Here is a 114,290-nt window from a genome sequence, read left to right as displayed (position 1 = left end):
CGGAGACCCGGCCGGCGGCACCGCGGACCAAAGCGGGCTACTGGACCATGTCCCGCGGGTCGACCCGGCCGCTCTCCGCGACGTGGTCGATGATCTCGCGGGACGCCTCGAGGGTGTGCTCCTCCCGCCGCGGCCCGTCCTGATCCAGGTGCCAGTGGCGGCTCATGCTCGCGTACCACTCACCGTCCTCGGCCCCCGGGAGCAACCCGAAGCGCGAGATCGTGCGCTGGTTGCCGACGAGGTCGCTGTAGAGCAGCTCGATGGAGATCGCCTCGCCGTTGTCGATCGCCTCGACGAGCCGGACCCGATCCTCGTCGTCGGGACCGCGGAGCGCGCCCTGCCACATGCCGATGTCCCCGGCGGGAACGTAGATGTCGCGCGCCTGGGTGCGGAAGGCCTCGAGCGGACGGTGGCGGTGGGCTTCCTCGCTGCGGTCATAGCTCGGAGCGACCGCCCACGCCTGGCAGACGGCCATTCCCGCCCCGACGTTGCGGAGGCTGATCGCGAGGTAGACGCTCCCGTCGATCTGCGCCACGCTCGCTCGCCCACCCTCGGCGGTCACCCAGTGCCCGTCAATGAACCTCAGCTTCTGTGGAGGATCGTTGAGGCGCGAGTGGGTGAGCACCGGCCGGCGCCGCTCCTCGAGAGCGATCTCTGAAAGGCGGGTTGAGCGCTTGGACGCCTGTACGGCGACGAAGGTGGCGATGGCGAGCACGAGCGTCCCGAGGGCGGTGCCGAGGGAAGCGAGCGTCGCCCATTGGACGGCCGGAGCGAACATGAGGACGAGGGGGATTCTGACAGCGCCCGACCCGACCCCGGCGGGCCCGGCCCAGCACATCGTTATGCTCCTTTCGATGCGCGCCACGTCCACGGGCCAGCGGCTCGACATCACTCGAGCACCGTTGGCCGAGCGCAGCACGCTCGCCGAAGACGTGCGGGACGGCCTCACCCGGCCGTTCAAGGAGCTCGTCCCCAAGCACCTCTACGACGCTCGCGGCTGCGAGCTGTTCGATGAGATCTGCACGCTTGAGGAGTACTACCCGACCCGCACCGAACGGGCGATCCTCACCGCCGCCGCCGCGGACATCAGCGACCGCACCGGCGCGATCGAGCTCGTCGAGCTCGGCGCCGGCTCGGCAAGCAAGACCCGTGTGCTGCTCGACGCGATCGACGCCGACGGCCGGCTCGAACGATACGTCCCCTTTGACATCGCCGAGGCGGTCGTCCGCCCGACCGCGCTGGCGATCCTCGGAGAATACCCCGAGCTCGGACAGGTCCACGGGGTCGTCGGCGACTTCATCTCCGACCTCGATCTCATCCCCGAGCCAGCCACCGCGGCACCCCGGATCCTCGCCCTGCTCGGCTCGACGATCGGCAACTTCGTCGGGGTCGAGCGCGCCGCACTCCTCTCGGGCATCACCAGCCTGCTGCGCCCCCAGGACCGCCTCCTGCTTGGGACCGATCTGGTCAAGGATCCCGCCGTCCTCGAGGCCGCCTACAACGACCGCCGCGGCGTCACGGCCGCCTTCAACCTCAACCTGCTCGAGGTGATCAACCGCGAGCTGGACGGCGACCTGCCGGTGGAGAACTTCGAGCACGTCGCCCGTTTCGAGAGCGACCTGGACTGGGTGGAGATGCGCCTGCGCGCCCGTGCGCCCTGCCAGGCCCGGATCGGCGCCCTCAACCTCGAGGTCGACTTCGTCGCCGGTGAGGAGATGCGCACCGAGATCAGCGCGAAGTTCACCCCTGCCCGGATTGAGGACAACCTCGCCGCCGCCGGCCTGGAGATCGAGCGGATCTACACCGACGCCGGCGATCTCTTCGCCCTCACCCTCGCCCGGCCCGCCGCCTGACCCTTTCCTCCCGCTCCGTGCCCGCCCCCTCCTCGCGCGTCGACCCCAGGCCCGCTTCGGCCGTCGACTCGGTACCGACCGTTGACTCAGGGTCGCCTCAGAGCGACAGGGCCGAGGACACGGTCGCCGCACTCGATGCGACCCGCACCCGCACCCGCGAGCTCGTCTGGACCCTCGATGCCGCGACGCTCGAGGCGGTCCACTCGACCCTGCTGAGCCCACTCGTCTGGGATCTCGGGCACATCGCCGCCTTTGAGGACCTGTGGATCTCCCGCACCTTCGGGACCGAGATGCTCGCCCCCGACCTGATCCGCGTCTATGACGCCGATGAGACCCCCCGGGCCCAGCGGGGCACCCTCCCGTTCCTGCCAACCGCCGAGGCCAACGGATACCTCGACCGCAGCCGCGCCCGCACCCACGAGCTGATCGCCGCCGAGCCACTGTCGGACCAGACGATGCGGCGACTCGAGCTGATCCTCCGCCACGAACTTCAGCACCACGAGACGATGCTCCAGACCATGCAGATCGCCGGGCTCGAACCCGGGCTGGCGGGCGTCGCGGCGGGCCCGGCCCCGGTGCTCGGGTCGGGCGCGCCCGATGGTTCCGGTGCGGGTGGTGCGGGTGGCGGGTCCGGTGAAGCAGCCCGGCCCAATGAGTCGGCGGACTCTGGCGATCTCACGCTCGCCCTCATCCCCGTCCCCGCGGCCGAACATCTGATCGGAGCCGATTCCGGCCGGGGCTTTGCCTACGACAACGAGCAGCCCCGCCACCCATGCCCCCTCCCCGGTTTTCAGATCGCCGCCGGGCCGGTCACCAACGCCGCCTGGCAGCGGTTCATCGCCGACGGCGGCTATCGCCGACGGGAGCTGTGGTCAGATGCCGGGTGGGCATGGCGGGAGGCCGAGGCAACCGAGGGTCCTCTCTACTGGACGGACGCCGAGACGGTCGTCCGGTTCGGCCGCCACGTGCCGATCAACCCTCTCGCCCCGGTCTGTCACGTCTCTTGCTTTGAGGCCGACGCGTTCGCGCGCTTCCACGGCCTGCGGCTCCCGACTGAGGTGGAGTGGGAGGCCGCCGCGCTGTGGAGTGCCGCCGCCTCCCCGGGGCGCCTGCACGGGATGGGCGCGAGCGTGTGGCAGTGGACGGCGAGTGAGTTCGCCCCCTACCCGGGCTTTCGCGCCGACCCCTACCCGGAGTACTCCGAGCAGTTCTTCGATGCCGGCTACCGGGTGCTGCGCGGTGGCGCCTGGGTGAGCGCCCCGCGAGTGGCGACCGTCCACTTCCGCAACTGGGACCTCCCTCAGCGCCGCCAGATCTTCAGCGGGCTGCGGCTCGCGGGGGACGCCTGAACCGCGATGGCTCCCCCGACCTTTGACCGGCTGGCTGATCTCCGCCTCGAGGTGAGCGGCTACTGCCTCGAGGGGCTGTGTGCGGCCGTCGGCCCCCAGCAGGACCGCCACTGCACCGTCATCCACCTCCAGGGCGGCGACATGGAGGGACAGGGAGAGGACGTCACCTACGAGGCGACCGACCATGAGCGTTTCCAGGCCGCCGGGGCGGCACACGACCTCCGCGGCACCTGGACCCTCGGGGACTTCTGCGCTCACACCGCCACGCTCGACCTGTTCGGGTATGAGCCGGCGAACGCCGCCTACCGGCTCTACCGGCTGTGGGCCTTCCACAGCGCCGCCCTCGACCTCGCTCTCCGCCAAGGGGGCCGGACCCTCCCGGACGTTCTCGCCCGCGAGCCGGCACCGGTGCGCTACGTCGCCTCGACCCGGCTCGGGGAGCCCCCGAGCCTCGATCCGGTTCAGCGGCGGCTCGCCCTCGATCCGACGCTGCGCTTCAAGCTCGACGCGACGAGTTCATGGACGCCGGAGATCTTCGCCGCCCTCGTGGAGACCGGCGCGGTCGACTCGATCGACCTCAAGGGCCTCTACCGTGACTCCCCGGTCGACCAGCCCGGTGACCCGGTGCTGTACCGGCGGGTGGTTGAGGCGTTTCCGGACGCCTGGATCGAGGACCCCGACCTCAGCCACCCCGAGGCCGCCGCGGTCCTCGCCCCCCACCACGACCGGATCACCTGGGACGCGAACATCCACTCGATCACCGACATCGAGGCGCTCCCGTTCCCGCCGCGCATGGTCAACCTGAAGCCGTCCCGGATCGGCGCGCTGCCGACGCTGTGTGCCACCTACGACTACTGCGCCGCGCACGGCATCGGCGCCTACAGCGGCGGTCAGACAGAGCTCGGGGTCGGCCGCGGCCAGGCCCAGTACCTCGCGGCACTGTTCCACCCGGACGCGCCAAATGATCTCGCCCCGTCCCCGTACAACCTGCCCGACCCGCCACCCGGGCTGCCGTCAAGTCCCCTCACCGGCGCCTTCAGCGAACCCGGCTTCCGCTGGCACTGACTCACTGAACCCGGACCCGCCTCCGGACCGCCCGGCGGACCGCCTCCGGACCGCCCGGCGGCTGGCCGCCGGTGGCCCGCGTGACCGTCTCGCGCCCGTTGGCTGACCGGCGGTGGCCCGCCAGCGCACAAGGATGGAAGGTGAGCGAGTTCAAAGATTCGTCGTATCGACGAATCTTTGAACTCGCTGGCCGACCACCCCGTGCCGGCCGGATGTGAGCCGCCACTCACGTGCGCAGCGAAGCGCAGCCCCGGCGGACTCAGAAGGTGAGCTCGGGGGCGGTCGGGTCGGCAACCCCGCTGTCCACCGCCGCCTGACGCACCGCCTCGGTCACCGTGTCGTGGACGTGGCGGTCGAGCACCTCGGGGATCAGCTCGGACTCGACGGTGAGCCCGGCGAGCGCCCAGGCGGCCGCCCGCTTCATCTCGACGTTGATGCTCCGCGCCCCCGCGAGCAGCGCCCCCCGGAAGATGCCCGGGTAGCCGAGGACGTTGTTGACGCTCGTCCCGTCGGCCGCAAAGGCGGCACCGGCGGCAAGCGCCGCCTCGGGCTCGATCTCGGGCACCGGGTTGGTGAGGGCGAGGATCACCTGGCCGGGCCGCACCATCTCCGGGGTGATCAGTCCGGGTTTGCCGCTCGTGGCGACGACGACGTCAGCCTGGGTCATCAGGTCAGCCAAACTGGTGATCTCGATCCCCTGGGCGGCGGCGTGAGCGGCCGCCGCCGGGTTCGGGTCGGTCGCGAGCACGCGCTTCACCCCGGCGTCATGGATCAGCGTCGCGATCCCGTACCCCGCCGCACCGAGCCCGATCTGCCCGACGACCGCCGCGTCAAGGCGGATGTCCGCCTGCCGGCAGGCGGCGATCGCCGCGGCGAGCGTCACCACCGCGGTGCCGTGCACGTCGTCGTGCATCACCGGTTGGGAGAGTGCGCCGATCAGGCGCTCCTCGATCTCAAAGCACGCCGGGGTGGAGATGTCCTCGAGGTGGATGCCGCCGAAACCTGGGGCGATCCGGATCACCGTCTCGACGAACTCGTTGACGTCCCGGGTGTCGAGGATGATCGGAACGGCGTTGATCCCGACGAGCTGAGCGTAGAAGAGCGCCTTGCCCTCCATCACCGGCAGGCTCGCGAGTGCCCCGATGTCTCCGAGCCCGAGCACGCGACTGCCGTTGGTGACGATCGCGACGCTGCGCCCGAGGGTGGTGAACCGCCGGGCGAGCGCCGGGGACTGATGGATCGCCGAGCAGACGCGGGCGACCCCCGGGGTGTAGACGTCGCGGACGTCCTGGTTGGTCAGCACCGGTCGGCTCGCGGTCATCGTCAGCTTGCCGCCCTCATGGGCCATGAAGGCACGGTCCCGATACCAGACGACGTGCACGTTGGGGAGGCCCGCAAGGCCGTCCGCCAACTGGGCGGCGTGCTCACGGTCGCGCAACTCGACGGTGATCTCCCGGATCGTCTCGTGCCGGGCGATGTTGATCGTGATGATGTCCCCGATCAGCCCCCCGTGATCGGAGATCCGGCGCGCGATGGTCGCCAGCTCACCCGTGCGGTGGGGCCAGCGCAGACGGTATGTGCAGTCGATCGGCATTGGTCCGCGAGGCTACCTTTTCCGCCGCCCGGACGGCCACACAGCGTTTCGCGGGGCGGAATGGCACCCCCGAAGGGGCGGGATGGCACCCCCGAAGGCCACTTCAAGGGCGAGCCGGCGGAGACGGGGTACCGTCCCACCGCGGGAACCTAGACTGCAGACCATGAGCTATTCGATCGTCAATCTGGCGGCCGCTGAGGATCGCGCGGCCGGCTTCGGCATGGCCGACATCCAGGAGATCCGCTTCCCTCGGGAGGCGCTCGGGGCCGAGGGCACCGGGCTGGCGCTCCATCGGATCCATCCGGGTCGCCGCCAGGCCTTCGGTCACCGCCACCGCCAGGCGGAGGAGATCTGCGTCGTCCTGTCGGGCTCAGGCAAGGTCGTCCTCGACGGGGAGGTCCATGACCTCGTCACCCTCGACGCCGTCCGGATCGCGCCGCCGGTGCTGCGTGCCTTCGAGGCCGGGCCCGACGGGATGGAGCTGCTCGTGTTCGGCCCCCACCACGAGTCAGACGGTGAGCGGGTCCCCGAGGGCTTCTGGCCTGAGTGAGCCTGAGGGTCAGGACATGTGCTCGTCCAGCTCGCCGAGTGCGTCAGTGAGCGCGAGGTTCGCCCGGTAGTCGACCGGGCAGGCGATGATCGACACCCCGTCGGAGGCGAGCGCCTCCGCGAGCGTCGGCGCGAGCTCAGCCGCGGATCCGATCATGTACCCCCGCGCCCCGAACGACTCCGCATAGGCGATGAAGTCCGGGTTGTGAAAGCCGGTGTCCATGTTCTCGCCGAGCTCCAGGTCCATCTTCCAGCTGATCAGCCCGTACGCGTCATCGACCCAGACGAGGACGACGAGCGAGATCGCCTCGCGGACGGCGGTCTCGATCTCCTGGCTGTTCATCAGGAACGCCCCGTCCCCGGTGGCCACGAGCACCCGCCGCTCGGGGCGCGCGAGCTTGGCCGCGAGCGCGCCGGGCAGGGTCCAGGCCATCGTCGAGAGGCCGTTGGAGATGAGACATGTGTTCGGCGCATACGTCGGGTAGAGACGGGCCATCCACATCTTCAACGCCCCCGTGTCGACGAGGACGATGTCCTCACGGTCAAGGACGGACCGGATGTCGGCGACGATCCGCGCCGGTGAGAGCGGGAAGCGGTCGTCGGCGGCCCCACGGGCGAGCTCGGTCGCCAGTCGCTCGCGGATCCGCTGCTCCCCGAGGTCAGGCGTAAACGGCCGTCCGACCGTCTCGGCGAGCGCCGCGAGCGTGAGCGGGATGTCGGATTGGAGGCCGACGGACACCTCGTAGTGGGCGTCGACCTCAGCCGGGAACCGGTGGATGTGGATGATCTTCTTGTCGGCCTCCGGGTTGATCCGGACCGGGTCGAACTCCTGGAGCTCATACCCGACCGCGATGATCGCGTCCGCCCGGTCAAAGCCGAAGTTGACGTAGTCGTGGCGCATGAACCCGACCGCGCCGAGCGCGAGAGGATGGTCATCCGGGAACACGCCCTTGCCGTGGAAGGTCGTCGCGACCGGCACGTTGAGCGCCTCGGCGAGCGCCACGAGCGCGGGACCCGCGCCCGCCCGGACCGCCCCGTGCCCGGCGAGGATGATCGGGTTGGCGACACCGGCGAGCACCTCGGCGGCCCGGGCGAGCTGGCGCCGGGACGGTTCGTCGCTGCGCGGCACGTTGACGACAAGCGGCCGCGCCCCCTCCGGCGCGGGCGCCTTCTCGACATCCTCGGGCACCGCGAGGTAGACGGCCCCGGGCCGCTCGGACTGGGCGAGCTTGAACGCCTTGCGGACCATCTCGGCGACCGCCCCCGGCGTCGTCACCTGAGCGGACCACTTGGTCACCGGAGCGAACATCGGGACGAGGTCGACGGCCTGGTGGGACTCCTTGTGGAAGCGGTTCAGGCCGACCTGGGCGGACAGGGCGACCACCGGCGTCGAGTTCGTCGTCGCATCGGCGACCCCGAGCAGGAGGTTGATCGCGCCCGGTCCGAGCGTCGCCGAACAGACACCCGCCTTCCCGGTGAGCCGGCCGTAGACCTCCGCCATGAACGACGCCGCCTGCTCGTGGCGCACGAGCACGTAGCGGATCGACGAGCCGGCCAACGCCTGGATCAGGTGGATGTTCTCCTCCCCCGGGATCCCGAACACGTAGCGCACCCCCTCGCTCTCGAGGCAGGCGACGATCAGCTCGGCAGTGGACTGCGATGAGACGGTGGAGTCGGCGGGGTCGGCGGGGTCGGCGGGCACGGGCGTGGGGCCTTTCAGGAGCGGTGCGGCGGTGGGCGGTCGGCTCGAGGTATACCGCGCCTCAGCGGTGGCGGACCCCGGCGGTCGCGAGCGGCGCGAGCGTCTGTCCGGTCACCGACACGTCCCCGAGCGCCGCGTCGATCGCGGCGAGCAGGTCAGCGGACAGCGCGACCCCGGCCGCCGCCGCGTTCGCGTGCACCTGCTCGGGCCGGGAGGCGCCGATGATCGCCGAGGCGAGCTCGGTGCGGCGCAGCACCCAGGCAAGCGCGAGCTCGACCATCGTCAGCCCCGCTTCCTCGGCGATCGGACGCAGGCGCTGAACCGCGGTGAGCGTCTCATCGTTCATCAGCCGGGCGATGAAGCCGCCCATACTGTCTGAGGCCGCGCGGGTTCCCGCCGGGGCCGGCTCACCCGGGCGATATTTGCCGGTGAGGATCCCCTGGGCAAGCGGAGACCAGACGATCTGGGAGATGCCGTTGGCCGCGCACAGGCCGAACACCTCGGCCTCCTGCGCGCGCCAGAGCATCGAGTACTGCGGCTGGGAGGAGACGAACAGCTCCGGCCCGGCGATGTCGATCGCCGCCTGGATCTGCTCGGGCGTCCACTCGCTGAACCCGAGATAGCGGGCCTTGCCGTCTCTGACGACCTGCTGGAGGGCCTCGATCGTCTCCTCGATCGGGACGTCGGAGTCGAACCGGTGGGCCTGGTAGAGGTCGACGTAGTCGGTCTGCAGCCGGGCGAGGGAGGCGTCGATCTGCTTGGCGATCTGGGCGGCCGACAGGCCGCGGTCAGCCGGGTCATCGGACATCTGCCCCCACACCTTGGTGGCGAGGATGTAGGAGTCCCGCGGATGGTCTGACAGGATCTCCCCCCACGCCGTCTCCGCCGCGCCGCGGCCGTAGACATTGGCGGTGTCGAAGAAGTTGATCCCCGCCGCGAAGGCCGCCTCGGTGCACGCACGGGTCTGCTCCGCCTCAATCCCCCCCGCGTAGGTGAGCCAGGCCCCGAGCGAGATCTCGGAGACCTCGAGGTCTGAGCTGCCGAGCTTGCGGTATTTCATGGGCGTCCTCTCATCCGGGTGTGCTCCTCCACCATGACAGACCGCCACCCTGGCGAGTTGGCCACCGAGCCAACTCGCCCGCCTCCGGCCCCGGAGGCGCACCCGAGAGGCGGGGGCGGGACGGAGGCGGCGAGCTCACGAGGGCACGCCCCGCGGACGCTAGCCTGCGCCCGTGCCCACCCCGCCAGCCGCACACGGCTCCGAGCAGCTGCTCGCCCGTGGATGGGAGTGGGCCGCCGCCACCCTTGCCGGCGCCCCCTCCCCCGAGCGCCTCGTCACGCACTGGTTCTCCGTCCCCGGCGACGAGCGTGTCAACACCGACGACCACTTCGGCTCCGACACGCGCACCCTGCGGTTTCTCGCCGTCGCCCTCCCGACCCTGATCGTCGAGCTCGGGGCCCGTGCCGGGGTCGTCGTGGTCCCGTGGGGGCTGGAGAGCGACTGGGCCTGCCTGACCGTTGTCGCCCTCACCGCGGGTGCCCCGGTGGCCGTCGCCGCCCGGACGCTCGCGGCGACTCGGAACGGGCCGCCGTTCTGGCGCATCGGTGACCTCACTGCACCGCCGCCGGAGATCGTCGAGGTCTGCGCGGGCCTCTCGATCTCCGCGTCGCGCTGACCTCCGTCCCGGCCCGTCGCGGCCGCCTCCCCGTCGGGACCCGCGCCGCCGGTCTGACGTACGCCGCCGCGACCCGGACGCGGCCTGACACGAGACAGGCCCCCGGCGGTGGCGGTCACCACAGCCGAGGGCCGTCTCCTGAGGTGGAAGCTCGTGCTGGCCCCCACCCGGTTATCCCCGGATCAGACCGTGTGGGCGTACTCCCGCTCCGGGCTGGCGACCTCGAAGGAGTGGACGACGCGCTCGGTCGAGAGCTCGTGCGCGGTCAGGCCGGCGATCGCGATGGCGACGAACGCCGCACCGGAGGCGAACCCGAGCCACGTGTTCGTGGTCGCGGTGAAGATCAGCGTCTCAACGATCGTCCAGGCGCCGACGGTGGCGGTGAGCAGGTCGAGGCCACGCTGGACCCGGCCGCGGCCGGACAGGAACACCCCGGCCGACAAGATGACGGCGAGGATGCCGATGCCGAGCGCGATCCATTCAAACGCGGGCTGAGTGAAGGCTTGGGAGGCGACGACGAGGAAACCGCCGGCGACTCCGAGGGCGAGGTTGGTGAGATAACGGGTGCTCAGGTAACGGGTGCTCATGGTTGACAAACCTCCTCAGGGGGACCCCCGGTGGGGGATCCAAGGTTTTGTTCGATGTCATTGACTATATCAGTCTGATCGCTTTGTATGAGGTCTCTGTCTGACCCCTTACACTAATGCCTCTATCTGACCGCTCAGATATTTCCCTGAGTAGCTCCCGAGACCGCGATACTTGCCCCGGTGCCAGCCCCCGCTCCGCTCACCCAAACCGCCCGGATCGTCCTCGGCCTCATCGCCGAGGGACACGCGACCGGCTATGCGATCAAGGCGGAGGTCGAGCGCTCGACCAAGCGCTACTGGGGGGCGAGCATCGGGGGGATCTACCCGGAGCTGCGGAGGCTGACCGACGCGGGCCTGATCACCGTCCGCGACGATCCGCGCGGGGACAGCCCACGCCACAACTACGAGCTCACAGAGGCGGGCGCGGCGGCGCTGCGGCGCTGGCTCACCGACTGTGAGAATCCGACCCTGGAGATGCGCGACGAGAGTCTGCTGCGCCTGCGCTTCGCCAACGTCCTCACCCGAGCCGAGCGGTCCGAGGTGCTGGCGACCAAACGCCGCCTCCATCAGGAGCGGGCCGCCGAGATCGAGGCCCAGCTCAGCCGGGACGAGTTTGACGACCGCTTCCACCGGCTCACCGCGGAGTACGCCCACGAGCTGCACCGGTGGGCGATCAGCTGGTGTGAGCGCCAAGCCGTCGAGCTCACCGCCGACGGGGCGCTCGCCCCAGTCAGCGAACCCGACGCCGCCACGCCGGGCTGACGGGCCCCGGCCAAGCCGGCGATGCTGGCGTCAGGGGGCGCCCCTGGTCGCTCAGCGCGCTCGCTTGCGCCCCGGCCGGTGCCGGCGCACCGTCCGGGTTCCGTGGTGGCGCACCGCCCGTCCGAACCCGGACCCGCCCGTCGCGCTCACGAGGGCGGACCCACCGGCCTGGGTGTCCGGGACCGCCCCGGACGCAGACCCGGAACCGGATCCCGACCCCGCCGAGTTCGTGCCCGCTGCCGCCCCGGACGCCGAGTCTGCGGCGCCGGTGCTGCCCGCGCCCGAGGTCCCGGTCGTCCCGGTGCCGCCCTGGCCCGAGGTGCCCGCGCCTCCGCCCGTCCCACCGGCCCCCGGCGCCGCGGGCGTCGTCGGAGTGGCCGGGCCTGACGGGGGGAGCGCCGGGCCGCCGGCGAGGACGGCGATCGCCGACAGGTCCATCGCACCCGTCCCGCTTGGCGTGTAGCTGACCCGCACCCGTTCACCGGCGGCGAGGTCGGCGACGCTCAGGTCGCCGAGGCTGACCTCAGGCGCGCCGCGGGTGGCGCTGAACAGGCCGTCGGTGGGCAGCTGGAAGGTGAACTCGTTGCCGTCGGTCGTGGTCGCTCCGAGCACCGCGGGGAGGAAATGGTATGGCCGGAAGGCGCGGTCGCTTGCGTCCCAGGCCCCGTCGGCGAGCCAGCCCGCCCCGCCGCGGGGATCCCCGCCGCCGGCACCGTCGGAGGTGCCGAAGAAGCGGCCGTCGATGTTCATGAAGATGTGGACGCCCGGGTCGTCATAGAGAGTGACCGCATCCGGCGCGGTCCCGACGCCGGGGGCGATCAGGTGTTGGGCCAACAGCTCGGTGATCACCCCGCTGTCGGCGGGGACGCCCGCCCCGGCCGGCCACAGCCCCGCCCCGGCGAGCACGGCGGCGACCGCGCCGGAGCAGTCAAAGCCGCGCCGGTGGCCGTTGTAGCCGGGCCCGCCCCGCTCCCCTGTCGAGGGGACCCCGGCGACCGCGTGCCCGCCGCCCCACACGTACGGGGTGTCCTCGGCGGTGATCCGGTCTGCGGCGGTGGTGAGGGCGTTGATCACCCCGGCGGGCCGGCCGGGGGTACGGACGGTGAACCAGGAGCTTCCGAGCAGGGTGATCGTGCCGGTGATCGGGGGAGGGGACACGGGCGTCGCCGCCGCGGCCGCATTGGCCACGGCCACCAGGAGGCTCAGGATCAGCGCGCAGGCGAACGCGCCGGACAGTCTGTGCGGGGCGGGGCGGATGGAGGAGGTATCGGAGCGTCGGCGCCGACGCTCAAGCGCCGGACCACCGCGCTGGACGCTGCCCGTGGTCTGGGTCGACCACGGGCAGCCCGGCAACCTTCGGTCAGACCCCCCCGGCGTCCCCCTCCACCGGGGTGACCGGCATCGGTGCGTCCGCGGGCTCAGGCGTCGCCTCGAGGGTGACCGGCGGCTCGCTCACCGGCGCGGGCTCCGCAGCGGGCGCGGGCGCCGGGGCGACAGGCGCCGGGGCGGCGGGGAGGCCGCCGGCAGCCGCGTTCGCCGCCGCCGCACCGGCAGCCCCGACGGTGAGGGCGAACAGCGCACAGCGCAGGCCGCTGCGCTGCTTGCCGCGCAGCGCGTCAAGGGACAGTACGCCGGGGCCCTGCTCGGCGATCGCAACCGCGCCGGCGATCAGAACCGCGTTGTACTCATAGCCGCCGGCCTGGACGGTCCAGCCGTTCTTGAGGTGCACCCGGTGGATCGCCGTGATCATCGTGGAGACGACCGCGGAGGCGGCCAGCGGCGTCCTGTAGCCGAGCAGCAACCCGAGCCCGCCGCCGGTCTCGGCGAGCCCGGCCGCCGAGGCGTGCAGGAGACCGGGCCGCAGGCCGAGCCCCTCGAAGTACTGGGCGGTCCCCTTCAGGCCGTGCCCGCCGGCAACCCCGAACAGCTTCTGGGCGCCGTGGCCGACGAAGAACCCACCGATCGTGCCGCGCAGCAGCAGCGTTCCGACTTTCATCCGCTCACCTCTCAGGTTGGTTGTCACAAGCTTCTCACGGAAGCGCCGTGGATAAACCCGCCGGCCAGGGTTCCGCGGCTGGCGCGCGCCGCCGGGACGGACCCGGGTTCCGTTCCGGCGCGGGAGGGGGACGCTCAACGCCGGCGCCGCAGCCACGCCTCGAGCTGGGTGATCGACGCGGTCAGCTGCTCGATCGTCGCCTTCTCCACGCTCGTGACCCCGACGGCCTGGTTGATCTGGCGGTTGACCTGCTGATGGGTGAGCCCGTCGCGACGGGCGAGGTCGCCCACGAGCTGGTGGCGCTCCTTGCGCAGCCGGGCCCGGCGCTCATACGCGGGCACGGCCGCCGCCGGCGCGGGGGCGGGCAGCGGGGCTCGCACATAGGCGGGGAGTGGAGAGGCGGGAGCGGGGGCCACGGTCGCCGGGGCCGGGCCGAACAGGGTCATCTGGGCGGCGACGTCAGCCGACAGGGCCTCGAAGTCGAGCTGGGCGGAGGGTTCGCTGACGGCCGGGCCGTCCGGCTCATCGAAGGCCGCCTCCTCCGCGTCCTCCTCCCCGCGGCGGCGCCGGCTGACCCGGACGTCCTCCTCGACCCGAGCGGCATGGTCGCGGAGGATCGGGTCCGCCGGCAGGTACAGCCAGCTCGGCTCCGCCGGACGGCCCGGGATCGTGCGGACGAACCGGCCGACGATCTGGCGGAAGATGAGCGGGGTCTTGGCCGCCGTCGCGTACACCCCGACGCGCAGGCGGGGGATGTCGACGCCCTCTGAGACCATGTTGACCGCAACGATCCACGGGTCGTCGGAGCGGGTGAACGCCGCGAGCTTCGCCGCGGCGCGGGGATCCTGGTGGAGGACGACGGTCGGGGTGAACCCGATCGCCTCATGCAGGAGCCGCGCGATCTGGCGGGCATGCTCAGAGTCGGCGGCGATGACGAGGCCGCCCGCATCCGGATGGGCCTTGAGGGCACGTCCGCGGGGTCCGCCCGCGAGCGTTCCCGCCCGGATCGCCCGCAGCCGACGGTCGGCCTCCGCGAGGATCCGCGGCAGCCCGTCCGGCAGGTCGGTGGAGATCGCGGTGCGGTAGCGGCGGCTCGCCTCCCGGGTGGAGAGGACGGTGTCGAAGCCGGCCTCAATCACGTCATCGCCGCTGCGCCAGGAGAGGGTGCCGTCGTAGGTGACGAAGTGGACGGGGCGACAGACCCCCTCCCGGACGGCGTCCGCGTAGGTGTAGGAGATGTCGGGCTCCGCCGTCCCGTCCGCGTCGTAACTGACGCCGGGGATCGCGCTCGCGTCCGAACGGAACGGCGTCCCCGACAGCAGCAGCCAGCGCCGGGCGGCGGCGAACGCGGTGCCAAAGCCGGTGCCCCAGCTCAGCTCCTCCCCGAGGTGGTGGGCCTCGTCGGCGATCACGAGCGTGCCGTCACGGACGCCCGCCGCCCAGCGGGCGGGAGCCTGACTGACCCGGGCGTAGGTGACGACGACGCCGTGGAAGCCGCGCGGCGGGGCGGGCGAGTCGGCGTCGGGGGCGAGGTCGATCCCGAGCGCGTGGGCGGCGCGCGCCCACTGACGGGTGAGCGGCGCGGTCGGACACGTGATGACGATCCCGCTCAGCGGCCGGGCGGCGGTGAGCTCGGCGCGGACGAGCTCGAGCGCGGGCCGGGTCTTGCCCGCCCCCGGGGCGGCGCTGATGAGAAAGCTCCCGTCCGTCCAGTTCGCCATCGCCGCGAGGGCCCGGCGCTGCCACTCCCGGAGACCGTCGCCGGCCGCGCCGGGGGCGCAGCTCGCGGACGCAACGGCGCGAGGGGCGGCGGCCGGGCCAGGGGCGGAGCGGCCGGTGGTGCGTGCGGCGACAGACATCGGGGTGGGCATGGTGGCGAACGGCTCGGACGCCAACCCGGATCGACGCGCCCGAGGCGGGAGTGAGCCGGTAGATTCGTCAGCCGGATGACCGCGTTGAGCACCGTCGGCCCCGGGATCTTCCGCTGGGAGACCGTCCATCCCGACTGGGAGGAGGGTGACGGGTGGGCGCCGGCGGTCGCGAGCTTCGCGCTCGCCACCGCGGACGGGCTCGTGCTCGTCGATCCACTCATCCGCGACGACCGCGACGGCGATGCCGCCTGGGCGGACGTTGACGCGCTCGCCGCCGACCATGGTCCCGTCCGGGCCGTCGTGCGGCTGCTGCACTACCACCACCGCAGCGTCGCCCAGGCGTCCGCCCGCTTTGACGTGCCGATCTACGCCCGCCCTGTCCCGCGCGCCGGGATTCCCGAGCACCCCTCAGACCACGCGATCGGCGACGGCGGCGAGCTGCTCGGCGGCATGGTCGGCCACCACGTCTCCCGTGACGATGAGGTCGTCCTCTGGGTTCCGTGGGCGGAGACGCTCGTGTGCGCCGACGTGCTCGGGCGTCCCGAGGGTCGGGTGGAGTTGTGCCCTGACCGGTGGGTCAGCGCACCGGATTCGCGCCGGGCCCTGCGGGCCGAACTCGCGGCGATCTGCGCCGCCCACCCGGTCCGGCACCTGCTGCTCAGCCACGGACCGCACCGCTCCGATGACGCCGGGGAGATCCCCGGCGCGCTCGCCCGCGCCGCCGCGCGGCCGCTCGGCCCGTTCATCGAGTTCGACGACCTCGAGGCGCGACGTGAGCGCTACCACCTGATCGACGCGCGCCTCTCCCTCATCGGCGCCGACACCCATGCCGCCTATCTCCGCGCCCACCTGCCGGGCGCCCGCTGGCTCGACTTCGCGTCGGTGCTGTCAGACCCGCCCGGGCCGGATGCGAGCGGCGGCCGGCACCCGCTGCCGAGCCCGGAGCGGTTCGCCGCCGGCCTGTCCGCGCTCGGGGTCAGTGACGGGGACACCGTCATCGCCTACGACGACGCGGGCGGGGTGCTGGCCGCCCGGCTCGTCTGGCTGCTGCGGATCCTCGGGGAGGAGGCGGCGCTGCTCACCCCGGTCCCGGACCGGTGGGTGGCCGGTGAGCCCGAGCCGGTCACCCCGGGCCACTTCAGCGCCCGTCCCTGGCCGGCCGACCGGTTCGCCGGGATCTCCGAGGTCGCCGAGGCCGCCGGGATCGCCGAGGCCGCCGAGATCCCCGAGGTCGCCGGCGCCGCCGAGGCCGCCAGCACCGCCGAGGGGGCCGCCGGGGCGCCCGCCCCGCTTCTGCTCGACGCCCGTGACCCCGACCGCTACGCCGGCGGCACAGACCCGCTCGACCCGCGGCCCGGGCACATCCCGGGCGCGGTCAACGTTCCCTGCCGCGCCAACCTCGACCCGGACGGGCGGCTCCTGCCGACCGCCGAGCTGATCGCCCGTCTCCGCGCCGCCGGGGTCACCGGCGACCGCGCGGTGATCTCCTCCTGCGGATCGGGAGTGACCGCCTGTCACACCCTCCTCGTCCTCGAGGCCGTCGGCGTCGAGGACGGTCGGCTCTACCCCGGCTCGTTCTCGGAGTGGAGCCGGGACCTCACCCGGGCGGTCGCGACCGGCACACCACGAGATCCTGCCAGCCGCTGATCGCGCGCGGGAGGATCGCCTCAACGGCGAGGAACCGGCCCCAGTGGGCGCGCAGGTACTCCGGCCCGTGGAAGCTCAAGCCGTAGCCGGCGCCGACGCCGGGCAGGTCGCCCCGGTTCCAACGGCTGTGGACGTAGGGGACCGACCACAACTCGTCCGCCGCGAGCGGCCCACGCCCACGCAGAGCCTCGGGAGGGCACCAGGCCGTGGCGACGGCCCCGGACCGGAACGCCTCCAGAGCCGTTGCGCCGTGGACGGACAGCAGCGCCACCCCGCCGGGCGCGAGCGTCCCGGCGAGCTCCGTCAGCCACGCGTCCTGGGCGACCGCGTCGAGGTGGCTGAACACCGACACCGAGTAGATCAGGTCGAACCGCTCCCCGACCAGCGGGAGCGGCGGGTTCGCTGAGGAGGCGAGCCAGCGTGCCCCGGGAAGGTGAGCCTCGGCCCAGGCGATCGCCTCGGCGTCGACATCGACCCCGACCCGGTGTTCGCCCACCCCGCGCCGGATCATCTCCCCGAGCACCCGGCCGGACCCGCAGCCGAAGTCGAGCACACCGGCGAGGGCGGCGGACCGTTCCCCGAGCGCCTCCGCGGCCGCGGCGAGCAGGGCGTCGGCGGCCGCGGCGCCGCCGCTGGCGAACTCCTGCGCCCCGGGTGCCCCGACCCGCGCCCGCAGCCGCCGCGGGGGCAGCCCGTCCGGGCGGCGCCGTGCCTCGGTGAGGGCGGCGCCCGCCTGCAGCGCCCGCCGCCGCGCCCAGCCCGCGGCCGGCCTCCATTGCGATGCTCCTGTCACGATCGGCGCCGATGGTGTCAGACGTGGACCGCTCAGCGATCGTCGACGAGTGCCGCCGCGTGCTCGCGGCGAACTGGCGCACCGGCGTGCGCGCCGCTGACGGCCGCCCCTACGCCTACACCTGCCCGGCGCCCGGCCACTACCCGTGGCAGTGGTACTGGGACTCGTGCTTTGTCGCGATCAGCCGCTCGCAGTTCGACCCGGCCGGCGCCCGGGCCGAGCTCAGCTCGCTGCTCGATGCCCAGCGCGAGGACGGGTTCATCGGCCACACGATCTTCTGGGAGCGCCCGCTCACCGGCGCGCGGCGGCTCACCTACAACGTGACCGAGCCGGGCGCGGCGATGACCGCCTCGATCCAACCGCCGCTGCTCGCCTGGGCGTGGTCGCTGGCGGTCGGGGACCCGCGGGCCGAACCGCGGATCGGCGCCCACCACCGCTGGCTGGAGGAGCACCGTGACCTCGACGGAGACGGCCTGATCTGGATCGTCCAGCCCGACGAGTCCGGCCTGGACGCCTCCCCCCAGTTCGACGCGGCATGGGGCTGGCGGGCGCACTCCCGGCCCGGCTTCGTCACCCTCGTGCAGGCCAACCGCCGCCACCGCTACGACGCCCGGACGATCCGCGCGACAGGCGGAACGGTCGTCTGTGAGGTGCTCACCAACGTCCTCTACTCGCTGTCGCGGACCGCCCTCGGGCGGCCCTCGCTCACCGGCGCCCTGATCGACCGTTGCTGGGACGAGCGTCGCGGACTGTTCCTTCCCGTCAGCGACCGGCGCGGTCGCAGACCCCACCGTGGCGGCCCGGCCACCTGGGCGGCGCTCGCCCCGCTCGCCCTCGACGACCTCCCCGAGGCGATCGGGCGCCGGCTCGTGGAGGAGCACCTGCTCGACCCCGACGCGTTCTGGCTGCCGGCCGGCCCGCCGTCGGTGTCGGCGCGGGAGCCGAGCTTCCGGCCCCGCGAGTCGGGGCTCGTGCGCCGCTACTGGCGCGGGCCGATGTGGGTGAACGCCGCGTGGCTGTTGTGGCGGGGCCTCGTCCGCCTGGGCTTTGGGCTCCAGGCGGACGACCTGAGCGCGCGGGTGGCGCGGGCGGTGCTTACCAGCGGCCTGCGCGAGTACTACCACCCCGACAGCGGTGCGGGCCTCGGCCAGCGGGATTTCAGCTGGTCCGCGCTCGTGCTTGAAATGCTCCCGGCCGGCCCGGCGGGGCCCGGGGAGCCAACCGACGCCGGTCGCTAATGTCCGTGAACATGAGCACTCAGGGTGACGTTGAGCTGACCGACGAGCAGTGGCGCGAACGGCTGGCGCCGGACGAGTATCAGGTGCTGCGCCACCAGGCGACCGAGCGGCCCTTCAGCGGGGCCTACTTCGACCTCTGGGACGACGGCCAGTATCACTGTGCGGGCTGTGGCAGCGCCCTGTTCAGCTCCGAGACGAAGTTCGACGCCGGCTGTGGCTGGCCGTCCTTCAGCGAGCCGGTGAACAGTGACGCGGTCACCGAACGCAAGGACACGAGCCACGGGATGGTTCGCACCGAGGTGATCTGTCGCCGCTGCGGCGGCCACCTCGGCCACGTCTTCGACGACGGCCCCGAGCCGACCGGACTGCGCTACTGCATCAATTCACTCGCGCTCGGGTTCGACCCCGGGGCCGCGAGGTCCTGACGCGGCCGCCGGGAGTCAGGTCGCCCTCCCGGCTCAGAGATCGAGCAGGGCCTCGACGACGCCGTCGAGGCCAGACGCCTCGACGGTTGGTGGGGTGAACACCGGCGGGTAGGGGCCCCGTCCCCGCCGCACCCAGCCGGTCACCAACCCGGCGGCGGCCGCCCCGTGAAGATCCCAGGGATGAACGGCGACCATCGCCAACCGGCGCGGCGGTACGCCCGCGACCCGGGCGGCGTGATGGTAGGGCTCGGGCCGCGGCTTCCAATGACCGACCGCGTCAACGGACAGCACCTCAGCAAAGTGTGACCGCACCCCTGCCCGCTCGAGGATGCGTTCGGCACCGGGGAGGCCGCCGTTGGTCAACGCGACGGCCGGCACGCCGGCCTGCGCGAGCCGTTCGAGTGCGGGTGCGACGTCCGCGTGAACCGGGACCTCCGCGAAGGCGCGCAGCAGCTTCTCGATCGCGCCCGTCGGCACTCCCTGGCCGCAGGCGGCACAGACCTCCTCGAGGGCCGCGGCGGCGAGATCGGGAAACCGGCCACTGTCACCGGCGGCGGCGAGGGCCATCCCGTCCCGGAGGAGCACCGCAAACCACCACGGAAGGGCGGGCTCACCCAGCCCGAGGCCGGTGAAGAGTGATCGGAGAGCCGACAGGTCAGTCAGCGTCTCATTGACATCGAAGACGACCGCCTGAGGACGAACCGGTGTTGCGCGAGGGCCGCTGGCCGTCATCTCAGGACGTGTGGGTGTCGCCGGAGGCGGCCCGAGCGGAAGGGGCGCCGGGCTCCGTCTCGGCGCTCTCGCGTCGGCCGGCGCGGCGCTCGCGCAGCTTGAGGACGACGATCACCGCGACGATCGCCACCCCGAGGGCGATGCCGGCCCCGAGGCCGACGTCCTTGAAGACGGTCTCGACCGCGTGGCCGCCGAAGTAGCCGGCGAGCCCGTATGCGGTCGCCCAGGTCACCGCGCCGAGCGCGTTCCAGAGGAAGAAGACGCGGAACGGCATCTCGTTGATGCCGGCGAGCCAGGCGACGATGAACCGTACGAGCGACACCCACCGCCCGAGGAAGACCGTCTTGGGGCCGTGGCGGTCAAAGAACCGGTCACCGACCGCGATGAGGTGCCGGCGGCGGGCCTGGAACGGGCCGGGTCCGCCGACCACCTCGCGGCCGAGGCGGCGGCCGAGCAGGTAGCCGAGGTTGTCTCCGGCCATCGCGGAAGCGATCGCGATCACGATCACCAGCCAGATCTGCAGCTTGCCCTGGCTGGCGAGGACGGCGGCGAGGAGCAGCGCCGTCTCCCCCGGGGAGGGCACGCCCATCGATTCGAGGCCGATGATCGCCGGGAGGAAGTAACCGAGGCTGCCGGAGATGGCGATGATCGCCGCGGCCCCGATCATCGCGGCACGCTCACCGACTCGGCTTCAGCGCCGTCGGGAGCGGGAGTGGACGGCACACTCAGAGCGAAGGTCGCCCCGGCCGCCGTGTCCAGCAGGATGAGGTCCCCGTCCATCCGGCGGGCCAGCTCGCGTCCGATCGCCAACCCGAGCCCGAAGCCGGCCTCCCCCCCGGTCGCGCTGCCCCGCTTGAACCGCTCGAAGATGAGGTCACGCTCCTCCGGGGCGACGCCGGGACCGTGGTCGCTCACCGTCAGCCCTGAGCGGGTCAGCGTCACCGTCACCGCACTGTCGGCCGGGGCGACCCGCAGGGCGTTGTCGATCAGGATCCGCAGGATCTGAGCGAGCTTACCGGGGTCGGCGTGCACCCAGACCGGTCCCGCCTCACCCGATACCTGTCCGTGGACCGCGTGTTCGGTGAGGCTCTGCTCGAACTCGGCGAGGACCGCCCGAGTGAGCTCGCTCAGCTCGACCGGCTCAGAACGCAGCGGGACCTCGGCGTCGATGCGGCTGAGGTCGAGGAGGTCGGCGGCGAGCCGGGAGAGACGCCGGGACTGGCTCCGGGCCCGATCCAGCAGCGTGGCCGCGTCGCTGAGCTCGGGGTGCTCGCTGACGTCCTCGGCGACGAGTTCGAGCATCCCCTCGAGCGAGGCGAGCGGAGTCCGCAGCTCGTGACTGGCGGTCGCCACGAACGCGCGCCGCGCCTCCTCCTGATGGGCGAGGCGGCGTTGCATGATCGCGAAGGAGCGGGCGAGGTCACCGACCTCATCCCGGGCCCGGTCGGTCGGAACCTCGGCCCCGGCGCCCTCGGCCGCGACCCGCTGGGCCGCCTCCCGCAGGTGCTGGAGTCGGCGCACGAGCGTGCCGGCGAGCGGGAAGGCGAGGATGCCGGTGAGCAGCAGTCCGGCGAGCGCGGCGACCTCGAAGGCGCTGGCCACCGCGGAGGCCGCGGTCGGGATCTCATCGATCAGCTTGCGAACGGCGAGCACGGCGTCATCGGGCAGCTTGACGGCGGCGCGGACCACCTGCTGGCCGTCGACCTGCCCGAAGCTCATGTACGGGCGATAGGTGACGTGGCGCTGAAAGAACGCCGCGTCGACGTCGGCGAAGCTGTCGCTGGCGACCCCGTCCTCAGAGAGATCGGTGCTCGGCACCGACGTGAGGCTGATCGGCCGTCCGTGCCCACTCGCGTCGATGTAGCCGATCAGGTAGACGTCGTTGGTCCCGAGGCGCTGCTTGAGGGAGGTGAGCTCCTGCTCGAGGGCGGTCGCCGCGGCGCGGGCCTGGAGGTGCTCGGGGGTGTTGCGCAACTGACGTTCCCCGAGGGTGGCGATCGCCCCGTAGTCGATCCGCCCGATCCGCCGCAGACCGGACCGGGCGGCGATGATGTCCTTCTTCAGGGAAACGCTCGAGGCGACCCGAAGGGAGTGGTTGAGCTGGGGCAGCAGAACGATCGCCGCGACGACGAGGGTGACGACGGTCGTGATGAGGACGGCGCCGATGATCTGGCCCCGCAGACCGAAGGCGCCCCACCGCGGCAGCCGACGGCGGCCGGCATGCGCGTGATCACCGGGCTCCGCCTTCTGCGCTGACAACTACGGTCCCCGCAGGCGGTAACCGGCTCCGCGGACGGTGAGGATGTACTTGGGCTTCTCCGGCTCGGGCTCGAGCTTCTCCCGGAGGTGACGGATGTGGACGTCAATGGCGCGCGGATCCCGGTAGGCGGAGTCTCCCCAGATCGCCCGCAGCAACTCCTGCCGGTTGAGCAGCCGTCCCGGCTCGGTCATCAGTGCGTCGAGCAGTTCGAATTCGCTGAAGGTGAGACGGACCGACTCCCCCTCGACGGTCACCTCGCGCTGGGCCCGGTCGAGGGCGATCGGACCGACCTGGAGGATCTCGGCGCCGATCGCGCGCGTGCCGGCCCGGCGCAGGACCGCCCGAATCCGGCTGCGCAACTCGGCGAGCCCGAACGGCTTGGTCACGTAGTCGTCGGCGCCCGCCTCGAGCCCGAGGACGGCGTCCGCCTCGGAGTCGAGCGCCGTCAACATGATGATCGGCACGATGTTGCGCCGCGCTCGCAGCGTCCGGCACACCTCATACCCGTCCGGCCCGGGTCCGAGCGCGACGTCAAGCAGGATGATGTCAAAGGCGTCGGTGCTCGCCCGGTCGATCGCGCTGCGCCCGTCCGCGACCGCGGTGACCCTGTGCCCCTCCCGGGAGAAGGAGCGGTTGAGCATCTCCCGGAGGTCGGACTCGTCGTCGACGACGAGGATGTTGAGGGAGGCGGCCTGGGTGGCCACCTCGGCCGTCGGGTTGGCGCGGTCAGTCGACATTGACGCGTGACTTTACCGGCCGGGGCGGGCGTTCTGGGATCGTCTGGCGTACCGTCGAGAAAAACTCCCGCCAACTCACACTTGTCAACCTCGTGTGAACCGATCCATAAAAGTTCCGGTAAAACGGGGGCGGGCAGCATGAGGCGACCTCCCCCACGGTTATGCTCCCGCCGGTGCAACGTCGACTGATCGCCCTGGCGGCCGGAACGGCGGTCGGTTTCGGAGCGGCCGCGCCCGCCTTCGGCGGCCAGCCGATCGCCGCCTCCGGGGACGCGACGTCCGTGTCCGCGACGGCGGCCGACCTCAACGGGGTCGTTGCCCGAGCGGCCCCCGGGACGCGCTGGCGCTTTGCCTACAGCCCGAACGCCCGCATGCGCCGGGGCCTCACGCTCACACCGGCGGTGCCGCTGCACGGGCGTGTCGTCGCGGTCGAACGGCACGTCAGCTATCTGCGCCCCCACACCCGCTACTTCTGGCGGATCGTCGTCCTGGTCACCGCAGGGCACCGGACCTACGTCGTCGACGGGGCCCGGCGCTCGTTCGTCACCGGTCCACCAACCCGGCCGGTCACGCCCCCCACGAGGACGACCACCACGACGGGCACGACGACCGCACCGGCCCCGGGTGCGGCGACGGCCCCACCGGCGGCTTCAACCACCACGGGCGCGCCGACCGCGACCACCGGCACGGCGACGACGCCCACCGCGACCCCGGCGGCACTCGCCCGCTGAGACGCCCTGCGCCCGCCGGCCGGCCGCGCGGGTGACCGGGGCCGGACCTGGGGGGCTCAGCCGGCCGCCGCGGCGGATGCCGGCGCCGCGGGCGCCGGCAGCGCCCGCGGCGCGAGGCGGCCTTCCACGGCGATCGCCCACAGCGTGACGATCCAGGTGATCGTCGCCATCACCACGTGCACCCAGACCATCTCGGCCGGCAGCTTGAGTTCGTACTGGACGGCGCCGATCAGCCCCTGGGCGGCGAGGAGGACGCCGAGCACGGTGATCGGCTCAGCCGGGCTGAACGGGTGACCGTGGTGGCGCTTGAGGAACCAGACGGCGATCGTCAGCACGCCGAGGACGACGGCGATCGTCGCATGCTGGTTGACGACCCACTCGAGCGTGTCGGGGCCCTTGAAGGTGAGCCGCTTGATCACCTGGCCGACGTGGCCGCCCGAATGGGGTCCGGCCGCCGTCGCGGCGGTCCCGGCAAACAGGGTGAACGCGCACAGCAGCCCGAGCAGCCGGACGCCGTAGACGACGAGGCGGTCGGGGTTCGGCGGCCGCCAGCCGGCCGGATGGATCGAGCGCCAGACGAGCATGACAGCGAAGATGATGATCACCATCGACAGGAGGAAGTGCGACATCACAAAGCCGGGGGCGAGGTGCTCCCGAACGGTGAAGCCGCCGAGGACGGCCTGGGCGACGACGCCGAGCGGGAGCGACCAGGCGAGCCAGGCGAGGTCGCGGCGGAACGGCTTGCGCTTGAGGGCGGCGACGGCGATGACGGCGACGATGATGCCGACGAAGCCGGAGAGGACCCGGTTGGAGAACTCGATCAGCGGGTGGACCCCGAGCGGCGGATAGATGTGACCGGCACACCGTGGCCAGGTCGGGCAGCCGAGGCCGGAGTCGGTGAGCCGGACCGCCGCGCCGCTGAAGACGATCAGGGTGAGGGCGATCAGCGCAACCCAGCTGAGCGTCGTGAAGCGGCGCTCGTCCACGCTGAAGCGGGGGCGCACGCCGCGGGTCCGGGCAACGGGGATCTGTGAGGTGGCCATGGTGTCTCCGGGCTAGCCGCCTGTGACCAGGCGGGACGGCAGGGTGGCGGTGAGGTCCTCAAGGGTGGGAGCGGCGCGGTCCCGGTCCGAAACGGTGGCCTGGTCCGGGGCGAGCGGCCATCGGATCCCGACCGCCGGATCATCGAAGCAGAAACCGGCCTCGCGTGTCGGGTCGTAGTAGCTGGAGACCTTGTAGGTGACGTCCGCCTCGACCGAGAGGACGCAGAACCCGTGGGCGAACCCGTCCGGGACGAGCAGCTGGTGGTGGGTCTCGTCGTCGAGACGGACCGCCTCCCACTCGCCGAAGCGCGGGGACTCGGGGCGGATGTCGACGACGACGTCGAGGATCGCCCCGCGGACGCAGCGCACGAGCTTGCTCTGTCCGGCCTGGAAGTGCATGCCGCGGATCGTCCCGCCGCGTGAGCGGGAGTGGTTGTCCTGGACGAAGGTGACCTCGATGCCGGCCTCGGCGAGCGCGTCCGCTCGGAAGCTCTCGAGGAAGAAGCCGCGGGCGTCGCCGTGCACGACGGGCTCGATCAGGCGGGGGCCATCGAGCCGAGTCGGGGAAATCAGCACGCCTTGACTTTAGAGCAGCGGGGCGGGCGGCCTCCGTCCGTGGCGCGGGCCGGCGGTCCGGGCCACGGCGCGGACGCCGCGGCGGTCAGCCGGGGGCGGGCAGCGGGCCGGGGTGGCGGTAGACCATGATGCCGCCGGCGTTGACGACCAGGCGCCAGCCACCGCGGGCGAGCATCCGCAGGTAGCCGGGACTCTCCCCGTCGGCGACGAGCACGGCGGTGATGTGGTGGGCGGCGGCGAGGGCGTCGAGGTCGGCGGCGGCATGGGCGGGAAGCAGGCCGAGGGTGAGGCCCGGCACGAGCGGGTTGGCCGCGTAGTCGCCCGGGGCCTGGGGGCCCCAGTAGCCGCTCGCGAGCGCGAATGACATGTGCGCGTCGGCCTGCCAGAGCATCGACAGTCCGTCCTCGGCGTACGCGTAGGGGAGCGGGAGGACGACCTCGCCGGGATGGAGATAGCGGCGGTAGAGGCCGCTGGTGAAGAACGACGGTTGGGTGAAGTTCGTCTCCCGCAGGTTGAAGCTCGCGTTGGTGAAGGCCGGGTTGGGCACCAGCAGGGCGGCGGCGAACAGGCCGAGCAGCCACCGCCCGACGCGGCGACGCGGGCCCGAGGCCGACCCGATCCACACCGCGGCGGCGACCGCCGTGCCGAGGGAGACGTACATCCCCAGCCGCGAGGGGGTGAGCAGGTCGAAGAACGGAAGCTTGGCGAGCAGCGCGTAGGGCATCGGGATCGTCGGCTTCCCGGCGATCGTCAGCTTCGTGCCGAGGGAGAAGATGAACGCGACGGCCGTCAGCAGGACCACGAGCCGGGTGTCGCGGCGGCCGCGGCGGCTCACCGCGTAGGCGAAGAAGATGACGATCAGGCCGATCCCGAGGTAGTTGTTCTGCTCGGTGACGTCGTTGGTGACGAACGAGCCGGACAGCCCGGCGAAGAACTGGCGCCCGAGCCGGAACAGGTTCGTCGGGAAGAGGTAGCTGAGCAGGTCGGCCGGGTACAGGGCGGGAAAGCCCTTGGAGACCTGGGGGCCCTGGAAGGACAGGACGATGTAGTAGGACCAGACCACCACGGTGACCGCGAGGGCGACCGCGAGGACGAGCGCGACCTCGAGGATCCGCCGGCGTACCACGGAGTCCGCGAGGCACCAGCCGAGGACGAGCGCGAGGGCGGTGAAGCAGATCATCGTGAAGAAGATCTCGGTGGAGATGCCGAACTCGATCACGAGCAGCACTGACAGCAGCCCGCCGGCCCGGCGGCGGGAGATCTCGCCGTTGAGCCGGCGCAGGCTGATGAGCGCCAGCAGCGGCGGGGCGAAGGTCCAGATGAGGTTCATGTGGGCAAGCTGGTGGGCGAGCTCATAGCCCGAGAAGCCGTAGGTGAAGCCGGCGAGGATCGACGCCCACGGGGCGCCGCTGAGGTAGCGACAGAGCCGGTAGGCGGCCCAGCCGTTGAGGACGGGCGCCGAGAAGGCGAGGAGGTTCCAGGCGGCGACCGGGCCGAACAGGGCGTCGAGCGGAGCCCCCGGGATGGCGAGGACCGGCGCCATCGTCGCCGCTGCGAGGTTGAAGGGACCGGGCGCCCACAGCAGGTGGGTGGAGAGCGGGTTGAGTCCGTGCGCGATCGCGTAGGGGATCCACACCCACGACCACATCCACTGGGTCGGGTCCGGTGAGAGGGCACAGCCACAGACGGTGTTGAGGTGGGTCGCGGCGGTGTGGTCATAGACGAGGATCGCCGCGAGGTAGACGACGACCGCGAGCGCGCCGTGACCGTCGCGGAACCAGCGCGGGAAGCTCGTCGCCGAACCGGTCGAGCCGACCCGGCTCGACACCGCGGCGGAGGACCTCAGGCCGGTGGGGGGCAGTGCCGGGCTCGTCGAGCTGCTCACGAGCCACCCCGCAGAAGACGCAGCCGGGCGGGTACCCGGTAGAGCCACACCCCGCCGGTCTCGACGCGGCGGAGGCCGAGCTGGGTGAGCACGTGGGGCCAGGGGCCAGCGGCGGCGGGGAGGACGACGACGGCCCCGACGTCGTGGGCGCCGAGGAAGTGGCGCAGGTGCCGGTAGGGGTCGGTGAAGGGGTGGAAGGAGAGCAGCTCAGAGACGGTCAGGCTGCTCCGGTACCCGTCCGGGTAGTAGCCGAACCAGCCGCTCGCCTCACGGAAGTATCCGCGGGCCTGAGCCTGCCAGAGCAGGCTGTTGCCGAACGGCCCGAACGGGATCGGGAGGATCGCCTCGTCGTGGCGCAGCTCACGGCGGTAGAGGCCGTCGGTGATGAACGCCGGCGAACTGACGTTCTCGGCGAAGATCGGCTGGCCGGTCGGGAGGGTGTGGTTGAAGTTGGGGGCGATGAAGGCGACTGCGAGCAGGGCGAGCAGCCACCGCCACGCCCGCCACCGGCCGGGTCGGGCCAGCCAGACCGCGCAGGCGACCGCCGCCGCCAGCTCGACGTACAGGCCGATCCGGACCGGGCTGATCTCATCAAAGGCCGGTTTGAGGTCAAGCAGCCGCCAGGGGAGGGGGAGCGTCGCCTGTCCGGCGACGATCAGGGTCGGCCCGAGCGACCACACGCAGGCGACGACGGCGCAGAGAACGAGCACCCGCATCCCCCAGTGCCGCCAGGCGGCGACCGCTCCGGCGCATGCGCCGGCGAGCAGCGGCAGACCGAGATAGGTGCCGGTCTCCGTGAACCCCGCCGCGGCGGGAAACAGGTCGGCGATCGGGAGGAACCGGTTCTGCCCGACCCGGAACAGCGGGGTCGGGATCACGTAGGAGAGGAGGTCGGCGACGTTGAGCCGGCTGTTGTAGCCGGGGTTGACCGCCGGGCCGATCAGAGCGTAGTAGAGCAACGGCGAGCAGACGACCGCCGCGACGAGGTAGGCGAGGGCGAGTTCGGGCACGAGCCGGCCGACGATCCGCCGGCGGGCGTCCGGCGGAGCGATCAGGAGCGCGGTCATCACGGCGACGGCGCCGAGGCAGGTGGTGGTGAAGACGATCTCGGTGCCGATCCCGATCTGGGCGATCAGCGCGACCGCGGCGAGGGTGACGAACCGCCGCCGACTGATGTCCCCGTTGAGGCGCGCCAGGGCGAGCAGGGCGAGCGCGACGGGCAGGAAGGTGAAGGCGAGGTTGAGATGGCCCTGAAGCTGACTGAGGAAGTACGCGGAGAACCCGTAAAGCCAGCCGCCGAGGATCGACGCCCCCGGCGCGCCGGTGACCCGCAGGCAGAGCCGGTAGGCGAGCCAGGCGCTCAGCACCGGCGCGATCAGCATGCACAGGTTGTAGGAGACGACCGGGCCGGCGCGCCAGCCGATCAGCGCGTTGAGCGGGGCGAGCAGGAGCGCGGGCACCGGCGTGCTCGTGACCGAACCGAGGTTGTAGGCGTCGGGCACCCAGATCGCGTGGGTGACCAGTGGGTTGAGCCCGCCGAGGATCGCGTGGGGCCACCACCACATCGCCCACATGTACTGGGTCGGGTCACCGACGATGTTGCCGGCGATCTCGGTGCCCGGATGGAGCACCGCGTGGTACTCGATCACGATCGCACCGGCGAGATAGAGGATGAGAGCGATGAGGCTGTGCCGGCGGGCGAGAAGCCCGGAGGCGGCCGCCAGTGGACGGGAGCGTCCCCAGCCGCTGAATCGCTCCCCGACCGTGCCGGTGACCGCGCCGAGGCCGTGCACGGGACGTTCGAGTCCGTCCGCCACCCGGTCGAGGACCCGGTCGATGCGGCCGGCGGCGGGGTTGGTGGGGGGCTCGGCGGCGGTCGTGGCGGTGTCGGGCATCAGATCGAGGGCCGGGCGGTCGGGCGGGGCGGGGTGGCGGGTCGCCCGGAGGCCGAACGGAACGCCGCCGGGCAGGCTAGCCGCCCGCGACCGCGCAGACCAGTACGGCCCGGCCGGGCGAGATGCGCACGTGCCAGGGGTGGTGGACGCGGTCAGAGCGGACGCTGAGCAGGATGGCATGCCCGGGCGCGATCACGGCGACCGGGCCGTTCTCGTACCCGCTCGCGAAACGGCGGACCCGGACGGCGCTCGCCGCGGTGGCGGTCGCGGTGGCGGTGGCGGGGGCGGTCGCCGCGGTGGCGGTCGCGGTCTGGGCGGTGCCGGTGCGGATCAGCAGCCTCCCGCGGACGGGGCCGACATCAAGGGTGCTCGCCGGGCCGTCCGGGCTGAAGTGCAGACAGCTCCCGTCGGCGCTCAGCCGTCCGTGCAGACGGAAATGCGCGGTCGGAGGCGAACCACCGGGACGGACCCCGGACCGGGCGGCCGCGACGGTCACCTCCCCGTCGCGGACGAAGACCTGATCGGCGTCCGCGCGCTGCTCCTCGGTTCCGGCGAGTAACTGGGCGAGCGTGAAGGCGCCGGTTCCGCCGAGTGCCCGGGTCGCGGGAAAGTACAGGCCGGCGATCACCTGGGGCGCCCAGTGCGGGTCGAGCACAAAGCCCGGCGGGGTTCGGGCCGGGCCGATGACGTTGAGCGCGGTGAGTTCGGCGGCGACGTCGTTGGACCCCTCCGACAGCTGCCCCTCCCCGAAGGCGAACGCGCGGACGTTGCCGACGAGCGCGACGGCGACGACGATCCCGGCGACCGCGAGCCCCCGGGCGCTGAGGCGAGCCTCCCGCAGGCTCTCGACGGTGATCAGGGTGAGCATGATCGCGCCCGTGTAGACGTAGCGTGAGGCGTTGGGCTCACCCAGGCCGGCCCGGCCGTAGGCGACGAGTGCCCAGTAGCCGACCGCAACGACCGCCAGGGCGATCAGCCGGGCACTGAGGGCCCGGTGGCGGATCAGCCGCCAGGCGAGCAGCCCGATCAGGGCGGCGAGGACGACCCAGCCGGCCGCGGGCCCGTGCCCGAACAGGCCTCCGGGCTCGCCCTGACCGACGAGCGCGCCCGCCGCCGCCGCGGCGAGCCGGGCCCCGAACACCGGGATCGCGGTGAGATCGTGAGCCGAGCCGGCGCCGGTGAAGAAGGCGACGTACCAGCTGAGGTAGGCGAGGATCGGCACGACCCAGACCCACGCCCGGCGGAGGTTGCGGTCCCACCAGGTCAGCTCGATCGCAAGCGCGAGCGCGAACAGGATCGCCGTCTCGGCACACAGCAGGCTCGCGCAGAGGAGCAGGCAGCCGACCCAGGCGGGACGGTCGGCGTTGTCGAAGCTGACGAAGGCGAGGATCCCGAGCGCGAGGGACGTCGTGAACCCGAAGTTGATCCCCCACAGGATGAACTCCCAGCCGGTGCCGAGGAAGGCGACCGGGATCGCCACGAGCAGCGCGAGCGCGCCGATCCGCGCCCGGCAGAACAGGTAGACGGCGCCGACGACGAGCAGATGCCCGAGCGTGGCCAGCAGCCGGTACCAGTGGTAGTGGGCGAGCCCGATCGTGTGGAAGAACAGCTGGTAGACGGCGAGCGGCACGAGCATCATGTGCTCGTTGTAGGCGTCGAAGATCGCCGACAGCCCCCCGTGGCGCAGCTCGATCCACGTCCACTCGTCGAAGTAGAACCGGTTGCCGCGGCCCTCCTCGATCAGCCAGGCGAACGCGATCAGGAGGAGCACGACGGCACCGAGGTCGGCGGCCCGCCACCTGCGGCTCACGGACGCCACCGGTGCCGCGGTCAGGGTCGGCTGGCCGCCGGCGGGGGCCGGTGGCCGGCGAGCAGCGCAAGGTCGGCGTCGACCATCATCCGAATCAGCCGCTCGAAGTTGACCTCGGGCTCCCAGCCGAGCTCGGCCTTGGCCCGCGCCGAGTTGCCGATCAGCTGGTCCACCTCGGCCGGACGCAGCATCGTCGGGTCGGTGACGACGTGCCCGTCGATCGGGATGCCCGCCTGGTCGAAGGCGATCTCGACGCACTCGCGGACCGAGTGCGTCTCCCCGGTGGCGATCACGTAGTCGTCGGCCACGTCACGCTGGAGCATCAGCCACATCGCCTTGACGTAGTCGCCGGCGTAACCCCAGTCACGCTGGGCGTCGAGGTTGCCGAGGGCGAGCTGGTGGCGGAGCCCGAGCTTGATCGCCGCGGCGTGCCAGGTGATCTTGCGGGTGACGAACTCGAGCCCACGGCGCGGGCTCTCATGGTTGAAGAGGATGCCGCTCGTCGCGTGAAGGCCGTAGGACTCGCGGTAGTTGACGGTGATGAAGTGCCCGTAGGCCTTGGCGACACCGTAGGGCGAGCGGGGGTAGAACGGCGTCCGCTCGGTCTGGGGCACCTCAAGCACCTTGCCGAACATCTCACTCGAGGACGCCTGGTAGAAGCGCGCCTCCGGGCAGACCTCGCGCATCGCCTCGAGGAGGCGCGTCACGCCGGTTCCGGTGAACTCGGCCGTGAGGGTCGGCTGGACCCAGGAGGCGGCGACATAGGACATCGCGGCGAGGTTGTAGATCTCCTCCGGCGCGGCCGCGCGAAGGGTGTCGACGAGGCTCCGCTGGTCGAGCAGATCGCCCTGATGGAGGGTGATCCGCTCACGGATGTGCTCGATCCGATCGAACTTCTCGGTGGAGGAGCGGCGCACCATGCCGTGCACGTCGTACCCCTTCTCGAGCAGCAGTTCGGCGAGGTAGGAGCCGTCCTGGCCGGTGATGCCCGTGATGAGGGCACGACGAGGGGTCATCGGGAGTTGCTCCGGTCGGGCTCCATCCGGGCGAGAGTAGCCGACGGGCCGATCCTCGGGATCGGCTGCGCTAACGTCCCGCCATGTGAGCACGATCATCGATCCTGCCGCGCTCAGCCGCCCGGCGGTCGTGCCCTCCGCGGACGTCGCCGTCCACCTCAAGGGCGTCCACAAGAGCTTCAAGCTTCCCCACGAGCAGTTCCACACGCTCAAGCAGCGTGCCCTGCACGGCTTCCGCCAGCGCGGCTTTGAGATGCTGGAGGCGGTCGACGACGTCTCCGTCGACGTCCGCCCCGGCGAGTTCTTCGGGATCGTCGGGCGCAACGGGAGCGGCAAGAGCACCCTGCTGAAGTGCCTCGCCGGGATCTACCAGATCGATTCCGGTGAGATGCACGTGAACGGGCGGCTCGCGCCGTTCATCGAGCTCGGCGTCGGCTTCAACCCCGAGCTGACCGCACGCGACAACGCGATCATCAACGCGATCATGCTCGGCCTCACCCGCAAGGAGGCGGAGGCGCGCCTGCCGGAGATCGTCCGCTTCGCCGAGCTCGAGGAGTTCATGGACCTCCGCCTGAAGAACTTCTCCTCCGGCATGCACGTCCGGCTCGCCTTCTCCGTCGCCGTGCAGGTGGACGCCGACATCCTGCTCATCGACGAGGTCCTCGCCGTCGGTGACGCCAACTTCCAGCAGAAGTGCTTTGACGAGTTCAACCGCCTCCGCCAGGCGGGCAAGACGGTCGTCCTCGTCACCCACGACATGGGCGCCGTCGAGCAGCTGTGTGACCGGGCGATGCTGATGGACCGGGGAAAGATGGTCGAGATCGCCGACCCGGCGACGATCGCCCGCCGCTACAACGAGCTCAACTTCCGCCGAATCCGCGCGGAGGCGATCGAACAGGACGGACCTGACGTGCTCAAGCGCGCGCCTGTGGCCGAACTGCTGAGCGCGACCTTTCACAACAACATCGGTGAGGCGGTCCTCGCGGTCGTCCAGGGCGAGCCCTGCGACGTCACGCTCGAGGTCCGCTTCCACCAGGACACCGACGACCCGATGTTCTCGATCAGCCTCCACGACGATCACGGCAACCACGCCTTCGGGACGAGCAGCTCCTTCGACTACGGACCGACCGGCCACTTCCGGGCCGGGCAGGTCGCCTCCGTCCGGATCGGCTTCGAGAACTACCTCGGTCCGGGCCGCTACCAGCTCACCGCCGCGATCACCCGCAACGGCATCGGCGCTGACGCCTACGACCTGCGTGAGGGGATGGCGACCCTGCTCGTCCACGCCACCCACAGCGGCGGCGGCACAGTCGATCTCCCCAACCGGTTCGAGATCACCCGCGGCGCCGGTTGAGCGCGTAGGCGAGCCGGTAGGCGAACCGGACCGCCGAGAACACCGGGGTGCTGACGCTCCGGTGGGTCGCGAGCGCGAGCAGCGGACGGTGCATCTCCGTCGGCAGCGCCCCGCCGGGGCCAAGGAGATGGATCGCGTCCTCGGTGAGCTCGATCGCCCCGGGGCCGACCCGGCTTCCGCTCGCGGCGAGGCCGGGGACCGGCGGCCCGTCGACGGTCGCCTGGTAGGCCTCAAGCAGACCCGCCGCTGTGGCGTCCCAGCCGAGCCCAGCCGCCGCCGCCCGCACGTCCGCGATGTGCGCGGTCCGCCGGTCGGCATCGCTGAGCAGCACGTGGGCTCGCTCCGCGGTGGCGACCGGATCCCAGGCGACGATCCCGCCGTCCACCCCGGGGATCACCTCGGCGAGCGACGTTCCGGCCGCCCACAGGCACGGGCGGTCGTGGTCGGCCGCCTCGAAGGGGACGAGCCCGAAGCCCTCCTGCACCGTCGGATAGAGAACGAGGGCGGCCCGCTCATACAGCCACGCCTTCTCCTCCTCACTGAGCGCGCCGAACTCGACGACGGCGTTGGCGAGCCCGGGCCGGGTGCTGAGCAGCTCGGCCTCCTGCCCCCGGGAGGAGCCGTGGGGAACCGACGGGCCGGCGAGGACGAGCTGGCCGCGGAAGTCGTGGCGTTCCCGCAGCGCCGCGAGCACGCGCAGGGCGAACAGCCGGTTCTTGTGCCGAAAGTCGGTTCCCAGGCAGATGATCGCCGGCCCGTCAGCGCCGAGACGTTCACTGCCCCGGGGCGGCACCGGCGTCGGCGCAGCGCTGCTGAGCACGTGGTCGACGCCGATGGGGACGACCCGCGTCCGGCTCGGTTCGACGAGATTCTCACCGAGCGCCTCACCGCGAGCGTGGTGGGAGAAGAACAGCACGCAGTCAGCGGAGGCGAGCGCCGCCCGCGTGATCTCCCGGTAACCACGCCAACCGGCATGGTCGGGGAAGTACGACGGGTTGTGGAAGCCGATGAGATCCTGCTGGGTGACCACGAGCCGGTCCGCGAGCCGGGACAGCAGCATCAGGTCGTCGAAGTCGTTGACCTGGAAGGGCCGGTGCACGAGGTCGAACCGGTCAGCCCGGGCCTCCGCCTCCGCCCGGGTGAGGCGCGCCACCTGGGGCAGCCGGGCGAGCGCGTCCGCACCGTAGGGGCTCAGCTGGTCGGGGATGAGGACGCTGAGCCGGAGCCCGGCGGTCCGGGTGAGGGCGCCGAGCAGTTCGACGGCATGGATCTGGGTGCCCGTGGTCGCCCCCGCGAGGACGCGGACGTCCACGAGCACGTCAATCCCGGTGAGCGCGCGCCGGGCGATCCCGACCGCGCGAGCGAGCTGGCCGCGTTCGGATTCGACGGCGGCGACGGTCGCCGGGTAGTACGGGTAGCGGGCGGCGACGATCGCCTCGTGGGCGAGCTGGGTCTCTGACCGGGTGCCGGTGGCCGAGAAGCTCGCGCCCCCGTGATGGTGCACGAAGACGTCGTCGGCGAGGAGGTGGCAGAGCCCCGCCTGGAGGCAGCGCTGGGAGAAGTCGACCTCCTCCCCGTACCCGGGGCTGAAGGCGAGATCGAAGTCGCCGACAAGCTCGATCGCGCTGCGGCGCAGGTACACGCAGTGCCCGACCGCCGTCGGCAGTCGAGGCCGGAGCCGAAGGGAGGCAGCGGCGACCGCATCGGCGGCACCGGCGGCCGTCCACCCGGCCGGGAGCGGGCCGGGAACCCGGCCGGGCACCGAGACGATCGTCCCGTGGTTGGTGAGGGCGGTGACCGTCGCCACCGTCGCCTCCGACCGGGCGGCGTCCGTGAGCCGCTCCAGCCACCCGGCCCCGATCTCACAGTCGGAGTTGAGGACGATGACGTCAGCCGGCGCGCAGGCCGCGAGGCCGGCGTTGACGTTGGCGGGGAAGCCGACATTGACCGGCTGGCGCAGCAGGTGCAGCCGCCGCTCCGGCTGGGCGGCGGCGAGGGTCTCGACAAGCGCGGCCGGGCGACCGTCCGGGCTTGCGTCGTCGGCGACGAGGATCGGGACCTGCGCCGGGGTGTGGGCGAGCACGCTGCCGAGGCAGGCGCTGAACAGGTCGTGGCCGCCGTAGACGGGGATGAGGACGACGACGTCCCCGCGCGTGACGTCGATGGCCGGAGAATCTGAGACGTCACCGCGCACTGGCGGTGGAGGTTATCGGGGCGCTGCTAGCGTGACGCTGCCCATGGCCACGTTCTCGCGGCGTCCGGCCCGCAGTCACCAAGGTCCCTCCGCGTTCGGGTCGAGTCCCCGGCGCTTCCTCGAGCTCACCGTCACGCTTGCGCGGACCGATTTCAAGCTGCGCTACTTCGGGTCGGCGCTCGGCTACTTCTGGCAGCTCATCCGGCCGCTGCTGTTCTTCGGCGTCATCTACGTGTTCTTCACGGAGATCCTCCACGTCGGCAAGGGGGTCCCCCACTACGGCGTGTACCTGCTCACCGGGATCGTGCTGTGGACCTTCTTCGGGGAGGCGACCGGCAACGCGGTCCCCTCCCTCGTCAACCGCGAGGCGATGCTGCGCAAGGTCCGCTTCCCGCGGCTGGCGGTGCCGATCGGCACGACCCTGACGTCGCTGTTCAACCTCTGCATGAACGGGGTGGCCGTCATCGTCTTCGCGCTCATCAACGGGGTCAGCCCGGCCTGGAGCTGGCTCGAGATGATCCCGATCGTCCTCGGTTTCCTCCTGCTCGCGCTCGGGTTCGGGATGCTGCTGAGCGCCCTCTACGTCCGCTTCCGAGACGTGCAGCCGATCTGGGACGTCGTCGGGCAGGTGCTGTTCTACGCGACCCCGATCATGTATCCGGCCTACGACTACGGCCACCTTGAACGCTGGGCGTTGCTCAACCCGTTCGGGTTGATGATCACCCAGATGGGCCACGCGTTCCTGCACTTCCACCAGTCCGTCCACCTTGCCCGCGCCAACGGGCAGGCGTTCATCGGCCAACCGTTCCCGAGTGCCCAGATCGCCGCCGGCGGCTGGGGTCACGTCGCCATCTCCCTCGCCTTCATCCCGGCGATCTTCCTGCTCGGCCTATGGGTGTTCACCCGTGAGGCTCCGCGGGTCGCCGAGAACCTCTGAGAGGCCCCGAGAACCTCTCCAGACGCCGGAAGTCGCCGGCCCCAGCCCCGGCGCTCGGGCCCCAGCGCTCAGACGCTCGTGAGGACGCGCTCGAGCCCCGCCTCGAGGCCCACCTGGGCCCGCCACGCGAGCTCCGCCCGGGCCCGTCCGACGTCGAGGCAGGAGCGGGTCACCTCCCCGGCCCGCGCGGCGACGAAACGCGGCGGGGGGAGACGCAGACCCCGGCGGCTGCCCACCCGATCGAGGGCCTCGACCAGATCGAGCAGGGAGGTTTCGGCGCCGTGTCCGATGTTGACCGCTCCCGTGACCGCCGCCCCCGCCCCGTCGGCGGCGGCGAGGTTCGCCGCCACGACATCAGACACCTCGACCCAGTCCCGGGTCTGGTGCCCGTCACCGAAGATGACCGGCGTACGCCCCTCGAGCAGGCAGCCGCAGAAGATCGCCACGACCCCCGCCTCACCGTGCACGTCCTGACGCGGCCCGTACACGTTGCCGTAGCGGAGGGACACGGTCGAGACGCCGTGGAGGCGGGCATACAGCGCGGCGTACCCCTCGGCGGCCAGCTTGCTCTGGCCGTAGGGGGCGAGCGGCAGGATCTCGTGATCCTCCGGGGTCGGTAGCCGCGTCGCGTCACCGTAGAGGCCACCCCCGGTGGAGGTGTTGACGACCCGCTCGACCCCCGTTCGCCGGGCCGCCTCGAGGACCGCGAGGATGCCGCCGACGTTGGTCTCACAGTCACGCCACGGGTCGGTGACCGAGCGCCGGACGTCGATCTGGGCGGCGAGGTGGAAGACGTGTTGTGGCCGCACCCGGGCGAACACCGCCGCGACCGCCGCCGTGTCCCGGACGTCGAGAACCTCGAGGGTCGCACCGGCCCTGAGGGCGTCGCGGAGGTTCTCGCGCCGGCCGGTGGAGAGGTCGTCGATCACCGTCACCTCATCACCACGGGTGATGAGCGCGTCGACGATGTGGGAGCCGATGAACCCGGCCCCGCCGGTGACCACGCTGGAAGCCATCTCGACCAGCAGGATAAGCTCAAAGAACACCTGCATATCGGGCAACCGCGAAACGACCGCCCTCGTTCTGCGTTTGATCAACGGGCTTGGTGCATCTGCGCGGGGCCGCCGAGACGGGAAGGAACCGAACAGATTTGTTGGAAGTGTCAACTCAACCGGAAACCGCAGCAGTGGCGCTGCCCCCCGCCGTGGACGTCCTCGGCGTGCCGCTGGCGCTCACCGATTACGGGTCGATGATCGCCCTGATGGACCGCCTCGTCGCCGCCGATCAGCGAGGCTATGTGTGCGTCGCCAACGTCCACTCGGTGATGGCCTCCGACGAGGATCCGGAACTCCGGGCCGCCCTCCGCGGCGCGACCGTGAACGTCCCGGACGGACAGCCGCTCGTGTGGGCGATCAATTTCCTCGGGCACTCCCTCACCGACCGCGTCTACGGACCGGAGCTGATGTGGCGCTCCTGTGCGCACGCCGCCCGCACCGGCCAGCGCCTGTACCTGTACGGGGGACGCAACCAGGGAGCGCTCGTCCAGCTTGCCCTCAACCTCCGCAAGAGCCATCCGGGCCTGAAGATCGTCGGCGGCTACTCACCCCCGCACCGCCCGCTGACGGAGGAGGAGCACGCGGCCGTCGTCGCCGAGATCAACCGTTCCCGCCCCGACGTCGTCTGGGTCGGGATTGGCGTTCCGAAGCAGGAGAAGTGGATGGCCGAGATGCGTCCGTACCTCGGCGCGCCGCTGCTGATCGGTGTCGGTGCGGCGTTCGATTTCCATGCGGGGCTGATCCCCCAGGCGCCCAACTGGCTGCAGGGCGTCGGGATGGAGTGGGCCTTCCGCCTGGTGCAGGAGCCGCGACGGCTGTGGAGGCGGTATTTCCGCTACAACCCGCGGTTCGTCGTCTCCTTCGCGGCTCAGCTGGGCCGCCACCGCCGGTCACTGCCCGCTTGATCTCAGCCACCGTCGCGATCCCGACCCGTGGGCGCGCCTCCTACCTCGAGGAGACGCTCGCCGCGATCGTCCCCCAGGCCGCCGCGGCCGGGGCGGAGGTGGTCGTCGTGCTCGATGGTCCCGACCCCGCGTCCGCGGCCGTCGCCGACGCCCACGCGGTGGGGGTGCTCGAGCTCGAGCGATCCGCAGGAGCCAACGCGGCCCGCAACCTCGCCGTTGAAACCGCCGAGCGAGCGGGAGCGGAGTTGATCGTGTTCGTCGACGATGACGTCCGGCCCCCGCCGGGGTGGCTCGAGGCGCTCCTGGCCGCCGCCGTCGACCATCCGGAGGCGGGGGTGCTCGGCGGACCGATCCGGCCGGTACTCGAGCCCTCGCCCCGGCACTGCGGGGCCGAGCCGGCGCCGATCACGTCCCTGGACCGTGGCCCCGTCGACCGTGAGGTCGACTGCGTATGGGGCGCGAACATGGCGGTTCGGCTGGCGGCCCTCGCCGTCGCCGGGCCCTTTGACGAACAGATCCACGGCCGCGGTGAGGAGGAGGAGTGGCAGGAACGTCACCGGGCCGCCGGCGGCCGGGTCCGCTACGTCGCCGCCGCCGGACTGGAGCATCTGCGCCAAGGCGAGGACGCGCGCCTGGGGGCGCTCGCTCGGGCCCAGTACCGGCTCGGGGGCAGTGCCCGGGCCAATGACGTCCGCAAGGGGACCGCACCGACCCTCGCCACCGAACTGCGTGACCTCATCGGCGCCGGCTGGCATCTCCTCGCCCGCCGCTGCTCCTTCGGCGCGGTGTTCATCGCCCACGCGCTCGGGCGCATCGAGGAGACGCTCGTGCCGACCCCGCCGCCCCCCCGGCCCGGGGAGTTCACCTCCGGGCACAGCGGGTTCGTCGCCGGCGCTCGCGCCGTCACGCTCGCCCGTACCGCCGATGCGCTCGCCGACCTCCGGTCGGCGCCGCGCCGCCGCCGCCTGCGCCGCGACGCCGCACTGTGGGGCCGGCCGCTCCGGGTCACGGTGCTCTCCCTCGAGCGCGAGGACGCGCCCAACATTCTCGACGCCGCCCTTGACGAGCTCGCTCGCTCGCGGCACCGACTCAGCGTCCACCGGCGGGGCGCCGGCTCGGGTGGACGGTTTGAGAACCTCAACGCGCTGCTCACCGAGGCCGGGCTCACCGCCCCCGGGACGGACGACCCGGGGGGCCCAGCCCCCGCGACGGACGACCCGGGCGCCTCCGCCCCCGCCCCCGCCCTCGGCGGCCCGACGGCCCCAGACTGGCTGCTCGTCATCGACGACGACGTCGCGCTGCCCGCCGGCTTCCTCAACGCGTTCCTGTTCCTCGCTGAGCGCCACCGGCTCACCCTCGCCCAGCCGGCCCACCGACGGCTCTCCCACGCCGCCTGGCCGGTCACCCGCCGCCGGGTCACGAGCGCGGTCCGGGAGACCGCGTTTGTCGAGATCGGGCCGCTCGTGGCGTTTGCCGCCGCGGCCCTTCCCGCCCTCCTGCCGTTTCCCCCGCTGCGCTACGGGTGGGGAGTCGAGGCGTATTGGGGGGCGCTGGCCCGGGCCCACGGCTGGCGCAGCGGCGTCGTCGACGCCACCCCGATCACCCACGCACTGCGCCCGGTCGGCGCCTCCTATGACCAGTCGGCCGCGCGGGCCGAGTCGCGCGCGTTCCTCGCCGAGCATCCGCACATCACCGTGACCGAGGCGGCCCGCACCCTGCGGACCCACACCGACTGGTGACGCGCCATCGCCCCACCACGCTCGCCGTTCCGGCCGCCGTCGGCGGCCTGCTGCTGGTCGCCTTCCTCACCACGAGTGGTGATCTCACCGGGCCACCGACCCAGACACCGACGAGCTGGACGGACGCGGCGCTGATCCTCCTCGGCGGGGCCGCGCTCGCCTGGTCGATCGTCACCGCGCCGAGGCGACGTGACGCCGGCGGTGGCGCCCTGGGTCGAGGTGCGGCGCTGACAGTGTGGCTGTTCGGAGCGCTCGCGTTGCTCACCGCCCTCTCCATCGCCTGGTCGGTCGCGCCGGATCAGAGCTGGGAGGAGTCGGGCCGGACCCTCGCCTATCTGGCGGTGTTCGGGCTCGCCGCGTTCAGCGCGCGGGCCAGCCGGGCCGGCAGCGCGCGTGCGCTCGGGGCGATCACCACCGCGGCGGTCGCCCTCTGCCTGTGGGCGCTCGCGGTCAAGGTGTTCAACCTCCCCTTCTCCGGACAGCCGAACTACGGCCGCCTGCTCGCTCCGTTCGGGTACTGGAACGCGACCGGCCTCACCGGGGCGCTCGCGCTGCCCGGCTGCATCTGGCTCGCCGCCGCCGGCCCGTCCCCCACCGGCCCGTCCCCCGCCGGCCCGTCCCCCGCCGGCCCGTCCCCCGCCGACCCCCGCCCGACCCGGATCGAGCCCCGCCTGCTCCTCACCGGCCTCGGCAGCGCCGGGGTCGCCCTCACCGTCAGCGTCGTCGTCCTCTCCTACTCCCGAAGCGCCGCGGCGGCAGCCCTCGCCGCCGCCGTCATCCCGATCGTCTTCCTCCGCGCCCGCCGGCGAGCGATCGTGATGGGGCTCGTCGGTCTCGCCGGGGCCGCCCCGACCGTCGCCTTCGCGCTGATCAACCACAACATCGCCGACGACGGACCGAAATCCCTCTACGGCGCGACCCCCCACAGCGGCACGCTCCATCGCGCCGGACCCGAACTGCTGCTCGGGGCGATCACCCTCGCCGCCCTCCTCCTCACCGCCCTTGCCGCCGTCCGTCTGCGTCAGCGCCTCAACACCCGCCCCGCCTCCCCCGCGCTGCTGCGGCGCTTTGACCGGACCGTCCTGACGGTCGTCGGCGCCGTGCCGACCGCGATCGTGCTGTGGCTCCTGCTCAACGCCCGCGGTCCGTTCGGGGAGATCTCCCAGCTCTGGCATCAGCTGACCAAGACGAACGCCCGTGTCGGCGACGGGGCCGCGCGGCTGACGAGCATCGCCTCGAGCCGGTCCGTGTACTGGCGCCAGGCGATCGCGATCGGCACCCATCATCTCCTGGCCGGCACCGGTGCGGGCACCTTCTTCCCGGCCTACCTGCGCTACCACCAGGCGCTGCTGTCCCCGCTCGGGGAGGGGGCCCACCACGCCCACAGCTACCTGCTCGACACGCTCGCGAGCTTCGGGCTGATCGGCGTCGCGGTGGTGCTTGCACTGTTCAGCTCGTGGTGCCGGGACGTCAGACGGGCGCTGGGTCACGTCGGCCTCCATCCCCGGGAGCGGGACGCCCGCTGGGCCATCGTCGGGATCGTCATCGCCTTCGGGGTCAGCTCGGCGCTGGACTGGACGTGGTTCTATCCAGGCGTCGCCGTGCCCGCGCTCGCGGCCGCCGGCTGGCTCAGCGGCCTCGCCGGCCGCCCACCCGCCGGCCACCAGCCGCCCGAACCGCTCAGCACCCGTCCCGGCGCGATCCTCGCGCTCACCGCGCTCGCCGCGCTCACCCTCGTTGCCGCGTGGGCGAGCTTGGCGCCGATGCGCTCGACCAACAGCGTCGACGCCTCCTACCGCGCCCAGGAGCAGGGGGCGACCGGCGCCGCGCTCGCTGACGCGCGCGCCGCCGTCTCAGAGGACCCGCTGTCGGTCAACGCGCTGTCCCGGCTTGCGACCGTCTACGGCGCCATCGGTGACCCCGCCCAGCAACGCGCCGAGCTGATCAGGGCGCTCCATGTGCAGCCCGAGAACCCCCAACCCTACGAGCAGTACGGGATCTTCCTGATCTGCCACGGCGCCTTCAGCAGTGCCGTCGCCCCGCTGCGACGAGCCAACCGACTCGACATCACCAACAGCCAGAGCCAGCGCCAGCTCCTCATCGCCGCGCTCGTGCACAACAAGCCCGTCCCCGTCTGCGGACCCCAGCCGTGAGCCCCCGCACCGTTCTCCACCCTCACGCCGGCCGGTCAGGCGTGAGGCCGACCCCCGCGACCGAATCGCGAGCGCCGCTCAGTGACCCCGGGAACCGCCGAGAACCGCCGACAGCGGATCGGCGTCGACAAGCTCGGCGGGCAGCCGGCCGGGGTGGCGGGCCGCGACGACCTCGGTGAGCAGCGCCTCATACTGGTCGGTGACCGCCTCCCAGGAGTAGTCCCGGGCCCGCGTGACCGCCCGGGCCCGGTACTCGTCGACGAGCGCGGGCTGATCGAGGATCCGTTCGAGCTGGCGCGTGAGGTCCTCCACGCCCGCGGCCCCGTCGAAGTAGATCCCCGCCTCCCCGACGGTCTCGACGTTCGGCCGGTGGTCGTTGACGAGGATGCAGTTGCCCGCCGCCATCGCCTCGAGCAGCACCGGGTGGGTGCCGCCGACCTCGGTCGGGGCGACGAACGCGTAGGCGTGGTGCTGGAGCTCCCAGTACCCCTTCCCGAACACGTAACCGGGAAAGACGACCCGCGGGTCGGCGCTGCGCCACACCTGGCGGATGTAGTCGTCCGCGTACGGAGCGCCCCCGACGATCGCCAGCTTCATCCCCCGCGCCCGCTCGGCGCTGATCCGGCTGAACGCTTCCACGAGCAGGTGGGAGTTGTTCTCCGGCTCGAGCCGGCCGACGAACAGCAGGTAGTTGCGCGGCTCGAGGCCGAGCCGCTCGAGCGTCTCGGTGCCCGTATGGCCGGGGTCCTCGACACCGTAGGGGATCACCCCGATCCGCTCCCCGTAGCGACTCTCGAACACCTCGGCGACGACGTTGGAGTCGGTGATCGCGCGGTCAGACCAGTCGGGGGCGCGGCTCTCCGCGAAGCGCAGGTACGCCTTGGCGAGCCCCGGCCACTTGGACCGGTCGCTGTCGAGACCGTCGACGTTGATCACCGACGGGATCGACGCCCAGCGGGTGACCTGACAGAGCGGCGAGTTGCCGGCGATGAAGAACAGCGCGACGTCCGGCCGGGTGACCCGGGCGACGTGGACGGAGGCGAGCAGGGTGTGGGCGAAGGTGTCGAGGTACTTGTTCTGGATCGTCGGCAGGTGCACGAGCCGCGCCCCCTTGTAGGAGGTGAGGCTCGGGTCGACCACGTGAGGGCGGCAGTAGACGAGCACCTCGTGGCCACGGTCGGTGAGACGGTCGGCGAGCTGTTCGACGGCGGTCTCAAAGCCGCTGTAGGAGGCGGGGATCCCGCGGGTACCGAGGATGGCGATCTTCATCGTGGAAAGGGCGTCGGCCCGTCCCGGGCCCGGCGGCTCAGCCGTGACCGCGGCGGGTCTGCACTGCCAGAGAGTAGGCGCCGACGTGCCGGCGTGCGCATTCCGTCCAGGAGAACAACTCCGCCCGGGCCCGCCCGGCCGCGGTCAGGGCGGCCCGCCGGTCCGGGTCGCCGGCGATCTCGGCGAGCCTCCGGGCGAGCGCGTCCCGGTCCCCGGGCGGGTAGGCGGCGACCGCGTCGGCGCCAACCTCGACGGCGGCCGCGGAGGCGGCGGCGATCACCGGCGTTCCGCTCGCCATCCCCTCCAGGAGGGTGAGCCCGAACCCCTCATAGAGGGCGGGCTGGACGAGCGCGAGCGCCCCCGCGTACAGCTCGGCGAGCCGCCGGCGGTCCACCCCGGTCTCCACCCGCACCCCGGGCTGATCGGGGTCGGGAACGTTCCCGGCGAGGATCAGCCCGGCCGGCGGGTCCTCGGCGACGGTGGCCGTCGCGGCGGTCTGCCGGACCGCCGCCGGGTGGGCCGCCCGGTACTGCGCGTAGGCGGCCAGCAGGGTCGGCAGGTCCTTGCGCGGCTCGGCGTCGCCGACGTAGAGGAAGTGCCGGCGCGGGCGCGAGTCGACGGCGGGCAGCGGCTGGCCGGGGCCGAGCCGGGCGACGGTGATCCGCGCCGACGGGATCCGCCAGCGGGTGCGGACCTCCTCGGCGGTCGTCTCGCTGATCGTGATGATGTGGTCGGCGGCGGCGGCCGCCTGGCGGTAGGTGAGGTGCGCGTAGCTGGCGAAGCGGCGGTCGAACATCTGTGGCAGCGCCTCGAAGGCGAGGTCGTAGACGGTGACCACCTGGGGCATCGCCCGGCCGTGGGCGCGGGCGGGGAGGGCGTGGTGGATGAGGTCGGCCCTGGCCCGGCGGGCGATCCGCGGCAGCTCCATCTCCGCCCACCAGGCGTCCGTGGCGGCGTTGCGGGCGCTCGCGACCCCGCCCCCGGCCGGCGGCGAACGGCGCTCGTTGACCGCCGTCTCCACGCTCACCTCCGGGTGAGCTTCGAGCTCCCGCACGAGCGCCTCGAGGTAGACGGCGGTGCCCGACCGGGGCGCCCGGGCGGCATAGGTCGTGTCGATCAGCACCTTCACCGTGTTCTCTCCCCCAGATCCTGCCGCATCCGGCGGCGTCGCGTGCCCATACCGGCCCTGTTCTGCCCCGTCCCGGGGGTGGGCCAAACCCCGCGGCAGCACCGGACCCGCCGGCACCGAAGGCGGCTCACCGGCGTGCCCGGGCCAGCAGCTGGCCGGAGAGCGGACCGAGCCGGCCGGCGGCCCGCACCTCAACGGGAGCGAAACCGAAGTCGGTCAGGAGGCCGCGCAGCGATCGGGCGTCGTAGAGGTGGAGGTGATCCCCAAGCGGCGGGCTGTAGGCACCCACCCCACCGATTGCCAGCGCGAGCCTCGTGTGGTTGGGGGTGCTGAGCCGCAGCTCACCGCCGGGCGCGAGCACTCGGCGGACTTCCGACAGCCACTGGGCGGTGTCGGCGACGTGCTCGATCACCTCCCCGGCCCAGATGAGGGCAAAGGCGTTATCGGGCAGCGGCAGCGGCCCGTCGAAGGGCACCTGCACCCAGCTCACGTCGTCGCGGACGCGCGGCCGCGCCCGGGCCCGGTGCAGCGCGCCCTCGGCGACGTCAGCGCCGGTGAGGTTGACGTCAGGGTGGTGCTCGCAGATCAGCTCACAGAAGGCTCCGTCCCCGCACCCGAGGTCGAGGACGGCCGTCCCGGGGTCGATCCCGTCGAGCAGGAACGCGGCGCGACGGTCAAAGCCGGACGGCACGAGCGGGGACTCCAGCCGCTGCCACAGGGCTTCGTAGTACTCCTTCACGGCGGTCACGCTATAGGCTCAGCGCCGTGCACATCACGGGCGCTGCCCCCACTCCGCCACCGGGGCGTCTGCTGGGGGTCAACCCCGTCGACCATCCCGGGGGCGCGGAAACGACGCTGCTGCGCCTCACCCGCGGGCTCGCGGGCCGAGGCTGGCGGGTGACCCTGACCACCCCGGGCGGCGGCCTGCTCGCCGACGCCGCCCTCTCCGCCGGCCTCGAGTGGACACCCCTGCCGACGGGCGGGCTCGGCCGCCGGGAGGGCGCCGGGGCGCTGCGCGGCTACCGGGCGCTGCGTCGGCTCGCTGTCGACGCGGACGTCGTCTACCTCAACGGTGCGGTGTGCGGACGGCTGCTGCCCGCCCTCACCGGCCGTCGGGTCGTCACCGTCCTCGACGTCAATGACATGGTCGGTCGCGTCCCCGGCTTCTGGCGGCGGGCGACGCTGCTGCTCGCTGACACCGAGGCGATCGCCCGCCGGCTCCGAGAGCTCGATCCGTGCCTGCAGCCACGGGTCGTCGGGGTCCCGGTCGACCTCGACCCGCCGCCGGCGGCGGCCCCGTGGCCGTCGCCGAGCGAGCCGCTGATCGGCTTTGTCGGCCGGCTCGAGCCGCGCAAGGGCGTCCTCGACCTGCTTGCCGCGCTGCCGCTCATCCGGGCCCGGCGGCCGGTCGCCTGCGTCCTGATCGGGGATGAGCCCTACGGCCGAGCGCCCGCCTATGCGGCCGCGGTACGCGAGCGGGCCGCTGCGCTCGGGGTGATCGACGCCGGTTGGCAGGCGAACGCGCCCGGCCTGATGCGCCACCTCGACCTGCTCGTGCTCCCCTCTCACGCCGAGCCGTTCGGGACCGTCGCGGCGGAGGCGATGGCGGTCGGCACCCCGGTCGTCGCGACCGCCGTCGACGGCCTCTGCGAGGTCGTGCCTGACGGGGTCGCGGGCCGGCTCGTTCCGCCTGGCGACCCCGGCGCGATCGCGACGGCGGTGCTCGAGGTGCTCGACGCCCGGCCACGGATGGCCGCGGCCGCCGCCGCGCACGCGATCCGCTGGGGAACGCCCGCCTACGTCGAGGGCATCGACACGCTGCTGCGCGAGACGGTGGCCGAACGCGCGCGGGCGCGGGGACGCTGGACGTGAGGGTCGCCTTCGACCTCCGTGCAGCCCGGCACGGCACCGGGATCGCCCGCTATGCGACGTGCCTGCGCGGCGCGCTCAGCGAACTCGACGGGGTCGAGGTGGAGGACACCCACGTGCCCCGGCCCGGCCGCGCCGACGTCTACCACTCGCCGTGGCTGGAGGGGGCGCCGCTGCGGCCGGCGCTGCCGACCGTCGTCACCCTGCATGACGTGATCCCGCTGAAGCGCCCCGGCGAGTATCTCCGTACCGGCCTGCGCTTCCGGATGCGCTACCTCGCAGTCCAGCGGGCCGAGCGGGTGATCGTCCCGACCCGGGCGGTCGCCACGGAGGCCCGCTCACTGTTGGGCCTCGACGAGGCGCGGGTCGTCGTCGTCGGTGAGGCGGCCGCGGACGGGTTCGCCCCTCAGCCGGCGGCGGCGATCGCCGCCGTCCGGGCCCGCTTCGGTCTGCCTGAGCGGTATCTGCTGGCCGTCGGTGGCCTGTCCACCCCGGATCCGCGCAAGCGGGTCACCGCCCTCACCCGGGTGCCGCGGTCGCTCGCGCTCGTGCTCGTCGGGGAGGCCGGCCGCTGGGCCCGGGAGCTGGAGGGCGTGATCCTCACCGGCCGGGTGAGCGACCCCGAGCTGGCGGCCCTCTACAGCGGTGCCCACGCGGTCGTGCTCCCGTCTGACGATGAGGGCTTCGGCCTTGTGCCGGTGGAGGCTCTCGCCTGCGGCGCGCCCGTGGTCGCCGCCGACACCCCCGCCGTCCGGGAGGTGCTCGCCGACCGCGCGCGGCTGTGGCCGGCCGACGATCTCACCGGACTCGTCGCCGCGGCCGAGGCGGCCCAGCGCCCCGCCCCCGCCCCGCTCCCGGTGCGCTGGTCCGACGTCGCCGCCGCGACCGTCGCCGTGTACGCCGATGCGATCGCCGCGGCGGCCGCGGGGGCAAGGCGGCCCCGGTGAGCGCGCCCGGGCGGCGCCGGCGGACGGCGGCGGCCCCGGTGGGCCGCCGCCGGATCATCCTCGACGGCCGCGACGGGGCGGTCGCGATGCCCCACGGCTCCGGGCTCTACGTGCGCCGGCTCGCCGAGGCGCTCGCCACCCAGGTGCCCGCCGGCGTCGAGCTGCGTGTGATCGGACGCGGCCATCCCGGCCCCGAGGCGGTGTTTGAGCAGCTCACCCTGCCGGCGCTGCTGCGCGCCCGCCGAGCCGACCTTCTCCACGGGCCCGACAGCTTCCTGCCGCTCGTCCGGCCGTGCGCGGGGGTGCTGACCGTCCACGACCTCGCCTTCCTCGCCCTTCCCGGCGACATGCCCGCCGCAACGGAGGCCAAGTACCGGCTGCTCGTCCCGGCCGCCGCCCGGTCGGCCGAAGCGGTGATCTGCCCGTCTGCGTTCACGGCTGAGGACCTGGTCCGGCGCTGTCGCGTCGACCCGGCGCGGATCCACGTGATCGCGGAGGCACCCGCCCTGCCGCGTGGGGACCGGCCCGTCCCGGCCGGCCCCTACCTGCTCGCCGCCGGGGACCTGCGCCCGAAGAAGAACCTCGGGGTGCTCGTCCAGGCGTTCCGGCGCCTCCACGCCGACGGGTTTCCCCACCGCCTCATCCTCGCCGGCGCGGACCTCGGGGCCGCGCCCGCGTTGGGCGCCCTCGCCGGCCGCGCCCCGGTCCACTTCAGCGGCTTCCTCCCCGACCCCGAACTCGACGCGCTGATCCGCGGGGCGGACGCGGTGGTCGTCCCCGGGGTCTATGAGGGGTTCGGGCTCGTCGCTCTCGACGCGATGGCGCGCGCCCGGCCGACCGTGCTCGCCCGGGCGGGCGCCCTCCCGGAGGTCGGCGGGGAGGCCGCCCTCTACTTCGAGCCCTCCGACGTCGGTGAGCTCGTGGCCGTCCTCACCGGCCTGCTCGGTTCCTCCGTCAACCGTGCCGCCCGCTCGGTCGCCGCCGCCGAGCGCGCCGCGCAGTTCAGCTGGGCGGCGACCGCCGCGGCGACCTGGGCGGTCTATCAGGAGCTCCTGTGAGGAGCGGCTTCGTCATCCTCTCCTCCGACGAGGCGGACGCGCTCGAGGTCGCGCTCGCCGCCGCGCTCGCCGAGGGCTTTGACCGTCGGCTCGTGGTCGACAACGCGAGCCGCGATCAGACCGCCGCGGTCGCCGACCGCCATGGTTGTGAGCGACTCGCGCTGCCGCGTCGCGTGCCCTATACCGAGGCGATGAACGCCGGCCTGTCCGCGCTCCTGGACGGCCCGGATCCGCCGGAGTTGATCGCCCTCCTGCAGGCCGACACGTTCGTCACCCCCGGCTTCCTCGCCGCGACCCGGGCCGTCCTCACCGCCCGGCCGGAGGTTGGGTCCGTCGCCCCGAAGCTGATCCGTACCACCGGCCCCGCCCCGGGCGATCAGCTCGAACTGCTCGACGCGGCCGGGATGACCTTTGACCGGCGCCGCAAGAACCGGCTCGTCGGCCACGGCCGCCCCGCGGGGTCCTTCGCGCGGGCGGGGGAGATCTTCGGAGCTGACGGGGCCGCCGCGGTGTGGCGGGCCGACGCGTTACGCGACTGCGCGGTGGAGGGCCGGGTCTTTGACGAGAACATGCCCGGCTGGGGCTGTGACGCCGACCTCGCCTGGCGGGCCCAGCGCTTCGGCTGGCGCGCGTGGTACGTGCCCGAGGCGGTCGTCTTTCACATCCGCACCTACTCGCCGACGACCCGCGCCCAGGCCCGTCCGGAGGACCGGGCCACCCAGTTCCGCAACCGGCTGCTGATGATCGTCAAGAACGACCGGCCGGCCGAGCTGCTGCGCGATCTGCCGTGGCTGATCGGCTATGAGCTGCTCGCCCTCGGGTATGCGCTGCTCGTCGAGCGGGAGCTGCTCGGCGGCTACCGCCAGTTCGCCGCCCGGCTCGCCGAGGCCCGTCGTCAGCGGGCCCTGATCCAGGCCCGGAGCGTGCGGGCGAAGGTGCCCTTCGGGCTCGTCCCGCCGCCCTGAGGGGCCCCAGCCGGCCCGGTGCTCGCGGCCGGCCCGGTGCTCGCGTTGGTGCCCCATTCTCGCGGCGGGCCCGGTGCTTGCGGCCGCGCCCCATGCTCGCGGCCGCGCCCCATGCTCGCGGCCGCGCCCCGTACTCGCGGCGGGCCCGATGGCGCGGATCGGCCTGCGGGCGGCTCCGCGACGACCCAAATCGTGAAATATCTGACGGTCGAGCCAGCGCGTGCACGATCAGGCTCGCGGGACGACCTCAATCGTGCTCCGGCGGTGGGCGCCAACCGGGATTACACGATTTGGGTCGCTGCGCAGACGGCACGCGGGAGCGGCTCGCCCGTTCGCGGGGGTCGACCCGACCGCAGGTATCCGGCACGCCCACCGAAACGGTCGAACGGTCTACACGGGTCTACACGGCGATCAGCGGCGCGGTCACCCGGTCATCGGACGGTGGCACGTATGGGCCCGGCTTGGGAGCCGGCCGGCCACCGGGAAAGGCGAGGCGCAGGATCGTCCGCTGGACCGTGCCGAGCTGGTGGGAGAAGCGTCCGGTGTTGTAGGGCAGGCGGTGGCGTTCGCAGATCTCCTTCACCTTCGGGGCGATCTGGCCGTAGCGACTCGAGGGCATGTCGGGAAACAGGTGATGTTCGACTTGGTAGCCGAGGTTGCCTGAGAGGACGTGGAAGATCGGCGAGCCCTCGATGTTCGCCGCACCGAGCAGTTGGCGCAGGTAGAACGCGCCACGGGTCTCCTCCGCCGTCTCCTCCTCACTGAAGGTGTAGGTCTGGTCGGGAAAGTGACCGCAGAAGATGATCGCGTAGGACCACACGTTGCGGATCAGGTTTGCGGTGAAGTTCGCCGTCAGGGTCGTCTTGAACCCACGGGGGCCCGACAGGGCGGGGAAGGCGACGTAATCCTTGATCACCTGCCGCCACGCCTTGTGACCGATCGCGCGCACCTGACGGCGCAGCTCATCCATGTCCTTGGTCCCCGCGCGGATCGCCTCGACGTCAAGGTCATGGACCGCCACCCCCCACTCGAAGAACGCGGCGAGCAGCAGGTTGTAGACGGGCTGGAGGAGGTAGACCGGGTGCCAGGGCTGGTGCGGGTCGATCCGCATGATCTCATAGCCGAGGTCCTTGTCCTTGCCGCGGATGTTGGTGAAGGTGTGGTGGACGTAGTTGTGGGAGTGCTTCCACGCCTCCGCCGGGGAGGCGGTGTCCCAGTCCCAGGTGGCCGAGTTGATCTTCGGGTCGGCCATCCAGTCCCACTGGCCGTGCAGGACGTTGTGCCCGATCTCCATGTTCTCGAGGATCTTGGCGATACCGAGCACGGAGGTGCCAAGCAGCCAGGCGGGTCGGTACCGGCTCCCGAGCAGGATCGCCCGGGAGAGGAGCGCGAGCTGGCGGTGCAGGGCGATCACCGTGCGGATGTACGTCGCGTCCTTGTCGCCGAGGCTCGCGAACACCTCGTCGTGGATCGCGTCGAACTCGGCCCCGATCGCCTCGATCTCCTCCGGGCTGAGTCGGGCGAGCGGGCTTTCGATCATCGATTCAGAGGGCATCTGGTCTCCTTGTTCGGCGAATGTGGGCTCATCAAACGGCGCGCGCGTCACAGCTCGAGGGCAACCGGCCCGTCGGGACAGTTGACGCACGTTCTGATCTCGGTGCCCGCGTGCGTGAGCTCGCCGGTGCGCAGGTCACGGACCGACCCCTCCACGAGCCGCCCCGTGCAGGTGTGACAGATCCCCATGCGGCAGCCGTAGGGAAGGTCCAGACCCGCCGCCTCCCCGGCGAGCAGGATCGGGGTGACCCCATCACATTCGACTTCCGTACCCGCGCGGATGAAGCGGATCTGGCCGCCCCGCCCGGTCCGGTCACCGAGGACGAAGTGCTCGAAGGACTCGACGTGGAGACGGTCGACGAGGCCGGCGGCGCGGTAGTGGTCGCTGAGCGCGTCGAGCATCGGCCCGGGCCCGCAGGCGTAGCACTCACGCTCACGCCAGTCCGGGCAGCGATCGTCGAGGTCGGCGGGGCTGAGCCGCCCCTGCTCCCCGGTCACCTGCAGCTCGAGGTGGTAGCGGGGGTCCCGCTCGGCGAGGGCCTGCAGCTCTGCGGCGAAGATCGCCCCGGTCGGCGTGCGAGCGGAGTGGAGGTGGACGGTATCGGGCAGCTCGCCGGCGCGACGGAGACCGCGGAGCATCGCCATCACCGGCGTGATGCCGCTGCCGGCGGTGAGGAACAGCAGCCGCGGCGGGGTCGACTCGGGCAGGGTGAACTCGCCCTCGACCTCACCGAGGGTGACGATCGCCCCGGTCGCCTGGGGCCCGTGCAGCCAGTTCGAGACGACGCCGTCCGCGGTGCGCTTGACCGTGATCGTGATCTGGCCGTCGGGCCGGGCGGCGTCGCTGGAGAGCGAGTAGGCGCGCCATTGACGTTTGCCGGCGATGTCGAAGCCGATCCGCAGGTACTGACCGGCCCGGTGCCCGCGCCAGCGAAACCCGGGCGTGATGTCGACGGTCACGGTGTCATCGGTCTCGGGGTGGATCCGCTCGATCCGTCCGCGCAGCTCCGTGGTCGACCACAGCGGCGAGATCAGCTCGAGGTAGTCGTCGAGCTCCAACGGCCAGGTGAAGTATTCGAGCCCGCGGACGACGTATCGGGCCAGTCGCGGCATGTGCACCCGTGCGCCCTGTTCCGGCATCCACCCTCTCCTTTCACTGATTCACGCCCCTTACCCGATCATGCCCGGTCCGAGGAGCGCGTGCGCCGGATACCCTGAGCCGACCGGGGCACAGGTGCGCCCGATGCCCTGACCCGGTTGCCGCGATGCGGGGGAGCGTCAGCCCCGCCGTCGGCCGACCCGCTCGCCGAGCAGCCGGGCCGCCCGGCGCGGAGAGGCGCGCGCCCGCCAGGCGTTGTCGTAGAAGCGGGTGTCCCAGAACCATTCGGACACGAGCGGGCGGGCCGGGGCGAGCTCGGAGTCGGAGAGGAACCGGCTGAAACCCGCCGCCTCACGGCGGGCACGGGAGAAGATCGCGCCGGGCGGATCGTGGGTGTGGTCGTGCTCGACGAGCAGGGACGGGTCGAGGATGCCAACGCGGCCCTCTGTGAGAGCCCAGTGGCGTCCCCACTCGCGGTCCTCCGCCGCGGGCAGGTCCTCCCGGAAGGGACGTCGTTCCCACAGTTGGGCCCGAAACGCGCCCGCAGCGTTGGAGTAGCCCCACCGCGGGTAGCCGCCAGCGAGGCGCGCGTCAAAGCGAACGGGCCGGCGCAGGAGGGAGCCGTCGGGCCAGTAGCGCTCGCCACACACCCAGGCGACCGCCGGATCGCTGAAGGGGGCCGAGATCCGCTCGAGCCAGTCCGGGTCGCGGATGAAGGCGTGGGCGGAGAGCGCGACGCGAACGTCGCCGCGAGCACGGGAGGCCCCGAGGTTGAGTGCCCGGCCGAAGCTGAAGCGCTCGGTTGAGATCCGCACCACCTCCGCCCCGTGCCGACGGGCGACCGCCGCCGAACCGTCGACGGAGTCGTTGTCGACGACGATCACCTCCGCGCCCTCCCCGACGCCCGTCTGGGCGCGGAGGAGCTCGAGGCAGCGATGCAGGGCGTCGGCCTCATCACGGACCCGCACGATCACGCTGATGCTCACCCCCGGGACGCTAGCGGCAGCGGCGGTGGGGGCGGCGGCGGCGGCGACCCGTCGCCCGCGGCGGCGGGGCCAGCGGGGCCGGCGGGGGCGGCGGCGGGGGCGGCGACCCGTCGCCCGCGGCGGCGGGGCCGGCGGGGGCGGCGAACCGTCGCCCGCAGCCGAGTGCGCCCATGCCGGCCGCCGGTCCCTACCATGACCCTACGGGTGTCCAGGCACCCGGCCGCATGCTTGACCACGTCGATCAACCCCTGCTGTCCACGACTGAGCCGCCGCGCCCGGCCGCGTCGATCTTCGACATCGAGATCGACCTCGCCGAGCCACAGCAGATGCTCGCGACGATCTCCCGCTGGGCCGCGCATGGTCTCTCCCGGCGGGTGATGTACGTCAACGCCCACGTCGTCAACCAGAGCCGGTCCAACCCGGCGCTCGCCGCCGCCCTCAAGCGGGCCGACCTCGTCTACTGCGACGGGTACGGGGTCCGCCTCGCCGCCCACTTCCTCGACCGGCCCGTCCCCCACCGGATGACCGGGGCGGACTGGATCTGGGATCTCGCGAGCCTGTGTGAGCTCGCCAGCCAGCCGATCTACCTGCTCGGCTCCGAGCCGCCGATCGCTCGCGAGGCCGCCGCCAAGCTGCGACGCTGGTACCCGCAGCTCGACGTGACCGGTGCCCACCACGGCTTCTTCGAGCTCGGCTCCCCGCACAACGATCGGGTGATCGAGGACATCAACGCGCACCCGGCGGCGATCGTCCTCGTCGGGATGGGCACCCCCAAGCAGGAACTTTGGGTCGACCGCTACGCCGGCGCGCTGAACGGGTCGGTTGTGTGGACGGTCGGCGCTCTGTTCGACTACGTCTCCGGCCACGTGCCGCGGGCCCCGCGGTGGCTGGCCGACAACGGCTGGGAGTGGGTGTTCCGGCTCGCCCTCGAACCCCAGCGGATGTGGCGGCGCTACCTGCTCGGCAACCCGGTGTTCCTCTCCCGGGTGATCGCCGAGGCCCGCCGCCGGCGCGGGCACTGACGCGCCGATCTCCCGCCCGTCCCACCCGTCCCACCCGTCCCGTCCGCCCGCCGGAGCGCCGCCGCTACCCGTGCGGACGACCCGCCCCGAGCAGCATCGCGGCGGCGATGAGCAGCCGCAGCGACCAGAGGACGGTGCGCACCCAGTTGGTGACCACGAGCCGCCGGATGAGCGTGAGGTCCCGCCCGCGGCTGAGCCGGCCATGCAGCGGCGACTGGACCAGCCCGGTGCTCACCCACAGGAGGAGCAGGCACGCGACCCCGGCCGCCGCGAGGGCGGCGCTGACGCGGCCGGGACGGTCGAGCAGGATGATCACCGCGGTGACCGCCTCAGCCAGCATCGGCGGCCCGACGACCCAGGCGGTCCGGCGCGTGTTCGCCGTCTCATAGGCGACGAACTCGCTCGAGCCGACGCGCGCCAGCAGCGGATAGTGGACGAGCTGGACGAACCAGATGATCGCGACCATCGCGGCGGTCGCCGCCAGCTGGACGGTGAGCAGGAGCGCGACGGCGCCGGTCATCGGCCATCCTCCTCCCGGGAGAGCCAGTCCGCCGCGGCGACCGGGTCGCCGCCGAGGCACGCAGCGCCCCAGCGCGCGGCGAGCACGGCGTCCGCCCCCGGTCCGGTGATCAGCAGCCGGTGGCGGCCGGCGAGCGCACGCACCTCGCTGTCGGTGAGGTCGTCGAACCGCTCGGGCGTCATCGCCGCGAGGACGACGAGGTCGGCGCCGACGGTTCCGGCCGCGCCCGCGACGCTGTCGAGCGGCGTGTCGGCGCCGAGCAGCGTCACCGCCCAGCCGCGACGCTGGAGCAGGACCGAGAAGATCGTCAGCGTGATGTCGTGGTGCTCGCCGGGCGGGCAGGCGAGCACCGCCCGGCCGCGCTGGTCAGACGTCAGCCCCCTGCTGAAGGCGAGCAGCCGCCCGCGCAGGAGGTGGGTGGCGAGATGTTCCTCCGCAACGGAGGTCTCCCCCCGCTCCCACCGCCGCCCGACGTCCTCTAAGTAGGGGAGAAAGACCCCGCGCACCAGGGTCTCGAGCGAGAAGCCGGCACAGAGCCGCTCGAGCGCGCGTTCGGCCGCCGCGGGATCGAGACGGCCGAAGGCACGGACGAGCTCCGCGGCGCCGTCAGCGATCTCCGAGCCGTCCCGCAGCGGCGATGGGACCGTCGACCCGCCGCCCGTGTCTGCCGCCTTCGGCTCCGCCCCCGACCCCAGCCCCCCGTCGCCCACGTCTGCCGGCCCCCGCCCGTCGCCCACGTCTGCCGGCCCCCGCCCGTCAACGCTCACCTCAGCCGATCCGGGCTCCCCGACGAGCATGATCGCGGCCGCCCGACCGGCCGACAGCCCCGTGGCGATCTGGGCCTGCACCCGCTCGATCCGGCGCAGGTCCTCCAGCGAATACAGCCGCGTGCCGCCGGGTGAACGCTGCGGCGAGACGACCCCGTAGCGGCGCTCCCAGGCCCGGATCACCGCCGGCGACAGGCCGGTGCGCCGCGCGAGCTCACCGATGTGAAACAAGGGCTCCACTACGTCAATATTATCTCTACAGATACGCTGGGACCGTTACTATCTCAACACGATCTGAACAACGTCCGCTGGAGGCGGCGCGTATGACATGCACCTCAGCCCCGATGCCGAACCTCGCCGAGACACGCCGTCCCGAGTCCGGAGCTCCCCGGTGAGCGCGACGGACGGCACGCCGCTCACCGGCGCGACCGTGCTGCTGACGGGTGCAAGCGGCGGGCTCGGCAGCGCGCTCGCCGCCGCCCTCGACCAGCGCGGCGCCATCGTCACCGCCGTCGGCCGGGACGCGAACCGACTCAACCTCCTCCCGGCCCGCGGCGGCCGGCTCGTCGCCGACCTGTGCGACTCGGACGCCTGTGAGGAGGCGGTCGAACTGGCGAGCGAGGCGACCGGCTCCCTCGACGTGCTGATCAACGCGGTCGGGGTCGTCGCCTTCGGTCCCGCGACAGATCTGTCAGCCGTCGTCCTCCGGGAACTGCTCGAGATCAACGTCCTCGTTCCAATGCTGCTCGCCCGGGCGGCCCTGCCGCAGATGAGCCGCGGGGGAACACTGGCGAACATCTCCGGTGTGATCGCCGAGCCGGGGAGGGCGATGGCGCACATGGCCGCCTACGCCGCATCCAAGGCGGCCGTTCGCGGCTTTGATGAGGCCCTCGCCCGCGAGGCCCGCCGCCTCGGGGTGCGCGTGCTCGACGTGCGCCCGCCCCACACGGAAACGGGGCTGGCGACCCGCGCGCTCGCCGGCCAGGCTCCGGCGCTGCCGCGCGGCCTCGACCCCGCCGACGTCGCCGAGACGATCTGTGAGGCGATCGAATCGGGGGCGCGAGAGCTGCCCTCGGAGGCGTTCGGGTCATGAGCGATGTGATCGTCGTCGGCGCCGGGGTCGCCGGCCTCGTCTGCGCAGCCGACCTCGTCCGGGCCGGGGTCGACGTGACCGTGCTCGAGGCCTCCGACGGGATCGGCGGTCGCGTGCGCACCGACCAGATCGACGGCTTCCGCCTCGACCGTGGTTTCCAGATCCTCCTCAGCGCCTATCCGCAGGTGCGCCGGCGCCTCGACCTCGAGGCACTCGGGGTCAGCCCGTTCACCTCCGGCGCGCTCGTGCGGACCGCCGCGACGGACACGACCGCCGCACTCGCCCGTCTCGCCAACCCGCTGCGCCACCCCCAGGACCTGCTCGCCACCGTCCGCTCACCGGTCGCGACGGTCGCGGACAAGCTCGCCCTCACCCGGCTCGTCCTCGACGTCTGTGCGACCCCGCCACGGCAGCTCCTGCGCCGGCCGGACACGACGACGGGGGAGCGACTCCGTCGCGCGGGCTTCTCGGCCCGGTTCACGGACGCGTTCTGGCGGCCGTTCTTCGCGGGCATTCAGCTCGACCCGGAGCTCGCGGTGTCCTCCCGGCGTTTTGACATCACCCTGCGGATGCTCGCCCTCGGCCGCACCGGGGTCCCGCGGGCGGGGATCGGCGCGATCCCCGCCCGGCTCGCCGCCCCGATCCCCCCGGACCGGCTCAGGCTCGCCACCCCGGTCCGCGAGGTGTCGGCCACCGGGGTGCTGACCGCCGCCGGGGAGCGGCTCGGCGCCCGCGCCGTCGTTGTCGCCACCGACGGCCCAAGTGCCCACCGGCTGATCGGCGCCACCGTCCCCGACCCCGGCTCACGCCCGGTCGCCGCCTGCTGGTTCTCCCTGCGGGCCGCCCCGGTGCGCGGCCCGTGGCTGCTGCTCGACGGGGTCAGCGGCGGCCCGGCCGCCAACGTCGTCGTGATGAGTGAGGTGGCTCCCAGCTACGCCCCGCCGGGCCGGGCGCTCGTCGTCGCCGCGGTCCCCGGCCCCGCCGCGACCGACCCCAACCTCGGCGAACGGGTCCGCGACCAGCTCGCCGGCTGGTTCGACGCCGACCGGTCCGACCTCGAGCTGATCCGCACCGACGTGATCCCCCACGGCCAGCCCGACCAACGCCCGCCGCTGCCCATCCGGCGCCGCGTCGAGATCGGCGGCGGCCTGTTCGTCTGCGGCGACCACCGCGACACCGCCTCCCTGCAGGGCGCGATGTTCAGCGGCGAGCGGACCGCCGCCGCGGTCCGGCGCCGCCTCGACCACACCGCGCGATGAGCGGCGCCGAGGTGCTCGACCGTCTCCTCGACCGTACGATCGTGCTCGGCTACTCGCGGCCCGGCTACCACCTGCGCGCCCGCCACTGGCCGGACGCCGATGGCCTCCCCCGCCTCGACGGGCGGCGGATCGCGGTGACCGGCGCGACCTCCGGCCTCGGGGAGGCGACCGCACAGGCGCTCGCCGGGCTCGGTGCCGAGGTGGCGCTGCTTGTGCGCTCCACCGAGCGGGGGGCGGAGGTGGCGCGCTCGATCGCCGGGGCCGGCCCGGCAGCCGGCCCCGGTGCCATCAGCGTCCATGCCTGCGACCTCAGTTCGCTCGCGTCGGTGCGGGCGTGTGCGGCGGAGCTCGTCGCGGACGGGCGCCCGCTCGACGGGCTGATCAACAACGCAGGGGTGATGGCGCCACAGCGGACGCTGTCAGCCGACGGGATCGAGCTCACCTTCGCGACCAACGTCGTCGGACCGTTCCTGCTCACCAACCTGCTCGTCGGGGCGCTCGCCGCCGCGCCGGCCGGTCGAGTGGTGACGGTCTCCTCCGGGGGGATGTACGGTCAGCGGATCGACGTCGGCGACCTGCAACGTGAACGTGACTACCGAGCGGTCAGCGCCTATGCCGCGAGCAAGCGGGCGCAGGTGATCCTCACCGGGCTGTGGGCCCGGCGCTGGGCCCCGATCGGGGTTGGCGCCCACGCGATGCACCCCGGGTGGGCCGACACCCCCGGGGTGCGCGACGCGCTGCCGCGCTTTCACCGGCTCACCCGCCCGCTGCTGCGGACCCCGGCGGAGGGGGCGGACACGACGGTGTGGCTGGCCGGCGCCGACCCGGCGGTGCTCGGCAGCGGCGGCTTCTGGCATGACCGGCGCCGGCGTCCGGTTCACCTGCTTGCCCGCACCCGGGAGACGGAGGCCGAGCGTGCGGGGCTGTGGCGGCAGCTGTGCGCGCTCAGCGGATGGCGAGAGGCCGGGTCAGTCGCAGGTGCCGGTTCGACGGCGGTGCGCGATCGGGGTGGGGTCGGGTGAGCACGGTCCTCGTCACCGGGGCGACGGGCTTTGTCGGCGGGCGCCTCAGCCGGCGCCTGCTCGGCGAGGGGGTCGGCATCCGCTGCCTCGTCCGTGACCCGTCGAGCCCGCGGGCGCGCGAGCTCGCCCGCGCCGGGGCGGAGCTGCGCCGCGGCGACGTGCTCGACGCCGGCAGCCTGCGCGGTGCGGGGGAGGGGATCGACGTCGCCTACTACCTCGTGCACTCGATGGGCCGGGGTGGCGACGGTCACTTCGCCGCGCGGGAACGGCGGGCGGCGACCTCGTTTGCCGAGATGGCCGCGCGGGAGGGCGTCGGCCGGGTGATCTACCTCGGCGGCCTCGGGGAGCGGCCCCACTCCGCCCACCTGCGCTCCCGCCATGAGACCGCTCAGATGCTCGCCGAGCACGGTCCGCCGCTCACCTACTTCCGGGCGGGGATGGTCGTCGGACCGGAGTCGGAGTCCTACCGGACGCTGCGCTACCTCGTCCAACGGCTGCCGGCGATGATCGCCCCGGCCTGGCTGAAGAACGCGACCCAGCCGATCGGGATCGATGACGCGCTCGCGTACCTCGCCGAGGCCCGGACCGTCACGGCGTCGGCCGGGCGGGAGGTCCAGATCGGTGGGCCGGACGTGCTCGCCTACGGGGAGATGCTCGACCGGATGGCGGCCGTGCTCGGCCTGCCCCAGCGTCCGCGGATCCCGGTGCCGTTCATCACGCCGTGGCTGTCGTCGCTGTGGATCGGACTCGTGACCCCTGTCGATGCGGGGGTCGCCCGGCCGCTCGTGGAGGGGTTGGCGATCCCGACGGTCGTCAACGATCCCTCCGGGATGTCCCTCTTCGACATCCGTCCGGTCGGCTTCGATGAGGCGCTGCGCCGGGCGGTCGCCGAGGATCCGGAGCTCGCCCGGCGGGGGTAGGGCGGGCGGCTCGGGCGGGCGGGCGGGCGGCTCAGGCGGCTGGCGGGCGGCTGGCGGGCGGCTGGCGGACGACGGGCGACGGGCGACGGGCGACGGGCGACGGGGCGGACCCAACGGCGGGGGACTAATGCGTTCCCACGACACATTTCTCCCCCGTCGTTGCCGTGAGCGCGCCCGAGGAGGGCGGGGCGCGGCCAGTCAGGGGTCCCCGGGGCCCCCGACAGAGGACGCTCAGGGCTGCACGAGCCGCGTCGAGGCGGTCTGGGCGACCCCGTCATCCCGAGCGGGCCAGTCGATCCGGCGGAGGACGAAGAGCTGGTTGGCAAACAGCGGAGGGTTGACGGTGAACCGCGGTGCGGGGATCGGCACGCCGGTCGCCGGGTTGATCGCCAGGGCGAGGGAGTAGTCGGCACGGAAACCCGGGGCGGCGTGGGCGTAGGTCGTGTTCAGCACCGGCTCATAGCTGTCGACCGGGTGGCCGGCGAGCATCTGCACCGCCCACAGCTGCATGCCGCCGTCCCCGGGCGGGATGTCGACCCGGACGCTCGCCCCCCGCGGCAGCGCGTGGGCCCATTGGCGGATCTGGAAGAGCTGGGGGGTGACCTGCTCGTTCTGGCTGACCGCGTCGGTGCGGTCGAAGCTGACCGCCCCGGAGACCCACAGCAGGAGCCCGACCGCCGCGACCCAGCGGATCCAGCCGGGCCGGCTGAGCCGGGAGAAGATCCCGGCGGCGGCGAGGCTGAGGACGATCAGGCCCATGAAGGAGAGGTGCTTGAAATCCATATAGGGGCCAGAGGCGGTGAGCCGGAAGCGAAGGTCGAGCAGGAGCAGGGCGGCGATCACGACACCGACGCTGACCCGCAGCCGGGGGCCAAGGCGCCAGCATCCGTAGGCGGCGGCGATCAGCACGAGGATCGCGCTCAGCGGCCCACCGCCGGTGCCCGCGAACGTGCTGTAGCTGATGAAGTGGGTGACGTCCCCGCCCCATAGGGCGCTGTTGGGCGTCAGCAGCTGGACGATCGCCTCCTTGAGCTTGAGCACGCTCCCGATCACCGCCGGGGTGAGCAGGGCGAGCACGGCGACCGCGGCGAGCCAGCCACGGGCGCCGCTGACCCGGGGCAGGCGCGGCCGCTGCCAGTTGACCGCGAGCACGGCGGCGAGGATGACAAGCGGGTAGGGGATCGCCAGCGGGTAGGCGAACCACAGCATCAGCAGCATCACCACGCAGGCGATCGCACTCGTCCCGTCCCGGGATTCGATCGCCTGCCAGCCGAACAGGAGCGCGTAGGGGAGCATCGCGGTGCCCCACAGCTGGTTCCAGTACGGGTGCCAGGCGAGGTACTGGAGGATCCAGGTGAAGCCGATCAGCGCCGCGATCGCCGGGCCTGACCAGGCGGGGGCACGGAAGCAGCGGACCGCGACGAGGGCGAAGCCGACGGCGGTGATGAGCACGAGCAGCGCCGAGAGCACCGGGAAGACCCGGATCGGATCGGCGTGGAGCAGGTTGGCGACCGCGGCGAGCGGATAGAAGATCGGGTACCGGAACCGCCAGGCCTGGGGGACGACGTTCGGCGGCAGCGCGTTGTCGGTGTGCGTCGGCGGGATGTGCTGGAAGAGGACGGCGATCCCGACGACCTGACTCGAGTCGGGGTTCTGGCCGTAGATGGTCAGCGCCCCGGTCCGCCACGCCGGAATCATCAGGACGAGAAAGAGGATGCCGAGCACGGCGGCCCAGATCGCGAGATCTCCGCGCTGGGCCGCCGCCCAGGCACCGGCGAGGCGGTCAGCGCCCCCCGGGCCGACCGCCGCCACCCCGGCACTCGGGCCTCGCGGCCCGCTTCGCCCGCGCGCCGCGACTCCGGCGTCCGAGCCGGCCTCCACCCCGGCAGCGGCCCGCTCACGCCGGCGCACCCACCAGGAGGCGCCGAGCCCGAGCGCGAGGGTGAGCCACAGGCTCACGTGCAGGGGGACGAAGGCGACCCCGAAGGCCATCAGCACGATCCCGCTCGCCGCCGCGCCGAAGGCGACGGTCAGCAGCGGACGGACCGTCCGCCAGGCCGGCGGGACGAGCAGCACGGCCAGGGCGTCCCCGCACACCGCGCACAGGAGGACCGAGCCGGCCCCGATCAGCACCGTCTGAGGGAGTGCGTGGGGGTGGTAGGCGCCGGCCCCGAGCGCGAGCGCGAGCGCGAGGGCGCCGCAGATCACCGGGATCCACCAGGCCCGCCGCGGGCGCACGCTTCCGCCGGGTCCGGCGACGAGGCCCCGCACCGGGGACAGGACGGTCACGCCGCCACCCTCTCAGCCGCGCGGACGGCCGCCGCGAGCCGCGGCGCAATCGCCTCGGGGGCGAACGCACGCAGGCGCTCACTGCCGCGGCGGATCAGCTCCTGGGCGAGCGGCGCGTCCTCGGCGAGGAGGGCGATCAGCTCGGCGACGACGACCGGGTCGGCGTCGGGGACGAGCAGGGCCGCGTCCCCGGCGACCTCGGGGATCGCTCCGGCGGGCCGGGCGATCACCGGCACGCCGAAACTGAAGGCCTCCAGCAGCGGGATGCAGAAACCCTCGTGCTCAGACAGGCAGAGGAACACGTCTGCGCCACGGTAGCGGGCGGCGAGCTCGGCCTCCGACAGCCCGCTCTCGATCGTCACCGCCCCCGGCGCGTACCGATCCGCGAGGGCGCGGAGCTCCTCGACGTAGCGCTCACCGATCGGATCCCCGACGAGGGTGAGCACCGCGGCGGGGTCGTGCACGCGCCGGTACAGCCCGAAGGCACGGATCACCTCGTCCTGTCGCTTGTGCGGGGAGAGCCGTCCGACGAAGAGGACGCGGATGCCCGCGGTCCGGCGGGCGGTGCCGGTGACCACCGGGTCACCGGCACCGAGACGCGCCCGGTCGAGCAGCAGGTGGACGACCACCGTGTTCGCCGCCCCGTAGGCGGCGAGCTCGCCGGCGTTGAAGGCGGAGTCCGCGGCGGTCGCGTCGGCGGCGGCGACAAGCGCGGTGAGCTGGTCACGACCGAGCTGGCAGTGGGCGGCCAGGCCCGGCACGTCAACCCAGAACCAGGCGGCCGGGGTGACATTGTGGTAGAGCAGCAGCTTGCGGCCAGGGAGGGTCAGCACGTCATCGAGCCGCGGCCAGCCGGCCGAGTGGTGCAGGAGGACGACGTCGTCGGGGGCGGGCGTGAGCGCGGCCGCCGGCTGGATCGGCGCGTCGAGGCGCGGGTGGATCCGGTAGGCGTGGTCCTCCCCACCCCAGCCCCAGGCGGTGAAGTGGGCGCGGAACACCCCGGCCTCGGTGGTGATCGCGTCGTGGGGGCCGGCGCCGGAGAGGAGCTGGTGAACGACGGTCACCGCAACCCCCCGACCGAGGTCTCAGGCGCGCCGTCGGGGTGGGCCGCGGGGTCGGCGGGCGCGGAGGAGGGTGGGCCGGCGGCGGGGTCGGCGGGCGCGGAGGAGGGTGGGCCGGCGGCGGCATCGACGGGCGCCGCGACGACGACGGGCGTTGCGACGACGACGGGCGTTGCGGGCGTTGCGTCGGCGAGCGCGCGCTCGAGGGCGTCGATGCGTTCCTCGAGGGTCCGCACGTAGTTGAGCGCGAGCAGGTTGAAGCGGGACTGGTCGGCGATCAGCTGGGCGTGGAACTGGTAGAGGAGCCGGACGAGGCCGCGCTTGAGCCAGGTGATCGGCGCGCCGACCCGGCGCACCGAGCGGATCTCATAGCCGGTCGGGTCGGGGACCGCCCACTCCGACAGCCGGGCGCGGATCCGGTCATAGGGCGGGCCCAGCCGGGTCGGCGAGACCTCCCCGTAGCGATCCCGGCGGGCGTGGGCGGCCGCTCGGGCCCGGTCGAGGGCGTCCTCGGGTGTGGTCATGTTCCCGCCGCCTCCTCCTCATCCCGGACGAGGGCGCGGTAGCGGGCAAGCCCGTCGGCGACCTCCCCGTCGAAGACGACGTGACCGTGATCAAGGACGATCACCCGGGCACAGGCGCGTTCGATCGACCGAAGGTCGTGGGAGACGAGCACGAGCGTCGCGCCGGCGGTGATCCGCGACGCGATCCGGGTCAGGCACTTTCGCTGGAACCCCTCGTCGCCGACGGCGAGCACCTCGTCGATGAGCATCACGTCGGCATCGAGGTGGACGGCGATGGCGAAGCCGAGGCGCAGCAGCATCCCCTGTGAGTAGGTGCGGATCGGCACGTCGATGAAGTGCCCGAGCTCGGAGAAGGCGACGATCTCCGCCATCCGCGCGTCAATCGCCGCCTGGCCGAACCCATACAGCGCGCCCTGCAGGTAGATGTTCTCGCGCCCGGAGAAGTCACGGGAGAAGCCGGCGGCGAGCTCGAGCAGGGAGACGACCCGTCCGCCGCAGTCGGCGCGGCCGCTGTGGAGCGGGATGATCCCGGCGAGGACCTTCAGCGTCGAGGTCTTGCCCGCGCCGTTGCGGCCGATGATCCCGACCGTCTCCCCCGGGCGGATCCGCAGGTTCACGTCGACGAGCGCGGGGATCCGCTCGGGCCCCTCGGACCGGCGGCGCGAGACGAGGCCCCGGAGCGTGCCCGCGGCGTCCGCGCGGACGTCAAAGGTGCGACAGGCGTGCTCGAGCCGGATCTCCCCGGGCGCGAGGGGGATCGTGGCGGCCGCGGGCTCGGTGAGCAGCGGGACGCTCACAACACCACCGCCAGCTCCCCCTGGAGCCGGTCAAACAGGATCCGCCCGACGGTGAGGGAGACCGCGGCGGCGACGAGCCCGTAGAGAATCCGGCCAAGTCCCGGCCCCGAGCCGCCATAGATGATCGCCCGCAGGCCCTCGAGGAAGGGGGCGATCGGGTTCACCCAGTTGAGCACGGTCCCGACCCACGGGTGGCGGTGCACGAAGCTGAACTTGGAGGTCTCGAAGTAGATCGGGGTGAGAAAGAACAGCGGCAGCAGCCCAGCTTGGATGATCGGCAACACGTCCCGGAAGTAGGCGTGCAGAACCGAGACGGCAAGGGCGAGGCCGAGCACGAACCCGTACAGGCAGACGATGAACACGGGCACGAGCACGAGCCACGGGGTCCAGCTCCCCCGGATGACGAGCGTGATCAGGGCTACGGGGAGCAGCACGGCGGCGAGGGTGACGAGCTGGACGGTGACCGTCGCGGCCGGAATCGCCTCCCGCGGGAACCGGGCCTTGCGGACGAGGCTGCCCTGGAGAATGAGCGAGTCCGCCGCCGCGGTGAGCGACGTCTGAAAGAACGTCCACACCGACAGGCCGACCATCAGGAACAGCGGGTAGTCGGGGACGCGGGCGACCTTGAGGATCGCCCCGAACATCAGCGTGTAGGCGCCCATCATCACGAGCGGGTTGACGAGGTACCAGAGGATCCCAAGGGCGGAGCCCTTGTACTTCTGGCGCAACTCGCGGCGCACGAGCTGGGTGAAGAGGAAGCGGTAGGACAACATGGAGGCTCGGCGCGACCCGGCCGCCTGGCGTGAGGCGGCCCGGTCCACCGGGATTATCAGGTTTCCAGCATCAGTGTCACGGGACCGTCGTTGATCAGCGCCACCGCCATGTCCGCACCGAAGACTCCACGGCGGGCCCCCAGCCGCGCACAGAACCGTTCATAGAGGGGCTCGGCCTGGGCGGCGGGGGCCGCCGCGCCCCACGAGGGCCGGTGACCCCGGCGGGTATCCCCGTACAGGGTGAACTGGCTGACGGCGAGCACCTCGCGGTCTCCGAGCGGCGCGTTCATCGCCCCGCCGGCGTCCGGGAAGATCCGCAGGGCGACGACCTTGACCGCGAGGCGGTCGACGTCCGCCTCCGTGTCGGCATGGGTGATCCCGAGCAGGACGAGCAGCCCGGGGCCGATTGCCGCGACCCGCTCCCCGGCGACGCTGACGGACGCCTCGCTCACCCGCTGGATGAGCGCCCTCAGAGCAGCCGCTCCATCGCCACGTGACGGATGCCCGCCTCCACGAACTCTCGTCCGGTGACGACGTAGCCCGCCTTGTCATAGAGCGACCGGGCGTACGTCTGGGCATGGAGGACGATGCGGTTGGCACCACCCGCGCGGGTCTCCGCATCCGTCGCTCGCAGCAGCTCACTGGCGATCCCGGACCGGCGGGCGCTCTTGGCGACCGCGAGCCGGCTGAACTGCACCGTCGCGCCGACGAACACGAGCCGGCAGGTGCCGAGCAGGTGGCCGTCGTGGACGGCGATCAGGTGCAGGGCGTCATGGTCGCGGCCGTCGCGCTCCTCATGCCGAGGGACCCCCTGCTCCTTGCAGAAAACCTCATAGCGCAGCGCCATCGCCGCCGCGAGCTCCTGGCGGGTCTGGACCCGTCGGATCTCAAAGGCCGGGCTCTGCGGGGTGTACGGCGCTTCAATGCCCACCCCTGGAAGCTTGACAGACGGACGGTCTGCTTAAATGCACTCCATCTTCCTGCCCGGCCACGGCGGAGGGGGGTGCGAACCGCTTCGGGGAACCCTCGCCGGATCAGTCGGGACTCGAGCGCATTCCGAGCCGCAGCTGATGGTGACCGCGGCTCCCTACCTGAGACCACTTTTCATTGCCTATGGGTGACCGCACCCCGTTTCCGAGTGCTGCCGCGATCACGCGAGCGCAGACGTTCACACGTGAAGCGTTTCTCCATCCCGGGGAGACCCGTGAGGACGCCCTCGCGCCGGGCACGCCGCGGCGACGGGCCCTCGACGCCGCGTTGATCGAACTCAAGCGCGGCCTCACCGTCCCGTCGCTGGAGTGGCGTCGTGAGTTCTCGCTCCTGCTCGGGCTCGAACGGGTGCTCTCCGAGGATGAGCCCAGGCTTGCCGACGGCACCTCCCTCAACCCCCACCAGGTCGACGCGCTGTCAGGGACGCTGACCGCCCTGCTCGCCCAGGCGGGCACGCCGGCCGCCGCGGCCGCCGCGACCGAATTCGACGACCCGACCGCAGGCGGGCAGACGGCGAGCGCAGGCGGGCAGACGGCGAGCGCAGGCGGGCAGACGGGCCGGGCCGCCCCGCTCAACGTCGGGGTCGCCACTCGCGCCGGGCACGGGGACCCAGATGCCGAAGACGAGGACGCGAAGCCCGAGACCGACGGGACGGACCCCGAGGATGGGGGGACGGACCCCGAGGACGAGGACGAGGACGGAATCGACGACGAGTCCGAGGACGACGACTGGCCGGACGCCGCCGAGGACGACGACGACGAGGACGAGGACGACGAGGACGAGGACGACGACGAGGACGACGAGGACGACGACGACGAGGACGACGAGGACGACGAGGACGAGGACGACGACGACGAGCTCGCAGCCCTCGCCGCCGGGGGTCCCGAGGAGCCCGCCGGTGAGGAGGACCTCGACGACCCGGAGGAGGAGGCCGACGACTACGAGCCCGAGGACTTCTCCGACGACCATGGCGGCCTCGATGAGGACGCGGTCGTCGACGTCGAGGATCCCGGCGCGGACCGCCGCTTCTGGTTCGAACATGCCACCGGGGCGGGCAAGACCGTCGCGGCGATGGGCTTTGTCGAGGCGTCCCGCACCGGCGGGGTGCTGATCCTCACCCACCGGCGCAACCTCGTCGATCAGTTCATCGACGAGATCAAGACCCGCGGCTACCGGGACCGGCTGTGCGCCCCGCTGCTCGTCGGCCAGGACGCAGCCAACGGACCGGTGACCGTCGAGACCTACCAGTGGTTCGTCCGCAACGCCGGCAAGATCTCCGACGCCTACACCGTCGTCATCTGCGATGAGGCCCACACCGCCCTCGGTGAGAAGACCTCGGCCCAGATCCGCTCCTGGGACAAGCCGGTGTGGATCGGGATGACCGCGACGGGCGCCCTGATCGCCCGCCACGTCACCGACCTGTTCCCGACCCAGACCTCGCGCTTTGACCTCGCCCAGGCTGCCCGCCGGGGGGTCATAGCCCCGCTGCGCTGCATCCGCATCCCGCCCGGCCCGGGGGTGCGCACGATCGCCAAGGTTCCGCTGCGCCGCGGGGAGGTCGACACCGAGTTCGACCAGGAGATGCTCGCCGAACTGCTCGACCAGACGCCGTTCAACCTCGCGATCGCCGACCTCTACAAGACGCGGTTCGCGGACATGCCCGGCGTCGTCTACGCCGCCGGGGTCAAGCACGCCTACAACGTCGCCGAGTCGTTCCGGGCACTCGGGATGAAGGCCCAGGCAGTGTCGGGCGAGACGCCCAAACGTGAACTCGCGCGGATCCTCGCCGACTATGAGGCGGGCAAGGTCGACGTCCTCGTCAACGCCCAGCTGCTCGCGGAGGGGTGGAACAGCCCGCGGGCGACGATCTGCATGCACCTCGCCCCGACCGCGTCCAAACGGATCTACCAGCAGCGAGTCGGCCGCGTCACCCGGCGGCACCCGGGCAAGGAGGCCGGCATCGTCATCGACTTCGTCCACCCGGCGACCAAGCATGACGACCCGGTTGTCACCCTCCACTCCCTGCTCGACCGCGACGTCTACCGGGGCGGAGCGATCGTCGTCGGACCGGTCCGGCGCGGCCGAGGCCGGCGAATCCGGGTCGAGCGCCGGGTGCTGCCGGTCACCCCGGATCCGGAGCGGCGCGCCGAGGTGTTCGAGCGGGAGCTGTGGCGGATCGCGGTCGAGCACCTCGACTACGGCGAGCAGCATGTCTGGGCCGCCCTCGCGGGCGCCCGCGTGCAGGTCAACGGCTGGCGGCGAGCCCGGGCGATGCTGCACTTCGACCGCCAGGGCGAGCTGCGCCGGCGCTTCCTGATCAACGCCCTGCAGCGCAACCGGTCCGCGCAGATCCGGATTCGCGCGCTGCAGGAGATCGCCGCCGGCCGGGACGCGGAGGCCTTCGACAGCGCGATCGACCTGATGGGCACCTGGCCCAAGGACGAGCGGCGCGAAGGCGTCAAGATCATGCTGCTCGCCCTCGCCGAGCGCCGGATCGGCCGGCGGGACCAGGCGAACGCCTGGATCTGGCGGATGGCCGAGTACACCCGTGAGGTACACGAGGAGTACGCCGCCCAGCGTTGGCCGGAGACCAAGCGGCTACTCGGCCTGCTCGTCAACTCCTCCGGCTCCGCTCACGCCCGTAACGCCCGCCGCCTCGTCCACGCGACCCGCACCCAGGACCGCCGCCTGGCCGCGGCGCTGCTCGCCGCCGCGCTCGCCCACACCCCGGAGGCGGAGGAGGCCCTTCGCGGTGCCCGCACACGGATGGCCCGCAAGCCGGCCGCACTCGCCCGCGAGCTGTTGCGCAACTTCCCCAAGCAGAACAAGAAGGGATCCAAGCGCCGGCGCAAGGCCCGGAGCGGAGCCAACGGCGTCGCGGCCCCCGTCGCCGCGACGGCCACCCCGACCGGCACTGACGTCGAGGCCGGTCGCGACAGTGCCCGGGTACACGACACCCCCGGCGCCGGCGACCGCGCCGCGGAGACGTCCACGCCGACCGGGGCTGACGCCGAAGGGGTGACCGCGGTCGCGGGCACCCTCGCGGATGGGTCGGCGGACGCACCCACGCGGCGGCGGTCAACGCGGCGGCGCCGGACGACGACCTCGACCTCAGAACCGGCACCGGAGGCCACACCGGCGGGGGGCGAGCCGGTCGCGGCGCCATCCTCCGCGAGCACCGTGCAGGCCGCAGACGCGCCGGCTGCCAAGCCGAAGCGCAGGCGGACGACAGCGACCGCCACCGCGAGCCCGGCCGCCGCGTCCGAGCCTCCGGTCGCGGACTCGCCCACCCCCACGGGAGACGCGGACGCTCCGGCCGCCAAGCCGACCCGCCGGCGGACCAAGACCGCCACCGCGGCCGAACCCGCAACCGCGACGGCCACCACCCCCACGGGAGACGCGGACGCTCCGGCCGCCAAGCCGACCCGCCGGCGGACCAAGACCGCCACCGCGGCCGAACCCGCCGCGACCCCCACCCGCCGTCGCCCGCCCGCCCGCCGCCCGCCCGCCCCCGCAGCCAACGGGAACGGGGACGTCGGCCCCGGGCTCGGACGGCCGGAGCTCGAGCAGACCGTCCTCGACCTCGACGCGGCCTGAGCCCAGCGCGAGATCGGCCCGGTGCCGCGCCGGATCGCCATCATCGGATCGAGCGGGGCGGGGAAAACCTGCCAGCTGATTCGCAGGTGCGCCGCTTTCTCATTTCCGTGACCGAGGCGTCGCGGACCGAGCCGGCCCCCGCCCCGTGACGGCCTTCGGATCCCTCTAGGCTCAGGCTCATGCCTCTCATCCACACCTGTTACCGCATCACCGACATCGACCGGTCCGTCGCCTTCTACGAGCTGCTCGGCTTCAGCGAACTGCGACGCCTCCCGATCGGCGAGGAGGCGATCAACGCGTTCATGGGGATGCCCGGCGACGGCCCGCGACTCGAGCTGACCTACAACATCGACCGCACCGAGCCGTATGAGATCGGCACCGGCTACGGGCACATCGCGATCACCACCGAGGACCTCGACGCGATGCTCGCCGGCCTCGCCGAGGCGGGCGTGAGGCCGGAGAAGCCGCCCTACTCCGTCCGCGAGGGCGGGTCGCGGCTGTGCTTCGTCCGCGACCCCGACGGCTACCGGATCGAGATCATCGAGCGCAGCGCCTGACGCTGGTGGCTCAGGCCCGGTCCCGGTGGACCGGGCCTGAGAGGGGGCGCTTTGCGTCAGCCCTCGGGATCGGGGTCCTGGGGCGTCGGAAAGGTGCCGCCGTCGATCAGCTCGATCCGGTAGCCGTCCGGATCCTGGATGAAGGCGATCCGGTACTCCCTGCGGCCGCCGGGATGAAACGGCGGCTTCTCCGGTGCGATCCCGTCGCGGGCAAGATCGGCGAGCAGCGCGTCGAGGTCGGGCACGGTGAGGGCGATGTGGTTGTAGCCGTCACCCAGGTCGTAGGGCTCGCTACGGCCGAGGTTGACGGTGAGCTCAAGCGTGTCGGGGCCCCCGGGGAGACCGAGGTAGAGGTTGTAGGCCGTCTCGAACTGGAGCCGGCCTCGGTACTCATAGCCGAGGCGCTCGTAGAAGCGCCGGGAACGGGCGGGGTCGAGCACGCGGACGCAGGTGTGGACGTAGGCGGGCGGCATCCTGAAGGGGTCCTTTCCGGTCGGGGTGGCGGGGTTTCAGGTGAGCTCGAGGTGGACCTCGCCGGCGTCGAGGTGGACCTCGGAGCGGTCGGCGGTGTGGACGATCAGGCGCCCGTCGGGGTCGATGCCCGCCGCGGTACCGGTCCCCTGCGTCCAGCGGACGGGGCGGCCGGTGAGCGCGTCCCGGGCCCGGACGGCGGCGATCACCTCCCGGTCGGGCTCGGCGATCCACTGTTCAAGCTCGGCGAGCAGGCGGGTCAGGACCGGCTCGACGTCCGCGGCACTGAGATTGAGGCTCGTCGCGGACCCGGCGAGGTCGGGTCCGAACTGGTCGGGGGCGATCGCGACGTTGAGGCCGACCCCGAGGACGGCCCAGCCCTCCTGGGGGCGGCCCTCCACGAGGATCCCGGCGACCTTGGCGCCGTCGACCCAGACGTCGTTGGGCCACTTCAGCGCGACCGCAGGGGCACCGCAGGCGGTGGCCGTCGCCGCGACGGCGACGCCGGCGGCGAGGGAGAGCAGCGCAGGCGGGTCCCGCAGGATCAGGCTCATCAGCACGCTCGAACCCGGTGGAGCGGTCCAGGTGCGCCCCTGCCGGCCGCGTCCGGCGGTCTGCTCGGTCGCTGTGACGAGGGTGCCGTGCGGTGCGCCGGCGGCCGCGAGGCCGCGGGCGTGGGCGTTGGTGGAGGCGCAACGGCGAAGGTGGACGCGGGGCTGGCCGAGCACGAGGCGAGACTAGCGGGCTCTCACCGGCGGGCTCTCACCGGCGGGCTCTCACCGGCGGGCTCTCACCGGCGGGCTCTCACCGCCGGACTCTCGCGGACGCGGGACGGCGGGCGCGGGACGGGGTGGCCGGTGGCGCGCGGCGCACCGCCACCGTGCCTGGCATGCCAGAGAACGGCGTCCGGGCACCTTTTCCCCGTCCGGTTCGTTCTCACGCTGTGCGCGAATCACGGACGACCGACGAGCGGGACCCACCTCACTCTCAGCTAAAGACGATCTTTCGTCCGCATAAAGCGCTGACGCTCACCCGACCCGCGACCTGAGAGAACTGAAAACGTGAATCTGTCGGAACACCTGCCCCCTCCACCCGCCCGCCCGCGTCGACCGGGGCCGGCCGCCGTCGGACGCCGCTCCGGCGCACGGGCCGCGCGATGGCCCGCCGCGATCACCGGGCGTCTGCTCGCCGTCGCCGTCGTCGCGGCGATTGGCCTCGGCGCCGGCGCGGAGGGCGTGGGCGTCGCCCGGGCCGCAACGCCGCCGATCGTCACCGTCTACCCGACCCCGGGTGACCACTACGAGATGCCCGACACGCAGATCACCTTCCGCGGGATCCCGGCCGCCGAGATCGGGCCGGTGACGGTGATCGGGTCGGTGAGCGGGGTCCACTCCGGCCGGATCGTCGCCGACTCAGACGGGAACGGGGGAAGCTTCATTCCCAACCGCCCGTTCATCCATGACGAGACGGTGACGGTGCGCACCGTCCTCAACATCGCCGGGGCGACCAACGGCAGCTTCAGCTTTCAGATCGAGCATCCCGCGTTCCCGCTCAAGGCCGAGAAGCTCCCCGCCGCCCCGGGCGGGGCCGCGACCCTGCAGAGCTTCCACTCCGAGCCGGGCTTTCATCCGCCCAAGGTCGACGTGACGGTGAACCGGGCGCCCGCTTCGGACGGCGACATCTTCGTCGCCCCCCAGTTCGGGCCGGTCCAGAACGGGCCGATGATCCTCAACCCGCGCGGACAGCTCGTCTGGTACGCCCCGACGCCACTGGCAAGTAATGAGCTGATAACGGACTTCCGGGTCCAGCAGCTCGACAACGCGCCGGTGCTCACCTACTTCGAGGGCACCCAGTCCAACGGGGTCGGCAGCGGCGAGGGGATTATCGACAACACCCACTACCAGCAGATCGCCACCGTTCACGCCGGCAACGGGCTGCCGATGGACCTGCACGCGTTCAGGGTCACCAACGCGGGGGACGCGTGGATCATCGCCGACACGCCACTCTGGCTGCCTGGCGTCCACCGGCCGGTCCTCAACGACTTCATCCAGGAGATCGACATCAAAACCGGGCTCGTCCTGTACCAGTGGGACGCCCTCGACCACCTCAACCCGAACGGCTCCTACCTGTACGGACCGAAGGTGCCCGGCCGCATTCAGGACCCGTTCCACATCAACTCGATCTCCTTTGCCCCGGACGGCGACCCGGTGATCTCGATGCGCAACATGAGCGCGATGTACAAGATCGACCCGACGACGGGCGCGATCCTGTGGGAGCTCGGAGGACGCCACTCGAGCTTCAAGATGGGACCCGGAACGGTCACGGCGTTCCAGCACGACCTCGTCGTCAATCCCGGCGGGGCGCTGACGATCTTCGACGACGGCGCCGGCCCTCCGGTCGTCCACCCCCAGTCGCGCGGGATCGAGATCCGACTCAATGACACGACGATGACCGCCACCCTCGTCCGACAGGTCACGCACACACCCAAGCTGCTCGCCTTCTTCGAGGGCAGCGTGCAGGAGCTTCCCGCCGGACGGTGGTTCGTCGGCTGGGGTGAGCAGCCGTACTTCAGCGAGTACAACGCGCGCGGGCAGATGATCTTCGACGCCCACTTCGCCGCGCCGAGCGGCAGCTACCGCGCCTACCGGTTCGCCTGGTCCGGCCAGCCGCTCACCCCTCCGGCGCTCGCCGTCGGCCAGGTCAAAGGGGTGCCGGTGCTGTGGGCGAGCTGGAACGGCGCGACGGACGTCAACCAGTGGCGGATCCTCGCCGGGCCGAGCCCGACTCGCCTCGCGGAGGTGCGCCGTTTCTCCGACAGCGGCTTTGAGACGGAGATGCGCTCGCCCCGGCCCGGCCCGTACTTCGAGGTCCAGGCCCTCACCGGCGCCGGCGCGGTGCTCGGAACCTCCGCGGTCGCGCACGTCGGCTGAGGCGCCGGGGCGGCGAGGGCTCTCGAGCGGGCGTCGGGCGGCGGCGGCTCAGTGGACGGGCACGAGCCGGAGTTCGGCGCCGGCTCCCGCCTCCAGCAGCGCGTCCGCGCGCCCGCGGTTGACCGCCAGGGCCATCCGACCGGTCGAGTCGCGGTGGAGGACGAGGCGGCCGCGGCCGACGTCGGAGAACGTCTCCCCGTAGCGGCCGAAGCAGCGGCGGGCACCATGCCAGGCACAGAACACCGCGCCGGGCGCCAACCCGAGCGGGGTGAGATCGTCAGGGCGGGCGTAGACGGCGAGGTTGCCGAACCGGTCCACCGCCGTGACGGTCACCGTGAGGCCGTTCCCGTCCCCGTCCCCGTCCGGGACCGGCTCGGGAAGGGAGAGCTCGCAGAGTTCCTCCGGATCGACGGGCACCCCGGCGGTCAGCAGCGTGGCCGGCCCAGCGAGGCCGGCCGCAACCGCGACGAACAGGTCCCGACCGTGGAAGGTGGCCGACACGGGGTCGAGGGCGAGCGGGGAGTCGCGGAGATCGACGGCCGCCTGAACCCCGCCGGCGGACCGGGCCGCCGGGCTGAGGACCCCGTTGTCCGGCCCGACGAGGATGCGCCCGTCACGGGTGCGGAGGGCGACCGGCCGACGGTCCGAGCCGACCCCCGGGTCGATGACCGCGACGTGGATGCCGACCGGGAGGAACGCCAGGCCGTCCTGCAGGGCGAGGGCGCCGGCGAGCACGTCGCCGGGCGGGACCTCATGGCTGAGATCGATCACCCGCGCCTGCGGGCAGAGGAGGGCGATGACACCGTGCAGGACGCCGACGTAGATGTCGGCGTGCCCGAAGTCGGTGAGCAGCGTGATGACCGGCGGGGCCGGGTCAGCTCTGCGCGTCGGCCACGAGCGCACCGATCAGGCCATCCAGGTCGTGTGGGGTCGCCTCGACGTCGACGCTCACCCCTCGTTCGGTGAGGGCGGCCGACGTCGCCGGACCGATGCTCACGCGGCGCCCGGCGACCGGACCGCCCGCATCGAGGTAGTTGCGAGCCGAGGAGGCGGAGGTGAAGGTGAGATAGTCGGCGCCCGCCAGCGCCGTGAGCGTCTCCGGGGTGAGCGGATCGACGACGTTCTCGTAGACGACGGCGACCTCGACGGCCACCCCGCGCGCGGTGAGCGCGTCGGCGAGCACGTCCCGGCCCTCTCTTCCACCGACGATCAACGCCCGGGCGATCGTCAGCGCAGACAGCGCCTCGACCATCCCCTCCGCGATGAACCGATCGGGGATGATGTCGGCGCGGACCCCCCGCTCGGCGAGGGCGCGGGCGGTCCCCGGACCCATCGCGGCGACCCGGAGCCCGGCGAGGGCCCGCGCATCGACCGCGGCGGCCGCGAGGCGCCCAAAGAAGGCGCCCACACCGTTCGCGGAGCTGAACACGATCAGATCGACTCCGGTGAGGTCGGGAACGGGACCGGGAAGCTCGACGATCCGGATCGTCGGTGCCTCGATCACGCGGGCGCCGAGGGCCGCGAGCCGGACCGCAAGGCCGGAGGCCTGGGCGCGGGCCCGGGTGACCGCCACCGTCCGGCCGTGCAGGGGCCGGCGCTCGAACCAGGCGATCTGCTCGCGCATCTGGGCGACCGGGCCGAAGACGGCGATCGCGGGCGCCCCGATCCGCTGCTCACGGGCGACCACCGCGAGGGTGCCGAGGGTGGCCCGTACGGTTCGCTGGGTCGGGAAGGTGCCGCGCTGGACGAGCGCGGCGGGCTCGTCCGGGTCCCGTCCCCCACGGATCAGGCGGGCGGCGATCCCCTCGAGCTGCCGGACGCCCATGTAGACACAGAGCGTCCCGGGGAACGCCGCGAGGGCATCCCAGTCGTGGGCGCTCTCGGTCTTGGCGGGATCCTCGTGGCCGGTGAGGAACGCGACCGAGGAGGCGAGATCGCGGTGGGTGACGGGAATCCCCGCGTAGGCGGGGGCGGCGATGCCGGCGGTCACCCCGGGGACGATCTCAAACTCGATGCCCGCCGCGCGGAGGAGTTCGGCCTCCTCCCCGCCGCGCCCGAACACGAACGGGTCACCGCCCTTGAGCCGGACGACGATCCCGGCGCGGGCGCCGTGCTCGAGCAGCAGCCGGTCCGTCTGCGCCTGGGGGACCTGCTCGCCGCCGCCCTCCTTGCCGACGAAGATCAGCTCGGCGTCCGGCCGCGCACCGTCGAGCGCGCCGTCGGGGATCAGCCGGTCATAGACGATCACGTCGGCGGCGGCGATCAGCTCGAGTGAGCGGCGGGTCATCAGACCGGGATCGCCCGGTCCGGCGCCGACGAGATAGACGGTCATGGGGTCGCCTCCTCCATCCTCGCCGCCCGAGCGAGCAGGTCGCCGGCGCCGACGGCGAGCATCGCCTCGGCGACCGCCCGGGCGGCATCCTCGGGCGTTCCCACCGCGCGGTCGGAGATCCATTCGCTGCCGTCGGGCAGCCCGACCCAGCCGGTCAGCTTGACGTGGGCGAGCCGCCGACGCCCGTCCGAGCCGCCCGAGATCGCGGGGGCGCCCGCGCCGCCCGGACCGATCGCCCGGGCGCCCATCGGCGTGTGACAGGAGGCGCCGAGGGTCTGGGCGAGCGCGCGCTCGGCGGCGAGCTCCATGCCCGCGCCGACATCATGGAGAGCCGGGTGGAACCGGGCACGGGTCGCGGTATCCCCGGCACGGGCCTCAACGACGAGGCTGCCCTGCCCGGGAGCGGGCACGAACTCACCGAGGCGGGCGCCGATCCGGTCCCCCAGGCCGAGCCGGACCAGTCCGGCGGCGGCGAGGATGAGCGCGTCGACCTCACCGGCGTCGAGCTTGGCGAGCCGGGTCGGAACGTTGCCGCGCAGTTCACGGACCTCCAGGTCGGGCCGCAGGGTCCGCAACTGAGCGGCCCGGCGCAGACTCGAGGTGCCAACGCGGGCTCCGGAGGGGACGGCGGCGAGGCTGCCGTAGCCGATCAGGGCGTCGGCCGGATCGACCCGGGTCGGGACCGCGATCAGCGCGAGGCCGTCGGCGAGCTCCCCGGGGACGTCCTTGGCTGAGTGGACGGCGACGTCCACCTCCCCGGCCAGGAGCGCCACCTCGAGCGTCGAGACCCAGCGCGACTTGTCCGACACAGCCTGGCCGCGGTCACCGGCGGTGGTGACCTCGACGATCTCAACGTCGTCCCCGAGCCGGTCGGCGACCCAGCGCGCCTGGACGAGCGCCAGCGCGCTGTTGCGCGTCCCGATCCGGAGGGGCACGGCCGTCGCCTCAGGCCTGGGACAGCTGACGGATCTCGCTGAGATCCGCAACGTCGGCGGCCGCCGATCCGATCGCCCCGTCGTCATCGACGTCAAGGCCGAAGAGATCGCGGACGAGCGCCATCCGGCCGTGGACGCGGTCGTCAAGGAGCTCCTTCATCCGCAGTGTCGGACGGTGCAGAAGCCGGTTGACGACGGCGTGGAGGACCGCGTCGAGGCGCTCCCGATCCCGCTCCGACAGCGACTCCCAACGCCCGTCGTTCTCGGCCAGCACGCCGGCGACGATCTCCTCCGCGTGCTGGCGCAGCGCCGCGATCGTCGGGCGCACCTCCAGCGAGCCGAGCCAGGCGGCGAAGTTCTGGATCTCCTGCTCGACGATCCCCTCGGCCCGGGAGGACTCATCCCGACGCACCCGCCGGGTGCGCCGCACGACCGCCTCGAGGTCGTCGATGTCGAAGCTCGCGACGTTGGCGATCTGACCGCAGTCGGGGTCGATGTCGCGCGGGACGGCGAGGTCGACGAGCAGCAGGGACCGCTCGGGACGCTGGGCCATCACCTCAGCGAGCGCGCGCGCCTCGATCAGGATGTGCGGGGAGGACGTGGCGGTCATCACCACGTCAGCGGCGGCGAGAACCTCGGGCAGCTCGTCGATCCGGACGGCCCGACCGCCGGACCGTTCGGCGAGCGCGATCGCCCGGAGGGCGTGGCGGCCGGCGACGAAGATGAGGGAGGCGCCGCTGCCGCGCAGGGCCCGGGCGCACAGGTCGGCGGTCTCCCCGCTCCCGACGATCACGACCGTCGCACCCTCGAGCGAGCCGAGCGCCTCACGGACGAGGACAACCCCGGCCCCCGGCAGAGAGAGGGCGCCGAGCCCGACCGCGGTTTCTGAGCGGACGCGTTTGCCCGTCGCGAGCGCCGCCTTGAACAGGTGGTTGGTGAGCGGCCCGGTCGCGTCGCGCTCGAGCGCGAACTCATACGCGCGCTTGACCTGACCCTGGATCTCCGCCTCCCCGACGATCATCGAGTCGAGCCCGGCGGTGACCCGGTAGAGCCGGCGGGCGGCGTCACAGTTGCGCTCTGAGTACATCGAGGCGGTCAGCTCGGTCGCCCGGATCCCCGCCTTGCGCGCGAGGGTGGCGAGCACCTGGCTCTCGGCCTCCAGCGCGTCCCCGACGACGAGGTACAGCTCGGTCCGGTTGCAGGTCGAGATCGCGACCGCCTCGTCGATCTGATCGCTGCCGCGCAGCTCGCGCAGCAGCCCGGTGAGCTGCTCCCCGTTGAAGGCGAGACGCTCACGCACCTCCACGGGTGCGGTCTTGTGGGACAGACCGAGCGAGAGCAGCTCGCTCACAACTGGTGCTCCGAGCGGACCGCCTCGGCGTCTGCCTCCCGCGCCGCGACGACCTGCTCGGCGCCCGGCGTCGCCTGACCGGCGCCGGTGATCGCCTGCTCGGCCTCCCGCTCGTCCACGAGGCGCCGCAGCTCGGCGAGCTCACGCTGGTTGCGTCCCAGGCGCACAGCCATGATCGCCACGTAGGTGAAGATCACCGCGAGCACGAAGATGTAGGCGCCGGCAACGAACTTCACCGAGCTGTGGAAGTTGAGGAAATCGGTTCCGGTGGCGATCAGGGACATCGGGTGGGCCTACTTTGTCAGGGGGGTCAGGTCACAGCGGGGCGGCGCTGCGTCCGATCGGGGCGACGTTCTCATCTCCGAGCAGGCGCCGGCGCAGCCGGCGGGTCTGCCCGCGGGTCTCCTTGGCGAGCATCTCGTACTTCATCAGCGTGGCGAACAGCAGCGCGACGGCGAGCAGCATCACGTAGAAGGTGAGGGCCATCGAGCCGGGCAGGTTGCCTCCCTCGAGGTTGAACACCCGTGGGTGCAGGTACTGCACCGACAGCCGCACGACGATGAAGTTGAGCGGCACGAACGCACCACCGACGACCGCGAACACTGCGGCGTAGGTCGCCTGGCGTTCGGGATCCTCGATGCTGAAGCGCAGCGGCTGGTAGGTGCAGAAGAGGAGGATGACGATCAGGTAGGAGACGAGCGTCGGCTCGCTCCACACCCACCAGTGGCCCCATGCGGCCTTCGCCCAGATCGATCCGGCGACGATCCCGCCGATGGAGAAGATGAGCGCCATGTGGATCGCGCAGTAGGAACGCATGTCCCAGACCCGTTTTCCGGTTCGCAGGTACATCAGCCCGAAGATGCCCCCGAGCACGTACCCGCACAGCGACACGATCGCCAGCGGCACGTGGATGTAGAAGATCTTCTGGACGAACCCCTCGTTGAGCTCGATCGGCGCGTAGAAGAAGGTGAGGCTGAGCCCGGCGACGAAGGTGATCAGCGTCGCGATCGTCAGGGGGCGCAGGTGCTTGACGTGAGGGGACATGGTCAGATCTCGGCTCTCGGCGGTGGGGTCAGCCGGGCGGTGTCACTCCTCGAGGAGAAAGTCGAACACGGCGTAGGCGAGGAGCGCCGTGAACACATCATAAAGGGCGAGCACGAGCAGCCACTCGCCGGCGGGATGGTGGGCGCCGTGGACGGGGAGAACCTCCCCCGGGCCGACGGTGTGGACGGCGAGCAGCTTGCCGGTCCCGATCGCGAAGCTGATCAGCGCCGGGATCTGCAGCGGCAGGCCGATGATCGGTCCGATCAGGTCGCGGGCGCGCGTGTGGACGGCGATCGCAGAGACGAGTGTGCCGAGGATCGCGAAGGCGAGGTTGACGAGCAGGAGGAAGACGATCAGGCCCCCGAGCGCGCCGCCGTAGCCGGGCGGAGCGGCAAACAGGCCGAAGGCGGGCACGGCGATGATCTCGAGCACCGTCAGGTAGAGGAACAGCGCCGCCGACTTGGCGAGGAACATCGCGGTGCGGTCGACGGGAGCGAGCAGGAAACCGTCAAAGCCCCCCTGTTCGCGCTCGGCGACGAACAGGCGGTTGGTGCCGAGCACGGCGGCGAACAGGAGGCTGACGGCGAACACCCCGGCCGCAAGCTGGCCGCTCAGGCTGTCCCGTTGCAGGCCGAAGTGGAAGATGACGAACGTCGCGACGGTGAAGATCGCCATCGCCGGGACCGTCTCGAGGGTCCGCAGCTCCACGGTGAGGTCCTTGCGCAGGATCGCCCAGGCAACCCTCACCGGTACAACCCCCGGATCGTCTCGGAGTCGATGCCGCTCGGCGGACCGAGGTAGGCCGCCCGACCCTGAGCGATCGCGAGCACGAGGTCAACCTCCGCGAGCGCGGCCTCGGGATCGTGACTGGTGAGCACCCGAGTGACCCCGCTGGAACGGCCGATCAGTGGCTCGATCAGGTCACTTGCGGCCGGGTCGAGGTTCGACTTCGGTTCGTCGAGAAGCAGCAGCTCCGGGCGGTGCAGCACCGCCCGGGCGACCGCGAGACGCTGGACCATCCCCCGGCTGCAGGAGCGCACCGGGTCATCGCCGCGCCGGGCCATGCCGACGGCGGCGAGGACCTCCTCGACCCGGTCGGCCCCGACTCCGTGCAGCCGGGCGTGGTAGGTGAGGTTCTCCCGGCCGCTCAGCTCCCGGTAGAGCAGCGGTTCGTGGCTGAGCAGGCCGATCCGCCCGCGCACCGCCCACCCGTCCGCGGGCAGGTCCCGCCCGAAGATGGCGACCCGACCGGCGTGGGGGCGCAGCAGCGTCGCGAGGATCCGCAGCAGGGTCGACTTCCCCGCGCCGTTGCGGCCGAGCACGGCGAGGCTCGTCCCGGCGGGCACGCTCAGGCTGAGCCCCGACAGCACGGTCCGCTCGCCGAAGTTGCGGACGAGGCCGTCCAGTTCGATCGCGGCGGTCATCGCGCCGGCGAGGTTATTCCCACCGCGGCGACCGACGCGGCTAGGGTGCAGTCATGCAACAGGTCAATGTCTTGCTGGACGACGGACCGGCGGAGGAGCTGGCGCTGATGGCCGAGCGGCTGAGCACGGACCCGGCTCTGCTCGCGCGGGTGCTGCTGAGCGACGCGATCGCGCTTGAGCGGTCCCGGGAGGAGTCGCGCCAGAACCAGCCCGCCGAGCACTGGGAGGAGTTCCAGCACGGCCTCACCAACGACTCGGTTCCGCTCGGACGCTACGCGGAGACGATCTAGACCGCTGAGGGGCCCCCGGGCCACCGCCCGGCGGCTCAGAGCACCGGGACCGAGCGCTGCGCGGCGGCGATCAGGTCGCGGACGCCCGCGACGTCCCCGGCGCGCAGCAGCGCGATCGGGTCCGGGTCGCCGTTGACGATCGACTCGAAGAACTCCTTGCGGTCCTGATAGGTCGGCAGCGTGCCCTTCGCCCAGCCGCGCACGTCATTGAGCATCACCGCGAGGTCGGCGTAGGGCTCGCCGAACAGCTCGGCGATCTCCCGCTTCATCCGCTTGGCGAGTGCGGGGCTTGCGCCGGCGGTGGAGATCGCGACGGCGAGCGGCCCGGTGCGGACGACGGCGGGCAGGATGAAGTTGCACAGCGGCGGCACGTCGACGACGTTGACGAGCATCGCCCGCGCCTCCGCGTCGTTGAACACGCCGATGTTGACGTCCGTGTCGTCGGTCGCGGCGATCGCGATCAGGTGCCCGTCGAGGTCGGCCGTCTCATAGGGCCGCTGCAGGAAGTCGATCGACCCCTCCGCGGCGAGCTGCTCGAGCGCGGGCACCGCTCGCGGGGCCACCAGGGTGACGTCGGCGTCACAGGCGAGCAGGCCCTCGACCTTCTCAAGCCCGACATCTCCGCCGCCGACGACAAGGCAGCGGCGTCCCTTGAGCTTGAGGCAGGCCATGTAGAACGGGGTTTCGAGCATGTCGCGGACACAGGACTGGTCGCAGATTCCCTTGCGGTACTGACAGACGCATTCCTTGCCGGCGTAGGCCTGTGCGGGCATGCCCATAAGCGTAGCCGCCCCCGTCCTCCGGAGCGCATCGGGGTCGGGCGCGTGGGTGGGGGGACCGGGGCCGGGCGCGCGGGCGGGAAGTCCGGGGCCGGGCGCTAGGGTGAACAGCCGTGGACGAGCAGCTGAGCCTCGGCACCCCAGGCGGCACCCCAGGCGGCACCCCAGGCGGCACCGCAGAACCGGCGCCCGCCGCCCCGCTTGCCGAGCGGATGCGCCCCCGCCACCTTGATGAGGTCGTCGGCCAGCCCCAGCTGACCGGCCCCGGCGCTCCGCTGCGGGTCGCCCTCGAGCGCGGCACGCCGGTGTCGATGGTCCTGTGGGGACCGCCCGGCACCGGCAAGACGACGATCGCCCGCTGTGTCGCCGGGTCCGTCGATGCCGCGTTCGAGCAGCTCAACGCGGTGACGGACGGAATCCGTGAGCTGCGGGCGGTGATCGAGCGGGCGGGCGAGCGCCGCCGCGGTGGCCGGAGCACGCTCCTGTTCATCGATGAGATCGCCCGCTGGAACCGGGCCCAGCAGGACGCGCTGCTCCCCTACGTGGAGGACGGGACGGTGCTGCTCGTCGGGGCGACGACGGAGAACCCCGGCTTCGAGCTCAACCGGGCCCTTGTCTCCCGGGTCCAGATCCACGTCGTCGCCCCGCTGTCGGAGGCCGACCTGGGCGAGCTCGCCGACCGGGCCCTCCGCGACCCTGAACGCGGGGTCGGCCACCCGACCAACCCCTACCGCCTCAGCCCCGAGGCGCGCGAGCACCTCCTGCTCGTCGCCAACGGGGACGCGCGGCGCCTGCTGGGAATCATCGAATCCGCCGTCACCCTCAGCCCCGGCGGCGGCATGCTCGAACAGACGACGGTCGAGCGGGCCGCCGGGCGGCGGGCGGTCAGCTACGACAAGGGCGCAGACGAGCACTACGCGGTCACCAGCGCGTTCATCAAGTCGATCCGCGGCTCAGACCCTGACGCCGCGCTCTACTGGCTCGCGCGGATGGAGGCCGGCGGGGAGCCGCCCGAGTTCGTCGCCCGGCGCCTTGTCATCTCGGCCTCAGAGGAGGTCGGCGTCGCCGCCTCCGGCGCGCTCGCGGTCGCCGTCGCCGGGATGCAGGCGGTCGCGCTCGTCGGTCCGCCCGAGTGCTGGATCACCCTCGCACACGTGACCGCCTACCTCGCCCGCGCGCCCAAGAGCTGGGCCGCCTACCAGGGGCTCGCGGCGGCTCGCAGGCTCGTCACCGACCGCCCCCACTACCCGGTCCCCTCCCACCTGCGCAATCCGAGCACTGTGCTGGACCGCCGGCTCGGGCACGGCGACGGGTACATCCACGCATCCCAGCCGGGGGCGGAGGCGATGGTCTTCCTACCGCCCGAGCTCTACGGCACCCGGATCTACACGCCGTCGGGCAGCGGCCAGGACCACCCCGACCCGCCGGCCGCCTGAGCGGCCCCGCCGGCCGCCTGAGCGGCACCGCCGGCCCCGAAACGCCGACGGGGCCCGCCCCCAGAGGGAGACGGACCCCGCGGTCACATCCTTGTGCGGCTGAGGGCCGATCAGGCGAGCGAGGCGCGCAGCGCGGCGAGCGCGTCTGACTTGCTGAGCGTCGCCAGCGCCCGGGACTCGAACTCCGAGGCCTCCCGAGGCGTGATGCCGAGCTCCGCGCAGGTCTGACGGATCGTCCGCGGCTCATCGCCACCGAGGCCGAAGCGCAGGCGCAGCACCTGCTGCTCCATGCTCGGCAGCTGACCGACGAGCTCAGCGACCTGAGCGTCGCGCCAGTTGTCGGCGACGACCTCATCGGGCTCGGGCGCGTCGGAGTTGAGCAGGTCGCCCAACGCCATCTCACCGTCGTCTCCGATCGGCTGGTCGAGGGACGCCAGCCCCATCGACAGCTCACGAACCTCGGTCACCTGCTCGATCGGCAGCTCGGCGACGAGCGCGATCTCCTCGTCGGTCGGCTCACGCCCGAGCTTGAGGTTGAGCTCACCCTCGACCTTGCGCACCTTCACCTGACGCTGGGCGACGTGCACGGGCAGACGGATCGTCCGACCCGAGTTCTGCAGCCCGCGCTGGATCGCCTGGCGGATCCACAGAGTCCCGTAGGTGGAGAACTTGAACCCCTTGCGGTAGTCGAACTTCTCGACGGCGCGGATGAGGCCGAGCATCCCCTCCTGGACGAGGTCCTCGAGCGGAAGCCCGTGGCCCTGGTAACGGCGGGCCTGGGCGACCACCAGACGGAGGTTCGCGTTGATCATCTGGGCCTTGGCATCAAGGTCGCCCCGTTCGATCCGCTGCGCCAGCTGGATCTCCTCGGCGGCGGTCAACAGATGGTGGGTGCGGGCCTCACGGTAAAAGAGCTCGAGTGACTCCATCGACCCGTCCGCCAGCGGCAGCGCGGCGCGGGTCCGCGTCGGACGCGGAGTCGTGGTGTGGGAACGGCGGTGGGACGAGTCGGTGCGCGGCTTGGCCGCAGCCGAATTCGCGCCGCGAGAGCGTCGCGTCGTCGTTGCTTCCTTGTCTGAGTGCTCACCGCGGGCGCGGCTGAGTGTCGTCTTCGTATCCGTTTTGGGGCTCCAGTCGTTCTCTTGTTTGATGATGATCGAAATATACGCCTGCGGAAGGTTTCTGTCAAGTGAAGTGATACGTAAGAGTCCACTTCATCTGTCGCGGGGCCATCCCGCAGCGACCGGGCCCCAAGCGCCCAGCCGTGCTCACTTCTCCACATACCCAACGGAATCCTGCTCCTCAGGGTTTCGCCTGGGGCTTCCGCCTCCATCGGAGACCTACCCGATTTGGCTGCAGAGAACTCCTGATATGGCGGCCGGGGCGAAACCCGGCTGGAGGTCAGGCGTGCGCGCGAACGCTCGCCCGGACACCATTATCGGCATCCGCGAGCACACAGTCAAGTAGCCCGGGAAACCGGGTCTCGACGTCACGCTGTCGCAGTGATATCAGACGCTGGACTCCGTCGCGCCGGGTCCGGGTCACGCCTGCGTCGCGAAGAACCTTCAGGTGGTGGGTGAGCGTGGACTTGCAGACCGGCACCGCAATGGCGCCGCAGGGCCGCTCGCTCCCGTCACTGAGCGTCCGCACGATCTCGAGCCGCACCGGGTCCGAGAGCGCGTGCAGGACAGTTGGGAGGCTGAGTTGATCGATCGCCGGGTGGGCGATGTCCCTCATGCCTGAAGGAGGGCCGTCTCACACATCTCGAGACTCGATGATAGGACGGCCGGCGGCCCTCAACCGCCGAGCAGGGCCCGGACGCGCTCATGCAGGATCCCGTTCGTCGCCAGGCCGCTGCCGGCACCCGGGCCGGGCTCCCCGGCGAGACTCGTGAAACGGCCGCCGGCCTCCTCCACGATCAGCGCCGGCGCGGCGAGATCCCACAGCGTCGCCTCTGGGTCGGTGGCGATCTCAAAGGCGCCCTCGGCGACGAGCATGTACTGCCAGACGTCCCCGATCCCCCGGGTCCGCCAGCACGAGCGCGCGAGCGCGAGCGCCGCGTCCCCCCGCCCGACCGCGTCCCAGTCCTCGATCCCCGACCATCCCATCTGCGCGTCGGCGAGGTCGGCCACCGCGCTCACCCCGACGCGGGTGACGCGGGGGCTGACTGCCGGTTGCGCCCCCGCGACGGGCGCCGCCGTCACCGCGGCGTAGGCGCCACCACCCCGGGTCGCCCACCAGCGCCGCCCGACCGCCGGCATCGAGACGACGGCGACCGTGCTGTGGCCGTCGACCTGCAGGGCGATCAGGGTCGACCAGGTCGGGACCCCGCGGACGTAGCTCTTGGTCCCGTCGATCGGGTCGACGATCCAGCGCCGGCGGTTCGTCGCCTCCTCCGCGCCGAACTCCTCGCCGACGACGGCGTCCTCGGGGGCGACCTCACGCAGGTGCTCGCGGATCGCCAGCTCGGCCGCCTTGTCGGACTCCGACACGGGCGTCAGGTCCGGCTTGGTCTCCACCGCGAGGTCGGAGGCGCCGAAGCGGCCGACGGTGATCGCGTCGGCGAGGTCGGCGAGGGTGAGGGCGAGGCTGAGATCGTCGCTGTGCTCGGGGGCGCCATATCCATTCACGGCGGGCGATCCTAGTGGATCGGGACGACACCGCCGGGCGCGGGGCAGCCGACCGACCGGCGGGGCGGAAGGACCGACGCCGACCGGGGCGGACCGAGGGCGCCGAGGCCCCTGCGGACCGGCCCGTGACGCCCGGGGCAGGCGCTAGCCTGCCACGCCATGGTCGACCTCACAGCCGAGAGCGCGGAGGTCCTCGCGACCCTGATCCGGCACAACACCGTCAACCCGCCCGGGAACGAGCGCGCCGCGATCGAGTATCTCGACGCCTACCTCACCGCCGCCGGCTTCCGCACCGTGCAGCTCGCCGCCGAGCCCGAGCGACCGAACCTCGTCGCCACCCTCGCCGCCGAGGGCGATGCCGGGGGTCCGGTGCTCGGCCTGCTCTCCCACGTCGACACCGTCCTCGCCAACCCGGAGGAGTGGCGACGAGACCCGTGGTCGGGAGAGATCGACGAGCACGGCTACCTGTGGGGCCGGGGCGCCCTCGACATGAAATCCCAGACCGCCGCGGAGGTCGTCGCCGCCGCGACACTGGCCCGGGAGGGCTGGCGGCCCGCCCGCGGCGCCCTCCGGGTGATCGTCGTCTCCGACGAGGAGACCGGCGGGGAGATCGGGGCCCGCTGGATCTGTGAGAACCACCCGGACGCCGTCCGCTGTGACTATCTGCTCAACGAGGGCGCCGGGGCGACCTTCGAGCTCGGCGGCCGGCGCCGCTACGGGGTCTGCTGCGGGGAGAAGGGCATCTTCCGCTTCCTGCTCACCGCCCGGGGCCGAGCCGGGCACGCCTCCCTGCCCCGCAACGGGGAGAACGCGCTGCTCAAGCTCGCCCCCGTCCTCACCCGCCTCGGCGCCGCCCAGCCGAGCTACCGACTCACCGAACCGCCCCGCGAACTGCTCGCCGCCCTCACCGGCCTCGACGCCGCCCAGATCGATGAGACCACCGCCGCCGCCGCGGTCGCCGCCCTCACCCACGAGCACCCCGACCTGCCCGCCCTGCTGGAGCCGATGCTCGGGGTGACGCTCGCGCCAACGATGGCCCACGCCTCCGACAAGATCAACGTGATCCCGTCCCGGGCGACGCTGAAGGTCGACTGCCGGGTGCCGCCCGGGCTCGGGGAGGAGGCCGCGCTGGCCGCCCTCCATGAGGTCCTCGGCGACAGCGCCGACCTCGTCGAGATCAGCTTCACCGAGCAGGTGTACGGCTACCTCTCCCCCGTCCACTCGCCGCTGATGGAGACGATCGAACGGTGGCTCGCCGCCGAGGATCCCGAGGCGAGCACCGTCCCGGTGCTCCTGCCCGGCTACAGCGACTCCTCCTGGTTCCGCCGCGCCTTCCCCGACCTGATCGCCTACGGCTTCTTTCCCCACCGCCACATGCCGATCACCGAGGTCGCCCCGCTCGTGCACTCCGCCGACGAGCGCATTGACGTGCGCGACCTCACCTACGCGACGCGGTTCTTCATCGCCGCCGCCCGGGACCTGCTCGGCTGATGGCAACCCCGGACACGGGGACCGCCACCCCCCGGCTGGACCCCGCGACCTTCCGCCTGCCGGTCGCGCGGATCCGTGAGGGCTACTACTCAGACGCCTACTTCGTCCACACCAAGACGCTGCTGGAGGCCGAGAACCACCATCCGCACGTGACGATGCAGGTGTTCCAGAAGCGCCCGCAGGCGTGGCTCGGCGGCATCGACGAGGCGATCGCGATCCTCAAGCTGTGTGCGGGCCACCACGGCTCCGACGGGGAGTGGGTGGAGGCCTGGCCGCAGCTGTCGGTCGCCGCGCTCGCCGAAGGCGACCCGATCAGCGCCCATGAGCCGGTCCTGAGCATCGAGGGGGACTACGCCGAGTTCGCCCACCTCGAGACCGTCTTCCTCGGCACCCTCGCCCGCCGCTCACTGATCATGGCCAACGTGCGGGCCGTCGTCGACGCCGCCGCGGGCAAGCCGATCTTCTACTTCCCCGCCCGCCACGACCACTGGCTCGTTCAGACCGGCGACGGCTGGGCCGCCCACGTCGCCGGGGCGATCGGCGTCTCGACCGACGCCCAGGCCTCGTGGTGGGGCGGGACGGGGATCGGCACCGTCCCCCACGGCCTGATCGCCGCCTACGGCGGGGATACGGTCGCCGCCGCCCGCGCCTTTGCCCGCCGCTTCCACGGGCAGATGAACATCACCGTGCTCGTCGACTGGGAGAACGACAGCGTCCGTACCGCCGTCGCGGTCGCCGACGCGCTCGGCCCCGACCTGTGGGGCGTCCGCCTCGACACCTCCGAGCAGCTCGTCGACCGCTCCCTGTTCGAGCAGATGGGCGACGGGGACCCGCGCGGAGTCAACCCCCAGCTCGTCGCGAATGTCCGCCACGCGCTCGACCGTGCCGGGCACGCCCACGTCAGGATCGTCGCCTCCGGTGGGTTCGACGCGGAACGGATAGACCGGTTCGAAGCCGCCGGCGTCCCCGTCGACGCCTACGGGGTCGGCTCGAGCCTGATCCGGGGCCGCAACGACTTCACCGCCGACGTCGTCCGCCTCGACGGCCGCCCGTGCGCGAAGGCCGGCCGCCGCTGGCGCCCCAACCCGCGCCTGAGGCCGGTGACCTGACACCGGCCTCACCGGTGCCGGCCCGGTGGCCGGCACCGGTGCCGGCACGCCCGGTGCAGTAACTTGGCGGCCAATGCTGACCTTGATCGATCACGTCGGCGTCGCGGTCGAGGAGATCGACGCCGCCCTCGCCTTCTACACCGATGTTCTCAAGCTCGAGCTCGTGCACCGGGAGACGGTGACCGAACAGGGGGTTGAGGCGGCGCTGCTCGACGTCGGGGACGGGCACGTCGAGCTGATCGCGCCGCTCGGTCCCGACACGGGGGTGGCGAAGTTCCTCGCCAAGCGCGGCCCCGGCCTCCACCACGTCGCCTACCGGGTGGCGGACATCGACGCGACGCTCGCGACGCTCGCGGCCGCCGGCACGCGGCTGATCGACGCGACGCCGCGCACGGGGATCCGCCGCTCGCGGGTCGCCTTCCTGCACCCCGCCTCCAGCGGCGGCGTGCTCACCGAGATCGTCCAACCCGCGGAGGACCATTAGATGAGTGACTCAGACAGCCCGGTGCGGATCAGCCTCGGCTTCACCGGCGGCCAGGTGCTGCCCGCCCGGGTCCGCCCCGCCGAACTGGCGCGCCTGCGGGAGCTGCTCGGCAAGAACGGCGGCTGGCACGAGCTCGCCGCGGAGGGCGGCACCGTCGTCCTCGACCTCACCCGCATCGACTACCTGCAGATCGAACACGACGACCATCGGGTCGGGTTCTGAGCGGACTGGACACGCAGCTGCTGCGCGTGCTCCGCACGCGCGGGCACACCCCCGGCCGCGACCGGGCCGTCGGCGCCTACTCGGCCCTCGGTGAGCACGCCCTCGGCTGGATCGCGCTCGGGCTCGCGGGCGGGCGGCTGTCGGCCGACCCGGCGCGGGCCCAGGCCTGGCGGCGGGGGGCTGGCACAGTCGTGGCGGCCTACCTCGCCAACCAGGCCCTGAAGCGAGTCGTCGCCCGGCCGCGCCCGCAGCTGGCGGACCTGCCGCCGCTCACCCACACGATGTCGCAGCTGTCCTTCCCGAGCGCGCACTCGACGACCTCGTTCGCGGCCGCGCGCGTCTACGGCGGCCTTGCGCCCGCCGGCGCGCTCTACGGGGTGGCGGGAACGCTCGCCCTCAGCCGGCTCTACCTCGGGGTGCACTACCCGAGTGACGTGCTCGCCGGGGCGGCGCTCGGCAGCCTGATCGGGGAACTGGGACGCCGATGAGCATGAAGGTCGGAATCGTCGGGATGCCCAACGCGGGCAAGTCCTCGCTGTTCTCGGCGCTCACCGGGGCGGCGGCGGAGGCGGCGAACTACCCGTTCACGACGATCGAGCCGAACGTCGCGATCGTCGGGGTGGAGGATGACCGGATGCGCCAGGTCGCGGCGACCGTCGCGGCCTCCGAGCTCGTCTGGGACACGATCGCCTTCCATGACATCGCCGGGCTCGTCGCCGGGGCGCACAAGGGGGAGGGGCTCGGCAACCAGTTCCTCGCCAACATCCGGGAGACCGACGCGATCGTCCACGTCGTCCGCGCGCACACGGACGCGTCGATCATCCACTCGGAGGGGAGCGTCGACCCGCTGCGGGACATCTCGACGATTGAGACCGAGCTCATCTACGCCGACCTCGAGCAGGCCGAACGGCGAATCGAGCGGGTCGTCCGCCAGGCCCGCGGCGGGGACAAGGCGGCGATCGCCGAGCACGCCTGGCTCGAGCGGGTGATCGCCGCGCTCGGGGCGGGGCAGCCGGTGCGCAGCGTGCCGGTGCCCGATGAGGCCGCCGACGCGGCGGTCCGGCTCGGGTCGCTCACCGCCAAGCCGGTCCTGTTCGTCGTCAACGTCGATGAGGGTGACGCCGAGGTGCCGGGCGCGATCGCCGCCCACGCCGCCGCGCAGGGCGCCCGGGCGGTCGCCGTCTCGGCCCGCCTCGAGAAGGAGCTCGGCGAGCTCGAGCCGGACGAGGCGGCGGCGATGCGGGCCGACCTCGGGCTCGCCGAGTCGGGCCTCGCGACCGTCGTCCGCGGCGCCTTCGACCTGCTCGAGCTGATCAGCTTCTTCACCGCCGGGGAGGCCAAGCCCGCCCAGTCCTGGCACCTACGCCGCGGGCTGAGCGCCTGGCACGCTGCCGGCCAGATCCACTCCGACATCCAGAAGGGGTTCGTCCGTGCCGAGGTGGTCGGCTGGGACCGGCTCGTCGAGTTCGGCGGGTATGCGGGCGCCCGGGACCATGGGGCCCTGCGGCTCGAGGGCCGCGACTACGTGATGGCCGACGGTGACGTGATCACCGTGAAGTTCACGCCCTGAGCGGGCGCGGTGGCGGCGGGCCGGGGCGCGGCGGCGGGCCGGGGCGCGGCGGCGAGCCGGGGCGCGGCGGCGAGCCGGGGCGCGGCGGCGAGCTGGGGCGCGGCGGCGAGCTGGGGCGCGGCGGCGAGCTGGGGCGCGGCGGCGGACCGGGGCACGGCGGCACCTCTGGACCCGGCCCAACCGTGGAGGGAGTGCACAGATTCGTCAATACGACGAAAAATCGCACTCGCTGGCGGCGTGGGGCCCCGCCCGGAGACGGAACGCCTAACGACCGCCCGGAGACGGAACGCCTAACGACCCGCCCGGAGCCGGCCCGCGAGCTGCCCCAGCCCGAGCGCGTCGGCGGCCGCGGCCGCTGCGGCCACGTCGAGGACGGCGTCCGGCGGCCGGTCGGGGTGGATCGGGACGAGGGTCGCCACCGCCCGGAAGGTGCGCAGCGCCTCCGCGTGGTCGCACAGCGTCTGGGCGAGCCGGGGACGCAGGTCGTCGCCGCCGGCGTCCGCCGCCGCCAACAGCGCCTCGAGCGAGCCGAACCGGACGAGCAGGCTCGCCGCGGTCTTCGCCCCGATCCCGGGCGCCCCGGGGATGCCGTCGGAGGGGTCGCCGCGGAGGGCGATGAAGTCCGGGACCTGAGCGGGGGCGATCCCGTAGCGGGCCTCGACCCCGGAGACGTCGACGAACTCCAGCTCACCCCCCTTGAGGTGCAGGACCCGCGTGTGCTCCTCGACGCACTGGTACATGTCCCGGTCGGCGGTGAGGATGACCGTGTCACCCGCCGCAGCCGACTCGACCTCGGCGTAGGCGCCGAGCAGGTCGTCCGCCTCGAGGGCACCCGCATTCGCGACCGTCCAGCCCCACGCCGCGAACAGCTCCGGCGCGCGGGCGAACTGCCAGGCGAGGGCGGGCGGCATCGCCTCCCGGGCGGCGTGATAGCCGGAGAAGAGACGAACGCGGTGAGCGGCGTCCTCGGCCCCGAAGCAGACAGCGACCGCCCGCGGTTTCAACGCACCGACCACGCCGAGCAGCGCGTTGGCCATCCCGAGCAACGCGTTCACCGGCCGGCCCTCGACCCCGATGATCGAGGACGGCAGGCCGAAGTGGGAGCGGTAGAGCAGCCACGGCGCGTCGACGACGAGCAGCGGCGCAACGGCGGGGGGCGTCTCGACCCCGGCCGACGGCCCGTCCGCGGCGGCCCCGTTCACCCGCCGATCCGGACCGCGGGCGCGGCGACCCCGTGATAGACAACGCGGTAGAGCCCGGGCCCGAACACCCGCACTGCGTAGCTCCCCGATCGGGTCACTGACGCCCGGGTGACCGCCGACCAGCCGCTCACACCGCGGCGCTCGACGGTCACGGACGCGCCGGGGGTGGCCGGGAACACCGTTCCGGTGAGCGCTCGGTCGCTGTGGGCAAGGGCGCCGATCCCGGCGCCCCCCGACGTCGGTGAGGACGGGTGCGGACGGCTCGTCGCGCTCGCGCCACCGGAGGGGGAGGCGGGTGGCCGGTGGCGGGTGCCGGAGCGACCGGTCCGCTTCGTGGCTCGGTGACGAGTGGACGTCGTCCCGCCCCGTGAGGAGCGGCCGTTGCGAGTGGACGTCGCCCGCCCCCGGCCGGCTCCCGAGCCGCCTGAAGCGCGCGCGGTCACCGCGGTGAAGGACATCCACGTGCTGTAGGTCGAGAGGTCGGACTCCAGCGTCGAGCCGGACACCGTCGAACTGCCGAGGCTGCCGAGTACCCGGGCGGTGACGATCCGTGGCGAAACGCCGCGGGCGAGGATCGTGATCCCCTTGAAGGCACCTTGGTAGAGACCCGCGAGGTCGCCGGCGGCGGTGGACAGACTGAGAGCATCCTGCCAGCGGTAATAGGGGTCATCAGCGGCCGTGTCGTAGGGGTCGGGCACCCCGACGAGGTAGGGGGCGGGACTGACCCCGAGCCAGACGTTCTGGATGCTCTCGGTGTGCCCGCCGGAGCTCGCGAAGAAGTACGTGGGGACGATCTGGCCGGCGCTCTCGACAACCTGCCCCTGGGTCGCCTCCGCTGCGGTGTTCGTGGCGGGCGTCTCCGCGCTGATCCCACCGTACATCTGCGAGCGGGTGTCGGAGTAGACGTCGTAATCGGGGTTCACCGGGGCGTCGGCGAGCACGTAGGTGCGGGCCGCGACCGCCTGGGCCTCGAGCGCCTGCTCGGGCCAGCTCGAGGGCATCTCCTCGGCGATCACCCCGCGCACGTAGTCCTCGAGGTCGACGGCGTTGACGGTGAGCACCCCACCGGACGGGCTGGGATAGAAGACGAGGGCGCCGGCGTAGGTGCCGTGCCCGATGAGGGTGAGTCCTGCGTTCGTCCCCGTCAGGCGCAGCGGCGGGGTGAAGGGAGCGCTGCGCCGTCCGTCGCTGATCAGCTCGAGCTTGTTGTTGACGGCGATCACGCCGAAGTTCTTGGTCGGCGACAGGGGATGGCCGTTCGCATCGTCGGCACCGTTGACGGTCGCCGCGCCGTCATTGAGCAGAACGGTGACCGTCGAGTTCGGCACGTGCCCGAGGCTCGTGCCCTGGTAGTAGTGGGCGAGGATCCCCTGGTAGTTCCAGCCATGCTGGGCAAAGCCCATCGCCCCGTACTGGCTCATCCCGATCCCGTGACCGAACCCGCCGCCACGGATCTCGAACGTGCCTTGACCGAACTGAGCGACGGTGGTGGCAGCCGCGGACCGGGCACGCCCGTCGCGAGCTGTCGCCCGGGCCAGCGCGGGCACGATCGCGTGTGCGCGGACCCGGCCAGAGCGGCCAACGCTCTCAGCGGCCGGGCGGGCCGCCGAGCGGCTCGAGCGGAGCGCCGACCGCCCACCGGAGGCAAGGGCGAGCGAGGGAAGCGCCACGACCACAAGGAGCGCGGCTACGACGGCGAGGATCCAATTCCTTGTTTGCATTCCGTGTTTCATCGGTGCAGACGGGCTGGACCCTGACAGATCCGGCGAGAAAACGGCGTCCTGCAACGGTTCTGCCAGGGTGGCCGCTGTTGTCATAACGGGCGAGACCGCCCGGAGGTGCGCGGTTTGTCGCGGGTCGAGGTGATCGTCTGGGTGACGAACACGGGGGCGGGGATCACCCCGAGATCGGAGGAACCCCGGGATCGGCAGGGATCATCCCGGAGCCTCTGCGGAGCCTGCACCGACCAGCACCCCGCTGCGGGACAGCTCCGGGTCGGTGCAGGCGGAGAGGTCAAAACAGCAGGGCCGACGCGTGCCGGCATCGAGCTTGGAGATGGCGACGGCCACTCGCCGCGCCCGGGTCTGCGGGTTGCGCGTCGCGTTGATCCAGCGGACCCACTCCCAGCGGGCCATCGGCGTGATCGCCTGCCACAGCGGGGCGATCGCCGGGGCGGCGGTGAGCGCGGCAGCAAAATCATCGGGGAGATCAGGCTCTGGCCACTCCCGGGCCGGGACCAGCACCACCTCAACGTGCGTGGAACCGCCACTTTCCCCAGCGCCGCCCGCGCCCTCCCGGCCGTCGGTGAGAGCACTCACCAGGCCGGGGGCGAGCTTGAGCCAGTGCCCACGCCGGCCGTCCGGCTCGATCACGGTGGCGAACGCCTGCCCGTTGATCGAGCCACTCGCCGCCACCTGACCGCGAGAGGGCAGTTGGGCACTCGCGGCCGACGGCAGCCGCAGGATCGCCGTCTCTCCGATCCACTCGAGGGGAGCGGCACAGCGGATCGCCTCGTCGCGTTCGGCATCCAGAGAGTTCGCGCGGCCGCCGGCCGCCGTCCCCACCGACCGTGCCTTCACCGGTTCAGGCACCCGGGTCACCGCCGCTCGTTGATCCGGATGAGGGTTCCGGCCGGGTCGCGGATCGCGCAGTCGCGGACCCCGTAGAACTGGTCGGTCGGCTCCTGGACGATCTCGACGCCGGCGGACTGCAGGTCGCGGAAGACGCGATCGAGGTCGGGCGTTGTCAGGGTGATGATGGCGAAGGTGCCCTTGGCCATCATCGCGGTGATCGTCTCCCGCTCGGCGTCGGTGACGCCCGGGTCGACGGCGGCGGGGGCAAGGACGATCGAGACATCCGACTGGTCGGCGGCACCGACGGTGATCCAGCGCATCGTGCCGCTGCCGACGTCTTGGCGGACGCTGAAGCCGAGGGTGTCCCGCCAGAAGGCGAGTGAGGCCTCGGGATCGGTGTGGGGCAGGAACGTCGCAGAGAGAGTGATGTCCATGCCGGCCACGCTAATGCAGCGACACCGGCGGCGCTTCTTGATTTCTGACCGGCCGCGTCACCTGCCGGATCACGCACGGAGGCAGGCCGGCGACCGCGCCGGGACCGAGGCGCTGGTACGCACTCGGTGAGATGCCGACGAGCTCACGGAAGCGGGTGCTGAAGGTGCCCAGCGACCCGCAGCCGACCGCGAAGCAGACCTCGGTGACGCTGAGGTCGCCCCGTCGCAGGAGGGCCATCGCCCGCTCGATCCGGCGGGTCATCAGGTAGCTGTAGGGCGACTCCCCGTAGGCACGACGGAACTCCCGGCTGAGGTGGCCTGCGGACATGTGGACCCCGCGGGCGAGCTCCGCGACGGTGAGCGGGCGGGCGTACTCCCGGTCGATCCGGTCCCGGACCCGGCGCAGCCAGACGAGCGAGTTCTCGCCCGCACCCGCCGGCCCGCCCGCACCCGCCGGCCCGCCCGTACCCGCCGGCCCGCCCGTGCCCGCCGGCCCGCCCGCATCCACCGGCCCGCCCGCACCCGCCGGCCCGCCCGCACCCGCCGGAGCCCCCGGGCCAACCGGCCCGGGACGGGACCTCACGCCCCCGGAGACGAACTCGGTCAGTCGAGATTCCCCCGCGCGATCTCCCGCAGGTTGATCGCCGCGTTGTAGGTCGCCTCGTCGACGCCCTTCTCATACGCGACCTCCCGCAGCGGCCGGCCCGACGCGGTCGCCTCCTTGACGATCTCGGCCGCCCGGTCATAGCCGATGTGGGTGTTGAGCGCGGTCGCGGTCGCGAGCGTCGACTCGGCCGAGCGCTCACAACCGGCGAGGTTCGCCTCGATCCCGGCCACGCACTTGCTTGTCAGCACGCGCGCTGTCGCGGCGAGCAGCCGGATCGATTCGAGCAGGTTGCGGGCGATCAGCGGCACTCGCACGTTGAGCTCAAAGTTCCCTTGGCTTCCGGCGATCGTGATCGCCGTGTCGTTGCCGATCACCTGCGCGGCGACCTGCAGGGTGACCTCCGGAATCACCGGGTTGACCTTGCCGGGCATGATCGATGAGCCCTTCTGCAGCTCGGGCAGCAGCAGCTCCCCGATCCCGGCGCGTGGCCCCGACCCCATCAGCGCGAGGTCGTTGGCGATTTTGGTGAGGGAGACGGCGATCACCTTCAGGGCTCCCGACAGCTCGACGAGGGCGTCCCGGTTCCCCTGGGCCTCGAACGGATCCTCGGGGGCGGAGATCGTCAGCCCGGAGCGCTGGGCCAGGCGCTCGCGCACGCGGGCGGCGAACTCGCGGTGGGTGTTGAGCCCGGTCCCGGTCGCGGTCCCGCCGAGCGGGATCTGGCCGACCTGGGGCAGCGCGTGGCTCACCCGCCGCTGGGCGAGGCGGATCTGGGCGGCGTACCCGGAGAACTCCTGACCGAGGGTGACCGGGACGGCGTCCATCAGGTGGGTGCGCCCGGACTTGACGACGTCGTGGAAGGCAACCGCCTTCTCCGTGAACGCCGCCTCGAGCTCCGACAGGGCGGGGAGGAGATCGTTGGTCGCCTGATCGAGGGCGGCGAGGTGTACCGCCGAGGGGAACACGTCGTTGGAGGACTGGCCGTAGTTGACGTGGTCGTTGGGGTGGACGGGCGCGCCGGCGAGCGTGGCGATCACCTCATTGGCGTTCATGTTCGTCGAGGTGCCCGACCCCGTCTGGAACACGTCGATCGGGAACTGGCTGTCGTAGTCGCCCGCGGCGACGCGGTCGGCCGCTACGGCGATCCGTTCGGCGATCTCGGGGTCGATCAGGCCGAGTTCACCGTTGACCCGCGCGGCTGCGCCTTTGATCGCCCCGAGCCAGTGGATCACCGGGGCCGGCACGGGCTCGCCGGAGATCGGGAAGTTGGCGACCGCCTTGGTCGTCTCGCCGCCCCACAGCTGCTGTTGATCTGAAACGCTCATCACCACGTCCTCGAAGGTCTGAAGTTCTCGCGGCCCGAACACGTTCTCACAGGCCCGACCGGATCTCGCGAGCCCGGCCCGAGCCCGAACCGTTCTCGCGCGACTGAACGCTACCCGAGGAAGGCGATCAGCTCCCGCGCGAGCACGACCGGTTCGTCATAGGCGGCGAGGAAGCCGGCGCCCGGCACCGTCCGCAGCTGCGCGTCGGCGAACAGCTCGAGGGCGTCCGCGGCCCACGCCAGCGGCGCGTCCGGGTTCTCCTCCGCCCACAACAACAACACGGGGAGGGTCAGCTGCGCGTAGGCGCCCGGCCAGTCGGGCCGTTCCCCGAGCTGCCAGTGGCGGGCGAACTTCGCCCACGCCCGCGCGCGGTTCGCGTTCCCGGCGACGTCGGAGACGGCGTGGCGAAGCAGGTCTCGGCTCGCGGGGTTCTGGGCGGCGGACAGCCGATCCCCGCGCCGGGGGCCGAACAGAACCGGCACCGCGTGGGAGATCGCCAGGTCGAGGCCGGGCACCACGCCAACCGCCGCCCCCGAGCGCCACAGCCGGCAGCGGAGCCCGCTGACGGGGGCGTGGTGCATCCGCGTGTCCATCAGCACGAGCTTGGCTGGGGCGAGCCGGTGCTCGATGATCGCCGTCAGGGCGATCTCGGCCCCGAAGTCGTGGGCGGCCAGCAGCGGCGCCGATCCCGCCACCTCGGCGCAGAACCCGGTGAGCAGCTCCGCGAACCAGTCGCCGGTGTAGGGGTGCCGGGGCCGGTCCTCAGAATCGCCGTGCAGCGGCAGGTCCGGCAGGATCACCCGGAACCGGTCCGCGAGCGGCGCGACGATCGGCTCCCACTCGCGGTGGCTGAGCCCGAGGGAGTGCAACAGGACGAGCGGCCGTCCGGTTCCCCGCTCCCGGTAGGCGATGCGCGCCCCGTCCCGGTGGTGGTGCAGACGCAGGCGCATGCCCGGTATCGTCGCGCAATCGCCACCTGGGACGATGTTGAGGAGATCGCCCGCTCCCTCCCGGCCACCGAGTCGGGCCCGTTCTTCCGCACCCGCGCCTGGAAGGTGGCGGCTAAACCCAAGCCCAAGGCGTTCGCCTGGGTGCGTCCGCTCAACCCGTCCGACATCCGTGCGCTCACCGCGCTCGGCCGGGAGATTCCCGACGGCGAGCTGCTCGGTCTGCGCACCGCCGGGATGCTCGAGAAGGCGGCGATCCTCCAGCAGCGCGACCCTGCCGGGGAGGAGCCGGGCCGCTCACCCCCGCCCACCTAGAATCCTCGGCCACCCATGGCCGCCCCCGACTCCGCCGACCGCCCCGCCGCCGACCGCCCCGCCGCCGACCGCCCCGCCGCCGACCGCCCCGCACCCGGCGCCCCCGTCCACCGTCCGGTCGACCCCAAGCCGAACCTCCCCTCCCTCGAGTCGGCGATCCTCGCCCGCTGGCGGGACCGCGACGTGTTCGCCGAATCGTTGCGCCGCCGTGCCGACGCGCCCCGCTGGACCTTCTATGAGGGGCCGCCGACGGCGAACGGCAAGCCAGCCTCCCACCACGTCCTCGCCCGCTCGTTCAAGGACATCTTCCCCCGCTACCGGACGATGGCCGGCTACCGGGTCGACCGCAAGGGCGGCTGGGACTGCCACGGCCTGCCCGTCGAGCTCGCCGCCGAGCGGGCGCTCGGCCTGGCCAGCAAGCAGGAGATCGAGAGCTACGGCATCGAGGCGTTCAACCAGGTCTGTCGCGACAGCGTCTTCTCCAACATCGACGACTGGACGGCGCTGACCGAGCGGATCGGCTTCTGGATCGACACCGCCGACGCCTACCGCACCCTCGATCCCGCCTACATCGAGTCGCTCTGGTGGGCGCTGAAGACGATCCACGCCAAGGGCCTGCTGTTTGAGAAGCTCAAGGTCGTCCCCTACTGCCCGCGCTGTGGCACCGCCCTCTCCAGCCACGAACTCGGTCAGCCCGGCGCCTACCAGGACGACGTCGACCTGTCCGCCTACGTGATCCTGCCCAGTGACGCCGGCAACCTGCTCGTGTGGACGACGACCCCGTGGACGCTCGTCTCCAACGCGGCGGTCGCCGTCGCACCCGACCTCGGCTACGTCCGCGCGCGTCCGGCCCCCGACTCCCCCCTGCCCGCCGGCGAGTACGTGCTCGCCGAGGCGCTGCTCGAGCCGGTGCTCGGCCCGGGCGCGACCGTGCTCGCCCGCTTCCCCGGCGCCGAGCTCGTCGGCACCGCCTATGAGCCGCCGTTCGGGTTCATCTCCGCCGCCGACTACGGCGCCAAGGGCCATACCGTCCTGGCGGCCGGCTTCGTCACCGCGGATGAGGGCACCGGTCTCGTCCACACGGCGATCGCCTTCGGGGAGGACGACTTCCAGCTCGGCGTCGCCGAAGGGCTCGCCCCGGTCAACCCGGTCCGCCCCGACGGCACCTACGACGACCGCATCACCGCGTACGCGGGCCGCAAGGTGCGCGACTGTGACGAGGACATCGTCGCGGACCTCCGCGCCCGCGGGCGCCTGCTCAAGGCCGTCCCCTACGAGCATTCCTACCCGCACTGCTGGCGCTGTGACACCGCGCTCATCTATTACGCAAAGCCGTCCTGGTACATCGCCACCTCCCAGGTCAAGGATCGCCTGCTCGCCGCGAACGAGACGGTCAACTGGCAGCCGCCCCACATCAAGTCGGGCCGCTTCGGCCAGTGGCTGGAGGGCAATGTCGACTGGGCGCTGTCGCGCGAGCGCTACTGGGGCACCCCGCTGCCGGTCTGGCGCTGCCCGGCCGGCCACATCGAGGTGATCGGGTCGCTGACCGAGCTGACCGAGCGGTCCGGGGTGAGCCTCGCGGACCCGCACCGCCCGTTCGTCGATGACGTCCACTTCCCCTGTCCCGACTGTGCTGGTGAGATGACCCGGGTGCCGGAGGTGATCGACGTGTGGTTCGACTCGGGTGCGATGCCGTTTGCCCAGTGGGGCGCCCCGCACGTCGGCGAGGCCGACTTCGACGCCCACTTCCCCGCCGACTACATCTGTGAGGCGATCGACCAGACCCGTGGCTGGTTCTACTCGCTGCTGGCCGTCTCAACCCTCCTCTTCGACCGCAGCTCGTTCGCCAACGTTGTCTGCCTCGGCCACATCCTCGACGAGCACGGCCAGAAGATGTCCAAGTCCAAGGGCAACGTCGTCGACCCGTGGTCGGTGCTCGACCGCTTCGGGGCCGACGCCTTCCGCTGGTACCTGTTCACCTCCAAGTATCCGTGGGACGGCTACCGGTTCAGCCTCGAGGCGGTCGGGGAGTCGGTCACCCGGTTCCTGCTGCCGCTGTGGAACGTCTACAGCTTCTACGTCCTCTACGCGAACGCGTCGGGGGCCGCCGACCGATCTGGCGTGGCTCCCCACTGTGGGTTGGGGGGCCACGGCGGGGCGCCCGCGGCCGACGGGGGGGCCGTGGCGAGCCCCGCCACCGGTCCACAGGCCGGCACCGGGCCCGCGGCGGTCCCGGACGCGCTCGGCGACCTCGACCGTTGGGCGCTCTCCCGGCTCGCCGCGACGGTCGAGGCCGTCGGGGCCGGGCTGGAGGCCTTTGACGCGACCGGGGCGGGGCGGGCGATCGCCGACTTTGTCGAGGAGCTGTCGAACTGGTACGTCCGCCGTTCCCGCCCGCGGTTCTGGCGCGGCGAGCCCGCGGCGCTCGCCACCCTGCACCGGATCCTCGTCACGCTCGCCCAGCTGCTCGCCCCGTTCTGCCCGTTCCTCGCGGATGAGATCTACGACAACCTCGACGGCGGTGAGCCGTCGGTCCATCTCTGTGACTGGCCGGTGCCGACCGGCCGGGACCCTGGGCTGGAGGCGGCGATGGCGGTCGCCCGGGAGACGGTCCGGATGGGCCAGGCCGCCCGGGCGGGCGCGAAGATCAAGCTGCGCCAGCCGCTGCGCGCGGCCGTCGTCGTCGCGACCGGCGCCGAGCGCGCCGCGATCGAGGCGCTCGTGGAGATCGTCGCGGACGAGCTCAACGTCCACACCGTCCGGTTCGTCAACGACGCCGACGACCTCGGCGACGTCGAGCTGAAACCGAACTACCGCACCCTCGGCAAGCGCTTCGGCAAGGACATGCCGACCGTCGCGGCGGCCGTCGCCGGCCTGGAGGCCCAGCATGCCGCCGCCCGGCTCAAGCGGGGCGAGACCGTCGGCATCGACGTCGGCGGGGGCGAGCACACCCTCAGCGCCGATGACGTGCTCGTGACGATGAAGCCGCTCCCCGGCTACCAGGTCGAGCGGGAGGGATCCCACGCCGTCGCCCTCGAGCTCGAGATCGACGCTGACCTCCGGTTGGAAGGCTGGGCGCGGGAGATCGTTCACGCCGTCCAGGGCGCCCGCCGGGCCGCCGGGCTCGACATCTCCGACCGGATCGTCCTCACCCTCGCCGGGGACGCCGAGCTGCTCGACACCGCCCGTGCCCATGAGGCCTACATCACCGCTGAGGTGCTCGCCACCTCGGTGGCCTCTGCGCCCGGGCCGATCTCCGACGCGGTGGCGACGGTGGTGATCGACGGGCGGGAGCTGTCGATCTTCCTCCGCCGCGCCTGAGCCTCCGCCTCCACAGGATGTGGGGGGAGAAATGCGTTCTGGCGACGCATTTCTCCCCCCACGTTATTGACGGCGGCGCCCGCCGGCCCGCCGGAGTCGAAGCCCGCCGGTCCGCCGGAGTCGAAGCCCGCCGGCCCGCCGGAGTCGAAGCCCGCCGGCCCGGAGCGGGCCGGTCCCCGGCTTTCGGTAATGTCCGGACGATCCGGCCCGGCCGGTTGACCCACCCCGCCGCGGCACTGTGACGCCCCGGTTCACCGACCGATCGGAGTCCCGCCCATGAGCCCTGCACCCCCCATCCTCCGGTTCGGCCCCCCGTCTCGGCGGCTTGCCTGGGTTCCCATCAGCCTCCTGGCGAGCGCGGCGATCGCCGCCTGCGGTTCCTCCTCCGGTGCCGCCTCCACCGCCACCACCTCAGGGCGTCCGTCTGCCGCAGTCGCCGTCGTCGACAGCGACGTGACCGCACAGATGGTGGCGGCCGCCGCGCGCCCATCCGCCCATGCGAACGAGGCGACCTTCACCCTCCGGGCCCTCACCGCGAGCGGTTCCCCCGCCGCCGGTGAGCCGGTCAGCTGGTGGGTCGGGCCGATGGTCCCGTTGTCGGGTGTCCATCCCGCCCACTGGTATGAGGCGGGCACGTCCGCGGCGGCGCCGTACGTCGCCACGGCGACGGCGAAGACGAACGCCGCCGGCCAGGCCCGGATCGTCCTGCTCGGCCAGCCGGCCAAGCGCATGGAGATGGTCGCCGTCCGGGTCGGCGATCTCAGCAGCTACGACACCGCCCTCGGGCGGGGGCTGGGCCTGCTCGACGCCTGGTGGACGACGCCGAGCACGTCTCCGACCGCACCGGTCGGAGACCGGGTCACCGTCACCCCGTTCCTCGCCCAGACCCGGCCGGGCGCCCGCACCGACTTTCAGGTCAAGGTCGCCAACGCCGCCGGCGCGCCGATCGTCGGGGCCGGGGTGAGCTGGACGCCGAGCAAGGTCGTCACCGGCTCGGGGACGGGGATGGGCTCGACGGCGATGGGCTCCAGTTCGACGGCGATGGGGTCGAGCATGAGCGCCGCGCCAGCCGCGACGACGAACGCCGCCGGGACGGCGAGCTTTGCCTTCTCCGAGCCCAAGCAGGCCGGGGGCTGGAGCTTCCGGGCGGTCGTCACCCAGCCCGGGTCGGCGCGCCGGATCGCCGGCGGCATGGCCGGCCAGCTCTTCCCGGCCGCGTAGGCGGTCAGCCACCCCGCCGAGGGGCCTCCCCGGTTTCAGTCGTGGAAGAGTGCGAGTGGCAGCGTGAGCCCGACGTTCCACATGCCCATGTCGACGACCTCGAAGATCTTCAGGTCCCCGGCGAGGCTGCAGAGCATGTACGCGTCGCGGGCTTCCAACCCGTGCTCGGCGACGAGCCACTCGATCATCGCCGACACGGCCGTGCGGGTGCCTTCCATCAAGTCCGGCGCGATCCCCATCACCCCGTGATGGCCGGCCCCGTCCACCTTCGGGGTGAGGGCGCCGGCGGTCTGGAAGGCGGGCGCGGAGATGCGACGATGCTCGACGCTGAGGCGCAGTGTCGCCCGCATGTCGCACTCGAGCGCGGCGACGCAAACCTCCCCATCTCCCTGCATCGCGTGCGGGTCCCCGCAGCTGAACAGCGCGCCCGCACACCAGACCGGCAGCCACAGGGTTGTGCCGGCGGTGAGGTGGCGCGTGTCGACGTTCCCGCCCCCCTTGTGGGGCGGGAACACGGCCGCCTCCACCGGATCATCCGGCGCGGTGCCCATCGTCCCCAGGAACGGACTGAAGGGGATCTGGATGCCGGGCGCGAAGTCGACGTGCGTGCCGTTGCGCAGGTCGAAGGTGCGGAAATAGTCCTCGCCGAAGCTGTCCGGGAGGGTGCCCATCCCCTGCTGGATGACACACCACCCCCACGCACCGGGTGTCATCTCGAGGATGTCGACCCGCAGCGTGTCCCCGGGGGCTGCGCCCTCGACGTACACCGGACCGGACAGGTTGTAGAGGGTGTCGAAGTCGAGGTTGGTCTCCCCAAAGCGGCGCTTGTGACGTCTTCGTGGGTGCAGTGACCGGCTGAGATAGGGGCGCACGCCCCGTCGCTTCTAGGCTTTCCGGCTTCTTCAGGGCTGGAAATCTCAGGAGGCGAAACGAGACGTGCGCAGCATCAGGGTATGGGCGCGGCTGCTTGGGCTGCGCGGAGCGGTGATCGAGGACGTGACGGTCAACGACGCTGGGGACGGGGTAGAGGTCGTCGTGGCGGTCCGGCCGGGCTGGCGCGAGCGGGACCGGTGCGGGATCTGTGGACGGCGTTCGGGTCGGTTCGATCGTGGTGGCGGGCGGCGGCGCTGGCGCGGATTGGATCTCGGGACGTCGTTCTGCTGGATCGAGGCCGACGCGCCACGCGTGCGCTGTTCTCGTCACGGCGTGGTCGTCGCGAGGGTGCCGTGGGCGCGCCACGATTCGGGGTTCACGCGCGCGTTCGAGGACCAGGTGGCGTGGCTGGCTGTCAACTGTTCCAAGAGTGCAGTCGCTCAGTTGATGCGCTGCTCCTGGCGGAGCGTCGGACGGATCGTTGAACGCGTCTGCAACGAACAGCGCCTCAAGGTCGATCTTCTGTCGGGCCTGCGGAGCATCGGGATCGACGAGATCTCGCACCGACGCGGTCAGAGATACCTGACCGTCGTAGTCGATCACCACACCGGCCGGCTGGTGTGGGCCGCCCCGGGCCGTGACCGCGCGACAGTCCTTGTGTTCTTCGCCACCCTGGGCGAAGAGCGCTGCAAAGAGATCGAATCGGTGTCCTGCGACATGGCCGGCTGGATCAGCTCGGCGGTCGCTGAGGCCGTCCCCCAGGCCGAGCGGTGCGTGGACCCGTTCCACGTTGTTCAGCTGGCGAGCGACGCGCTGGACGAGGTCCGCCGTGAGCTGTGGCGCGAGGCTCGCCGGGAGAAGAACCTGACGCTCGCCAAGGACCTCAAAGGCGCCCGGTTCTGCGTGTGGAAAAACCCCGAGAACCTGACCGACAAACAGCAGGCCAAGCTCGCGGTGATCCAGAAGCTCAACGGGCCGCTCTACCGCGCGTACCTGCTCAAGGAACAACTCCGCCAGATCTACCGGGCCGACAGTCCCGAGGAAGCCGAGGCGCTGCTGGACGGCTGGCTGTGCTGGGCTCGGCGATGTCGCCTGCCAGCGTTCACCAAGCTCGCCCGGACGATCAAAGCCCAACGTGACGGGATCCTCGCCGCCGTCCGCCTCGGACTGTCCAACGCCCGAGTCGAACAGATCAACACCCAGATCCGGCTGATCACCAGACGCGCTTACGGGTTTCACAGCGCTGCGGCGTTGATCGCACTCGCGATGCTCACGCTATCCGGGCTCTGCCCGCCACTCCCAGACCGGGTGAAATGACCCACGAACACGTCACAAGACCCCCCAAAGCTCGCCCCCTCATGGCACTGACCGTGCCCGCACATCAGCAGGTCGTATTCGATGACATCACCGGAGGCGACCGTGAGCGCCGGGGCGTACCGGTTGTCCCAGCGGTGATGGATACGGGTCGGGTCGATCGTGTGGGTCTGGCTCATCGTGGCTCCTCTCACCAGGGGGGTGTTGCCGTGCCGACGATCACGGCCGCCAGGCTGGCCGACGGATTGGCGAACGCGTGCGGGATGTCGGTGTCAAAGCGGACGGCCTCCCCCTGGCGTACCGGCCGGCGCTCGTCCCCGTGGAACAGTTCGACCTCACCGAAGACGACGTAGGTGAACTCCTCCCCCGGGTGGGCGATGCGGTCCGCGTCATAGCCGGAACCGGGGGCGAAGGAGATGACATACGGCGCCAGGGCATGACCGGCCCCGCGCCCGAGCACCTGGTAGGCGACGCCGCTGCCGCGCTCGACCGTGTGAGCGACCGCGTCGCCGGGACAGAAGACCTCGATCCGCGGTCGCGACCCCGTCCTGACGCTGTCCTCCGGAACGTCGAGCAGGTCACAGATGGTCAGGTCGAAGAAGGCGCCGACGCGCTGCAGAGCGGCGATCGACATGCCGCCGCGGCCGTTCTCGAGCGCCGACAGGGCGGAGGCGGACACGCCGCTCAGCTCCGCCTGGCGGCGCAGACTGTGTCCCGCCTGGGTCCGGAGCCGGCGTACTCGCTGTCCGACGATCGTGGCCAGTTCCTGATCCAACCCACCCCACCTGTGTTCTGAGAGAATGAACGATATACGTGAGTGTCCAGGATGACTGGACGTGACCGTGACGTCAAGGCCTGGAGGCGCACGCTGTGATCGAGACCGGTTCGACCTCATATGACCCTGCGGCGCTGAGGCGGCTCCGTGAGGAGGTCCGTCCCGGGTGGAAGGGCGCCCCGCTCGAGCGGGTGATGTCAGTTGCGCAGCTCGCGACGTCCGGAATCGAGGCGCTCGACGGGACGCTGCCGCTGCCGCTGCTGCTCCTGAGCGCTTCCGCGCTTGTCCACAACGTCGACCGGATGGCGCGGTTCGCCGCCGACCGCGGCGTTCTGCTCGCCCCCCACGCCAAGACGACGATGTCTCCTGAGCTGATCGCCGCCCAGATCGACGCGGGCGCGTGGGCGATGACCGCCGCGACCCCGTCCCAGATCCGGACGTTGCGGGCCTTCGGGGTGCGGCGGATCGTCTGCGCGAACGAGCTCGTTGAAACGGCCGCCATCGCCTGGCTGGCCGCAGAACTGGACCGTGACCCGTCCTTCGAGCTCATCTGTCTCGTCGACTCGGTCGCCGGAGTCGCGCTGCTGGACCGCGAGCTCCGGCAGGCCCGCAGTTGCCGGGACCTGGGCGCCGTCGGCCTCACCGCGACCCGGCGCCTGCCCGTCCTGCTTGAAGTCGGGACGGCCGGCGGGCGGGCGGGCGCCCGGACGCTCGAGACCGCCCGAGCGGTCGCTGATGCGGTCGGCGCCTCAGAGCATCTCGAGCTGATCGGGGTCGAGTTCTTCGAGGGGCTGCGCATCGACGCGGCGGACATGGCGGCGACGATCGCCGATGTCGACGCGCAACTGGAGGAGGTACACGCCATCACCGTCGCGTTGACCACCGAGGGCAGGCTCACTGACCCGCTCGTGAGCGCCGGTGGCAGCGCCCTGTTCGACCGCGTCCTCGCCCGGTTTGGGACCGATCGGTTTCGGGTCCTGCTGCGCAGCGGCTGCTACATCTCCCAGGACGGCGGCTTCTACGCCGAGGTCTCTCCCCTTGCGGGGCGCGGTGAGGAGCCCGAACCGCTCGAGAACGCGATCGAGGTGTGGGGGGCCGTCCTCTCCCGCCCGGAGGCGGAGGTCGCCGTGGTCGGGGCGGGACGGCGGGACATGCCCTACGACATCCGGCTGCCGACGCCACGCTGGTGGCGCTCGCGTGACGGACGCCACCAGGTGGTTCTGTCGAGCGCGAGCGTGCTGCGCCTCAATGACCAGCATGCGACGGTGCGACTCGAGCCGGACGCGCCGGTCGCCGTCGGTGATCTCGTCGGCTTCACTGTCTCTCATCCCTGCGGCGCCTTCGATCGCTGGGCGGTGATCCCGGTCGTCGACGACGCTCGGCGGATCGTCGCCGCCGTGCACACGCGTTTCTGAGCGCCCGCTTGGGCGATCCGACGCGGGCCAGAGAGAGCAACGGGGGACGTGCCCTCGAGGCACTCTTCTCCCCTCTCGTCCTCGGCACGTGGCGGGCGAGGGCCCGACCGTGGCCGGCGAGCACACCCGGCCACGCCGGGCCCAGCCGGTGCCGACCCGCGCCTCAGCTCGACCCGAGCGCAGTCTGGACCTCGCCGGGGTGGTCGTGCAGGAGCCCGTAGACGGATGCGATGTCGCGGCCGCCGTAGCCGAGCGCCTCGGCTGTGCTGAGCAGCGCGTCGGCGGTGAGCGCACCGGGGAGCGCGGCGCCGACCCGTGCCGCCTCAGTGATCGCCAGACGGACGTCCTTGTGCAGCAGCGTGACGGGGAACCAGGCGTCCGCGGGCGGGTCGAGCATCAGCGGGAGCCGACCGGTCACCGCCGGAGAGGCGATGGCCGAACCGGTGATCACCTGGGTGACGACGTCACGGTCGACCCCGCCGCGCTCGGCGAGGGCGAGGCTCTCGGCGGCGGCGATCACCTGCATCGCGAGACTGTGGTTGATCGCGAGCTTGAGCACGAGCCCGTGCCCCTGCTCGCCGGCGTGGACGACGTGGCCGAGGTGCCCGAGCACCGCCTTGACGCGGGCGTACGCGTCCGCGGGGCCGCCGACCATCACCGTCAGCTTGCCCGTCTCCGCCTGGGGCAGGCTGCCCGACACGGGCGCGTCGAGCATCGTGGCGCCGAGTGCGGTGACCCGTCCGGCGAGCGCCGCGCTCGCCGGGGGACTGACCGTGCTCATATCGACGTAGACGGCGTCCGCACCCAAGCCGGCGAGTAGCCCGTCCGGACCGTCGGTGACGGCGGCGAGCGCACTGTCGTCACTCACCATCGTGATCACGACCTCCGCGTCCCGGGCGGCCTCGCGGGGGCTGTCAGCCCACGCCAGCCCGTCGGCGATGAGCGCCTTGGCCTTGGACTTCGTACGGTTGTGGCCGCACACCTCGAGCCCTGCGGCGAGCAGGCGGGCGGCCATCCGGCTGCCCATCCCGCCGAGGCCGATCACCGCGACCCGCGTCATCGGCCACACCCCTGCGGCACCCGCCGCGTGAGGTGTGTGGGCTGGCGGGGATACGCGCCGCCGTGGTCGTTCTGCTGCATGGTGGTCTCCTTCCGCGGCCGGGCCGCGCCGAGTCGCTCTCACCGGGGACATACCCGCCCGGAGGCCGGGGTGAACTCACGCGACACCGTCGCGCCGGAGCGGCGAAGAGCCGCAGTGAACCCACGCGATACCCCGGTCGGGCGGGGACACCGACCGCCGGGGCGCGCGGCCGAGCCCCCGAGCCCGCCGGCGGGACGGGGTGTTAGGCGATCGCCGGGTCGATCTCCGCCTCGAGACGCTTCTTCGGGTAGGCACCGATCACGCGCTTGGCCTCCGCCCCGTTCTTGAACACGATCAGGGTCGGGATCGACAGGACGTTGTAGGAGATCGCGGTCTGCTGGTTCTCGTCCGTGTTGAGCTTGACGACCTTGAGCGACTCGCCCTTCTCCCGGGCGATCTCCTCGACGACGGGCCCGACCTGGCGGCAGGGACCACACCAGGGCGCCCAGAAGTCGACGAGGACGGGAACCTCGGACTCGAGGACCTCGGCTTGGAAGTTGTTGTCGGTGACTTCAGAAACGATGCCCGCCATGGTGGGACTCCTCTGTGGTTGCTCGCGGCCTTCCCTTTACTTCATTTAGGATAGTGACCCCGGAGGGGATCGCTGAGATCCTGGCCCGGCATGGGTGCCTACCGCGTCTCTCTCAGCGCCGGTTCGCTCACGACCGAGTCATACCGCACGCTCTGGCTCCAGCAGGCGCTGGAGTCAGAAGTCAACCACGCCGGCAGGCGGCGCCACCTTGCCCCCCGAGACCGAACCGTTCGGAGCCGGGATCGTGCCGGGCGGTGAGCGGAGCCGCGTTCGGAGCCGGGCTCGTGCCGGGCGGTGAGCGGAGCCGGGCTGACGTCGCGATCGTCGCCACCGGCGGTCGACTACTCGCTGTCGGCGCTGCCGTTCTCGGTGCGGCTGTCGGGCCGGCGGCGGCCACGCGCGGTAGGGTCAACTCGGCATGGCCGAACCGAGCCGACAGGACCCGACGAACGCCGAGGTCGCCGATGCCCTCGAGGAGCTCGCGGACCTGTACGAGCTCGACGGCGCGGTGATCCACCGGATCAGCGCCTACCGGAATGCGGCCAAGGCGGTGCGGGGCGCGTCGGTGAGCGTGACCGCGCTCGCCCGGGCCGGCCGGGCGACCGAGCTGGCGGGAGTCGGGGCGACGATCCAGGAGAAGATCCGCGCGCTCGCCGATGAGGGGGAGATCCCCGCCCGGGCGAAGCTCACCGCCAAGTACCCGCCCGGCCTGGTGGCGATGACCCGGCTGCCGGGACTGGGGCCCAAACGGGCGCGGCGGCTCTTTGACGAGCTCGGGATCGACGGCCTGCCCGGCCTGCGCACGGCCGCCATGGAGGGTCAGATCCAGGCGCTGAAGGGTTTTGGCGCCAAGGCGGAGGCGGCGATCCTCGAGGCCCTTGACGCCTATGAGGCCGAGGGGCCGCGCCGGCGGGTACTGCTTGACCGCGCGCTCGCCGTCGGCGAGGAGCTCGTCACGGCGATCGCCGCGCACCCCGCGGCGGACCGGGTCGCCCTTGCCGGGTCGGCCCGACGCATGACCGAGACGGTCAAGGACCTCGACATCGTCGCGACGGCGACCGATCCGGCGGCGCTGACCCGGGCGGCGGCGGCGCTCGAACTCGTCGCCTCCGCCTCCACGCCGGGGGAGAACGCGGTCCGACTGCGCACCCACAGCGGGCTCGAGGTCGACCTGCGAATCGTCGAACCCGATCAGTTCGGCAACGTCCTCCAGCACCTCACCGGCTCCAAGGAGCACAACGTCAACCTGCGCGAGTACGCGGTCCGGCGCGGACTGCACGTCTCCGAGTACGGGATCCTCGACGACGCCACCGGCCTCACCCACCGCTGCGCGACCGAGGCGGAGGTGTACGCCCGCCTCGGCCTCGACTACATCGAACCGGAACTGCGGGAGGGGCGCGGGGAGGTGCGCCTCGCCGCCGAGCACCGCCTGCCCGAGCTCGTCTCCGTCGCCGACCTGCGCGGGGACCTGCACGCCCATACGACCGCGTCGGACGGGACCGCCTCGGTGGCGGAGATGGCCGCCGCCGCCGCGGCGGCCGGGTATGAGTATTTGGCGATCACCGACCATTCCGCGAGCATGGGCTTCGGCGCCGACCTGTCCGCGAGCGCGCTGGCCGAGCACATTACGGCGATCCGCGGGACCGAGGTCGACGGGATCGAGCTGCTGGCCGGCAGTGAGGTGAACATCCTCCCGGACGGTTCCCTCGACTATCCGGATGAGCTGCTCGCCGAGCTCGACTGGGTGATCGCCTCCGTCCACACGTCCTTTGCCCTGTCGGAAGCGGCGATGACCGCCCGGATCGTCGCGGCGATCGAGCACCCCTACGTCGACTGCATCGGCCACCTGTCCGGCCGGCGCCTCGACCGCCGCCCCGGTTACGCGCTCGACCTGGAGGCGGTCCTCGCGGCGGCCGCGGCGACCGGGACGCTGCTGGAGATCAACGCGAACCCGGTCCGCCGGGATCTCTCAGAGAGCTGGGCGGCCGCGGCGGCCGCGGCTGGGATCCTCATCGTGATCAACACCGATGCGCACCGGACCGACGGGTTCGACGTCAACCGCTACGGCGTCGCGACCGCCCGCCGGGCCGGGCTCGGCCCGGCCGAGATCGCTAACTCGCGGCCCTGGCGACAGCTCCGGCGGGAACTGCCCTCCCAGAGGGCTCGCCGCCGGGTGACGTGATCGTGAACGGTCCGTCGGCGGGGCTGACGCCGGCCGCTCGCTCCCGCCGCGCGCGCGGGCCGAACCACTGCAGGTAGGCGAACCAGGTGAACCCGGCGAGGGAGACGAGGATCGCGATCCAGAAGTTGAGGCGCATCCCGAGGATGTACTGGGAGTAGTCGATCCGGATCGTCTCCTCGAAGATCCGGTAGCCCGAGTAGCCGCCGATGTAGAGGGCGAAGATCCCGGGCGCGCGGACCTTGTCGCGGCGCCCGAGCCAGACGAGGAAGAGGCCGAGGCAGATGTCGAAGATCAGCTCGTAGAGGAAGCTCGGCTCAAAGGTCGCGTACCGGCCGCCGTTGAGCTGGAAGGCGAGCGGGACGTGGTAGCCGGCGGGCCAGTCGGGACGGGCGATCCGGACCGCCCACGGGAGCGTGCTCGGCTTGCCGTAGAGCTCCTGGTTGAAGTAGTTACCGATCCGCCCGATCGCCTGGGCGAACAGCAGCACCGGCGCGACGACGTTCATGAACGCGCGCGTCTCGGGCCAGCTGAGCTTGCGCCGGATCCGCCACACCCCGACGGCGGCGCCGAGGGCGACACCGCCCCAGATCCCCAGGCCGCCGTCCCAGATCGCCACCGGCCAGTACCACGGGGCGTGGGAGGGCGGGGTGGTGATGTCGTAGTAGATCCGCCCGCCGACGAGGCCGGCGGGGAATCCCCACCACGCCGCCTCGTAGATCAGCTCGCGACTGCCGCCACGCAGCTCCCACTCGTGCCGGGCGATGACGATCGCGACCGCGACCGCGATGACGTACATGATCCCGTAGAAGTGGAAGAAGAACGGGCCGACGTGAAAGCCGTTGGCCGGCGGGCTGGGGATGTAGGCGAGCAGCGGCACAGGGCCATCCTAGAGATCACCCCGGCCCGGCGGGGATGGGGACGGGGGCGGGCAACGGGATGTCAACCTGAGCGCAACCGGAGTTCGTGCCCGCCGGTCGCGATCGTCGTTGGGGCGGTGACGGTCCCCCTCTGGCGGCCCGCCGGGCGAGCCCTCCGGCTCAGTTCGGTGTTCCCGCCGGGGCGCTGGCCGCGGGCATCTCCACCGGGGTCGCCCGGAAGCCGGGGGTGCGCAGGAGCCGGATCGGCTGCCAGAAGCGGGTCGGGGCGACGTAGAAGCGAACTCCGTCACGGTCCTCGATCGCCTTGATCGCCTGGGGCTGGTGGCGCCAGGCGAAGGCCCAGATGATCATGAAACCGGCGACGACGGCGGGCACCTGGGCGAGGATCGCCGCGCAGATGGCGGCGACCACGGTCGCCCCGAGCAGCGGCCACAGCCGGTTCAGCAGGGTGCGGGCCGGCACGAGTTCGGGCAGGCTCGCCTGGGTCCGGGCGCCCGCCAGCAGCGACCGGATCGGGGCCGTCGCCGCGCCGCCCCGTCCGAGCCACAGGCCGATCCCGGTCGCGGCCACCCACCAGCCGAGGGCGACCCACAGCACCCCGGGGGTGTCGTCGGCGTTGACGGCGATCAGCGTCGCGACAATCAGCGCGCTCGCGGACGCCGCGCTCGCCAGCATCGCGGTCCTCAGGAACTCGCCAAAGCGCACGGCCGCCCTCCGCGCCGCTGCTCACTCACCGGCGGTGAGCGCCGCGAGCACGTCGAGCATTCCCGAGGTTCCGTCGACGACGACGTCGGCCTCCTCACGGATCGCGGCCGGACCGTCCTCGGAGGCGACCCCGACGCACAGGCAGTGCTGGAGGACCCCGTCGCGGCGGAGGGCGCGCAGAGCGGTGAAGGCGTCGAGGTCGGTGACGTCGTCGCCGGCGTACAGGGCGCGGGTGACGCCGCTGCGGGCCACGAGCGCCCGAACCCCGGCGCCCTTGTCGATCCGCACCGGCGGACGGACCTCCATCACCTTGCGACCCCAGTGGATCTCCAGCCCGTCCGCGGCGGCGTGCGCGGCGAGCGCGTCGACGGCCTCCCGGGCGGTCATCTCATCGTCGGCGCCGCGCCAGTGGAAGGCGACGATCGGCCCCTTGTCCTCGATCCGCACCCGGGCGCGGCGCAGCTCCGCGGTGTCGCTGTCACGGCGGAAACGGGCGATCCGGTCCGCCCATCCCTCGAGGGCGGGGTCGAGGACCGCCTCGGTCCAGCCCGGCTCGAGCAGCTCCGCGCCGTGGCTGCCGATGTAGGTGATGATCCCGACCCCGACCATCGCCCGGGACTCGGAGGCGCGCCGGCCACTCACGCAGGCGACGGCCCGGTAGCGGCGGGAGGCGCGCATCAGCAGTTGCCGGGTGATCTCCGGGACGGTCGCCTCGGAGGCGAGGTCGACGATCGGGGCGAGCGTCCCGTCGATGTCGAGCAGCACCGCGACGCTCGCCGGGTTCTCGCGGAAGACCGCGAGGGCGGCGGTCACCTCGTCGGGGGCGCTGAGGCCGCGGGTGGATCCGTCGATCGCCATGTCACCAAGTATGGCGCGGCCCCGGTTCCGGGTGGGCGGGTGCAGCCGCGCTTGCCGCGGCGGCCGGCCGCGCGTGCCGCAGCGGGTTCGACGTCCGGACCGTGTGGACATGGGGCGCGAGCGGACCGGCAGGGGGTCGGACCGGGGTCCGGCGGGGATGCAAAGCGCCGCGGGGTCTGCGAGTCTGCCCGCTGTGGCGGCCAACAGCACTTCCCGGACCCCGCGGCTGGCCCCGGAGAACCGGCGCGAGCAGCTGCTCGACGCGACGATGGCGGTCCTGGCGGAGGCCGGTTTCTCCCACATCACCGTCGAGGCGATCGCCCAGGCCGCCGGCGTCACCCGCCCGGTCATCTACGACACCTTCGGCGATCTCGGCTCGCTGCTGCTCGCCCTGATCGAGCGTGCGGACCGGCGGGTGACCGGCCAGCTCGCGGCGATCCTCGGGGACGGGGTGCCGAGCGACCCGAGCCCCGACCGCTTCTTGATCGACACGATCAACGCGTTCCTCGCCGCCGTCCGGGAGGATCCGAGCTCCTGGCGGCTCGTGCTGATGCCCCCGCCCGGGAACTCGGCCGAGCTGAACTTCCGGCTCCAACGCGGCCGGGGGGAGCTGGCCGGCCGGATCCGGGCGCTGCTGGACTGGGGGCTCCCCGCCCGCGGCGGCCCGCGCGGGCTCGATCACGAGCTCACCGCCCGGCTGTTGGTCGCCATCGGTGAGGACGCGGCCCGGCTGATGCTCGCCCACCCGCGCCGGTTCAGCCCCGACCGGCTCGCCGCCGCGACCATCGACCTGCTCGCGGTGATCCCGCCGACGCCGGCGACCGCACGCGCCGACACGCCGCCGCCGCGTCCGGAGATCGCCCCGCCGGCCCGGATGGAGGAGCTGAGCGCACGCTTCTGCGCCCCGGACCCGCGCCGCCGGGTCCCCCAGGCCGAACGGCGCGAGCAGCTGCTCAACGTCGCCCTCGTGCTCGTCGC

General features: G+C 72.4%; 107 protein-coding genes (1 of these 107 running past the window's edge). 42 read left to right on the top strand and 65 right to left on the bottom strand.

Annotated features, from left to right (window positions below; translation table 11 throughout):
* Positions 1–37: 37 nt before the first annotated feature.
* Positions 38–778 (bottom strand): hypothetical protein, encoded by a 741-nt coding sequence (locus M3M55_RS05310; RefSeq protein ID WP_249011790.1) that lies wholly within the window; start codon positions 776–778, stop codon positions 38–40.
* Between the two features lie 76 nt (positions 779–854).
* Between M3M55_RS05310 and egtD the strand changes: the two genes are divergently transcribed.
* The 3 genes from egtD to M3M55_RS05295 are packed head-to-tail and all read left to right on the top strand — an operon-like array spanning position 855 to position 4,267.
* Positions 855–1,853: an L-histidine N(alpha)-methyltransferase gene (gene egtD / locus M3M55_RS05305; protein ID WP_249011789.1), complete on the top strand. Its 999-nt coding sequence runs from the start codon at positions 855–857 to the stop codon at positions 1,851–1,853.
* A 17-nt stretch (positions 1,854–1,870) separates the two neighbouring features.
* Positions 1,871–3,202, top strand: a complete 1,332-nt coding sequence (locus M3M55_RS05300; protein WP_249011788.1) for an SUMF1/EgtB/PvdO family nonheme iron enzyme — start codon at positions 1,871–1,873, stop codon at positions 3,200–3,202.
* A 6-nt stretch (positions 3,203–3,208) separates the two neighbouring features.
* Positions 3,209–4,267: a hypothetical protein gene (locus M3M55_RS05295; protein WP_249011787.1), complete on the top strand. Its 1,059-nt coding sequence runs from the start codon at positions 3,209–3,211 to the stop codon at positions 4,265–4,267.
* Between the two features lie 259 nt (positions 4,268–4,526).
* Here M3M55_RS05295 and M3M55_RS05290 read toward each other — a convergent pair whose 3' ends face one another.
* A complete protein-coding gene (locus M3M55_RS05290) occupies positions 4,527–5,861 on the bottom strand; it encodes an NAD-dependent malic enzyme (RefSeq protein WP_249011786.1) in 1,335 nt (444 codons plus the stop codon).
* A 163-nt stretch (positions 5,862–6,024) separates the two neighbouring features.
* Here M3M55_RS05290 and M3M55_RS05285 point away from each other — a divergent pair, with 163 nt between their 5' ends.
* Positions 6,025–6,411 (top strand): cupin domain-containing protein, encoded by a 387-nt coding sequence (locus M3M55_RS05285; RefSeq protein WP_249011785.1) that lies wholly within the window; start codon positions 6,025–6,027, stop codon positions 6,409–6,411.
* 9 nt (positions 6,412–6,420) lie between these two features.
* On the opposite strand, the gene M3M55_RS05280 is transcribed toward M3M55_RS05285, so the two are convergent.
* The gene (locus tag M3M55_RS05280; RefSeq protein ID WP_249011784.1) at positions 6,421–8,112 is read right to left on the bottom strand and encodes an acetolactate synthase large subunit; all 1,692 of its coding nucleotides are present in this window, start codon (positions 8,110–8,112) and stop codon (positions 6,421–6,423) included.
* A gap of 61 nt (positions 8,113–8,173) precedes the next feature.
* Positions 8,174–9,172, bottom strand: a complete 999-nt coding sequence (locus M3M55_RS05275) for an aldo/keto reductase family protein (protein ID WP_249011783.1) — start codon at positions 9,170–9,172, stop codon at positions 8,174–8,176.
* Between the two features lie 172 nt (positions 9,173–9,344).
* Between M3M55_RS05275 and M3M55_RS05270 the strand changes: the two genes are divergently transcribed.
* Positions 9,345–9,788: a hypothetical protein gene (locus tag M3M55_RS05270; RefSeq protein WP_249011782.1), complete on the top strand. Its 444-nt coding sequence runs from the start codon at positions 9,345–9,347 to the stop codon at positions 9,786–9,788.
* Positions 9,789–9,970: 182 nt separating this feature from the next.
* Here M3M55_RS05270 and M3M55_RS05265 read toward each other — a convergent pair whose 3' ends face one another.
* The gene (locus M3M55_RS05265) at positions 9,971–10,375 is read right to left on the bottom strand and encodes a hypothetical protein (RefSeq protein ID WP_249011781.1); all 405 of its coding nucleotides are present in this window, start codon (positions 10,373–10,375) and stop codon (positions 9,971–9,973) included.
* Between the two features lie 180 nt (positions 10,376–10,555).
* Between M3M55_RS05265 and M3M55_RS05260 the strand changes: the two genes are divergently transcribed.
* Positions 10,556–11,137: a PadR family transcriptional regulator gene (locus M3M55_RS05260; protein WP_249011780.1), complete on the top strand. Its 582-nt coding sequence runs from the start codon at positions 10,556–10,558 to the stop codon at positions 11,135–11,137.
* A gap of 51 nt (positions 11,138–11,188) precedes the next feature.
* On the opposite strand, the gene M3M55_RS05255 is transcribed toward M3M55_RS05260, so the two are convergent.
* The 3 genes from M3M55_RS05255 to M3M55_RS05245 form a co-directional block, all read right to left on the bottom strand.
* Entirely contained in the window at positions 11,189–12,331 is a 1,143-nt protein-coding gene (locus tag M3M55_RS05255; protein ID WP_249011779.1) for a hypothetical protein, read from the bottom strand.
* A 166-nt stretch (positions 12,332–12,497) separates the two neighbouring features.
* Complete coding sequence (locus M3M55_RS05250; protein WP_249011778.1) at positions 12,498–13,133, bottom strand: DoxX family protein; 636 nt, start codon at positions 13,131–13,133, stop codon at positions 12,498–12,500.
* A gap of 134 nt (positions 13,134–13,267) precedes the next feature.
* The gene (locus M3M55_RS05245; protein ID WP_249011777.1) at positions 13,268–14,992 is read right to left on the bottom strand and encodes a DEAD/DEAH box helicase; all 1,725 of its coding nucleotides are present in this window, start codon (positions 14,990–14,992) and stop codon (positions 13,268–13,270) included.
* A gap of 87 nt (positions 14,993–15,079) precedes the next feature.
* On the opposite strand from M3M55_RS05245, the gene M3M55_RS05240 reads away from it, so the two are divergent.
* Positions 15,080–16,651, top strand: coding sequence for a rhodanese-like domain-containing protein (locus tag M3M55_RS05240; RefSeq protein WP_249011776.1), 1,572 nt, complete (start codon positions 15,080–15,082; stop codon positions 16,649–16,651).
* On the opposite strand, the gene M3M55_RS05235 is transcribed toward M3M55_RS05240, so the two are convergent.
* A complete protein-coding gene (locus tag M3M55_RS05235) occupies positions 16,602–17,444 on the bottom strand; it encodes a bifunctional 2-polyprenyl-6-hydroxyphenol methylase/3-demethylubiquinol 3-O-methyltransferase UbiG (RefSeq protein ID WP_249011775.1) in 843 nt (280 codons plus the stop codon). The two genes, M3M55_RS05240 and M3M55_RS05235, sit on opposite strands and share 50 nt — an antisense overlap.
* Positions 17,445–17,455: 11 nt before the next feature.
* Here M3M55_RS05235 and M3M55_RS05230 point away from each other — a divergent pair, with 11 nt between their 5' ends.
* Together M3M55_RS05230 and msrB are read left to right on the top strand one after the other, a co-directional pair.
* Positions 17,456–18,682, top strand: coding sequence for a hypothetical protein (locus M3M55_RS05230; RefSeq protein WP_249011774.1), 1,227 nt, complete (start codon positions 17,456–17,458; stop codon positions 18,680–18,682).
* An 11-nt stretch (positions 18,683–18,693) separates the two neighbouring features.
* Positions 18,694–19,107, top strand: coding sequence for a peptide-methionine (R)-S-oxide reductase MsrB (msrB, locus tag M3M55_RS05225; RefSeq protein ID WP_249011773.1), 414 nt, complete (start codon positions 18,694–18,696; stop codon positions 19,105–19,107).
* 33 nt (positions 19,108–19,140) lie between these two features.
* Here msrB and M3M55_RS05220 read toward each other — a convergent pair whose 3' ends face one another.
* Genes M3M55_RS05220 through M3M55_RS05205 form a run of 4 tightly spaced genes read right to left on the bottom strand, consistent with a single transcriptional unit; the run spans position 19,141 to position 22,836 of the window.
* Positions 19,141–19,839, bottom strand: coding sequence for a haloacid dehalogenase type II (locus M3M55_RS05220; RefSeq protein WP_249011772.1), 699 nt, complete (start codon positions 19,837–19,839; stop codon positions 19,141–19,143).
* 1 nt (position 19,840) lies between these two features.
* Entirely contained in the window at positions 19,841–20,506 is a 666-nt protein-coding gene (locus tag M3M55_RS05215; protein WP_249011771.1) for a DedA family protein, read from the bottom strand.
* Positions 20,503–22,098: a HAMP domain-containing sensor histidine kinase gene (locus M3M55_RS05210; RefSeq protein ID WP_249011770.1), complete on the bottom strand. Its 1,596-nt coding sequence runs from the start codon at positions 22,096–22,098 to the stop codon at positions 20,503–20,505. The genes M3M55_RS05215 and M3M55_RS05210 overlap by 4 nt, the downstream gene beginning before the upstream one ends.
* Positions 22,099–22,836, bottom strand: a complete 738-nt coding sequence (locus M3M55_RS05205; RefSeq protein WP_249011769.1) for a response regulator transcription factor — start codon at positions 22,834–22,836, stop codon at positions 22,099–22,101.
* 173 nt (positions 22,837–23,009) lie between these two features.
* On the opposite strand from M3M55_RS05205, the gene M3M55_RS05200 reads away from it, so the two are divergent.
* The gene (locus tag M3M55_RS05200; RefSeq protein ID WP_249011768.1) at positions 23,010–23,567 is read left to right on the top strand and encodes a hypothetical protein; all 558 of its coding nucleotides are present in this window, start codon (positions 23,010–23,012) and stop codon (positions 23,565–23,567) included.
* Positions 23,568–23,623: 56 nt separating this feature from the next.
* On the opposite strand, the gene M3M55_RS05195 is transcribed toward M3M55_RS05200, so the two are convergent.
* The 6 genes from M3M55_RS05195 to gmd all read right to left on the bottom strand — a co-directional run bounded on the left by M3M55_RS05195 (position 23,624) and on the right by gmd (position 31,792).
* The gene (locus M3M55_RS05195) at positions 23,624–24,610 is read right to left on the bottom strand and encodes a heme A synthase (RefSeq protein WP_249011767.1); all 987 of its coding nucleotides are present in this window, start codon (positions 24,608–24,610) and stop codon (positions 23,624–23,626) included.
* Positions 24,611–24,622: 12 nt separating this feature from the next.
* Complete coding sequence (gene rfbC / locus M3M55_RS05190) at positions 24,623–25,186, bottom strand: dTDP-4-dehydrorhamnose 3,5-epimerase (RefSeq protein WP_249011766.1); 564 nt, start codon at positions 25,184–25,186, stop codon at positions 24,623–24,625.
* Positions 25,187–25,271: 85 nt separating this feature from the next.
* Entirely contained in the window at positions 25,272–27,014 is a 1,743-nt protein-coding gene (locus M3M55_RS05185; RefSeq protein ID WP_249011765.1) for a hypothetical protein, read from the bottom strand.
* Positions 27,015–27,067: 53 nt separating this feature from the next.
* On the bottom strand, positions 27,068–28,966 hold the full coding sequence (locus M3M55_RS05180; protein ID WP_249011764.1) for a hypothetical protein: 1,899 nt from the start codon (positions 28,964–28,966) through the stop codon (positions 27,068–27,070).
* A gap of 76 nt (positions 28,967–29,042) precedes the next feature.
* The gene (locus M3M55_RS05175) at positions 29,043–30,776 is read right to left on the bottom strand and encodes a hypothetical protein (protein ID WP_249011763.1); all 1,734 of its coding nucleotides are present in this window, start codon (positions 30,774–30,776) and stop codon (positions 29,043–29,045) included.
* Positions 30,777–30,796: 20 nt separating this feature from the next.
* Positions 30,797–31,792: a GDP-mannose 4,6-dehydratase gene (gmd, locus tag M3M55_RS05170; protein ID WP_249011762.1), complete on the bottom strand. Its 996-nt coding sequence runs from the start codon at positions 31,790–31,792 to the stop codon at positions 30,797–30,799.
* An 85-nt stretch (positions 31,793–31,877) separates the two neighbouring features.
* Here gmd and M3M55_RS05165 point away from each other — a divergent pair, with 85 nt between their 5' ends.
* Positions 31,878–33,146 carry an ABC transporter ATP-binding protein gene (locus M3M55_RS05165; RefSeq protein ID WP_249011761.1) on the top strand — a complete coding sequence of 423 codons (1,269 nt, stop codon included), beginning with the start codon at positions 31,878–31,880 and terminating at the stop codon, positions 33,144–33,146.
* On the opposite strand, the gene M3M55_RS05160 is transcribed toward M3M55_RS05165, so the two are convergent.
* Entirely contained in the window at positions 33,127–35,340 is a 2,214-nt protein-coding gene (locus M3M55_RS05160; protein WP_249011760.1) for a glycosyltransferase, read from the bottom strand. The genes M3M55_RS05165 and M3M55_RS05160 overlap by 20 nt on opposite strands.
* A gap of 43 nt (positions 35,341–35,383) precedes the next feature.
* Between M3M55_RS05160 and M3M55_RS05155 the strand changes: the two genes are divergently transcribed.
* The gene (locus M3M55_RS05155) at positions 35,384–36,277 is read left to right on the top strand and encodes an ABC transporter permease (RefSeq protein ID WP_249011759.1); all 894 of its coding nucleotides are present in this window, start codon (positions 35,384–35,386) and stop codon (positions 36,275–36,277) included.
* A 68-nt stretch (positions 36,278–36,345) separates the two neighbouring features.
* On the opposite strand, the gene M3M55_RS05150 is transcribed toward M3M55_RS05155, so the two are convergent.
* A complete protein-coding gene (locus tag M3M55_RS05150; protein WP_249011758.1) occupies positions 36,346–37,293 on the bottom strand; it encodes an NAD-dependent epimerase/dehydratase family protein in 948 nt (315 codons plus the stop codon).
* 170 nt (positions 37,294–37,463) lie between these two features.
* Here M3M55_RS05150 and M3M55_RS05145 point away from each other — a divergent pair, with 170 nt between their 5' ends.
* The 3 genes from M3M55_RS05145 to M3M55_RS05135 are packed head-to-tail and all read left to right on the top strand — an operon-like array spanning position 37,464 to position 42,129.
* Positions 37,464–38,237 (top strand): WecB/TagA/CpsF family glycosyltransferase, encoded by a 774-nt coding sequence (locus M3M55_RS05145; RefSeq protein ID WP_249011757.1) that lies wholly within the window; start codon positions 37,464–37,466, stop codon positions 38,235–38,237.
* Complete coding sequence (locus tag M3M55_RS05140) at positions 38,234–39,976, top strand: glycosyltransferase (protein ID WP_249011756.1); 1,743 nt, start codon at positions 38,234–38,236, stop codon at positions 39,974–39,976. The genes M3M55_RS05145 and M3M55_RS05140 overlap by 4 nt, the downstream gene beginning before the upstream one ends.
* On the top strand, positions 39,973–42,129 hold the full coding sequence (locus M3M55_RS05135) for an O-antigen ligase family protein (RefSeq protein ID WP_249011755.1): 2,157 nt from the start codon (positions 39,973–39,975) through the stop codon (positions 42,127–42,129). Before M3M55_RS05140 ends, M3M55_RS05135 begins: the two co-directional genes overlap by 4 nt.
* A gap of 78 nt (positions 42,130–42,207) precedes the next feature.
* Here M3M55_RS05135 and M3M55_RS05130 read toward each other — a convergent pair whose 3' ends face one another.
* The 3 genes from M3M55_RS05130 to M3M55_RS05120 form a co-directional block, all read right to left on the bottom strand.
* On the bottom strand, positions 42,208–43,398 hold the full coding sequence (locus M3M55_RS05130; protein ID WP_249011754.1) for a glycosyltransferase: 1,191 nt from the start codon (positions 43,396–43,398) through the stop codon (positions 42,208–42,210).
* 37 nt (positions 43,399–43,435) lie between these two features.
* Positions 43,436–44,527, bottom strand: coding sequence for a glycosyltransferase family 1 protein (locus tag M3M55_RS05125; protein ID WP_249011753.1), 1,092 nt, complete (start codon positions 44,525–44,527; stop codon positions 43,436–43,438).
* Positions 44,528–44,654: 127 nt separating this feature from the next.
* A complete protein-coding gene (locus M3M55_RS05120; RefSeq protein WP_249011752.1) occupies positions 44,655–45,266 on the bottom strand; it encodes a bifunctional 2-polyprenyl-6-hydroxyphenol methylase/3-demethylubiquinol 3-O-methyltransferase UbiG in 612 nt (203 codons plus the stop codon).
* 26 nt (positions 45,267–45,292) lie between these two features.
* Here M3M55_RS05120 and M3M55_RS05115 point away from each other — a divergent pair, with 26 nt between their 5' ends.
* Genes M3M55_RS05115 through M3M55_RS05100 form a run of 4 tightly spaced genes read left to right on the top strand, consistent with a single transcriptional unit; the run spans position 45,293 to position 49,366 of the window.
* Positions 45,293–46,399 (top strand): glycosyltransferase family 4 protein, encoded by a 1,107-nt coding sequence (locus M3M55_RS05115; RefSeq protein WP_249011751.1) that lies wholly within the window; start codon positions 45,293–45,295, stop codon positions 46,397–46,399.
* The gene (locus tag M3M55_RS05110; RefSeq protein WP_249011750.1) at positions 46,396–47,343 is read left to right on the top strand and encodes a glycosyltransferase family 1 protein; all 948 of its coding nucleotides are present in this window, start codon (positions 46,396–46,398) and stop codon (positions 47,341–47,343) included. Before M3M55_RS05115 ends, M3M55_RS05110 begins: the two co-directional genes overlap by 4 nt.
* A complete protein-coding gene (locus M3M55_RS05105) occupies positions 47,340–48,401 on the top strand; it encodes a glycosyltransferase family 1 protein (RefSeq protein WP_249011749.1) in 1,062 nt (353 codons plus the stop codon). The genes M3M55_RS05110 and M3M55_RS05105 overlap by 4 nt, the downstream gene beginning before the upstream one ends.
* Positions 48,398–49,366 (top strand): glycosyltransferase, encoded by a 969-nt coding sequence (locus tag M3M55_RS05100; RefSeq protein WP_249011748.1) that lies wholly within the window; start codon positions 48,398–48,400, stop codon positions 49,364–49,366. Before M3M55_RS05105 ends, M3M55_RS05100 begins: the two co-directional genes overlap by 4 nt.
* A gap of 400 nt (positions 49,367–49,766) precedes the next feature.
* Here M3M55_RS05100 and M3M55_RS05095 read toward each other — a convergent pair whose 3' ends face one another.
* From M3M55_RS05095 to M3M55_RS05085, 3 genes are all read right to left on the bottom strand, one after another.
* A complete protein-coding gene (locus M3M55_RS05095; protein WP_249011747.1) occupies positions 49,767–50,921 on the bottom strand; it encodes an acyl-CoA desaturase in 1,155 nt (384 codons plus the stop codon).
* A gap of 47 nt (positions 50,922–50,968) precedes the next feature.
* Positions 50,969–52,060, bottom strand: a complete 1,092-nt coding sequence (locus M3M55_RS05090; RefSeq protein ID WP_249011746.1) for a ferredoxin reductase — start codon at positions 52,058–52,060, stop codon at positions 50,969–50,971.
* Positions 52,061–52,198: 138 nt separating this feature from the next.
* Positions 52,199–53,005 (bottom strand): glycosyltransferase family 2 protein, encoded by an 807-nt coding sequence (locus tag M3M55_RS05085; RefSeq protein WP_249011745.1) that lies wholly within the window; start codon positions 53,003–53,005, stop codon positions 52,199–52,201.
* A 224-nt stretch (positions 53,006–53,229) separates the two neighbouring features.
* Here M3M55_RS05085 and M3M55_RS05080 point away from each other — a divergent pair, with 224 nt between their 5' ends.
* Entirely contained in the window at positions 53,230–54,027 is a 798-nt protein-coding gene (locus tag M3M55_RS05080) for a WecB/TagA/CpsF family glycosyltransferase (protein WP_249011744.1), read from the top strand.
* Positions 54,028–54,091: 64 nt separating this feature from the next.
* On the opposite strand, the gene M3M55_RS05075 is transcribed toward M3M55_RS05080, so the two are convergent.
* Entirely contained in the window at positions 54,092–54,547 is a 456-nt protein-coding gene (locus tag M3M55_RS05075) for a hypothetical protein (RefSeq protein WP_249011743.1), read from the bottom strand.
* Positions 54,544–55,554, bottom strand: coding sequence for a MerR family transcriptional regulator (locus M3M55_RS05070; RefSeq protein WP_249011742.1), 1,011 nt, complete (start codon positions 55,552–55,554; stop codon positions 54,544–54,546). Before M3M55_RS05070 ends, M3M55_RS05075 begins: the two co-directional genes overlap by 4 nt.
* A gap of 151 nt (positions 55,555–55,705) precedes the next feature.
* On the opposite strand from M3M55_RS05070, the gene M3M55_RS05065 reads away from it, so the two are divergent.
* Genes M3M55_RS05065 through M3M55_RS05050 form a run of 4 tightly spaced genes read left to right on the top strand, consistent with a single transcriptional unit; the run spans position 55,706 to position 59,608 of the window.
* Entirely contained in the window at positions 55,706–56,407 is a 702-nt protein-coding gene (locus M3M55_RS05065) for an SDR family oxidoreductase (RefSeq protein WP_249011741.1), read from the top strand.
* On the top strand, positions 56,404–57,666 hold the full coding sequence (locus tag M3M55_RS05060; RefSeq protein WP_305883317.1) for an NAD(P)/FAD-dependent oxidoreductase: 1,263 nt from the start codon (positions 56,404–56,406) through the stop codon (positions 57,664–57,666). Before M3M55_RS05065 ends, M3M55_RS05060 begins: the two co-directional genes overlap by 4 nt.
* Positions 57,663–58,688, top strand: a complete 1,026-nt coding sequence (locus M3M55_RS05055; RefSeq protein WP_249011740.1) for an SDR family NAD(P)-dependent oxidoreductase — start codon at positions 57,663–57,665, stop codon at positions 58,686–58,688. Before M3M55_RS05060 ends, M3M55_RS05055 begins: the two co-directional genes overlap by 4 nt.
* Positions 58,685–59,608, top strand: coding sequence for an NmrA family NAD(P)-binding protein (locus M3M55_RS05050; RefSeq protein WP_249011739.1), 924 nt, complete (start codon positions 58,685–58,687; stop codon positions 59,606–59,608). The genes M3M55_RS05055 and M3M55_RS05050 overlap by 4 nt, the downstream gene beginning before the upstream one ends.
* Before the next feature lie 231 nt (positions 59,609–59,839).
* Here M3M55_RS05050 and M3M55_RS05045 read toward each other — a convergent pair whose 3' ends face one another.
* From M3M55_RS05045 to M3M55_RS05015, 7 genes are read right to left on the bottom strand one after another with little or no spacing between them, the layout of a single operon-like run.
* The gene (locus tag M3M55_RS05045; protein ID WP_249011738.1) at positions 59,840–61,897 is read right to left on the bottom strand and encodes a hypothetical protein; all 2,058 of its coding nucleotides are present in this window, start codon (positions 61,895–61,897) and stop codon (positions 59,840–59,842) included.
* Positions 61,894–62,961 (bottom strand): glycosyltransferase, encoded by a 1,068-nt coding sequence (locus tag M3M55_RS05040; protein ID WP_249011737.1) that lies wholly within the window; start codon positions 62,959–62,961, stop codon positions 61,894–61,896. Before M3M55_RS05040 ends, M3M55_RS05045 begins: the two co-directional genes overlap by 4 nt.
* Positions 62,958–63,482 carry a hypothetical protein gene (locus tag M3M55_RS05035; protein WP_249011736.1) on the bottom strand — a complete coding sequence of 175 codons (525 nt, stop codon included), beginning with the start codon at positions 63,480–63,482 and terminating at the stop codon, positions 62,958–62,960. Before M3M55_RS05035 ends, M3M55_RS05040 begins: the two co-directional genes overlap by 4 nt.
* Positions 63,479–64,279, bottom strand: coding sequence for an ABC transporter ATP-binding protein (locus tag M3M55_RS05030; protein WP_249011735.1), 801 nt, complete (start codon positions 64,277–64,279; stop codon positions 63,479–63,481). Before M3M55_RS05030 ends, M3M55_RS05035 begins: the two co-directional genes overlap by 4 nt.
* Positions 64,276–65,052 carry an ABC transporter permease gene (locus M3M55_RS05025; RefSeq protein ID WP_249011734.1) on the bottom strand — a complete coding sequence of 259 codons (777 nt, stop codon included), beginning with the start codon at positions 65,050–65,052 and terminating at the stop codon, positions 64,276–64,278. The genes M3M55_RS05030 and M3M55_RS05025 overlap by 4 nt, the downstream gene beginning before the upstream one ends.
* A 56-nt stretch (positions 65,053–65,108) precedes the next feature.
* Positions 65,109–65,525: a D-aminoacyl-tRNA deacylase gene (gene dtd, locus M3M55_RS05020; protein WP_249012446.1), complete on the bottom strand. Its 417-nt coding sequence runs from the start codon at positions 65,523–65,525 to the stop codon at positions 65,109–65,111.
* Positions 65,522–65,983 carry a GNAT family N-acetyltransferase gene (locus M3M55_RS05015; protein WP_249011733.1) on the bottom strand — a complete coding sequence of 154 codons (462 nt, stop codon included), beginning with the start codon at positions 65,981–65,983 and terminating at the stop codon, positions 65,522–65,524. Before M3M55_RS05015 ends, dtd begins: the two co-directional genes overlap by 4 nt.
* A 182-nt stretch (positions 65,984–66,165) precedes the next feature.
* On the opposite strand from M3M55_RS05015, the gene M3M55_RS05010 reads away from it, so the two are divergent.
* Positions 66,166–69,639 carry a DEAD/DEAH box helicase gene (locus tag M3M55_RS05010; RefSeq protein ID WP_249011732.1) on the top strand — a complete coding sequence of 1,158 codons (3,474 nt, stop codon included), beginning with the start codon at positions 66,166–66,168 and terminating at the stop codon, positions 69,637–69,639.
* A 179-nt stretch (positions 69,640–69,818) separates the two neighbouring features.
* On the top strand, positions 69,819–70,196 hold the full coding sequence (locus tag M3M55_RS05005; protein WP_249011731.1) for a VOC family protein: 378 nt from the start codon (positions 69,819–69,821) through the stop codon (positions 70,194–70,196).
* A gap of 56 nt (positions 70,197–70,252) precedes the next feature.
* Here the strand turns inward: M3M55_RS05005 and M3M55_RS05000 are convergent, their stop codons facing one another.
* Both M3M55_RS05000 and M3M55_RS04995 read right to left on the bottom strand, forming a co-directional pair.
* Positions 70,253–70,669: a VOC family protein gene (locus tag M3M55_RS05000; RefSeq protein WP_249011730.1), complete on the bottom strand. Its 417-nt coding sequence runs from the start codon at positions 70,667–70,669 to the stop codon at positions 70,253–70,255.
* 36 nt (positions 70,670–70,705) lie between these two features.
* Positions 70,706–71,395 (bottom strand): biotin--[acetyl-CoA-carboxylase] ligase, encoded by a 690-nt coding sequence (locus M3M55_RS04995; protein WP_249011729.1) that lies wholly within the window; start codon positions 71,393–71,395, stop codon positions 70,706–70,708.
* Between the two features lie 333 nt (positions 71,396–71,728).
* On the opposite strand from M3M55_RS04995, the gene M3M55_RS04990 reads away from it, so the two are divergent.
* Entirely contained in the window at positions 71,729–73,597 is a 1,869-nt protein-coding gene (locus M3M55_RS04990) for an arylsulfotransferase family protein (RefSeq protein WP_249011728.1), read from the top strand.
* Positions 73,598–73,645: 48 nt separating this feature from the next.
* Here M3M55_RS04990 and M3M55_RS04985 read toward each other — a convergent pair whose 3' ends face one another.
* Genes M3M55_RS04985 through M3M55_RS04950 form a run of 8 tightly spaced genes read right to left on the bottom strand, consistent with a single transcriptional unit; the run spans position 73,646 to position 80,683 of the window.
* Entirely contained in the window at positions 73,646–74,500 is an 855-nt protein-coding gene (locus M3M55_RS04985) for an S-adenosyl-l-methionine hydroxide adenosyltransferase family protein (protein WP_249011727.1), read from the bottom strand.
* Complete coding sequence (cobA, locus tag M3M55_RS04980) at positions 74,472–75,929, bottom strand: uroporphyrinogen-III C-methyltransferase (protein WP_249011726.1); 1,458 nt, start codon at positions 75,927–75,929, stop codon at positions 74,472–74,474. Before cobA ends, M3M55_RS04985 begins: the two co-directional genes overlap by 29 nt.
* Positions 75,926–76,864, bottom strand: a complete 939-nt coding sequence (hemC, locus tag M3M55_RS04975; RefSeq protein ID WP_249011725.1) for a hydroxymethylbilane synthase — start codon at positions 76,862–76,864, stop codon at positions 75,926–75,928. The genes cobA and hemC overlap by 4 nt, the downstream gene beginning before the upstream one ends.
* A gap of 10 nt (positions 76,865–76,874) precedes the next feature.
* Positions 76,875–78,215 (bottom strand): glutamyl-tRNA reductase, encoded by a 1,341-nt coding sequence (gene hemA / locus M3M55_RS04970; RefSeq protein ID WP_249011724.1) that lies wholly within the window; start codon positions 78,213–78,215, stop codon positions 76,875–76,877.
* Entirely contained in the window at positions 78,212–78,499 is a 288-nt protein-coding gene (locus tag M3M55_RS04965) for a hypothetical protein (protein ID WP_249011723.1), read from the bottom strand. Before M3M55_RS04965 ends, hemA begins: the two co-directional genes overlap by 4 nt.
* Positions 78,500–78,530: 31 nt before the next feature.
* A complete protein-coding gene (locus M3M55_RS04960) occupies positions 78,531–79,259 on the bottom strand; it encodes a cytochrome c biogenesis protein (RefSeq protein ID WP_249011722.1) in 729 nt (242 codons plus the stop codon).
* A 42-nt stretch (positions 79,260–79,301) separates the two neighbouring features.
* Positions 79,302–80,006, bottom strand: a complete 705-nt coding sequence (locus M3M55_RS04955; RefSeq protein WP_249011721.1) for a heme exporter protein CcmB — start codon at positions 80,004–80,006, stop codon at positions 79,302–79,304.
* Positions 80,003–80,683: an ABC transporter ATP-binding protein gene (locus M3M55_RS04950; RefSeq protein WP_249011720.1), complete on the bottom strand. Its 681-nt coding sequence runs from the start codon at positions 80,681–80,683 to the stop codon at positions 80,003–80,005. Before M3M55_RS04950 ends, M3M55_RS04955 begins: the two co-directional genes overlap by 4 nt.
* A 53-nt stretch (positions 80,684–80,736) precedes the next feature.
* On the opposite strand from M3M55_RS04950, the gene M3M55_RS04945 reads away from it, so the two are divergent.
* Positions 80,737–80,973 (top strand): hypothetical protein, encoded by a 237-nt coding sequence (locus M3M55_RS04945; RefSeq protein WP_249011719.1) that lies wholly within the window; start codon positions 80,737–80,739, stop codon positions 80,971–80,973.
* Positions 80,974–81,008: 35 nt separating this feature from the next.
* On the opposite strand, the gene M3M55_RS04940 is transcribed toward M3M55_RS04945, so the two are convergent.
* On the bottom strand, positions 81,009–81,746 hold the full coding sequence (locus M3M55_RS04940) for a bifunctional precorrin-2 dehydrogenase/sirohydrochlorin ferrochelatase (protein WP_249011718.1): 738 nt from the start codon (positions 81,744–81,746) through the stop codon (positions 81,009–81,011).
* A gap of 119 nt (positions 81,747–81,865) precedes the next feature.
* On the opposite strand from M3M55_RS04940, the gene M3M55_RS04935 reads away from it, so the two are divergent.
* Positions 81,866–83,188 carry a replication-associated recombination protein A gene (locus M3M55_RS04935; RefSeq protein ID WP_249011717.1) on the top strand — a complete coding sequence of 441 codons (1,323 nt, stop codon included), beginning with the start codon at positions 81,866–81,868 and terminating at the stop codon, positions 83,186–83,188.
* 110 nt (positions 83,189–83,298) lie between these two features.
* Here M3M55_RS04935 and M3M55_RS04930 read toward each other — a convergent pair whose 3' ends face one another.
* The 3 genes from M3M55_RS04930 to M3M55_RS04920 form a co-directional block, all read right to left on the bottom strand.
* Positions 83,299–84,117: an RNA polymerase sigma factor RpoD/SigA gene (locus M3M55_RS04930; protein ID WP_249011716.1), complete on the bottom strand. Its 819-nt coding sequence runs from the start codon at positions 84,115–84,117 to the stop codon at positions 83,299–83,301.
* A gap of 472 nt (positions 84,118–84,589) precedes the next feature.
* A complete protein-coding gene (locus tag M3M55_RS04925) occupies positions 84,590–84,925 on the bottom strand; it encodes a helix-turn-helix transcriptional regulator (RefSeq protein WP_249011715.1) in 336 nt (111 codons plus the stop codon).
* Positions 84,926–84,984: 59 nt separating this feature from the next.
* Positions 84,985–85,818 carry an inositol monophosphatase family protein gene (locus tag M3M55_RS04920; protein ID WP_249011714.1) on the bottom strand — a complete coding sequence of 278 codons (834 nt, stop codon included), beginning with the start codon at positions 85,816–85,818 and terminating at the stop codon, positions 84,985–84,987.
* Between the two features lie 159 nt (positions 85,819–85,977).
* On the opposite strand from M3M55_RS04920, the gene M3M55_RS04915 reads away from it, so the two are divergent.
* The 6 genes from M3M55_RS04915 to ychF all read left to right on the top strand — a co-directional run bounded on the left by M3M55_RS04915 (position 85,978) and on the right by ychF (position 90,694).
* The gene (locus M3M55_RS04915) at positions 85,978–87,309 is read left to right on the top strand and encodes a M20/M25/M40 family metallo-hydrolase (protein ID WP_249011713.1); all 1,332 of its coding nucleotides are present in this window, start codon (positions 85,978–85,980) and stop codon (positions 87,307–87,309) included.
* Entirely contained in the window at positions 87,309–88,418 is a 1,110-nt protein-coding gene (locus M3M55_RS04910; protein WP_249011712.1) for a quinolinate phosphoribosyl transferase, read from the top strand. Before M3M55_RS04915 ends, M3M55_RS04910 begins: the two co-directional genes overlap by 1 nt.
* Before the next feature lie 73 nt (positions 88,419–88,491).
* Positions 88,492–88,902 carry a methylmalonyl-CoA epimerase gene (mce, locus tag M3M55_RS04905; protein WP_249011711.1) on the top strand — a complete coding sequence of 137 codons (411 nt, stop codon included), beginning with the start codon at positions 88,492–88,494 and terminating at the stop codon, positions 88,900–88,902.
* Complete coding sequence (locus M3M55_RS04900) at positions 88,903–89,124, top strand: hypothetical protein (protein WP_249011710.1); 222 nt, start codon at positions 88,903–88,905, stop codon at positions 89,122–89,124. It abuts the gene before it with no gap.
* A 26-nt stretch (positions 89,125–89,150) separates the two neighbouring features.
* Positions 89,151–89,612 (top strand): phosphatase PAP2 family protein, encoded by a 462-nt coding sequence (locus M3M55_RS04895; RefSeq protein ID WP_249011709.1) that lies wholly within the window; start codon positions 89,151–89,153, stop codon positions 89,610–89,612.
* Between the two features lie 2 nt (positions 89,613–89,614).
* Positions 89,615–90,694, top strand: a complete 1,080-nt coding sequence (ychF, locus tag M3M55_RS04890; RefSeq protein WP_371878801.1) for a redox-regulated ATPase YchF — start codon at positions 89,615–89,617, stop codon at positions 90,692–90,694.
* Here the strand turns inward: ychF and M3M55_RS04885 are convergent.
* The 8 genes from M3M55_RS04885 to M3M55_RS04850 all read right to left on the bottom strand — a co-directional run bounded on the left by M3M55_RS04885 (position 90,646) and on the right by M3M55_RS04850 (position 97,785).
* Positions 90,646–90,849 (bottom strand): hypothetical protein, encoded by a 204-nt coding sequence (locus tag M3M55_RS04885; protein WP_249011707.1) that lies wholly within the window; start codon positions 90,847–90,849, stop codon positions 90,646–90,648. The two genes, ychF and M3M55_RS04885, sit on opposite strands and share 49 nt — an antisense overlap.
* 135 nt (positions 90,850–90,984) lie before the next feature.
* A complete protein-coding gene (locus M3M55_RS04880) occupies positions 90,985–91,896 on the bottom strand; it encodes a 5'-3' exonuclease H3TH domain-containing protein (RefSeq protein WP_249011706.1) in 912 nt (303 codons plus the stop codon).
* A complete protein-coding gene (locus M3M55_RS04875; protein ID WP_249011705.1) occupies positions 91,893–93,566 on the bottom strand; it encodes a SpoIID/LytB domain-containing protein in 1,674 nt (557 codons plus the stop codon). Before M3M55_RS04875 ends, M3M55_RS04880 begins: the two co-directional genes overlap by 4 nt.
* A gap of 264 nt (positions 93,567–93,830) precedes the next feature.
* On the bottom strand, positions 93,831–94,487 hold the full coding sequence (locus M3M55_RS04870) for a YdeI/OmpD-associated family protein (RefSeq protein ID WP_249011704.1): 657 nt from the start codon (positions 94,485–94,487) through the stop codon (positions 93,831–93,833).
* 5 nt (positions 94,488–94,492) lie between these two features.
* Complete coding sequence (locus M3M55_RS04865; RefSeq protein ID WP_249011703.1) at positions 94,493–94,903, bottom strand: VOC family protein; 411 nt, start codon at positions 94,901–94,903, stop codon at positions 94,493–94,495.
* A gap of 10 nt (positions 94,904–94,913) precedes the next feature.
* On the bottom strand, positions 94,914–95,309 hold the full coding sequence (locus tag M3M55_RS04860; RefSeq protein ID WP_371878800.1) for a helix-turn-helix transcriptional regulator: 396 nt from the start codon (positions 95,307–95,309) through the stop codon (positions 94,914–94,916).
* A gap of 197 nt (positions 95,310–95,506) precedes the next feature.
* Entirely contained in the window at positions 95,507–96,835 is a 1,329-nt protein-coding gene (locus tag M3M55_RS04855; RefSeq protein WP_249011701.1) for a lyase family protein, read from the bottom strand.
* 110 nt (positions 96,836–96,945) lie between these two features.
* Positions 96,946–97,785 (bottom strand): alpha/beta fold hydrolase, encoded by an 840-nt coding sequence (locus tag M3M55_RS04850; RefSeq protein ID WP_249011700.1) that lies wholly within the window; start codon positions 97,783–97,785, stop codon positions 96,946–96,948.
* On the opposite strand from M3M55_RS04850, the gene M3M55_RS04845 reads away from it, so the two are divergent.
* From M3M55_RS04845 to M3M55_RS04835, 3 genes are all read left to right on the top strand, one after another.
* The gene (locus tag M3M55_RS04845; protein WP_249011699.1) at positions 97,765–98,097 is read left to right on the top strand and encodes a hypothetical protein; all 333 of its coding nucleotides are present in this window, start codon (positions 97,765–97,767) and stop codon (positions 98,095–98,097) included. The two genes, M3M55_RS04850 and M3M55_RS04845, sit on opposite strands and share 21 nt — an antisense overlap.
* Positions 98,098–98,112: 15 nt before the next feature.
* Positions 98,113–101,418: an isoleucine--tRNA ligase gene (gene ileS / locus M3M55_RS04840; RefSeq protein WP_249011698.1), complete on the top strand. Its 3,306-nt coding sequence runs from the start codon at positions 98,113–98,115 to the stop codon at positions 101,416–101,418.
* 276 nt (positions 101,419–101,694) lie between these two features.
* Positions 101,695–102,639 carry a hypothetical protein gene (locus tag M3M55_RS04835; protein WP_249011697.1) on the top strand — a complete coding sequence of 315 codons (945 nt, stop codon included), beginning with the start codon at positions 101,695–101,697 and terminating at the stop codon, positions 102,637–102,639.
* 35 nt (positions 102,640–102,674) lie between these two features.
* On the opposite strand, the gene M3M55_RS04830 is transcribed toward M3M55_RS04835, so the two are convergent.
* Positions 102,675–103,511, bottom strand: a complete 837-nt coding sequence (locus M3M55_RS04830; RefSeq protein ID WP_249011696.1) for an acetamidase/formamidase family protein — start codon at positions 103,509–103,511, stop codon at positions 102,675–102,677.
* 64 nt (positions 103,512–103,575) lie between these two features.
* On the opposite strand from M3M55_RS04830, the gene M3M55_RS04825 reads away from it, so the two are divergent.
* A complete protein-coding gene (locus M3M55_RS04825; protein WP_249011695.1) occupies positions 103,576–104,829 on the top strand; it encodes an ISL3 family transposase in 1,254 nt (417 codons plus the stop codon).
* A 187-nt stretch (positions 104,830–105,016) separates the two neighbouring features.
* Here M3M55_RS04825 and M3M55_RS04820 read toward each other — a convergent pair whose 3' ends face one another.
* Positions 105,017–105,601, bottom strand: coding sequence for a cupin domain-containing protein (locus tag M3M55_RS04820; protein WP_249011694.1), 585 nt, complete (start codon positions 105,599–105,601; stop codon positions 105,017–105,019).
* 95 nt (positions 105,602–105,696) lie between these two features.
* Here M3M55_RS04820 and M3M55_RS04815 point away from each other — a divergent pair, with 95 nt between their 5' ends.
* A complete protein-coding gene (locus M3M55_RS04815; RefSeq protein WP_249011693.1) occupies positions 105,697–107,016 on the top strand; it encodes an alanine racemase in 1,320 nt (439 codons plus the stop codon).
* 163 nt (positions 107,017–107,179) lie between these two features.
* Here M3M55_RS04815 and M3M55_RS04810 read toward each other — a convergent pair whose 3' ends face one another.
* Complete coding sequence (locus M3M55_RS04810) at positions 107,180–108,076, bottom strand: NAD(P)-dependent oxidoreductase (protein ID WP_249011692.1); 897 nt, start codon at positions 108,074–108,076, stop codon at positions 107,180–107,182.
* A 283-nt stretch (positions 108,077–108,359) separates the two neighbouring features.
* Positions 108,360–108,689: a thioredoxin gene (gene trxA / locus M3M55_RS04805; RefSeq protein WP_249011691.1), complete on the bottom strand. Its 330-nt coding sequence runs from the start codon at positions 108,687–108,689 to the stop codon at positions 108,360–108,362.
* A gap of 418 nt (positions 108,690–109,107) precedes the next feature.
* Here trxA and polX point away from each other — a divergent pair, with 418 nt between their 5' ends.
* Positions 109,108–110,871 carry a DNA polymerase/3'-5' exonuclease PolX gene (gene polX / locus M3M55_RS04800; RefSeq protein WP_249011690.1) on the top strand — a complete coding sequence of 588 codons (1,764 nt, stop codon included), beginning with the start codon at positions 109,108–109,110 and terminating at the stop codon, positions 110,869–110,871.
* On the opposite strand, the gene M3M55_RS04795 is transcribed toward polX, so the two are convergent.
* From M3M55_RS04795 to otsB, 3 genes are all read right to left on the bottom strand, one after another.
* Positions 110,801–111,748 carry a prolipoprotein diacylglyceryl transferase family protein gene (locus M3M55_RS04795; protein WP_249011689.1) on the bottom strand — a complete coding sequence of 316 codons (948 nt, stop codon included), beginning with the start codon at positions 111,746–111,748 and terminating at the stop codon, positions 110,801–110,803. The genes polX and M3M55_RS04795 overlap by 71 nt on opposite strands.
* Before the next feature lie 160 nt (positions 111,749–111,908).
* A complete protein-coding gene (locus tag M3M55_RS04790; protein WP_249011688.1) occupies positions 111,909–112,454 on the bottom strand; it encodes a hypothetical protein in 546 nt (181 codons plus the stop codon).
* A 21-nt stretch (positions 112,455–112,475) separates the two neighbouring features.
* The gene (gene otsB / locus M3M55_RS04785) at positions 112,476–113,312 is read right to left on the bottom strand and encodes a trehalose-phosphatase (protein ID WP_249011687.1); all 837 of its coding nucleotides are present in this window, start codon (positions 113,310–113,312) and stop codon (positions 112,476–112,478) included.
* A gap of 193 nt (positions 113,313–113,505) precedes the next feature.
* On the opposite strand from otsB, the gene M3M55_RS04780 reads away from it, so the two are divergent.
* On the top strand, positions 113,506–114,290 hold the 5' portion of the coding sequence (locus M3M55_RS04780; protein WP_249011686.1) for a TetR/AcrR family transcriptional regulator. 652 nt of this gene lie beyond the right edge of the window; the window shows 785 of its 1,437 coding nt (coding positions 1–785); the start codon lies at positions 113,506–113,508; its stop codon lies beyond the right edge, outside the window.

Origin of the sequence: Conexibacter sp. DBS9H8 (assembly GCF_023330685.1) — a bacterium.
Taxonomy (GTDB): Bacteria; Actinomycetota; Thermoleophilia; order Solirubrobacterales; family Solirubrobacteraceae; genus Palsa-465.
Note: the sequence above shows the minus strand (reverse complement) of the source record. Positions and strands in the feature narration are given on the sequence as shown.

Coding starts and splice junctions, on each gene's coding strand:
- M3M55_RS05055 (WP_249011740.1), top strand. CDS start 57,663: ATGAGCGGCGCCGAGGTGCTCGACCGTCTCCTCGACCGTACGATCGTG.
- M3M55_RS04945 (WP_249011719.1), top strand. CDS start 80,737: ATGCAACAGGTCAATGTCTTGCTGGACGACGGACCGGCGGAGGAGCTG.
- M3M55_RS05095 (WP_249011747.1), bottom strand. CDS start 50,921: ATGCCCTCTGAATCGATGATCGAAAGCCCGCTCGCCCGACTCAGCCCG.
- M3M55_RS04865 (WP_249011703.1), bottom strand. CDS start 94,903: ATGGACATCACTCTCTCTGCGACGTTCCTGCCCCACACCGATCCCGAG.
- M3M55_RS04855 (WP_249011701.1), bottom strand. CDS start 96,835: ATGAGCGTTTCAGATCAACAGCAGCTGTGGGGCGGCGAGACGACCAAG.
- mce (WP_249011711.1), top strand. CDS start 88,492: ATGCTGACCTTGATCGATCACGTCGGCGTCGCGGTCGAGGAGATCGAC.
- M3M55_RS04900 (WP_249011710.1), top strand. CDS start 88,903: ATGAGTGACTCAGACAGCCCGGTGCGGATCAGCCTCGGCTTCACCGGC.
- trxA (WP_249011691.1), bottom strand. CDS start 108,689: ATGGCGGGCATCGTTTCTGAAGTCACCGACAACAACTTCCAAGCCGAG.
- M3M55_RS05195 (WP_249011767.1), bottom strand. CDS start 24,610: ATGGCCACCTCACAGATCCCCGTTGCCCGGACCCGCGGCGTGCGCCCC.
- gmd (WP_249011762.1), bottom strand. CDS start 31,792: ATGACCCCTCGTCGTGCCCTCATCACGGGCATCACCGGCCAGGACGGC.
- M3M55_RS04950 (WP_249011720.1), bottom strand. CDS start 80,683: ATGACCGCCGCGATCGAACTGGACGGCCTCGTCCGCAACTTCGGCGAG.
- M3M55_RS05150 (WP_249011758.1), bottom strand. CDS start 37,293: ATGGCTTCCAGCGTGGTCACCGGCGGGGCCGGGTTCATCGGCTCCCAC.
- M3M55_RS04960 (WP_249011722.1), bottom strand. CDS start 79,259: ATGTCCCCTCACGTCAAGCACCTGCGCCCCCTGACGATCGCGACGCTG.
- cobA (WP_249011726.1), bottom strand. CDS start 75,929: ATGACCGTCTATCTCGTCGGCGCCGGACCGGGCGATCCCGGTCTGATG.
- M3M55_RS05090 (WP_249011746.1), bottom strand. CDS start 52,060: ATGCCGGAACAGGGCGCACGGGTGCACATGCCGCGACTGGCCCGATAC.
- M3M55_RS05285 (WP_249011785.1), top strand. CDS start 6,025: ATGAGCTATTCGATCGTCAATCTGGCGGCCGCTGAGGATCGCGCGGCC.
- M3M55_RS05025 (WP_249011734.1), bottom strand. CDS start 65,052: ATGTTGTCCTACCGCTTCCTCTTCACCCAGCTCGTGCGCCGCGAGTTG.
- M3M55_RS05290 (WP_249011786.1), bottom strand. CDS start 5,861: ATGCCGATCGACTGCACATACCGTCTGCGCTGGCCCCACCGCACGGGT.
- M3M55_RS05035 (WP_249011736.1), bottom strand. CDS start 63,482: ATGACCACACCCGAGGACGCCCTCGACCGGGCCCGAGCGGCCGCCCAC.
- M3M55_RS05205 (WP_249011769.1), bottom strand. CDS start 22,836: ATGTCGACTGACCGCGCCAACCCGACGGCCGAGGTGGCCACCCAGGCC.
- M3M55_RS04925 (WP_249011715.1), bottom strand. CDS start 84,925: ATGAGGGACATCGCCCACCCGGCGATCGATCAACTCAGCCTCCCAACT.
- M3M55_RS04850 (WP_249011700.1), bottom strand. CDS start 97,785: ATGCGCCTGCGTCTGCACCACCACCGGGACGGGGCGCGCATCGCCTAC.
- egtD (WP_249011789.1), top strand. CDS start 855: ATGCGCGCCACGTCCACGGGCCAGCGGCTCGACATCACTCGAGCACCG.
- M3M55_RS05220 (WP_249011772.1), bottom strand. CDS start 19,839: ATGACGGCCAGCGGCCCTCGCGCAACACCGGTTCGTCCTCAGGCGGTC.
- M3M55_RS04965 (WP_249011723.1), bottom strand. CDS start 78,499: ATGTCCCTGATCGCCACCGGAACCGATTTCCTCAACTTCCACAGCTCG.
- M3M55_RS05080 (WP_249011744.1), top strand. CDS start 53,230: ATGCTTGACCACGTCGATCAACCCCTGCTGTCCACGACTGAGCCGCCG.
- M3M55_RS04910 (WP_249011712.1), top strand. CDS start 87,309: ATGGCAACCCCGGACACGGGGACCGCCACCCCCCGGCTGGACCCCGCG.
- M3M55_RS05275 (WP_249011783.1), bottom strand. CDS start 9,172: ATGAAATACCGCAAGCTCGGCAGCTCAGACCTCGAGGTCTCCGAGATC.
- M3M55_RS04835 (WP_249011697.1), top strand. CDS start 101,695: ATGAGCCCTGCACCCCCCATCCTCCGGTTCGGCCCCCCGTCTCGGCGG.
- M3M55_RS05295 (WP_249011787.1), top strand. CDS start 3,209: ATGGCTCCCCCGACCTTTGACCGGCTGGCTGATCTCCGCCTCGAGGTG.
- M3M55_RS04915 (WP_249011713.1), top strand. CDS start 85,978: ATGGTCGACCTCACAGCCGAGAGCGCGGAGGTCCTCGCGACCCTGATC.
- M3M55_RS05130 (WP_249011754.1), bottom strand. CDS start 43,398: ATGAAGATCGCCATCCTCGGTACCCGCGGGATCCCCGCCTCCTACAGC.
- M3M55_RS05230 (WP_249011774.1), top strand. CDS start 17,456: ATGGTGTCAGACGTGGACCGCTCAGCGATCGTCGACGAGTGCCGCCGC.
- M3M55_RS05010 (WP_249011732.1), top strand. CDS start 66,166: ATGGGTGACCGCACCCCGTTTCCGAGTGCTGCCGCGATCACGCGAGCG.
- M3M55_RS04930 (WP_249011716.1), bottom strand. CDS start 84,117: ATGGAGTCACTCGAGCTCTTTTACCGTGAGGCCCGCACCCACCATCTG.
- otsB (WP_249011687.1), bottom strand. CDS start 113,312: ATGGCGATCGACGGATCCACCCGCGGCCTCAGCGCCCCCGACGAGGTG.
- M3M55_RS05250 (WP_249011778.1), bottom strand. CDS start 13,133: ATGAAAGTCGGAACGCTGCTGCTGCGCGGCACGATCGGTGGGTTCTTC.
- M3M55_RS05245 (WP_249011777.1), bottom strand. CDS start 14,992: ATGTCTGTCGCCGCACGCACCACCGGCCGCTCCGCCCCTGGCCCGGCC.
- M3M55_RS05155 (WP_249011759.1), top strand. CDS start 35,384: ATGGCCACGTTCTCGCGGCGTCCGGCCCGCAGTCACCAAGGTCCCTCC.
- M3M55_RS05215 (WP_249011771.1), bottom strand. CDS start 20,506: ATGATCGGGGCCGCGGCGATCATCGCCATCTCCGGCAGCCTCGGTTAC.
- ychF (WP_371878801.1), top strand. CDS start 89,615: ATGAAGGTCGGAATCGTCGGGATGCCCAACGCGGGCAAGTCCTCGCTG.
- M3M55_RS05005 (WP_249011731.1), top strand. CDS start 69,819: ATGCCTCTCATCCACACCTGTTACCGCATCACCGACATCGACCGGTCC.
- M3M55_RS05240 (WP_249011776.1), top strand. CDS start 15,080: ATGACCGCGTTGAGCACCGTCGGCCCCGGGATCTTCCGCTGGGAGACC.
- msrB (WP_249011773.1), top strand. CDS start 18,694: ATGAGCACTCAGGGTGACGTTGAGCTGACCGACGAGCAGTGGCGCGAA.
- M3M55_RS04940 (WP_249011718.1), bottom strand. CDS start 81,746: ATGCCCGCACAGGCCTACGCCGGCAAGGAATGCGTCTGTCAGTACCGC.
- ileS (WP_249011698.1), top strand. CDS start 98,113: ATGGCCGCCCCCGACTCCGCCGACCGCCCCGCCGCCGACCGCCCCGCC.
- M3M55_RS05265 (WP_249011781.1), bottom strand. CDS start 10,375: ATGAGCACCCGTTACCTGAGCACCCGTTATCTCACCAACCTCGCCCTC.
- M3M55_RS05310 (WP_249011790.1), bottom strand. CDS start 778: ATGTTCGCTCCGGCCGTCCAATGGGCGACGCTCGCTTCCCTCGGCACC.
- M3M55_RS05000 (WP_249011730.1), bottom strand. CDS start 70,669: ATGCCGCCCGCCTACGTCCACACCTGCGTCCGCGTGCTCGACCCCGCC.
- M3M55_RS05180 (WP_249011764.1), bottom strand. CDS start 28,966: ATGCCCGACACCGCCACGACCGCCGCCGAGCCCCCCACCAACCCCGCC.
- polX (WP_249011690.1), top strand. CDS start 109,108: ATGGCCGAACCGAGCCGACAGGACCCGACGAACGCCGAGGTCGCCGAT.
- M3M55_RS05075 (WP_249011743.1), bottom strand. CDS start 54,547: ATGACCGGCGCCGTCGCGCTCCTGCTCACCGTCCAGCTGGCGGCGACC.
- M3M55_RS05060 (WP_305883317.1), top strand. CDS start 56,404: ATGAGCGATGTGATCGTCGTCGGCGCCGGGGTCGCCGGCCTCGTCTGC.
- M3M55_RS04810 (WP_249011692.1), bottom strand. CDS start 108,076: ATGACGCGGGTCGCGGTGATCGGCCTCGGCGGGATGGGCAGCCGGATG.